94 protein-coding genes and 1 pseudogene (2 of these 95 running past the window's edge) are annotated in these 115,343 nt (G+C 66.7%); 46 read left to right on the forward strand and 49 right to left on the reverse strand.

Features of this window, described 5'->3' with window-relative positions; translation table 11 throughout:
* The 4 genes from NED98_RS00455 to NED98_RS00470 all read right to left on the reverse strand — a co-directional run.
* A protein-coding gene (locus tag NED98_RS00455) for an APC family permease (RefSeq protein ID WP_265311414.1) crosses the window boundary here: on the reverse strand, nucleotides 1-925 show its 5' portion. 620 nt of this gene lie to the left of the window's left edge; only the first 925 of its 1,545 coding nucleotides appear in the window; it begins with the start codon at nucleotides 923-925; its stop codon lies beyond the left edge, outside the window.
* Between the two features lie 81 nt (nucleotides 926-1,006).
* Nucleotides 1,007-2,941 (reverse strand): NAD(P)-binding protein, encoded by a 1,935-nt coding sequence (locus tag NED98_RS00460; RefSeq protein ID WP_265311415.1) that lies wholly within the window; start codon nucleotides 2,939-2,941, stop codon nucleotides 1,007-1,009.
* A gap of 56 nt (nucleotides 2,942-2,997) precedes the next feature.
* Nucleotides 2,998-4,377: a glutamine synthetase family protein gene (locus NED98_RS00465; RefSeq protein WP_265311416.1), complete on the reverse strand. Its 1,380-nt coding sequence runs from the start codon at nucleotides 4,375-4,377 to the stop codon at nucleotides 2,998-3,000.
* A gap of 5 nt (nucleotides 4,378-4,382) precedes the next feature.
* Nucleotides 4,383-5,879, reverse strand: coding sequence for an aldehyde dehydrogenase (locus NED98_RS00470; RefSeq protein WP_265311417.1), 1,497 nt, complete (start codon nucleotides 5,877-5,879; stop codon nucleotides 4,383-4,385).
* A gap of 134 nt (nucleotides 5,880-6,013) precedes the next feature.
* On the opposite strand from NED98_RS00470, the gene NED98_RS00475 reads away from it, so the two are divergent.
* Entirely contained in the window at nucleotides 6,014-6,877 is an 864-nt protein-coding gene (locus NED98_RS00475; protein ID WP_265311418.1) for a GntR family transcriptional regulator, read from the forward strand.
* Between the two features lie 85 nt (nucleotides 6,878-6,962).
* Here the strand turns inward: NED98_RS00475 and NED98_RS00480 are convergent, their stop codons facing one another.
* The 6 genes from NED98_RS00480 to gabT all read right to left on the reverse strand — a co-directional run bounded on the left by NED98_RS00480 (nucleotide 6,963) and on the right by gabT (nucleotide 15,097).
* Nucleotides 6,963-8,345: an aspartate aminotransferase family protein gene (locus tag NED98_RS00480; protein WP_265311419.1), complete on the reverse strand. Its 1,383-nt coding sequence runs from the start codon at nucleotides 8,343-8,345 to the stop codon at nucleotides 6,963-6,965.
* 11 nt (nucleotides 8,346-8,356) lie between these two features.
* Entirely contained in the window at nucleotides 8,357-9,112 is a 756-nt protein-coding gene (locus tag NED98_RS00485) for a gamma-glutamyl-gamma-aminobutyrate hydrolase family protein (RefSeq protein ID WP_265311420.1), read from the reverse strand.
* Nucleotides 9,113-9,201: 89 nt separating this feature from the next.
* Nucleotides 9,202-11,142: a flavin monoamine oxidase family protein gene (locus NED98_RS00490; RefSeq protein ID WP_265311421.1), complete on the reverse strand. Its 1,941-nt coding sequence runs from the start codon at nucleotides 11,140-11,142 to the stop codon at nucleotides 9,202-9,204.
* 87 nt (nucleotides 11,143-11,229) lie between these two features.
* Nucleotides 11,230-12,342, reverse strand: a complete 1,113-nt coding sequence (ald, locus tag NED98_RS00495; protein ID WP_265311422.1) for an alanine dehydrogenase — start codon at nucleotides 12,340-12,342, stop codon at nucleotides 11,230-11,232.
* Nucleotides 12,343-12,380: 38 nt separating this feature from the next.
* Nucleotides 12,381-13,841 carry an NAD-dependent succinate-semialdehyde dehydrogenase gene (locus tag NED98_RS00500; RefSeq protein ID WP_265311423.1) on the reverse strand — a complete coding sequence of 487 codons (1,461 nt, stop codon included), beginning with the start codon at nucleotides 13,839-13,841 and terminating at the stop codon, nucleotides 12,381-12,383.
* Nucleotides 13,838-15,097, reverse strand: coding sequence for a 4-aminobutyrate--2-oxoglutarate transaminase (gene gabT / locus NED98_RS00505; protein WP_265311424.1), 1,260 nt, complete (start codon nucleotides 15,095-15,097; stop codon nucleotides 13,838-13,840). Before gabT ends, NED98_RS00500 begins: the two co-directional genes overlap by 4 nt.
* A 408-nt stretch (nucleotides 15,098-15,505) precedes the next feature.
* Here gabT and NED98_RS00510 point away from each other — a divergent pair, with 408 nt between their 5' ends.
* From NED98_RS00510 to NED98_RS00530, 5 genes are all read left to right on the forward strand, one after another.
* The gene (locus tag NED98_RS00510) at nucleotides 15,506-17,920 is read left to right on the forward strand and encodes a TonB-dependent receptor (protein WP_265311425.1); all 2,415 of its coding nucleotides are present in this window, start codon (nucleotides 15,506-15,508) and stop codon (nucleotides 17,918-17,920) included.
* A gap of 32 nt (nucleotides 17,921-17,952) precedes the next feature.
* Entirely contained in the window at nucleotides 17,953-18,393 is a 441-nt protein-coding gene (locus NED98_RS00515) for a cupin domain-containing protein (protein WP_265311426.1), read from the forward strand.
* A gap of 96 nt (nucleotides 18,394-18,489) precedes the next feature.
* Nucleotides 18,490-19,404, forward strand: a complete 915-nt coding sequence (locus NED98_RS00520) for an SMP-30/gluconolactonase/LRE family protein (protein WP_265311427.1) — start codon at nucleotides 18,490-18,492, stop codon at nucleotides 19,402-19,404.
* Between the two features lie 21 nt (nucleotides 19,405-19,425).
* Nucleotides 19,426-20,691, forward strand: a complete 1,266-nt coding sequence (locus NED98_RS00525; protein WP_265311428.1) for a PQQ-dependent sugar dehydrogenase — start codon at nucleotides 19,426-19,428, stop codon at nucleotides 20,689-20,691.
* A 16-nt stretch (nucleotides 20,692-20,707) separates the two neighbouring features.
* Nucleotides 20,708-21,121 (forward strand): c-type cytochrome, encoded by a 414-nt coding sequence (locus NED98_RS00530; RefSeq protein ID WP_265311429.1) that lies wholly within the window; start codon nucleotides 20,708-20,710, stop codon nucleotides 21,119-21,121.
* Here the strand turns inward: NED98_RS00530 and NED98_RS00535 are convergent.
* Genes NED98_RS00535 through NED98_RS00545 form a run of 3 tightly spaced genes read right to left on the reverse strand, consistent with a single transcriptional unit; the run spans nucleotide 21,084 to nucleotide 26,169 of the window.
* A complete protein-coding gene (locus NED98_RS00535) occupies nucleotides 21,084-22,505 on the reverse strand; it encodes an amino acid permease (protein ID WP_265311430.1) in 1,422 nt (473 codons plus the stop codon). The genes NED98_RS00530 and NED98_RS00535 overlap by 38 nt on opposite strands.
* A 5-nt stretch (nucleotides 22,506-22,510) precedes the next feature.
* Nucleotides 22,511-24,229: an amidohydrolase gene (locus NED98_RS00540; RefSeq protein WP_265311431.1), complete on the reverse strand. Its 1,719-nt coding sequence runs from the start codon at nucleotides 24,227-24,229 to the stop codon at nucleotides 22,511-22,513.
* Between the two features lie 47 nt (nucleotides 24,230-24,276).
* Nucleotides 24,277-26,169, reverse strand: coding sequence for an NAD(P)-binding protein (locus NED98_RS00545; RefSeq protein WP_265311432.1), 1,893 nt, complete (start codon nucleotides 26,167-26,169; stop codon nucleotides 24,277-24,279).
* 154 nt (nucleotides 26,170-26,323) lie between these two features.
* On the opposite strand from NED98_RS00545, the gene NED98_RS00550 reads away from it, so the two are divergent.
* Entirely contained in the window at nucleotides 26,324-26,677 is a 354-nt protein-coding gene (locus tag NED98_RS00550) for a c-type cytochrome (RefSeq protein ID WP_265311931.1), read from the forward strand.
* Nucleotides 26,678-26,735: 58 nt separating this feature from the next.
* Here NED98_RS00550 and aptA read toward each other — a convergent pair whose 3' ends face one another.
* Nucleotides 26,736-28,055, reverse strand: a complete 1,320-nt coding sequence (gene aptA / locus NED98_RS00555; RefSeq protein WP_265311433.1) for an omega-aminotransferase AptA — start codon at nucleotides 28,053-28,055, stop codon at nucleotides 26,736-26,738.
* A 150-nt stretch (nucleotides 28,056-28,205) separates the two neighbouring features.
* On the opposite strand from aptA, the gene NED98_RS00560 reads away from it, so the two are divergent.
* On the forward strand, nucleotides 28,206-28,757 hold the full coding sequence (locus NED98_RS00560) for a cupin domain-containing protein (protein ID WP_265311434.1): 552 nt from the start codon (nucleotides 28,206-28,208) through the stop codon (nucleotides 28,755-28,757).
* Between the two features lie 13 nt (nucleotides 28,758-28,770).
* Here the strand turns inward: NED98_RS00560 and NED98_RS00565 are convergent, their stop codons facing one another.
* Complete coding sequence (locus NED98_RS00565; RefSeq protein WP_265311435.1) at nucleotides 28,771-30,111, reverse strand: dicarboxylate/amino acid:cation symporter; 1,341 nt, start codon at nucleotides 30,109-30,111, stop codon at nucleotides 28,771-28,773.
* Between the two features lie 249 nt (nucleotides 30,112-30,360).
* On the opposite strand from NED98_RS00565, the gene NED98_RS00570 reads away from it, so the two are divergent.
* From NED98_RS00570 to NED98_RS00585, 4 genes are all read left to right on the forward strand, one after another.
* Nucleotides 30,361-32,913, forward strand: a complete 2,553-nt coding sequence (locus NED98_RS00570) for a TonB-dependent receptor (RefSeq protein ID WP_265311436.1) — start codon at nucleotides 30,361-30,363, stop codon at nucleotides 32,911-32,913.
* Nucleotides 32,914-32,974: 61 nt separating this feature from the next.
* Complete coding sequence (locus tag NED98_RS00575) at nucleotides 32,975-34,189, forward strand: serine hydrolase domain-containing protein (RefSeq protein WP_265311437.1); 1,215 nt, start codon at nucleotides 32,975-32,977, stop codon at nucleotides 34,187-34,189.
* A 72-nt stretch (nucleotides 34,190-34,261) separates the two neighbouring features.
* Nucleotides 34,262-34,933 (forward strand): hypothetical protein, encoded by a 672-nt coding sequence (locus tag NED98_RS00580; protein ID WP_265311438.1) that lies wholly within the window; start codon nucleotides 34,262-34,264, stop codon nucleotides 34,931-34,933.
* A gap of 117 nt (nucleotides 34,934-35,050) precedes the next feature.
* The gene (locus NED98_RS00585; protein ID WP_265311439.1) at nucleotides 35,051-36,382 is read left to right on the forward strand and encodes an alginate export family protein; all 1,332 of its coding nucleotides are present in this window, start codon (nucleotides 35,051-35,053) and stop codon (nucleotides 36,380-36,382) included.
* Nucleotides 36,383-36,394: 12 nt separating this feature from the next.
* Here the strand turns inward: NED98_RS00585 and NED98_RS00590 are convergent, their stop codons facing one another.
* The 10 genes from NED98_RS00590 to NED98_RS00635 form a co-directional block, all read right to left on the reverse strand.
* Nucleotides 36,395-36,862, reverse strand: coding sequence for an A24 family peptidase (locus tag NED98_RS00590; protein WP_265311440.1), 468 nt, complete (start codon nucleotides 36,860-36,862; stop codon nucleotides 36,395-36,397).
* On the reverse strand, nucleotides 36,859-37,455 hold the full coding sequence (locus tag NED98_RS00595; protein WP_265311441.1) for a tetratricopeptide repeat protein: 597 nt from the start codon (nucleotides 37,453-37,455) through the stop codon (nucleotides 36,859-36,861). The genes NED98_RS00590 and NED98_RS00595 overlap by 4 nt, the downstream gene beginning before the upstream one ends.
* A gap of 1 nt (nucleotide 37,456) precedes the next feature.
* Complete coding sequence (locus tag NED98_RS00600; RefSeq protein WP_265311442.1) at nucleotides 37,457-38,431, reverse strand: type II secretion system F family protein; 975 nt, start codon at nucleotides 38,429-38,431, stop codon at nucleotides 37,457-37,459.
* 1 nt (nucleotide 38,432) lies between these two features.
* A complete protein-coding gene (locus tag NED98_RS00605; protein ID WP_265311443.1) occupies nucleotides 38,433-39,434 on the reverse strand; it encodes a type II secretion system F family protein in 1,002 nt (333 codons plus the stop codon).
* Complete coding sequence (locus NED98_RS00610; protein ID WP_265311444.1) at nucleotides 39,431-40,813, reverse strand: TadA family conjugal transfer-associated ATPase; 1,383 nt, start codon at nucleotides 40,811-40,813, stop codon at nucleotides 39,431-39,433. The genes NED98_RS00605 and NED98_RS00610 overlap by 4 nt, the downstream gene beginning before the upstream one ends.
* A gap of 2 nt (nucleotides 40,814-40,815) precedes the next feature.
* Nucleotides 40,816-42,039: a CpaE/TadZ family protein gene (locus tag NED98_RS00615; protein WP_265311445.1), complete on the reverse strand. Its 1,224-nt coding sequence runs from the start codon at nucleotides 42,037-42,039 to the stop codon at nucleotides 40,816-40,818.
* Nucleotides 42,040-42,049: 10 nt separating this feature from the next.
* Nucleotides 42,050-42,370 (reverse strand): hypothetical protein, encoded by a 321-nt coding sequence (locus NED98_RS00620; RefSeq protein ID WP_265311446.1) that lies wholly within the window; start codon nucleotides 42,368-42,370, stop codon nucleotides 42,050-42,052.
* Nucleotides 42,360-43,880 (reverse strand): type II and III secretion system protein family protein, encoded by a 1,521-nt coding sequence (locus NED98_RS00625; protein ID WP_265311447.1) that lies wholly within the window; start codon nucleotides 43,878-43,880, stop codon nucleotides 42,360-42,362. The genes NED98_RS00620 and NED98_RS00625 overlap by 11 nt, the downstream gene beginning before the upstream one ends.
* Nucleotides 43,870-44,775 carry a Flp pilus assembly protein CpaB gene (gene cpaB / locus NED98_RS00630; RefSeq protein ID WP_265311448.1) on the reverse strand — a complete coding sequence of 302 codons (906 nt, stop codon included), beginning with the start codon at nucleotides 44,773-44,775 and terminating at the stop codon, nucleotides 43,870-43,872. The genes NED98_RS00625 and cpaB overlap by 11 nt, the downstream gene beginning before the upstream one ends.
* 79 nt (nucleotides 44,776-44,854) lie before the next feature.
* A complete protein-coding gene (locus tag NED98_RS00635; protein ID WP_179514011.1) occupies nucleotides 44,855-45,043 on the reverse strand; it encodes a Flp family type IVb pilin in 189 nt (62 codons plus the stop codon).
* Nucleotides 45,044-45,576: 533 nt separating this feature from the next.
* On the opposite strand from NED98_RS00635, the gene NED98_RS00640 reads away from it, so the two are divergent.
* The 9 genes from NED98_RS00640 to NED98_RS00680 all read left to right on the forward strand — a co-directional run bounded on the left by NED98_RS00640 (nucleotide 45,577) and on the right by NED98_RS00680 (nucleotide 54,469).
* Nucleotides 45,577-46,287, forward strand: coding sequence for a DUF2569 domain-containing protein (locus NED98_RS00640; RefSeq protein WP_265311449.1), 711 nt, complete (start codon nucleotides 45,577-45,579; stop codon nucleotides 46,285-46,287).
* Between the two features lie 206 nt (nucleotides 46,288-46,493).
* On the forward strand, nucleotides 46,494-47,834 hold the full coding sequence (locus tag NED98_RS00645; protein WP_265311450.1) for a pilus assembly protein TadG-related protein: 1,341 nt from the start codon (nucleotides 46,494-46,496) through the stop codon (nucleotides 47,832-47,834).
* A complete protein-coding gene (locus tag NED98_RS00650; protein ID WP_265311451.1) occupies nucleotides 47,831-48,367 on the forward strand; it encodes a TadE/TadG family type IV pilus assembly protein in 537 nt (178 codons plus the stop codon). Before NED98_RS00645 ends, NED98_RS00650 begins: the two co-directional genes overlap by 4 nt.
* Nucleotides 48,364-48,747, forward strand: a complete 384-nt coding sequence (locus NED98_RS00655; RefSeq protein WP_265311452.1) for a TadE/TadG family type IV pilus assembly protein — start codon at nucleotides 48,364-48,366, stop codon at nucleotides 48,745-48,747. Before NED98_RS00650 ends, NED98_RS00655 begins: the two co-directional genes overlap by 4 nt.
* Before the next feature lie 26 nt (nucleotides 48,748-48,773).
* Nucleotides 48,774-49,379: a M23 family metallopeptidase gene (locus NED98_RS00660; RefSeq protein WP_265311453.1), complete on the forward strand. Its 606-nt coding sequence runs from the start codon at nucleotides 48,774-48,776 to the stop codon at nucleotides 49,377-49,379.
* Nucleotides 49,380-49,530: 151 nt separating this feature from the next.
* A complete protein-coding gene (locus NED98_RS00665; RefSeq protein ID WP_265311454.1) occupies nucleotides 49,531-50,127 on the forward strand; it encodes a (2Fe-2S)-binding protein in 597 nt (198 codons plus the stop codon).
* A gap of 12 nt (nucleotides 50,128-50,139) precedes the next feature.
* Complete coding sequence (locus NED98_RS00670) at nucleotides 50,140-51,138, forward strand: FAD binding domain-containing protein (protein WP_265311455.1); 999 nt, start codon at nucleotides 50,140-50,142, stop codon at nucleotides 51,136-51,138.
* 14 nt (nucleotides 51,139-51,152) lie between these two features.
* On the forward strand, nucleotides 51,153-53,387 hold the full coding sequence (locus NED98_RS00675; protein ID WP_265311456.1) for a xanthine dehydrogenase family protein molybdopterin-binding subunit: 2,235 nt from the start codon (nucleotides 51,153-51,155) through the stop codon (nucleotides 53,385-53,387).
* Between the two features lie 158 nt (nucleotides 53,388-53,545).
* The gene (locus NED98_RS00680; protein WP_265311457.1) at nucleotides 53,546-54,469 is read left to right on the forward strand and encodes an XdhC family protein; all 924 of its coding nucleotides are present in this window, start codon (nucleotides 53,546-53,548) and stop codon (nucleotides 54,467-54,469) included.
* Nucleotide 54,470: 1 nt separating this feature from the next.
* On the opposite strand, the gene NED98_RS00685 is transcribed toward NED98_RS00680, so the two are convergent.
* Together NED98_RS00685 and NED98_RS00690 are read right to left on the reverse strand one after the other, a co-directional pair.
* Nucleotides 54,471-54,665: a hypothetical protein gene (locus tag NED98_RS00685; RefSeq protein ID WP_265311458.1), complete on the reverse strand. Its 195-nt coding sequence runs from the start codon at nucleotides 54,663-54,665 to the stop codon at nucleotides 54,471-54,473.
* Nucleotides 54,666-54,750: 85 nt separating this feature from the next.
* Complete coding sequence (locus NED98_RS00690; protein WP_265311459.1) at nucleotides 54,751-55,245, reverse strand: Hsp20 family protein; 495 nt, start codon at nucleotides 55,243-55,245, stop codon at nucleotides 54,751-54,753.
* A gap of 282 nt (nucleotides 55,246-55,527) precedes the next feature.
* Between NED98_RS00690 and NED98_RS00695 the strand changes: the two genes are divergently transcribed.
* Nucleotides 55,528-56,838 carry an acetamidase/formamidase family protein gene (locus NED98_RS00695; protein WP_265311460.1) on the forward strand — a complete coding sequence of 437 codons (1,311 nt, stop codon included), beginning with the start codon at nucleotides 55,528-55,530 and terminating at the stop codon, nucleotides 56,836-56,838.
* 38 nt (nucleotides 56,839-56,876) lie between these two features.
* Here NED98_RS00695 and NED98_RS00700 read toward each other — a convergent pair whose 3' ends face one another.
* The gene (locus NED98_RS00700) at nucleotides 56,877-58,427 is read right to left on the reverse strand and encodes an MFS transporter (RefSeq protein WP_265311461.1); all 1,551 of its coding nucleotides are present in this window, start codon (nucleotides 58,425-58,427) and stop codon (nucleotides 56,877-56,879) included.
* 125 nt (nucleotides 58,428-58,552) lie between these two features.
* On the opposite strand from NED98_RS00700, the gene NED98_RS00705 reads away from it, so the two are divergent.
* Both NED98_RS00705 and NED98_RS00710 read left to right on the forward strand, forming a co-directional pair.
* The gene (locus NED98_RS00705; protein ID WP_265311462.1) at nucleotides 58,553-59,455 is read left to right on the forward strand and encodes a LysR family transcriptional regulator; all 903 of its coding nucleotides are present in this window, start codon (nucleotides 58,553-58,555) and stop codon (nucleotides 59,453-59,455) included.
* Between the two features lie 537 nt (nucleotides 59,456-59,992).
* Complete coding sequence (locus tag NED98_RS00710) at nucleotides 59,993-60,688, forward strand: MlaA family lipoprotein (protein ID WP_265311463.1); 696 nt, start codon at nucleotides 59,993-59,995, stop codon at nucleotides 60,686-60,688.
* Nucleotides 60,689-60,911: 223 nt separating this feature from the next.
* Here the strand turns inward: NED98_RS00710 and NED98_RS00715 are convergent, their stop codons facing one another.
* From NED98_RS00715 to NED98_RS00740, 6 genes are all read right to left on the reverse strand, one after another.
* Complete coding sequence (locus tag NED98_RS00715) at nucleotides 60,912-61,487, reverse strand: YdeI/OmpD-associated family protein (protein WP_265311464.1); 576 nt, start codon at nucleotides 61,485-61,487, stop codon at nucleotides 60,912-60,914.
* A gap of 32 nt (nucleotides 61,488-61,519) precedes the next feature.
* The gene (locus tag NED98_RS00720; RefSeq protein ID WP_265311465.1) at nucleotides 61,520-62,830 is read right to left on the reverse strand and encodes a chloride channel protein; all 1,311 of its coding nucleotides are present in this window, start codon (nucleotides 62,828-62,830) and stop codon (nucleotides 61,520-61,522) included.
* Between the two features lie 88 nt (nucleotides 62,831-62,918).
* Nucleotides 62,919-63,488 (reverse strand): alpha/beta hydrolase, encoded by a 570-nt coding sequence (locus NED98_RS00725; protein ID WP_265311466.1) that lies wholly within the window; start codon nucleotides 63,486-63,488, stop codon nucleotides 62,919-62,921.
* Between the two features lie 210 nt (nucleotides 63,489-63,698).
* Nucleotides 63,699-64,238, reverse strand: coding sequence for an OmpH family outer membrane protein (locus NED98_RS00730; RefSeq protein ID WP_265311467.1), 540 nt, complete (start codon nucleotides 64,236-64,238; stop codon nucleotides 63,699-63,701).
* 18 nt (nucleotides 64,239-64,256) lie between these two features.
* Nucleotides 64,257-64,682 (reverse strand): outer membrane protein assembly factor BamE, encoded by a 426-nt coding sequence (locus tag NED98_RS00735; RefSeq protein WP_265311468.1) that lies wholly within the window; start codon nucleotides 64,680-64,682, stop codon nucleotides 64,257-64,259.
* Nucleotides 64,683-64,707: 25 nt separating this feature from the next.
* A complete protein-coding gene (locus NED98_RS00740) occupies nucleotides 64,708-70,467 on the reverse strand; it encodes a YadA-like family protein (RefSeq protein WP_265311469.1) in 5,760 nt (1,919 codons plus the stop codon).
* A 779-nt stretch (nucleotides 70,468-71,246) separates the two neighbouring features.
* Between NED98_RS00740 and NED98_RS00745 the strand changes: the two genes are divergently transcribed.
* The 3 genes from NED98_RS00745 (at nucleotide 71,247) to NED98_RS00755 (ending at nucleotide 74,581) form a co-directional block, all read left to right on the forward strand.
* Nucleotides 71,247-71,639 carry a hypothetical protein gene (locus NED98_RS00745; RefSeq protein ID WP_265311470.1) on the forward strand — a complete coding sequence of 131 codons (393 nt, stop codon included), beginning with the start codon at nucleotides 71,247-71,249 and terminating at the stop codon, nucleotides 71,637-71,639.
* A 61-nt stretch (nucleotides 71,640-71,700) separates the two neighbouring features.
* Complete coding sequence (locus tag NED98_RS00750) at nucleotides 71,701-72,357, forward strand: trimeric intracellular cation channel family protein (protein ID WP_265311471.1); 657 nt, start codon at nucleotides 71,701-71,703, stop codon at nucleotides 72,355-72,357.
* Nucleotides 72,358-72,490: 133 nt separating this feature from the next.
* On the forward strand, nucleotides 72,491-74,581 hold the full coding sequence (locus NED98_RS00755) for a TonB-dependent siderophore receptor (protein WP_265311472.1): 2,091 nt from the start codon (nucleotides 72,491-72,493) through the stop codon (nucleotides 74,579-74,581).
* Between the two features lie 60 nt (nucleotides 74,582-74,641).
* Here NED98_RS00755 and NED98_RS00760 read toward each other — a convergent pair whose 3' ends face one another.
* Entirely contained in the window at nucleotides 74,642-77,521 is a 2,880-nt protein-coding gene (locus NED98_RS00760; protein WP_265311473.1) for a TonB-dependent receptor, read from the reverse strand.
* Between the two features lie 244 nt (nucleotides 77,522-77,765).
* On the opposite strand from NED98_RS00760, the gene agaR reads away from it, so the two are divergent.
* Nucleotides 77,766-78,539 carry a transcriptional repressor AgaR gene (agaR, locus tag NED98_RS00765; protein WP_179514655.1) on the forward strand — a complete coding sequence of 258 codons (774 nt, stop codon included), beginning with the start codon at nucleotides 77,766-77,768 and terminating at the stop codon, nucleotides 78,537-78,539.
* Nucleotides 78,540-78,547: 8 nt separating this feature from the next.
* Here agaR and NED98_RS00770 read toward each other — a convergent pair whose 3' ends face one another.
* A complete protein-coding gene (locus tag NED98_RS00770) occupies nucleotides 78,548-79,654 on the reverse strand; it encodes an amidohydrolase family protein (RefSeq protein WP_265311474.1) in 1,107 nt (368 codons plus the stop codon).
* Between the two features lie 140 nt (nucleotides 79,655-79,794).
* Here NED98_RS00770 and NED98_RS00775 point away from each other — a divergent pair, with 140 nt between their 5' ends.
* From NED98_RS00775 to NED98_RS00800, 6 genes are all read left to right on the forward strand, one after another.
* Nucleotides 79,795-81,900 (forward strand): glycoside hydrolase family 36 protein, encoded by a 2,106-nt coding sequence (locus NED98_RS00775; protein WP_265311475.1) that lies wholly within the window; start codon nucleotides 79,795-79,797, stop codon nucleotides 81,898-81,900.
* A complete protein-coding gene (locus NED98_RS00780; RefSeq protein ID WP_265311476.1) occupies nucleotides 81,897-82,829 on the forward strand; it encodes a DMT family transporter in 933 nt (310 codons plus the stop codon). The genes NED98_RS00775 and NED98_RS00780 overlap by 4 nt, the downstream gene beginning before the upstream one ends.
* A gap of 69 nt (nucleotides 82,830-82,898) precedes the next feature.
* On the forward strand, nucleotides 82,899-84,182 hold the full coding sequence (locus NED98_RS00785; RefSeq protein ID WP_265311477.1) for a D-tagatose-bisphosphate aldolase, class II, non-catalytic subunit: 1,284 nt from the start codon (nucleotides 82,899-82,901) through the stop codon (nucleotides 84,180-84,182).
* The gene (locus NED98_RS00790) at nucleotides 84,175-85,317 is read left to right on the forward strand and encodes an SIS domain-containing protein (RefSeq protein ID WP_265311478.1); all 1,143 of its coding nucleotides are present in this window, start codon (nucleotides 84,175-84,177) and stop codon (nucleotides 85,315-85,317) included. The genes NED98_RS00785 and NED98_RS00790 overlap by 8 nt, the downstream gene beginning before the upstream one ends.
* Complete coding sequence (locus tag NED98_RS00795) at nucleotides 85,314-86,252, forward strand: N-acetylglucosamine kinase (protein WP_265311479.1); 939 nt, start codon at nucleotides 85,314-85,316, stop codon at nucleotides 86,250-86,252. The genes NED98_RS00790 and NED98_RS00795 overlap by 4 nt, the downstream gene beginning before the upstream one ends.
* Before the next feature lie 105 nt (nucleotides 86,253-86,357).
* Nucleotides 86,358-86,759: a hypothetical protein gene (locus NED98_RS00800; RefSeq protein ID WP_265311480.1), complete on the forward strand. Its 402-nt coding sequence runs from the start codon at nucleotides 86,358-86,360 to the stop codon at nucleotides 86,757-86,759.
* Between the two features lie 83 nt (nucleotides 86,760-86,842).
* On the opposite strand, the pseudogene NED98_RS00805 reads toward NED98_RS00800, so the two are convergent.
* The 3 genes and pseudogenes from NED98_RS00805 to NED98_RS00815 all read right to left on the reverse strand — a co-directional run.
* Nucleotides 86,843-87,346, reverse strand: a pseudogene (locus NED98_RS00805) (PEPxxWA-CTERM sorting domain-containing protein); the annotation flags it as partial.
* A 242-nt stretch (nucleotides 87,347-87,588) separates the two neighbouring features.
* Nucleotides 87,589-89,109 (reverse strand): CehA/McbA family metallohydrolase, encoded by a 1,521-nt coding sequence (locus NED98_RS00810; protein WP_265311482.1) that lies wholly within the window; start codon nucleotides 89,107-89,109, stop codon nucleotides 87,589-87,591.
* 3 nt (nucleotides 89,110-89,112) lie between these two features.
* Entirely contained in the window at nucleotides 89,113-91,602 is a 2,490-nt protein-coding gene (locus NED98_RS00815; protein WP_265311483.1) for a TonB-dependent receptor, read from the reverse strand.
* 288 nt (nucleotides 91,603-91,890) lie between these two features.
* Here NED98_RS00815 and NED98_RS00820 point away from each other — a divergent pair, with 288 nt between their 5' ends.
* The 3 genes from NED98_RS00820 to NED98_RS00830 all read left to right on the forward strand — a co-directional run bounded on the left by NED98_RS00820 (nucleotide 91,891) and on the right by NED98_RS00830 (nucleotide 96,252).
* Nucleotides 91,891-92,469: an RNA polymerase sigma factor gene (locus NED98_RS00820; protein WP_265311484.1), complete on the forward strand. Its 579-nt coding sequence runs from the start codon at nucleotides 91,891-91,893 to the stop codon at nucleotides 92,467-92,469.
* Nucleotides 92,436-93,410 (forward strand): FecR family protein, encoded by a 975-nt coding sequence (locus NED98_RS00825; RefSeq protein WP_265311485.1) that lies wholly within the window; start codon nucleotides 92,436-92,438, stop codon nucleotides 93,408-93,410. Before NED98_RS00820 ends, NED98_RS00825 begins: the two co-directional genes overlap by 34 nt.
* Before the next feature lie 103 nt (nucleotides 93,411-93,513).
* Nucleotides 93,514-96,252, forward strand: a complete 2,739-nt coding sequence (locus NED98_RS00830; protein ID WP_265311486.1) for a TonB-dependent receptor — start codon at nucleotides 93,514-93,516, stop codon at nucleotides 96,250-96,252.
* A 33-nt stretch (nucleotides 96,253-96,285) separates the two neighbouring features.
* Here NED98_RS00830 and NED98_RS00835 read toward each other — a convergent pair whose 3' ends face one another.
* Complete coding sequence (locus NED98_RS00835; protein ID WP_179514634.1) at nucleotides 96,286-96,699, reverse strand: winged helix-turn-helix transcriptional regulator; 414 nt, start codon at nucleotides 96,697-96,699, stop codon at nucleotides 96,286-96,288.
* Nucleotides 96,700-96,752: 53 nt separating this feature from the next.
* On the opposite strand from NED98_RS00835, the gene NED98_RS00840 reads away from it, so the two are divergent.
* The 3 genes from NED98_RS00840 to NED98_RS00850 all read left to right on the forward strand — a co-directional run bounded on the left by NED98_RS00840 (nucleotide 96,753) and on the right by NED98_RS00850 (nucleotide 100,749).
* Nucleotides 96,753-97,361 carry an NAD(P)-dependent oxidoreductase gene (locus tag NED98_RS00840; protein WP_265311487.1) on the forward strand — a complete coding sequence of 203 codons (609 nt, stop codon included), beginning with the start codon at nucleotides 96,753-96,755 and terminating at the stop codon, nucleotides 97,359-97,361.
* 80 nt (nucleotides 97,362-97,441) lie between these two features.
* Nucleotides 97,442-98,176 carry an SDR family oxidoreductase gene (locus NED98_RS00845; RefSeq protein ID WP_265311932.1) on the forward strand — a complete coding sequence of 245 codons (735 nt, stop codon included), beginning with the start codon at nucleotides 97,442-97,444 and terminating at the stop codon, nucleotides 98,174-98,176.
* A 209-nt stretch (nucleotides 98,177-98,385) separates the two neighbouring features.
* Nucleotides 98,386-100,749 (forward strand): TonB-dependent receptor, encoded by a 2,364-nt coding sequence (locus tag NED98_RS00850; RefSeq protein WP_265311488.1) that lies wholly within the window; start codon nucleotides 98,386-98,388, stop codon nucleotides 100,747-100,749.
* An 87-nt stretch (nucleotides 100,750-100,836) separates the two neighbouring features.
* Here the strand turns inward: NED98_RS00850 and NED98_RS00855 are convergent, their stop codons facing one another.
* From NED98_RS00855 to NED98_RS00885, 7 genes are read right to left on the reverse strand one after another with little or no spacing between them, the layout of a single operon-like run.
* Nucleotides 100,837-101,994 (reverse strand): LLM class flavin-dependent oxidoreductase, encoded by a 1,158-nt coding sequence (locus NED98_RS00855; RefSeq protein WP_265311489.1) that lies wholly within the window; start codon nucleotides 101,992-101,994, stop codon nucleotides 100,837-100,839.
* Nucleotides 101,995-102,008: 14 nt separating this feature from the next.
* A complete protein-coding gene (locus NED98_RS00860; RefSeq protein ID WP_265311490.1) occupies nucleotides 102,009-102,971 on the reverse strand; it encodes an LLM class flavin-dependent oxidoreductase in 963 nt (320 codons plus the stop codon).
* The gene (locus tag NED98_RS00865; protein WP_265311491.1) at nucleotides 102,968-103,576 is read right to left on the reverse strand and encodes a nitroreductase family protein; all 609 of its coding nucleotides are present in this window, start codon (nucleotides 103,574-103,576) and stop codon (nucleotides 102,968-102,970) included. Before NED98_RS00865 ends, NED98_RS00860 begins: the two co-directional genes overlap by 4 nt.
* Nucleotides 103,573-104,421: an ABC transporter ATP-binding protein gene (locus NED98_RS00870; protein WP_265311492.1), complete on the reverse strand. Its 849-nt coding sequence runs from the start codon at nucleotides 104,419-104,421 to the stop codon at nucleotides 103,573-103,575. Before NED98_RS00870 ends, NED98_RS00865 begins: the two co-directional genes overlap by 4 nt.
* A 9-nt stretch (nucleotides 104,422-104,430) precedes the next feature.
* Entirely contained in the window at nucleotides 104,431-105,210 is a 780-nt protein-coding gene (locus NED98_RS00875; protein ID WP_265311493.1) for an ABC transporter permease, read from the reverse strand.
* Nucleotides 105,207-105,959: an ABC transporter permease gene (locus NED98_RS00880; RefSeq protein ID WP_265311494.1), complete on the reverse strand. Its 753-nt coding sequence runs from the start codon at nucleotides 105,957-105,959 to the stop codon at nucleotides 105,207-105,209. Before NED98_RS00880 ends, NED98_RS00875 begins: the two co-directional genes overlap by 4 nt.
* Nucleotides 105,956-107,089 carry an ABC transporter substrate-binding protein gene (locus NED98_RS00885; protein ID WP_265311495.1) on the reverse strand — a complete coding sequence of 378 codons (1,134 nt, stop codon included), beginning with the start codon at nucleotides 107,087-107,089 and terminating at the stop codon, nucleotides 105,956-105,958. The genes NED98_RS00880 and NED98_RS00885 overlap by 4 nt, the downstream gene beginning before the upstream one ends.
* A gap of 310 nt (nucleotides 107,090-107,399) precedes the next feature.
* Between NED98_RS00885 and NED98_RS00890 the strand changes: the two genes are divergently transcribed.
* The 6 genes from NED98_RS00890 (at nucleotide 107,400) to NED98_RS00915 (ending at nucleotide 114,080) form a co-directional block, all read left to right on the forward strand.
* Nucleotides 107,400-108,410, forward strand: a complete 1,011-nt coding sequence (locus NED98_RS00890) for an ABC transporter substrate-binding protein (RefSeq protein ID WP_265311496.1) — start codon at nucleotides 107,400-107,402, stop codon at nucleotides 108,408-108,410.
* An 84-nt stretch (nucleotides 108,411-108,494) separates the two neighbouring features.
* Nucleotides 108,495-109,634, forward strand: a complete 1,140-nt coding sequence (locus NED98_RS00895) for a sigma-54 interaction domain-containing protein (protein ID WP_265311497.1) — start codon at nucleotides 108,495-108,497, stop codon at nucleotides 109,632-109,634.
* Nucleotides 109,635-109,795: 161 nt separating this feature from the next.
* On the forward strand, nucleotides 109,796-110,893 hold the full coding sequence (locus NED98_RS00900) for an ABC transporter substrate-binding protein (RefSeq protein ID WP_265311498.1): 1,098 nt from the start codon (nucleotides 109,796-109,798) through the stop codon (nucleotides 110,891-110,893).
* Nucleotides 110,894-110,905: 12 nt separating this feature from the next.
* Nucleotides 110,906-111,640, forward strand: coding sequence for a class II aldolase/adducin family protein (locus NED98_RS00905; protein ID WP_265311499.1), 735 nt, complete (start codon nucleotides 110,906-110,908; stop codon nucleotides 111,638-111,640).
* A 5-nt stretch (nucleotides 111,641-111,645) separates the two neighbouring features.
* Nucleotides 111,646-113,010, forward strand: a complete 1,365-nt coding sequence (locus tag NED98_RS00910; protein ID WP_265311500.1) for an LLM class flavin-dependent oxidoreductase — start codon at nucleotides 111,646-111,648, stop codon at nucleotides 113,008-113,010.
* Between the two features lie 14 nt (nucleotides 113,011-113,024).
* Nucleotides 113,025-114,080: an ABC transporter substrate-binding protein gene (locus tag NED98_RS00915; RefSeq protein WP_265311501.1), complete on the forward strand. Its 1,056-nt coding sequence runs from the start codon at nucleotides 113,025-113,027 to the stop codon at nucleotides 114,078-114,080.
* 13 nt (nucleotides 114,081-114,093) lie between these two features.
* Here the strand turns inward: NED98_RS00915 and NED98_RS00920 are convergent, their stop codons facing one another.
* Together NED98_RS00920 and NED98_RS00925 are read right to left on the reverse strand one after the other, a co-directional pair.
* Nucleotides 114,094-114,879, reverse strand: a complete 786-nt coding sequence (locus tag NED98_RS00920) for a sulfite exporter TauE/SafE family protein (RefSeq protein WP_265311502.1) — start codon at nucleotides 114,877-114,879, stop codon at nucleotides 114,094-114,096.
* A 157-nt stretch (nucleotides 114,880-115,036) separates the two neighbouring features.
* Nucleotides 115,037-115,343, reverse strand: the 3' end of a protein-coding gene (locus tag NED98_RS00925) for a sulfite exporter TauE/SafE family protein (RefSeq protein WP_265311503.1). 485 nt of this gene lie beyond the right edge of the window; the window shows 307 of its 792 coding nt (coding positions 486-792); its start codon lies beyond the right edge, outside the window — the gene reads right to left on this strand; it ends in the stop codon at nucleotides 115,037-115,039.

Here is a 115,343-nt window from a genome sequence, read left to right on the forward strand (position 1 = left end):
TCCCCATGATCGGCGCCGCGAGCGCGAGAAACGCGTTGCGCTGGATTTCGGGATTGCCCAGCCCGAACCGGCCGGTGCCCAGCCCGGCGAAAGCGATCGAGGCGGTGGAGGCGAACACATAGAGCAGCATCGTCGTGACGACCGTCGCCGTCGCGGCGCGCCCCGGCGTGGAGCGCGAGCCCTTGGTCTCCTCGTTCATCGTCAGCGTCACATCCCAGCCCCAGAAGATGAAGATCGAGAGCGACAGCCCCGCCGCCACCGCGCTGAACGTCGGCGCGGCCAGGGGGTTGAACCAGTCGAGGCGAACGGGAAGCGGATCGAACGCCGCGCCCGCGCGGATCTTCACGAACGCTTCCACGGCGAACAGGGTGAGGACGACCACCTGAAAGCCGACCAGGACATATTGGAACGCCTTGGTCACCTCCATGCCGCGATAGGAGATGATCGTCGCCACCCCCATGAACGCCAGACACGTCGCGACGTTGATGAACGGATTGGCGCTCAGCTCGGTCAGATGCGGATTGCGGAAGATCTGCGACAGCATGAGATAGAAGAAGTCCACCGCGATGCCTGCGGTGTTGGAAAGGACCAGGATGGTCGAGGCGACCAGCCCCCAGCCGGCCAACCAGCCGATCCGCGGCCCGAACGCACGGGTCGCCCAGGTGAAGGAGGTCCCGCTGTCCGGCATCGCGCGATTGAGCTCGCGATAGCCGAACGCCACCAGCAGCATCGGCAGGAAGCCGATCAGGATGATGGCGGGTGTCTGCGGCCCGACCTTCGCGACGATCGGCCCCAGTGACGCGGTCAGCGTATAGGCCGGCGCGACGCAGGAGATCCCGATCACCGTCGCGCCGAGCAGACCGATCGAACCGGCGGACAATCCCTTGGCCGACAGGCCGTGACGTTCATCGCTGTAGGTTGCCAATGGCCTGGACTCCCCTGTCGGATCAGCATTTGCGAGAAAACGGGCATCGTCGCGCCGACGCGCGCGGCGGGAATGGCGGGCTCAGGCAAGCAGCTCGCCGACGGCGCGATGGGCCTGGTCGATCGCGCTGTCGGTATAAGCGGCGGCCCCGCTATCCGAATTGGCGATCGCGATGCGGCCGAACCGCGCCCGCCCGATCACATGCGGACGCTGGCCTTCGGGCGTATCCCACGGATCGTAGAGCGGGTTATATTCATAGGCATAGCCGTGCGGCCAGCGATTGACGATGATCGCATCGATATCGCGCGCCGCATCGAACCCGCCCGGCGCCAGCGCCCGGTTAAGCTGATCGCGCATATGGCGCTCGAACGTCTCTAACGAGGTGCCGAGCAACTCCGCCCGACCGGCGCGATGCTGATCACGCTCGGTCGGCAGCCCGGGCGCGACGGGGGTGCGCACGAACGTCACCACCGCGGGCTCGTCCGGGGTGCCGGGATAGGCATAGCCGCCGATCGATTGGGCGGGGGCGAGCGAGAAGGAGGAAAAATAGCCGCCGGGGCAGGAAACCTGCTCGATCCCCAGCGTCGCGAAGGCGCGCCAGTTACGGATCGCGCAGCTCGCATAGACCAGCGGCACCTTGACCAGTTCGTGCAGCGCCGCTTTCTGCGGTTCGGGGAGGTCGGGCACGATATAAGGGATCATCATATTGTATCCCGCCATGACGCAGGCAGCGCCACGCACCCGATAGGCCTTGCCGCCGCGCATATAGACGAGATCAACCCCAGCCCCGGCGTTTGCCGCATGGACCACCGCGCTCGACAGGCGGATGCGCACCGCCGCACCGGGGCGGTCGAGCGCGCGATAGTCGAACGGCGCCGTCACGATATCCTGCGGCGTCGCGCCGGGGGCTGCGCCGGGCACCAGCCGGCGCACGAGCAGCCGCGCGATGCTCGCATTGCCGTCAGGGAAGTGGAAGCTGTACGAGCCGCCGGTCGCGCTATAGCCCGCCGCGGTATTGCCCATCCGCTCGGTCCGGCGGCGATCCAGCCCCATTCCCTGAAACCCGGGAAGCCCGATGCCCCAGCAGTCAAGCGCCGGCTCGGCATCGATGCCGAGCCCCCATTCGCCATGAGTACGCTTCTGATAATAAGGCAGGACGCCGGGATCGGCCTTGACGACGTCCACCAGAAAATCGGCATAGGAAAGGCGCGAAAGCCGATCCATCTTCTGCTCGATCGACAGGCCGGGGAGATAATCCTCGCGCCCCGTTTCGATCCGCACGATATCGCGGCGAACCGCCTCGCTCAGCGGCGCCTGCGCCAGCGCCGCCGCCAATGCCGCCGCATCGGGCGCCCCGCCGCGCCCGCTGCCGCGCGGCATGCGCACGAGCTTGTCGGCGCCGAACGTCTCCTTGTCGAAAAAGGTCGCCGCGCCGAGGCCGAGATCGCGATAGACTTTCGACCGGTCGGCCGACGCCTCCAATGCGTCGGGATCGATCCCGAGATCCTTGATCAGCCCGGCCGCTTGCGGGCTATAGGGGCGCGGGCTGCTGATCAGCATCGTGCCGCCGTTGGTCAGCATCACGCGGCCGCCGACGCGATATTCGTTGCGCTTCGCGTGCCCGCCGAAATCATCGTGGTTGTCGAGGATCAGGATGCGCGCATCGGCGCGGCGCTGACGCCAGAAATAGGCGGCGGAAAGCCCGCTGATCCCCGCCCCCACCACCACCAGGTCATAGTCTTCGCCGGTCGGCGCGGCCGCCGCGACCGGCGTTCCGTCACGCAAGGCATGCGCCTGCTCGAACGAGCCGGGGTGGCTGCCGCGCAGGCCCGTGCGGGTCGGCGGATAATAGCCGGCCGCATCCTGCGATGCGGGCTGCGCCACCGCGCCGGCGGCATGGAGAGGGTCGGCCGCGATCGCCGCGAGCGCCGATGCGGTCATCGCCGCCCCCTGGAGAAAATCCCGGCGCTCGATGCGCCGGTCCATCCCCAGGCGGGCGTCACCCTCCTCGGCCATCATTCTTCCCCTCGTTCCTGATCGGGCGCCTCGGTCGTTGCCGCGCGCTTCTGTTCTTACGCATTTCTGAGATACCAATCGTAGTCGATCGGCGGGATCTCATCGAAGAACCGTGCCTGTTCGGTGCGCTTCACCGCGCTGAACATCCGGACGAAACGCTCGCCGAGATAATCTTTCAGCACCTCGGAACGTTCGAACAGATCGACCGCGGCAAACCAGTTGGTCGGCAGATACTGCCCCGATTCGCGCGCCGCGGCATAGCCGTCGCCGACCACCGCCGCGCCGGGATCGATGCGATTGGCGATCCCGTAATGCGCGCATGCCAGCACCACCGCGAGCGTCAGATGCGGGTTGGCGTCCGCCCCCGCGACGCGGTGCTCGACATGCCGCGTATGCGGCAGCCCCGCGGGGACACGCAGCGAGACCGTGCGGTTGTTGACGCCCCACACCGCGGCCTGCGGCGCATAGGAATTGGCCTTGAAGCGCCGGTAGGAATTGGCGTTCGGCGCGAAGATCGCCATGCCCTCGGGCAGCAATTGCTTCATCCCGCCGATGGCGTGACGCAGCAATTCCGATCCCTCGGGGTTCTCGCTCGCGCAGGCATTGTTGCCCTCGCGATCGTTGAAGCTGACATGGACGTGGAAACCGCTGCCGGCACGATCGGCGAACGGCTTGGCCATGAACGTCGCCTCGCACCCGTGGTTGAGCGCGATCCCCTTGGCGGCGCGCTTGTACATCACCGCTTCGTCGGTGGCGCGCAGCGCGTCGGGGCGGTGCTTGAGCGTCAATTCGAGCTGGCCGGGCGAATATTCCGAGATCACGCCTTCGAGCGGAATCCCCTGCGCGTCGCACACCGCCCACAAATCGCGCAGGAACGGCGCCTGCTCCTCGATCTCGGGCAGGCCATAGACCTGGTGGTGGCGCGGCGGCAGCTTGTTGAAGCGCGACCGCGGCAGCTGGATACCGCCCTCCGCGGTCCGCTCGGCATCGACCAGATAATATTCCAGTTCGCAGGCCGCGACCGGGGTCAGGCCGTCGGCGGCGAAGCGATCGAGCACGCGGCCGAGGACGTGGCGCGGATCGAGATCGTTCGGCGTGCCGTCTAGCTCGTAGAGCGACAGCATCACCTGGCCGACATCCGGCCCGAGCCACGGCGCCGGCACCAAGGTGCCCGGAACAGGCTTGCCCAGCCGATCGGCGTCGCCGTCCTCCCATACCAGCCCGGTCTCCTCGCAATCCTGGCCGGTGATGTCGTTGACGAGGATCGATCCGGGCAGGAAGCGCCCGTAATCGTAGACGTTGCGCATCTCGTGCCGGCGCAACCGCTTGCCGCGCGGCACGCCGCTCAACGCGGTGAACAGCACCTCGAAGAACTGGATATCGGGGTGGGCGGCGAGAAACGCGTCGAGTTCGTCACCGGCGGCTTGATCGGTCATCGTCTTCAGGCATCCCGAATGGTGAAGGTCACGGATTTCAAATCGGCGTATTTATGAAGCGCGTGGAGGCTGCGGTCACGCCCGAAGCCGGATTGCTTGAACCCGCCGAACGGCATCGTGATATCGCATGCGTCCCAGCCGTTGACCCACACCAGCCCGGCATGAAGTGCGCGCGAGACCTTCATCGCGACATCGATATTCGCGGTCCACAACCCGGCGGCCAGCCCGAAGACGGTATCATTGGCGATGCGGATCGCCTCGTCCGCATCGTCGAACGTCAGCACCCCCAGCACCGGGCCGAACACTTCCTCGCGCGCCAGCGTCGAGGTTGGGGTGAGATTGTCGAAGATCGTCGGCTCGAGATAGAAGCCGCCGCTTTCCGCGCGCGCCCGCGCGCCCCCGAGCACCAGTTCGCCGCCCTCCGCGAGGCCTTTCGCGATATAGCGCGTCGCGGTGTCGAGCTGCTCCTTGCTGACCATCGCGCCGAAGCGGGTCGCCGGATCGAGCGGATCGCCGACCTCGATCGCCCGCGCGATCTCGATCACCCGCGCGAGGAAGCTCTCCTTGATCTCCTTCTGCACCAGCAGCCGCGACGCCGCGGTGCACACCTCGCCCTGATTGTAGAATATCCCCCAGACCGCGGCCTGCGCCGCCGCGTCGAGATCGGGGCAATCGGCGAAGACGATCTGCGGCGATTTGCCGCCGAGTTCGAGGCTGACGCGCTTCAAATTGCTCTCGCCCGAGGCAATCATCAGCCGCCGCCCAACCGCGCCCGAGCCGGTGAAGGCGATCATGTCGACATCCATGTGGCGCGACAGGGCCTGTCCCGCGGTCTCACCGAAACCGGTCACGACATTGAACACCCCCGGCGGGATCCCCGCCTCCAACGCGAGTTCCGCGACGCGCATCGCGGTCAGCGGCGATTGCTCGGCGGGTTTCAGCACCACGCTATTGCCCATCGCCAGCGCGGGCGCGACCTTCCACATCGCCATGTGCAGCGGGAAATTCCAAGGTGTGATCGCACCGATCACGCCGAGCGGCTCGTGCACCGCATAGGACAGCTTGCCGCTGTGGTTCGGACCCACTTCGCCGTAGATCTTGTCGAGCGCCTCGCCATACCAGCGGGTCGTGCCGATCGCGAGCGGGACATCGACAGTCAGCGCGTCGGAGATCGGCTTACCGGTATCGAGCGCTTCCATCAGCGCGAGATCCTCGCGATCACGCTCCATCAGCTCGGCCAGCCCGAGCAGCGCCTTCTTCCTCGCCGCAGGCGCCAGCGCCCGCCAGCACCGGTCGCCGAAGGCCGCGCGCGCGGCGCCTACCGCGCGATCGACATCCGCCGCGCCGCAGCTCGGCACGCGGCTGAGGATCGAGCCATCGCGCGGCGTGACATTATCGAAGACCGCGCCGTCGGCCGCCCCGACCAATTGCCCGTCGATGACGCAATGCGCAGGCAGCACGAGTGCGGCGGCGCGCGCCTGAACTTGCGAGAGGCTCTGCATGGGGCATGCATAACTGTGATCACTATATTTGCAAGCGCGATTCTCTCGATTGCCGAAAGTTTTACGCGAGGCCGACGCAAGGAAATTAAAGGACGACCGGCTCGCCCGCTCGCCTGGCGCTCCCGAACCGCAGCTTGGCACGTCGCTTTCACATCAGCCTGCTATCACAGTTTAAAAGGGATCGCCGTGCGGCGGGCCGGCGGCGCACGATCCATTCGGCGAGCAACCGGACGCAAAACAGGCGCTATCCTTCGCACCCGTTTGCCAATAAAGCGTGCCAAGGAGGTCCCTGGCTGATGGACGCTGTTACAAATCCGCTCAAATCACACGACACCAAGGCCGAGAGCGAGACGGCGACCGACTCCCTGCTTCGCTCCAGCGTCTACGAGGAACTGCGATCGCGGATGATCACCGGGAAGATCGTGCCCGGCGTGAGCCTGTCGACCCGCAGCCTCGCGCTGGAGATGGGGGTGAGCCAGATGCCGGTGCGCGACGCTTTGTCGCGGCTGGCGGCCGAAGGCGCGGTGCAGATCAGGTCGAAGCGGCGCATCGAAGTATCGCCGATGACGTCCGAGCGGCTCGACGACATCCTCGACAGCCGGCTCCTGCTCGAACCGGAGGCGGCAGTCTACGCATTGCCCAATATTACACCGGCGATTTTCAAAACCTTGAAAGAGATCGATGCATCGCTCGATCAGGCAATGGAAGACGGCGATGTCGTGCGGTACATGGAATATAACTTTCGTTTTCACTTCACCATCTATCGCGCCAACAACCGCCCGGTGCTCAATCGACTGATCGAGAGCTTATGGCTTCAGTTCGGCCCCTTCATGCGGGTCGTCAACGGCCGCTACGGGACGGCCAATCTCGTCGACCAGCATCGCATGGCGATGGACGCGATTCAGAGCGCCGACGCCGATGCGCTGCGCGATGCGATCGCGGCCGATCTGCGCGACGGCATGGGCCTGCTGATACGCGACACCTTCTCGAAAGCCTGAATTCCCGGCGCGGCGGCGCGGGCGTGAACGAAAAACGCCCGCGCATTGCGCGGGCGTCGAAGCGAACGGCGGTGGCGCGGCGGGATTATCCCAGCGCGGCCAAAGCGGGCGCCGCCTCGTCGAGCGATTTGCCGATAATGTCGACGATGTCGTCGATTTCGCCGTGGGAAATCGTCAGCGGCGGGCTCATGACGAGGCTGTCGCGGACCGCGCGTACCATGAGGCCGTTGGTGATGCAGATGTCGCGCACGATCCGCCCGGCCGGCCCCTCGCTGCCGCCGAAGCGCTGATTGGTTCCCTTCTTGGACACGATCTCCACCGCGCCGATCAGCCCGAGCGACCGCGCTTCGCCGACCAGCGGATGCTCGGCGAGCGCCGCCATGCGCCGCGCCAGATAGGGGCCGGTATCCTCCCGCGTCCGGCGTACGAGATCCTCATTCTCCATGATCTCGATGTTCTTGAGCGCCACCGCGGCGGCGGTGGGGTGGCCCGAATAGGTGTAGCCGTGAACGAAATCGTCGCCGACCGCGCGCAGCACCTCGACGATATGATCAGCAACCCCCACGGCCGAGATCGGCAGATAGCCCGATGACATCCCCTTGGCCATCGACACAAGATCGGGCTTGATGCCGAAATGCTGGAAGCCGAACCACTGGCCGAGCCGGCCGAAACCGCAGATGACGTCGTCGCTGACCAGCAGGATGCCGTATTTGCGGCAGATCGCCTCGACCCGCGGCCAATAGGTTTCGGGGGGAATGATCACCCCGCCGGCGCCCTGCACCGGCTCCCCGATGAACGCCGCGACGCGCTCCGGCCCCACTTCGAGGATCTTCTGCTCGAGCGCATCCGCCGCGGCCTCGCCGAACGCGCGCGGATCTTCGCCGAAACCGTCGTTGAACAGATACGGCTGGCGGATATGCTCGATCCCGGGAACCCACGGCCCGCCCTGGGCATGCATCGCGCGCATCCCGCCGAGGCTCGCCCCGGCGATCGTCGAGCCGTGATAGCCGTTCTCGCGCGCGATGATCACATGCCGTTCGGGCTGCCCCTTCGCCTGCCAGTAGAAGCGCGCCATGCGGATGATCGTGTCGATCGCCTCCGACCCGGAACTGTTGAAGAAGACGTGGCTGAGGTTGCCCCCCAATAGACCCGCGATCTTGCTCGCCAGTTCGATCGTCGGCGGCGATGCCGTTTTGAAGAACGTATTGTAATAAGGCAGTTCGAGCATCTGCTCATAAGCGGCATTGGCCAGTTCCTTGCGCCCGTAGCCGACCTGGACGCACCACAGCCCCGCCATAGCATCGAGGATCGCATTCCCTTCCGCGTCGCGAATATAGCAGCCGTCCGCGCGGGTGATGATCCGCGCGCCGCCGATATCGCGCATCATCCCGTGATCCTGCTGCGCGGCAAGATGATGCTCGACATCGAGACGGCGAAGTTCAGCCACATTATAATTTTTGAGAGCCACTGGACGTATCCTCAGTTGAATTCTTCAAGTTCGCCGCGCAGGGCGCTGCCGAGCAGCCGGAAATATGTTTGCGATTGTGGGCTCGCCTCGGTCTGCCATTCGGGATGCCATTGCACCGCGAGCACCGGCGCGCCGTTCACCCGCGCCGAAAACGCCTCGATCATCCCGTCGGGCGCGGTCGCCTCGACCCGCAAACCGGCGCCGAGTTGGTCGATGCCCTGGAAATGGACCGAATTGACCCACAGGCGATCCTGCCCGATCGCGCGCCGCAGCACGCCGCCCTCGGCCAGCGCGACATCATGGCCGTGCCCGAACATCCCGTCCCAATCGGCATCCGCCGGGGCGTGATGCGGCAGCAGCTCCGCCGCCTTGCTGGTATCGCGGCGCAGCGTGCCGCCGAATGCGACGTTGAGCTCCTGCAACCCGCGACAAATGCCGAACACCGGCTTTTGCAGCGCGAGGCAGGCATCGACCAGATCGCGCGTCATCGTATCGCGTGCGGCGTCGAACGGCCCTTCCGCGTCGACCGCATCGGCCTGCCCGTAAAGCGCGGGCGCGACGTTCGAGGGGCTGCCGGTCAATAACAGCCCGTCGATGCGCGGCGCGACTTCCCGCGCCGTCATCAGCGAGGGCAGCGAGGGAACGAGCAACGCCGCCGCATCCGCATAGGATATCGCCGCCGCTACATAGCGTTCCATCACCGCCTGCGCCCGCTCCTCGCCGATCGTGCGCGTGCAACACACCACGCCGAGCACCGGTCGTTCCATTAAGCCTTTCTCCCGACGGGGCGCGGCGTCGCGCCCCTGTTACACGATCTAACTGTGATCACTGTTTGAGTCAATGACCCGCACAATACTCAACCCAGCAGCTCCGAGACCGCGCGGTGCGCCTGATCCATCGCCACGTCGGTATAGGCGCCGCCGCCCGAATCCGCATTGGCGATTGTGATCGCACCGAAGCGCGCGCGCGCCGCCTTGAGTGGAAGCCCTTCGTCAGGGTCGACCAGCGAATTATATTCGGGCGCATAGCCGTGCGGCCAGCGATTGACCGTGATCCCGACGATATCGCGCGCCGGATCGAACCCGCTTCCGGCCATCGCCCTCGCCATCTGGCTGCGGATGTTGCGCTCGAAGGTTTCGAGCGGGGTGGTGAGCAGATCCATCCGCCCCACCTGATGCTGCTGGCGTTCGGGGAGGCCCGGTTTCGCCGGAGTGCGCGTCATATGGACGAGGATCGGCTCGTCGGGCGAACGCGGGGTCTGATAGCGCCCGATATGCTGCGCCTGCATCAGGCCGAAATCGGTATGATAGCCGCCCGGACACGAGACATTGGCGACGCCCAATTTGGCGAAAGCCTGCCAGTTGCGCAGCGCGACGGTGGTATAGACCAGCGGCGTCTTGATCAGATAATGCAGCGCCGCCTTCTGCGCCTCGGGCAGCTCGGGGCAGATATAGGGGATCATCATGTTCCACGACGCCAGCACGACATGCTTGGCGCGCACGCGATAGGTCTTGCCGAACCGCCGATAGATGACCGCCGCCCCGGTCCGGCCATTGGGGCTGGTGTTGGCCGCATTGACGACGATGCTGGAAAGCCGGATCCGCACCGCATTGCCCGGCCGATCGAGCTGGCCATAATCCGCGCGCGCGGTAACGATGCCTTCCGCGCTATCCGCCGGGATCGCCGCCGGGATCAGATGACGCACCAGCAGCCGCGCGATCGAGGCGTTGCCGTCGGGGAAATGGAATTCGTAGGAACCGCCGGTCGCCGCATAGCCGCCCGGCGTATAGCCCATCCGCGGGGTGGCGCCCGGCGCGAGCTTCAGCCCCTGGAACCCCGAAAGGCCGCTGCCCCAGCAATCGAGCGCCGATACCGCGTCGATCCCGCACCCCCAAAGCCCGTCGGTCTGGTGCTGGTAGAAAGCGATGACGCCCGGATCGGACTTCGCATGCTGCAACAGGAAATCGCGATAGCTGATGCGCGACAGGCGATCCTTCTTCTCGTCCGACGACAGCCCCGGCAGATAATCGGTATCGCCCGTCTCGATATCGAGGATGTCGCGGCGGACCGCCGCCGACAGCGGCGCCTCGGCGAGAAACGCCGCATAACCCTCGCGCGATTTCGGCCCGCGACGACCGCCGGGGCTGCGCACGAGCCTGTCCTCGCCGAAGGTCTCCTTGTCGAAGAATACCCCCGCGCCGAGCCCGAGCCCGCTATACAGATCGTGATCGTCGGACGCCTTGGCCAGCTCTTCGGGGCGTATCCCGAGCGTCTTCATGACCCCGTCCGCCACCGCGCTATAGGGCGTCGGGCTTTCGATCCCCATCGTGCCGCCGTTCATGATCAGCTGGCGGCCGCCGACGGCGAATTCGTTGCGCTTGGCGTGCCCGCCGAAATCGTCGTGATTGTCGAGGATCAGGATGCGCGCGCCCTTGCCCGCGGCTTCGCGGTAGAAATGCGCGGCGGTGAGGCCGCTGATCCCCGCCCCGACCACGACGAGATCATAGACCTCGCCGGTATCGACCGGCTTGCTTCCCACCGCGTCCCCGTCGCGCAGCGCATGCGCATCCTCGAACGAACCGGGGTGGCTGCCGCGCATCCCGGTGAGCGCGGGCGGATAATAGCCGGGACGATCCTGCGCCGCGCGCTCCACCGCCGCGGCCTCGGCGAGTTGCGGCGCGAGCCCCACGGCAAGCGCGGCGATCGGCATGCCTTGCAGGAAATCGCGTCGCTCGATCCTGCGCCCCATGCCGAGATCGCGATCCTCGCCGCGATCCTTTGCGCGCTCGTCGCTCATACGGCTCTCCAAAATCTGTGATCACATTGGTCGGACATCCTTTGGCAAGGGTCCGCTATTGTCAAGCAAGCGGGCGTCCGCACCGGCCTATGCCGCCAGCGCGTCCGGCCGCTTCCACGGCAGGTTGAGGCTGGCGCCGACCGCCTGGTTGAAGACGGTCCCGCGATGCAGGTTGAGCCCGGCGGCGAGCCCCGGATTGCGCCGGATTGCCTCCACCCCGCCGTCGGCGAGCGCGAGCCCGTAAGGCAGCGTCGCGTTGTTGAGCGCGAAGCTCGACGTCAGCGGCACCGCGCCGGGCATGTTGGCCACGCAATAATGCACGATATTATCGACGACATAGGTGGGATCGGCGTGCGTCGTCGCGTGCGAGGTCTCGAAACAGCCACCCTGATCGATCGCGACGTCGACCACCACCGCCCCCGGCTTCATCAGCGACAGCATCGCGCGGGTGACGAGCCGCGGCGCGCTGGCGCCCGCGATCAGCACCGCGCCGATCACTGCATCGGCGTCTGCGATCTCCGATTCCACCGCGTCGATCGTCGAGACGCGGGTGCGCACCCGCCCGCCGAACAATTCGTCGAGTTCGCGCAGCCGGGGAATGAACCGGTCGATCACCGTCACCTCGGCGCCGAGCCCGACCGCCATCCGCGCGGCATGCGTGCCGACGACGCCGCCGCCCAGCACCACGACGCGCGCCGGCCGCACCCCCGGCACCCCGCCGAGCAACAGCCCGCGCCCGCCCGAATGCCGCTTGAGCGCATCGCCCGCCGCCTCGATCGACAGCCGCCCGGCGACCTCGCTCATCGGCGCCAGCAGCGGCAGCGCGCCGCGATCGTCGGTGACCGTTTCATAAGCGACCGCGGTAACCCCCGATTCGAGCAGACCGTTGGCCTGATCGGGATCGGGCGCGAGGTGGAGATAGGTGAACAATATCTGCCCTTCGCGCAGCTGCGACCATTCGGCCGCCTGCGGCTCCTTCACCTTGACGATCATCTCGGCGGTGGCGAAGATCTCCGCCGCGCTATCGACGATGCGCGCGCCGGCGCGCTGGTATTCGGCATCGGACGCGCCGATCCCGGTTCCCGCGCCCTTCTCGATCATCACATCATGGCCGTGCGCGACATATTCGCGCACCGCGAACGGGGTCAGGCCGACGCGATATTCGTGGGTCTTGATTTCCTTGGGCACACCGATGCGCATTGAACCCTCTCCTTGAACGTTTTGATGCCGCGACGCGATCAGGCCGGCGCGATCTCCTGGCAGAGCAATTTGATATCGAGGAATTCGGCGGTCCCGTAATGCGAGCCTTCGCGGCCGAGGCCCGATTCCTTCATCCCGCCGAACGGCGCGACCTCGGTCGAGATCAGCCCGGTGTTGATGCCGACCATGCCGTAATCGAGCGCCTCGCCCATCCGCCAGATCCGGCTGGCATCGCGGGTGTAGAAATAGGCGGCGAGGCCGGCCGAACCGCTGTTGGCATAATCGATCACCTGCGCCTCGCTGTCGAACGGGACGAGCGCGGCGAGCGGGCCGAACGTCTCCTCGCGGCACAGCAGCGCGTCAGGCGAAACGTCGGCCATCACCGTCGGCGCGTAGAAATTCCCGCGATCGCCGATGCGCGCCCCGCCGGTCAGCACCCGCCCGCCGCCGGCACGCGCATCCGCGACATGCCGCTCGACCTTTTCGACCGCCGCCCGGTTGATCAACGGCCCCGCATCGGTCGCGCCGCCCAGCCCCGCGCCGGTGCGCAGCAACGCGACCCGCTCGGCCAGCGCATGCGCGACATCGTCATAGATATCGCGGTGGACGTAGATCCGATTGGCGCAGACGCAGGTCTGCCCGGTGTTACGGAACTTGGCCGCCATCGCCCCCTCGATCGCATTGTCGAGATCGGCGTCGGGAAAGATGATCAGCGGCGCGTTGCCGCCGAGTTCGAGCGAGACGCGCTTGACCGTTCCCGCGCATCGCGCCGCGAGCATCTTGCCCACCGGGGTCGATCCGGTGAAGGTGAATTTGCGCACGCGCGGATCGCCGGTCAGCACCTCGCCGATCGCCGGCGCGTCGCCCGCGACGATGTTGAACACCCCGGCCGGGATGCCCGCTTCGTCCGCCAGCACGGCGAGCGCAAAGGCGGTGAGCGGGGTCAGTTCGGACGGCTTGAGCACGACGGTGCATCCCACCGCCAGCGCCGGCGCGACCTTGCGGGTGATCATCGCCGCGGGGAAATTCCACGGGGTGATCGCGCCGACGATGCCGACCGGCTGCTTGACGACCACCAGCCGCCGCGTCGCGGTCGGCCCGGGAATGACATCGCCGTTGGCGCGCTTGGCCTCCTCGGCGAACCATTCGACGAACGACGCGGCATAAGCGATCTCGCCTTTCGCCTCCGCTAGCGGCTTGCCCTGTTCCGCGGTCAGCAGCCGCGCGAGATCGTCGCCATGCGCGAGGATCAGATCGTGCCAGCGCCTGAGGATCACCGACCGCGCCTTGGCCGGCAGGGCGCGCCACGCCGGGAGCGCCCTTTCCGCGGCATCGACCGCGCGGAGCGCCTCGGCGCGGCCGAGCCGGGCGACCGATGCGATGACGCTGTCGTCGGCGGGGTTGGTCACGTCGAACCGGTCGTCGCGATCGATCCATTGGCCGTCGATATAGCCGGCGCCGCGCAGCAGATCGCGGCGGCCGAGCAGATCGGCGATCATCCCCTGGTCTCCGCCAGCGCTTCACCCAGGATCGCCAGCCCTTCGTCGAGCACGGCGTCGCTCACCGTCAGTGGCACGAGGATGCGGATCGTGCGCCCCTCGACGCCGCAGCTCAGCAGGATCAGCCCGCGCGACAGCGCCGCACCGCACAGCGCCTTGGTCGTCGCGGCGTCGGGAAGATCGAACGCGATCATCGCGCCAAGGCGACGGATGCCGGTGATCGGCGGCGTATCGTTGCGCGCCGCCAGTTGCTCGAGATGACGTTGGGCGATCGCGCCGATCGCCTCGGCACGATCGAGCAGCCGCTCCTCCGCGATCACGTCGAGCACCGCATGCCCCGCCGCGCAGGCGATCGGCGAGCCGGCATAGGTGCCGCCGAGCCCGCCGGGCTCGACGCTGTCCATGATAGCGGCGCGCCCGATCACCCCGGAGAGCGGGAAGCCGCCGCCCATCGATTTGGCCACCGCCATCAGATCGGGCTCGACCCCATAATGTTCGATCGCGAACATCCGCGCGGTGCGCGCGAACCCGGTCTGCACCTCGTCGGCGATCAGCAGGATGCCGTGCCGGTCGCAGATCGCGCGCAATTGCCGGACGAAGTCGACCGGCGCGATGCGGAACCCGCCCTCGCCCTGCACCGGCTCGATGATGATCGCGGCGACATCGTGCGGCGCGATATCCGCCGCGAACAGATCATCGAGCGCGGCAAGGCTCGCCTCGCTCGATATCCCCGCCTCGGCATCGGGGAACGGCGCGTGGAACACCCCCGGCGGCATCACGCCGAATTGCTGCTTGTACGGCGCGACCTTGCCGGTCAGCGCGGAGGCGAAGAGCGTACGGCCGTGGAACCCGCCGCGAAACGCGATCACGCCGCTGCGCCGGGTCGCGGCGCGCGCGATCTTGACCGCATTCTCGGTCGCCTCGGCCCCGGTCGAGAAGAAGATCGTCTTGGCCGCGCCCGACATCGGCGCGAGCGCGTTGAGCCGCTCAGCGAGCGCGACATAAGGCTCATAGGCGACGACCTGGAACGCGGTGTGCGAATAGAGATCGAGCTGGTCGGCCACCGCCGCGACGATCTTCGGGTGGCGATGCCCGACGTTGAGCACCGCGATGCCGCCGACGAAATCGATGAAGCGACGCCCCTCGACATCCCACAATTCGGCATTGGCGGCTTTGCCCGCGAAAACCGGGGTCGCGGTCGCGACCCCGCGCGGCACGGCCGCTTCGCGGCGCTTGAGAAGATCGGCGTTGGTCACTGGCCCTCCGGTCGGATGCTCGCGATGCCGCGTGACGCGGCCGGTGATCCGGCCGGGTTCGGCATCGGTTGTCAGCGCATACTGTGATCACATAATGCAAATCAAGCGTGAAGTGAGCGAGCTTTTCGGGCACCGACGCCTCGTCAGACCCTCGCGACCCCGCCCGCCACCCCCGATGACTTCGCGCATATCTGCCGACAAAATCGCAGAAAAGCGCAGGTTTCGATCGAGTCGGGCCACCTCGCCACAACGCCCCTTTTCGGGCAGTTTGTGATCACAATTGACTTGTGATCACAATTATGTGTCATTATCGTTCGTGCGACCGCCGATTCTTGATGGGGAAGTTGCGTACGCCGGTCGAACAATCGCCGAGCTCAACGAAAAACAGCGATCCGAAGGGGGACTAACATGCGCCTGGACAAGTGGATTCTTCTGGCAACCGCGGCCTTGCCGCTGCCGAGCGTCGCACAGACCGTCGCATCGCCCGACACGACCGATGACAGCGCGCAAAGCGCCCCGCCCGCGCAAACCGCCGCCAGCGACAGAAATCCGGGCGAGATCGTCGTCACCGCGACGCGCCAGGCGCAGTTCATCTCCAAGGTGCCGATCAGCATCAGCGCCTTCTCCCAGCAGAGCATGGACTCGAAAGGGATGAAGAGCTTCAACGAAGTCGCGCGCTTCACGCCCGGCGTCCGCTTCAATTCCGACGGCAACCAGATCAGTATTCGCGGCATTTCGTCTGGCGCGGGATCGGGGACCACCGGTATCTATATCGACGATACGCCGATCCAGATGCGTAATCTCGGCTTCAGCGCAGACAATTCCGCGCCGGCGATCTTCGATCTCGATCGCGTCGAAGTATTGCGCGGGCCGCAGGGCACGTTGTTCGGCGCGGGGTCGGAGGGCGGCACCGTACGCTACATCACCCCGCAACCGAGCCTCACCACCTTCGGCACCTATGACCGCGCCGAGATTTCGGCGACGCAGGGCGGCGGCGTAAGCTATGAGATCGGCTCCGCGATCGGCACACCGATCATCACCGACAAGCTCGGCGTGCGGCTGAGCGCGTGGCATCGCCGCGACGGCGGCTATATCGATCATGTCGATTACAAGACCAACCAGATCGACAATAAGAACATCAATTACGGCGATGTCACCGTGCTGCGCGGCGCGCTGGCATGGCAGCCGACCGAGGGCTTGCTGATCACCCCGTCGATCCTGTGGCAGCAACGCACGACGCACATGACCGACAGTTTCTTTCCGGCGATCTCCAATATCGCCAACGGCGATTTCAGGAGCGGCTCGCCGGAATATCGCGGATCGAAGGACAGATATATTCTTCCGACGCTCAATATCCGGTACGATACCGACAGTATATCGTTCATCTCGAACACGTCTTATTTCAGCCGAACCAACTATACCGGGTATGACGGAACACTCTACAACCTGTCTTATTATCAGGATTGCTACGAGAGCGGCTGCGGCTTTCAGGACGGCGGCGTTCCCGGACAGGCCTTTTTCCCGTTCCTGACCCCGACCGGAGTCAATCCGGCGCTGCCGCGCTATCTCAGCCCGTCGAAGGTGACCAACACCCAGAAGATCTGGACCCAGGAAATCCGTCTGCAGTCGGCCAACCCCGACGCACGCTTCAAATGGGTCATCGGCGCTTTCTACCAGCATTCGGTGCAGCGGAGCATCGAGGAACTCGTCGATCCGCAGGGCAACGATTTCTTCAACGCAGTGTTCGGGCAGAGCCTCGAGGATTTCTTCGGCTATCCGCTCTACGGACAAGACAGCTATATCACCAGCACCAAGGGCACCGACAGCCAGATCGCCGGTTTCCTCGACATGACCTATGAGTTGCTTGCGGGAGTGAAGATCAGCGGCGGCGTTCGCGTCGCGCATACCAAATTCTCGTTCGTGAACTTCTCGGATGGCTCGCAGAACGGCGCGCGCACCACCGGCGCCGGCGAGGCATCGGAAACCCCGGTCACCCCGAAGGTCGGGGTCAACTGGCAGGTCGACAACAACAACCTGCTCTACGCGACCTGGGCCAAGGGCTTCCGCCCGGGCGGCGCCAATGCGCCGGTTCCGTTCAACGCCTGCGCCCCCGATCTCAAGCAGCTTGGGCTCACCTCCTCGCCCGACAGCTATAAGTCGGATACCGTCAGCAGCTTCGAAATCGGCAGCAAGAACAAGCTGTTCGACAATAAGCTCCAGATCGCCGTGTCCGCCTATACGATCAAGTGGAAGGGCATCCAGCAGAGCGTCAATCTCAATTCGTGCGGCATCCAGTTCACCGGCAATCTTGGCCAGGCGCGCAGCCGCGGCTTCGATCTGCAATTGACCGTCATGCCGATACACGGCCTCTCGATCGATGCGTCGGTGGGTTATACCGATGCCGTCTACACCCAGACGCTGGCGTTCGGATCGAGCAGCCCGGTGGTCTCGGCCGGCGATGCGATCGGCGGCCCGCCGTGGACCTTCTCGCTCGGCGGGCAATATGATTTCCCGGTCGGCGAGACCGATTTCTATATCCGCGGCGACGTTTCCTACCAGAACGAGCTCCGCCGGATGACGCAGAGCCGCGATCCGCGCAATCAGTCCTACGATCCGCTGGCGCTGGCCGATAGCGCGCGGACCCAGGTCACGATGCGGATGGGCGCGGTCATCGGCGGCCTCAACGTCTCGATCTTCGCGGACAATCTGCTGAACGCGACCCCGCGGATCGGCTACAGCCACCAGAACAGGGATTCGCTGCTCTTCACGCAGGAGACGCTGCGCCCGCGGACGATCGGGCTGACGATCGCCTATCGCCAATGATCATCGCTCCATTCCCGAAGGAAATCGCCGTCATGCGCATCGCACTATCACTGATTTCGGCCGCCGCCGCCGTCGGCTTCGGCACCGCTTCGGCCGAGGTCATTCACCCGCACAAGATTTCCAAGGGAGATGCCGCCGGGCCGATCTTCAGCCAGCCGAAAGTCGTCAAGGAATCGCACGGCGCGAATACCACGCTCGACAATATCGTCATGAAGTCGAGCGACCAGAAATTCGAAAGCGGCATGTATAAATCCGGGCCGAGCCATTTCGACGCCACCAAACGCGATTACGGCGTCGACGAATTCATGCTCTTCACCAGCGGCAGCGTGACGCTGACCTCGCTCGACGGCACGGTGACCAAGCTCGAAGCCGGTGATGCGGTGATCCTTCCCGCGGAATGGCGCGGCAAATGGGATACCGAGGGCTATACCAAATATTATGTGATCTATTCGCGCACCGGCAAGGGAATGTAGCGCACTGGGCATGAGACCGCCGGCCCATTCCCTCCCAACCACCGCCGGCGGTTTCATGCCCTTTTTTTGCTCGGCATCCGGCGCGGATGATGCGAGATGGGGACGATGCTCAAGCCGATCATTCTTGCCGCCGCCGCCTGGAGTATCGCGATCGCGGCGCAGCCGCCGGGATCGCCCGCGATCCGCATCGCCGATCGCGGGGTCTTCCCCGAAAGCCTGACCGCAAGCCGCGACGGCACGATCTTCGCCGGCAATGTCCATAAGGCGGTGATCTATCGCGCCGCGCCGCGCGCGGCCGTCGCGACGCCGTGGATCACGCTCCGCCCCGAAGAGGCGAGCCGGGTGATGGGGCTTTTCGCCGATGATCGCCGCAATATGCTCTGGGCCTGCACCTATGCCCCCGGCCCGCAGGGCGCCAAGGGGCCGGCCTCGATCCGCGCCTTCGATCTCGCGACGGGCACGGAGCGCCGGCGCTATCCGTTCGACGGCGGCTGCAACGACATGACGGTCGCTACCGACGGCACGGTCTATGCGACCGATTTCGCGGGCGGGCGCGTCCTGCGGCTGCGCCCCGGCGCGGAGGCGTTCACCGTGATCTCGGCCGATCCGGCGCTCGCCTCGGTCGACGGGATCGCGCTGCTCGATGACGGCGCCTTGCTGGTCAACACCTTCCGCGGCGGCAAGCTTTTCCGCATCGCGACCGATAGTGGCAACGGTCCGGCAACGATCCAGCCAATCACCCTCTCGCAACCGCTCGAACGCCCCGACGGGATGCGCGCGATCGGCCGCAACCGCTTCGCGCTCGCCGAGGGCGGCGGCCGGATCGACGAGCTCATCGTCACGGGCGATCGTGCAGCGGTCCGCACGATCGCCGAAGGGCTGCCGAAGAACCCCACCTCGGTCGCGGTGCTCGGCAAGCGCGCGATCGTCTCGACCGCCGATTTCTCCCTATTGGGACAAGCGGGCGCAGATGCGATAGAGACCTCGCTGCAGCAAATTCCCTTCCCGTAAAAGAGACATAGGCGAGTCCGCATGAACCATTTTCCGATCGACCGGTCGATGCCCGCCATCGCCGCCGCCCTGATGGCATTGACCGCCACCCCGCTCGCGGCGCAGATCAACGCCGGCGCGATCAAGCCGGAGGCCTCGCTCCCCTTCACGGTCACCCAGGTCGCGACCTTCAACACGCCGTGGCGCATCGCCTTTCTGCCCGACGGCCGGATGCTCGTCACCGAAAAGCCGGGCGGGCTGTGGCTCGTCACGCAAAAGGGCGCAAAGGTGCCGGTCGCGGGCGCCCCCGCGGTGCTCTTCAAGGGACAGGGCGGGATGCTCGGCGTCTATACCGCGCCGACCTTTGCCGCCGATCACGGCATCTACCTGACCTATGCCGAGCCCGGCGAGGGCGGCTCGGGCCTTGCGCTCGCGCATGCGAAACTGGTGATCGAAGGGGGCAAGGCGCGGCTCGATCATCTCAACGTGATCTGGCGCGACCTGCCCAGGGGCAAAGGCGGGCAGTTCGGCGCGGCGGTCGCTTTCTCGCCCGATCACAAATACCTCTTCCTCACCGTCGGCGATCGCCAGCGCATGACCCCGGCGCAGAACCCCGATAGCCCGCTCGGCAAGATCCTGCGGCTGACGCTCGACGGCAAGCCCGCGCCGGGCAATCCGGGGGCAGGCCGCGCGGGTGCTGCGACGCTGACGCTGATCGATCCGCCCAAGGATACCGAGGCGGCGAAGACCGCCCCGGTCATCCAGACCTATAAGGTGCCCGGCATCAACCAGGCGCCCGCGGAAATCTGGACGAGCGGGCATCGCACCCCTTACGGCCTCGCCTTCGCGCCCGACGGGCGGTTGTGGGAAGTGGAGCACGGGCCCAAGGGCGGCGACGAGCTCAACCTGATCGAGCCGGGGAAGAATTACGGCTGGCCGCTCGTATCCTATGCGGTCAATTACGACGGCGTGCCGATCCCCAACCCCGACACGCGCCCCGATCTGCAAAAGCCGGTGATCTATTGGACCCCGGTGATCGCGCCGGGCAATCTTATGTTCTATCACGGCGCGCTGTTCCGCGGGTGGCGCGGCTCGGCACTGATCAGCGGATTGGGGAGCATGTCGCTCAACCGCGTCACCTTCGACGCGGCGGGCAAGGCGAAACCGGCCGAGCGCTGGGCGCTGGGCTTCCGCGTGCGCGACATCGCCGAAGCGCCCGACGGCGCCTTGTGGGCGGTCGAGGATGCCAACCCCGGCAAGCTCGTGCGCCTGACCCCGAAAGTAGCCGCCCGCGCAGCGCAGCGATAACGAGCAGGAGGGATTTGTGCAGCGGAAGATGATCGCCGGGCTGGGCGGGATGTTGCTTCTCGCCGGCGTCTCGTCGGCGCAGACCGGGCCGGCAAGCGGCGAGCAACAAGCCGCCGCGGGCGCGCAGACCTATGCCGGCCGCTGCGCGGCGTGCCACGGCGCGAAGCTCACCGGCGGCGGCGGCCCGGCGCTGGCCGCCGAGGCTTATTGGTCGCACTGGAACGGCCGCCCCGCGCGTGCCTTGTACGACGAGATCGTCTCGACGATGCCGATGGACGATCCGGGGTCGCTCAAGCCGGCCGAGGCGATCGCGCTCGTCGTCTTCTTCCAGAAGGTGAACGGCGGCGACGTCCCCGCCGCAGCGATCGCCGATCCGGCGGCCCTCGATGCGATCAAGATCGCGAAGCCGAGCGCCGGGCGGGCGAAGTAGCAGCGCTCGCGCCGCGGGCTTTCCGGCGGCGGCGGACCAGCGAGAGGGCGAGACCGATCATGAGGATCGGCGCGAGGCTGGCGTAGAATTGCGCTGAGAGGTCCGGGGTCAGCGCCATTGTCGCGAGAACCGCCGCCATCGCCGCGATCGCGGCGAGCGATCCCCAGGGATGAAACCACATGCGGATCGCAAGCCGCTCGGGGGTCTCGCGCTCCAGCCGCGCGCGCAGCCGCAATTGCGAGGCTGCGATCAGCAGGTAGATCACCAGCATGATCGCGCCCGAGGCGTTGACCAGAAAGGTGAAGACCAGAGTCGGCGACAGGACCGACGCCGCGAGCGCGCCATAGCTGAAGATGCTCGCGATGAGGATCGCCCGCGTCGGCACCTTGCGCCGGCCGACCCGCACCAGCGCCTGCGGCGCATCGCCGCTCGCCGCCAATGCGAACAGCACGCGCGAGGTGACGTAGAGCCCCGAGTTGAGACACGACAGCACCGCCACCAGCACGATCGCGCTCATGATCCACGCCCCGCCGGGGATGCCGATCGTCGCCAGCGCGGTGGTGAAGGGCGAAATCCCCGGCACGATCGCCGTCCACGGCACCGCGGCGACGATCAGCCCGATCGACAGCACGTAGAAGATCAGGATGCGAAGCGCGACGGTGCTGGTCATCCGCGCGATCATTCCCGAGGATTCGGTCGATTCGGCCGCCGCGATCGTCGCGATCTCCGCCCCGGTCAGCGCGAAGATGACGCTGGTGACGCCCGCCAGCACCGCCGGCCACCCGTGCGGCGCGAAGCCGCCGCGCGCGACGAGGTTCGCGAAGGTCGGCCCCGCCGGATTGGTCAGCCCGGTCACATAGCCCAGCGCGATAAGGATGAAGGCGAGGATCGCGGCGACCTTGATCGACGAGAGCCAGAATTCGAACTCGCCGTAAGAGCGGGTCGACAGCAGATTGACCGCGGTCAGCACCGCCATCAGCGCGACGCCGATCTGCCAGACGGCGAACATCGGCAGCCAGGCGTGGATGATATTGGCGCCGGCGATCGCCTCGATCGCGACCACCACGACCCAGAAATACCAGTAGAGCCAGCCGCTCATGAAGCCCGCCCAATGGCCGAGCCCCAGCCGCGCGAATTCCGGAAAGGCCTGTACCCCGGGCACCGCCATCGCCATTTCGGTCAGCATCCGCATGACGAAAAGCACGATCAGCCCGGCGACCGCATAACTGACGATCACCGCCGGGCCGACCATCGCGATCGCGCTGCTGCTGCCGACGAACAGCCCGGCGCCGATGATCCCGCCGATCGCGATCATCTCGACATGCCGCCGGCGCAGGCTTTGCCCCAGTTGCGCCGGCGCCGCGCCGTCCCGAAAATGGGTCACCCGGCTCACGCCTGATAGACGGTGCGACCGCCGACGACGGTGCGGACGATCTGGATATCCTTGATCCGCGACGGATCGATCGCGTGCGGATCGTCCGCCAGCATGACGAAATCGGCGAGCTTGCCCGGCGTGATCGAGCCCTTGATATGCTCTTCGTGCGTATCATAGGCGCCGTTGAGCGAACTCACGCGGATGGCTTCGGCAACGCTGATCCGCTGGTTGGCGCCCCAGGTCTCGCCGTTCCAGCCGGTGCGCGTCACCATCCCCTGTATCCCCATCAGCGGCGAGAACGGCCCCGGCGGGAAATCGGAGCCGATGCACGCGGGGATGCCCATGTCCAACATGCTGCGATAGGGCATCATGTGGCTCATCAGCTCTTTGCCGTAGAAGTGGAATTTGTCGGCATTGTAATAAGCATAGGTGTTGAACAGCGCGGGCGAGACGCCGAGCGCCTTCATCCGCCGCAGCAGATCGTCGTTGACGAGGCTGCAATGGGTGATCTTCCACCGCGTGTCGCGGTTGGGCAGCAATCGTTGCGCGCGCTCATAGGCGGTGAGCACATGATCGATCGCGACATCGCCATTGGCGTGGCAATTCACCTGGATCCCGGCGCGATGCATGCGCTCGCACCAGGCGTTCAGATCATCCTGCGTTTCGGTGACATTGCCGCGATAGCCGGTCGTCGATCCCGGATAGGGTGCGCTGAGCGCCATCGTCCGCTCCGAGAAGGAGCCGTCGGCGGTATGCTCGATCGTCGCGCCCAGCCGGATCCATTCGTCGCCGAAGCCGGTCATCTGCCCGGCCGCGATCATCGTCTCGACGACATCCGCCGCCGGTTCGTAACTCACCCGGTGGAGCAGCCGGTCCTGCGCGCGGATCTGCTGGATCGCGCGCAGATTGCCGCCCTGATGGCACACGCCGGTCAACCCGTATCTGGCGAACATCTGCGAGATATGCGCCGCCCCTTCACGATCGCGGCGATCGCGCTCGTCGGGGGAATAATCGATCGACCGCCCGACCTTTTCGAACACCGCATTGGCGCGATCGGTGACCCGGCCGTTCAATGTCCCGTCGGGGAATTTGTCATAGGTGCCGCTCGGCATATCGGGCGTGTCCTTGGTCACGCCGGCGAGCTCGAACGCCTTGGAATTGTACACCATCGTGTGCCCGCCGCGGTGGCGCACAGAAACCGGCCGGGTGGTCGACACCTTGTCGAGATCGCGGATATCGATCGGGCGCTTATCCTTGATCTTGGTATCGTCGTAGAATTCGCCGCGGATCCAGCTGTCGCCCGGCGTTTCCGCGGCCCGCGCGCGCAGCTTCTGGATGATGCTGTCGATCGTGACGAATTCGACTTCGAACGGATTGCCGACCAGCACGTCGTACAGCAGCGAATTGCCCGATGCGTGGTTGTGGCAATCGATGAAGCCGGGGGTGATGGTCATCCCCTTGGCATCGATGACGGTGGTTCGCCGCCCGGCCAGCCCGGCGATCTCCTCGCTCGATCCGACCGCGATGAAGCGCCCGTCCTTCACCGCAAATGCCTGCGCGGTGGGCCGGCTGTCGTCGACGGTATAGACCTTGGCGTTGCGGACGATCAGATCGGCGTCCGCGCCGGTCAACGCTGCCGCGACATTGCTCCACCCGCCGCCGATCAGCCCGGCCGCGCCGCTTGCGGCGAGCCCGATGAAGCCCCGGCGGTTCTGCTGCAACCTGCTGTCCATGCCTCTCTTCCCCCTCGTCCGGACCGCGCGCGACACCGCGCGCCCAATCAACCCGCCTTCGTGGCGGCAACACCGCCCCGCATCGCCGCGATCTCGCCGATCGCGCGATGCGCCTCGTCGATCGCGACATTGGTGTAGGCATCCCATCCCGCGTCCGAATTGGCGATCGTGACCAAGCCGACGGGCAGGCGCGCGACACGGACGCGTTCGGCCTGCACCGCCGGATCGTCCCACAGCGGGTCCGCGGTATAGGCATAGCCGTGCGGCCAGCGGTTGACCGTGATACCGGCGACGTCGCGGTCGAAATCGAAGCCCCCGGGGCCGAGGATGCGGGTCATCTCATCCCGGATGCCGCGTTCGAAATCACCGAAGCTCATCGCATAGATCCGCGCGTGGCCGGCGCGGAATTGCGCGCGCATGTCGAGCCCCTTGCCCGGCGAGATCGGCACGAACATGAGATGCGCGACGATCGGATCGTCGGGGGTGCGCGCGAAATGGTAATTGCCGAGCGACACCGGGAAATCGAGCATCATCGACGAGAACATCCCCGCCGGATTGCGGATAGTGTCGATGCCCAGCTTCGCCCAGGCGCGCCAGTTGCGCTGCGCGACGTTGACATAGACCAATGGCGCCTTGACGTTCATGCGCAGCGCCGCCGCCTGCGCCGCCGGCACCCCGTCGAGGATATAGGGGATCATCATGTTATAGCAGGCGAGCACCGTATTGCGCGCCCTGGCGCGCACCAGCTTCCCGTCGCGCACATAGCCCACTTCGGTATGCGCCCCCGCATTGCGGACCTTGACCGCGGTCGATTGCAGCCGCAGCCGCACCGGGGCGCCCGCGCGATCGAGCGCGGCATAATCGAACCGGGCGAACAGGATGTCCTCCATCGTGTTCCCCGGCGCCGAGCCCGGCACCAGCCGCCGCACCAGCATCCGCGCGATCGACGCATTGCCGTCGGGAAAGTGATAGATATAGGGTTCTTCGTCATGCTCGCGGCCGAGTTTCAACCCGCGCGAGCCCGGCACCGATCCGAACGACTGCGACGCCGACAAGGCATCGATGCCCACCGCCCACAGGCCCTCCAGTCGTTGCTGGTAATAAGCGACGACTTCGTCGGTCGCGCCCCAATATTGGCGGATATATTGTTCGTAGCTGATGTGATCGAGGATCGCGCGCTTCTCTTTCACCGTCTTTCCCGCCAACGGATCGCGCGTCGACGTCTCCAGTTCGGCGATCAGCGCCTTCGCCCGATCGGACATCGGAAACTGATCGATCATCGCGCGCGTCGCCGCATCGGATTGCGCGTCGGGCGGCGCCTGCGCATCGGGATCGCCGACCGTCCCGCCGCGTCGGCGGATTCCCGGCACCAGCCGGTCGACGCCATAGACCTCCTTCTTGAAGAAGGTCGCCGAACCCAGTCCATAGCGATCGTAGAAGCCCTGATCATAAGCGGTGGCGAATTTGTCGATTTCGATCCCGAGATCGCGCAGCAGGTTCGAGGCGACCGCGCTGTAGCGCGTGCGCGGGGAATCGATCGACTGGGTGCCGCCGTAACCGAGGATCGTCTTGCCATCGACATCGAATTCGTTGCGCCGCGCATGCCCCCCGAAATCGTCATGATTGTCGAGGATCAGGATCGTATCCTGGGGAAAAAGCTGCCGATGGAAATAAGCCGCCGACAAGCCGCTGATCCCGCCGCCGACGATGATCAGGTCATAGGCCTCGGCGACCGGCACGCTATCCAGATCATAGACCTTGCCGTCGCGGACGCCGTGCGCGACGGTGAAGGAGCCGGGCGCGCTGCCGCGCAACCCCTCCAGCGCGGGCGGATTGGCCGGCGCGCCGTCGGCACCCTGCGCCGCCGCGCGCGCCGCGACGCTTATGCCCGTGATCGCTATCGCCGCACCGTTCAGGAAGTCCCGCCGCTCAATGGCCATTGCCGTCTCCTGTCGACTCGATCGGTCGTTTCGAGCCTTGTCTGTGATCTCAACCTATTGAGTCAAATTATCCCGTCCCGATAGTTGACGCTCATCGCCTTAAGCTCTAGCTGCGATCACAAATCAGAGGCAGGAAAGACTCGCTCGCGTGACGATGGAGAAATGGATCGGCGCGGCGCTGCTGATCGCGGCAACCCCGCTGCACGCACAGGCGGCGAACGACGCGCCGTTCAAGCAGCGCTGCGCGGTTTGTCATGACGCGACGGCCGGTGGCGCCGCGCGCATCGGCCCCAATCTTTACGGCATCGTCGGGCGAAAGGCGGGTGCCGCGGCTTATCCTTATTCTCCGGCGATGAAATCCTCGGCGATCGTCTGGACCCCGGAGAAGCTCGATCGCTTTCTCACCGCGCCGGGCAAACTGGTCCCCGGCACCAAGATGCCGATCGCGGTGCCCGGTGCCGCCGATCGCCAAGCGATCATCGCCTATCTGAAGACATTGCGGAAATAACGCCGGAATCCATCGCCGGCCGTCGCCCGGCCGGCGCGGCGAGGTTGTGATCCCCGCCTCACGCAAGGCGGGAAAGCGCATCGCGGAGCTGCGCGACGATCGTGTCGATATGGCTGCGCTCGACGATCAACGGCGGCGACAGCGCGATGATGTCGCCGGTCACACGGATCAGCAGCCCGCGGTTGAAACAATCGACGAACGCCTCATAGGCGCGTGCACCCGCCGCATCGGGGCGCGGCCGAAGCTCGATCCCCGCCACCAGCCCGAGCGTGCGGATATCGATGACGTGCGGCGCGTCGCGCAACGTGTGCATCGCATCGCGCCAGTAATCGCCGAGCGTCGCGCCGCGCGTCAGCAGCCCTTCCTCGGCATAGATATCGAGCGTCGCGAGCCCTGCGGCGCAGCCTGCGGGGTGCCCGGAATAGGTGTAGCCGTGAAACAGCTCGATCGCGTTTTCCGGCCCGGCCATCAGCGCATCGTGGATTGCGCGCCGCGCGAAGACCGCCCCCATCGGGAAGACGCCGTTGGTCAGCCCCTTCGCGGTCGTCATGAGATCGGGCGTCACCCCGAAATAATCGGTCGCGAACGGGGCGCCGAGCCGGCCGAACCCGGTGATCACCTCGTCGAAGATCACCAGGATGCCGTGGCGATCGGCGATCTCGCGGAGCCGCTGGAGATAGCCCTTGGGCGGCAACAGCACCCCGGTCGACCCGGCGACCGGCTCGACGATCACCGCGGCGATCGTCTCGGCGCCGTGTAGCGCGACGATCCGCTCGAGATCGTCGGCCAGTTCGGCGCCATGTTCGGGCAGCCCCGGCGAGAAAGCGTTGCGATCGGGATCATGAGTGTGCCGCAGATGATCGGCGCCGGTAAGCGTCGGAAAAACCCGCCGGTTGTTGACGATCCCGCCGACGGTGATCCCGCCGAAGCCGACGCCGTGATAGCCGCGCTCGCGCCCGATCAGCCGGGTGCGCGTCCCCTGCCCGATCGCGCGCTGATAGGCGATCGCGATCTTGAGCGCGGTATCGACGCTTTCCGACCCCGATCCGGTGAAGAAGATGCGATCGAGCCCCGCCGGCGCGATCCTGCTCAGGCGATCGGCGAATTCGAACGCCTTGTCATGCCCCATCTGGAACGACGGCGCGTAATCGAGGCGATCGAGCTGCTCGGCCACCGCTTCGCTGATCCGCCGGCGGCCATGCCCGGCGTTGACACACCACAGGCCGGCGGTGCCGTCCAGCACCCCGCGCCCGTCGTCGCTCTGATAATATATGCCCTGCGCCCGCGCGAGAAGCCGTGGCGCGGCCTTGAACTGGCGGTTCGCGGTGAACGGCATCCAATAAGCCTGCATGCCCGAATTGTTCGAGATATCGTTCATGTCCCGGCGGCTCCTCTCCCGGTTAGAGACCGCGAAACGACGCGCCGGACAAGCCGTTTTCTTGCGCCCGCGGAAATGCCGCGATCGCCGCCTTTCGCGCGATAATGTTGCGGTATATCGAACACCCTCAACAGTTCGGAGTCAGGGGCGATGGACGATCTCGATATCGGCGGCCGGTTGAAGCAGGTGCGCGAGCGCGCCGGGCTGTCGCAGCGCGCGCTCGCCAAGCGCGCGGGGATCACCAATTCGACCGTCTCGCTGATCGAGGCCAACAGCACCAATCCGTCGGTCGGCGCGCTCAAGCGCATCCTCGAAGCGATCCCGATCGGCCTCGCCGAATTCTTCGCGCTCGAACTGCCGGAAAAACCCACCTTCTTCTATCGCGCGTGCGATCTCGTCGAGATCGGCAAGGGGCCGATCTCCTATCGCCAGGTCGGGCGCACGATGGCGGGGAAGCGATTGCAGATGCTGTGGGAATGTTATCAGCCCGGATCGGATACCGGGCGCATCCCGCTGACCCATGAGGGGGAGGAATGCGGATTGGTGATCGCCGGGCAGCTCGAAGTGACCGTCGACGGCGTGCGCCAGATCCTGTCGGCGGGCGATGCCTATGCCTTCGAAAGCTTTCGCCCGCATCGGTTCCGGTGCATCGGCGACGTGCCCGCGCGCGTGGTGAGCGCGTGCACGCCCGCGAGCTTCTAGGCGCACCGGCAAATTAAGCGGAGGAGCGCGGCCGTCCCACCCCGAGCCCTTCGTCCGAATGCCAGGACGCGGGCGGCGCGGCGGGCGCCGGCGCAAGCAACCCCGCGCGCTTGGCGACGATGGTCGGGACCAGCATCTGCCCGGCGACATTCACCGCGGTCCGCCCCATGTCGAGGATCGGATCGATCGCCAGCAACAGCCCCGCCCCCTCCAGCGGCAGCCCGAGGGTGGAAAGCGTCAGCGTCAGCATCACCGTCGCGCCGGTCAGCCCCGCGGTCGCCGCCGATCCCAGCACCGAGATGAATGCGATCAGCACATAGTCCGACAGGTGCAGCGGCAGGCCGAAGAATTGCGCGACGAAGATCGCCGATATCGCCGGGTAGATCGCCGCGCAGCCGTCCATCTTGGTCGTCGCGCCGAGCGGAACGGCGAAGGCGGCATAAGCGCGCGGTATGCCGAGGCCATGTTCGGCGCATTCCTCGGTCACCGGCAAGGTCCCGACCGACGAGCGCGAGACGAAGCCGAGCTGGATCGCCGGCCACGCGCCGCGGAAGAACCACCCGGGGCTCAGCCCGTGCACGAGCAGCAGCACCGGATAGACGACGAGCAAGACCAGCGCGAGCCCGAAATAGACCGTCGCGGCGAACGCACCGAGCGACGACAGCGTCCCCCAGCCATAGCGCACCACCGCATCGCCGATCAGCGCCGCCGAACCGATCGGGGTGAGCGCGATCACCCAGCGGAGCAGGCGCCTGAATACCGCCAGCACCGACGCGTTGAACGCGAGGAACGGCGCCCCCGCCTCCCCGACACGCAGCGCCGCGGTGCCGATCGCGATCGCCGCGACGATGATCTGCAGCACATTGAAGCCCAGCGTGGTCGTCGCCGCGCCATCCTTGAGCGTCGTCGCCGCGTTGAGACCGAGCAGGTTGGCCGGCACCAGGCCCTTCAGAAAATCGAGCCACGACCCGGTCGTCGCGGGCGCCGCCGCACCCGAGACCGCTCCCGCCAGATGCAGCCCCGGCTGGAGCGTCACCCCCAACGCGATCCCGATCAGCACCGCGATCAGCGCGGTCGCGGCGAACCACAACAATGTCTGCACCACCAGCCGCGCCGCATTCTGGAGATCGCGCAACGCCGCGATCGAGCCGACGATCGCGGTGAAGACGAGCGCCGGCACCAGCACTTTCAGCAATTGCACGAAAATCTGGCCGATCGTGTGCAGGCTTGCGCCCAGCGCGCCGTCCGCCCCGCCGAGATCGCGCGCGAGCAGGCCGAGCGCCAGCCCCGCCAGCATCCCGATTGCCACCTGTACGCCGAACCCCGGCCGCCGCGCGATGAAACCCGTGATCATGTCGCCTGAGGTGGCAAGCTGATAACCTATCTCCAAGATAGGATTTCTGCGCGCCCCTTAAGCTGGAATCGGCCGCCGCGGCTCCGAGACCCCAATTGCGAATATGAGTTCACGTATTAGAAATAATCGCATATACGAGCGCTACCCGGTTCGCCAACGACATTGAAGACCTGACCCGCGGCCCGGCTCCGGGGGCAAAAATTTAAGTCAATTGTATCATAAGCATACAAAAAGAGGGGATGTCGGAACATGAGAATCAAAGCGGATTTCCGTGGCGCCAGCCTGATCGCGCTGGCCTGTCTTTCATTCGCCCCGGCGGCTCGTGCGCAGCAGGCGCCGGCGCCAGCGGGCCAGCCCGCGGCTGAAACGCCGGCTGCGACGGGCGACATCGTCGTCACCGCGCAATTCCGTTCGCAGCGGCTGCAGGATACGCCGCTCTCCATCACCGCGCTCAGCGGCGACGCGATGGAGGCCAAAGGGCAGACCAATATTTCCGAAGTCGCCGCGCAGACCCCCAATGTCACGCTCGCGCCGCAAAACGGCTATCTCGGCCCGGGCATCATCGCCTTCATCCGCGGCGTCGGACAATCCGATCCCAATTTCGCGCTCGAGCCCGGCGTCGGCATGTATATCGACGACGTCTATCTGCCGACGCTGACCGGTTCGCTGCTCGATCTGATGGATCTCGACCGCGTCGAGATCCTGCGCGGTCCGCAAGGCACATTGGCCGGGCGCAACTCGCTGGGCGGCTCGATCAAACTCTATTCGGTCAAGCCGCAGGGCGACGGCAGCGGCGCACTGGAAGCGACCTACGGCAGCTACAACCGCATCGACGCCCGCGGCCATATCGACCTGAAACTGGCCGACAACCTTTTCCTGCGCGTTTCCGCCGCGACCAAGAATCGCGACGGTTACGTCAAGCGCCTCGATTATGCCCAGACCCACCCCGGCTCCAACGTGCCGACCCAGGCGAGCGACGCTAAGCCCGAGCTCGGCACGCTCGGCGGGCAGAGCTTCGTCGCGACCAAGGCCGCGCTGCGCTGGTTGCCGACCAGCAACGTCGAGATCAACGTCTCGGGCGATTTTACCCGCCAGCGCGACGAGGCCGGGGCGAGCGTGCTGCTGTTCGCCAACAAGGCGGGGGTGTTCACCGGCCCAAGCGCGACCGGCGGCCCGCGCCCGTGGCTGGCCGGGGTCAACGGCAGCCCGGTGGCGCTCAACTGCGCCTTCGTCGCGTTCGGCGCCAATAGCTGCGACACCCCGCCGGCCGGCTACGACCGGCGCTTCATCAATTATGGGACCTATGCCGACAATGCGACCCGCGACGGCCAGATGGCGTATAAGCCCCTGTCGCTGACCCCGCATTCCAATCTCGACAATTACGGCTTCGCGGGCACGATCGACTGGACGATCAGCGACGGGCTCGCGCTCAAGTCGATCACCGCCTATCGCCACTATGAAGCCGACTGGTCCTTCGCCGAAGGCGCGCCGCTGCAATCGTCGATGTACGAGCAGCAGCAGAGCAATACCCAGTGGAGCCAGGAACTGCGCCTCACCGGCAAGGCGCTCGGCAACCGCCTCGATTATACGGTGGGCGGCTTCTATTTCGATACCAAGGGCAAGTTCACCGGGCGGATCGATCTCAATTACGCCGGGATCGATTTCCTCCACGGCCCCGATCCGACCCCGGCGACCAACAAGGCGCTGTTCGCCAATGCCAGCTTCAAGCCGGTCGATGCGCTGACGCTGACCGGCGGCATCCGATCGTCGTGGGACACCAAGGATTACGGCTATGTCCGCCACAATCCGGACGGCACCGCGATCCAGGGGCCGTGCCAGTTCTTCCTCGGCGCAGCCACGGCGGGGCCGACCGGGGTGGGCAATTCGCCCAACTGCCTGTTGTTCGGGCTCAACGGCCTCCAGGCGCATTTCAAGTCGCAGCGCACCGACTGGCGCGTCGCGGCGGATTATCGCGTCTCGCCCGAATTGATGCTCTACGCCCAGGTATCGACCGGGTATCGCGCCGGGGGCATCAACCCCCGCCCCTTCTATCCCAGCCAGGTTCGGCCCTTCTCGCCGGAAACCATCACCGCTTATGAAGCCGGGTTCAAATCCGATCTGTTCGGCCGGATGCTGCGTTTCAACGCCTCGGCTTTCTACAACGATTATAAGAATATCATCCTGACCGTCTTCAACTGCCCGACCGCGGCGGGCACCGAGGGGACGCCGTGCCTGCAACCGACCAACGTCGGGTCGGCGCACGTCAAGGGCGTCGAGGTCGAAACCCTGCTGCGGCCGACGAGCAACCTCAGCTTCGACGGATCGGTCAGCTATCTCGATTTCAAATATACCTCGCTCGGCAGCGCCAATACCGGCGTCCGGCTCGACATGGTCCCGCCCTTCACCCCAAAGTGGAAATGGAATGCCGGGGCGCAATATGAGGTGCCGGACGTGCTCGGCGGCGCGCTGAGCTTCCGGGTCGACGGCAGCTATCAGTCCCATATCTATGTCGACGCGGTCAACACCGATGCCGCGATCGTCTCGACCACCACCGCCGGTGCCGGCGGCGGCCCGCTGCCGACGCTGATCGCGACGAGCCGGATCGACGGCTATTTCCTCGCCAATGCGCGGGTCACCTGGCGCAGCGCGTCGGACGGGTGGAGCGCGGCGTTCGAGGTGCGCAACCTGACCGACAAATATTACTTCACCTCGATGAACACCAATTTCAGCTCGGTCGGCGTGATCTCCGGCGCGCCCGGGCTGCCGCGAACCTGGGCCATCACGATCAAGAAGGAATTCTGACCGGGCGACGCGCCGCGCGCGCGTCGCCTTCTCCCCGCCAGATCATGTCCATGAGGATCCGATGATCGCAGATCGTTCGATGCGCTTTCTCGCCCCGTTCCTCCTCGCCGGCGCGGTCGCGCCGGCGGCGGCGTTCGCGCAGGCCGATGTGCCGCCCGACCCGGTCATCCAGATGCGCGAGCACTGGCTCGATGCCGACATCAGCGCCTTCAATTTCCGCCATTCGGCGGACATGTTCGAAACCCGCGCCGTCCCCCACGGCGATGCCGTCCGGCCGCTCGCAGAGGGCGCGAAGCTCACCCCGCCCGCCTTCAGCTCGGGCGGCGTCACCCGCAGCTATGACGATTGGGCGCGGCGCACCTATACCAATGCGCTGATCGTGTTGCGCGACGGCAAGATCGTCTTCGAGGATTATCGCAACCGTTCGCGGCCGTCGGACCGCTTCATTTCCTTTTCGATGGCCAAATCGATCACCTCGCTGCTGATCGGCATCGCGCTCGACAAGGGGATGATCAAATCGCTCGACGATCCGGCGGGAAAATATGTCCCCGAATTGCGCGCCGGCGCTTATGGCGACGTATCGATCCGCCATATCCTCCAGATGCGATCGGGGGTCGATTACGAGGAGCGTTACGATTTCGGCGACAAGCCCAGCCTCGCCGCGCTCATCCACCGCCACGCCATCGTGCTCAATGAGGAGCGCTTCGCCGATCGCGCGACGACCATCACGCGGGCGGCGAAGCCGGGCAGCCGGTTCAACTATGCGACGCTCGACACCGCCGTCCTCGGCTGGGTGCTGGAGCGCGCCACCGGCCAGTCGCTCGCCGCATTCACCGCCGCCAATCTGTGGCAGCCGGCGGGGATGGAAGGAGACGCCTTCTGGATCGCCGACGGCGCGAAAGGGGTCGGCCGCGAACTATCCGGGATGGGCTTCAACGCCACGTTGCGCGATTATGCCCGGCTCGGCCAGCTGATGCTCGACGACGGCGTGCGCGACGGCAAACCGGTGCTCCCGCGCGGCTGGATCAGGCAGGCGACCAGCATGATCCCGTTCGACCAGCCGACCCCGTTCGGCGGCCGCGGCTATGGCTTCCAATTCTGGCAACTCGACGACCAGCCCGGCGCCTATAGCGCGCTCGGCCTTGCCGGGCAGTTCATCTACGTCCACCCGCAAAGCCGCACGGTGATCGTCAAGCTCAGCCATTTCCCCTTGCCCGAGCCGCCGCATGTCATGGCCGAGACGCTGGCCTATTTCCGCCAGCTTACGGGGCGATAAGTCAGCGGAGCTTTACCTATCCACCTGATATAAATATCAAATATCGAGCGCCTGTCGAACGAACGGACTCGAATGGTCATCCTGTCAGCCATTTTGTTCTTCCTGACCCAGCATCCTTTCTGGTCATGGCCGCTGCTCACGCTCTTCGGGGTCGCGCTGGCGCATGTGCTGGCCCGGTGGCGCGGCAGCCCCGGCTGGTACGGGCTGATCCTCGTCTTCTTCATCTACGGCCAGCTCAACATCTTCCTGGCGCACATCTTCAACGCGCTGTTTCTCAGCGCCTTTGGGGTCGGCGGAACGGGCGTCGTCACCCATTCGGAGATGACCAGTTCCACGCTCAACGACGCGAATGTCTGGGCCTATAGCGCCGCGCTCAAGACGGCGGATGGCAAGGACGTGGTGACGGCGTTCGATAGCATGTCCGCGAGCATCTATCCGATCACCAACGCGATCCTGATCCCGCCGGAGGGCGAGCGGTTCGTCACCAGATATATCCCCGGCTTCCCGCGCAACTTCGTCATCATGCGCAACCAGTCGCCTTATGGGATCAGGCAGATGGTCGCCGAGGATCGCGCGCCGGTGGATAAGGCCGCCAACCAGCTTGCGGCGAGCCCCGGCAACCCCGCCTTCATCGACGAATATCGCGATGCCTTGACGCGGTTTCTCGGCAAGCACCGGGGCGATGCCGATCCCGCGTTGATCGAGCGTTACCAGGCGGCGCTCGACGCTTTGCCGCGGCGATGACCGCGGGCGGCGCGCGAACCGGCAAGCCCGCCTCGGCGACGAGGAACAAAATCTAGCGTGACGGCCTTGAACGCGCCGCCTAGCCCTTGCCCAACGACAGGGGCCTCGGGGGAATGAATGCAATTGACGCGCGCGCTGTGGCTGATCGCGTTGGTGCCGGTGGCGACCCCGGCGCTCGCGCAGGATGCGGACGGTCTCGACATCTCGGGGACGATGCGGATCCGCTACGAGACGATCACCAATCAACCGCGCGTCGGCTACAACCGTAACGACGAGCTGCTCAATCTGCGCACGACATTGCTCGTCAAATATCAGTCCGGGCCGTTCACCGTCGCCGGCGAGCTGTGGGACAGCCGGGTCTATGGCGAGGACAAGGGCAGTCCGGTCACCACCGGCGAGGTCAACGCGCTCGAACCGGTGCAGGCCTATATCGGCGCGCGCGGTGCGATCGGCGCGGTGAAGATCTCCGGGCAGGTCGGCCGGTTCACGCTCAATCTCGGCTCCCGCCGGCTCGTCGGCGCCGAGGAATATCGCAACACCACCAACGGCTATACCGGCCTGAGGCTCGATCTCGCGACCCCCGGCGGCATCACCGCCACCGGCATCTATGTCCTGCCGCAACAGCGCCGGCCCGACGCGCCGGCGTCGCTGCGCGACAATGCGGTCGGTTTCGACCATGAGGGGTTCGATCAGGTCCTGTGGGGCGGGACCGTCGCCAAGGCCAAGGCGATCGGCGCGGTGACGGCCGAAGCGTCATTCTTCCATCTCGGCGAACACGACACCCCCGGGCGCCCGACGCGCGATCGATCGCTCAACACCGTGGGTGGGCGGCTGTGGCGCGATCCCGCCACCGGCGCTGCGGACGGCGAGGTCGAGGCGTTCCACCAGTCGGGGACGATCAGCGCATCGACCGCCCCTGCCGCGGCGACGCTCCCGGTGTCGGCCTGGTTCATCCACGCCAGCGGCGGCTATTCCTTCGCCGGCGCGCTCAAGCTGCGGCTGTCGCTGCATTATGACAGGGCGAGCGGCGACAAGGCGGGCGGCAGCTACGGCCGGTTCGATACATTGTTCGGCATGCGCCGCGCCGAACTCGCCCCGGCCGGGCTGTATAATGCGGTCGGCCGCGCCAACATCTCGACGCCCGGCGCGCGGTTCGAGATCGCACCGTCGAAGCGCTGGGACGCCTTCCTCACCTATCGCGCGCTGTGGCTGGCGGAACCGACCGACAGCTTCTCGACCACCGGGGTGCGCGATGCGAGCGGCCGGTCGGGGTCGTTTGCCGGGCATCAGCTCGATACGCGGCTGCGCTGGTGGGTGCGGCCCGACAGGCTGCGCTTCGAATTCGACGGCACCTTGCTGATGAAGGGGCGCTTCCTCAAGGAGGCGCCCAACGCGCCGCCCGGCAAGGTGAGCGCCTATAGCTCGTTCAATCTGACCGCTTCTTTCTAGACCTTGCGCGCGCTAAGCCAGCGCCAGCCGCGCGACGAGCGCGCCGATCGCGATCGCGATGCCGTAGGGCAATTTGTCACCGGGATTGTCGCCGCTGCGGCTGATCGGCTTGCCGGTCGCGCGGCGATAGACGAACCAGACGACGAGCAACGCCAGCCCCGACAGCGCGACCGAGATCAGCAGCCGCGGCGCCGCCGCGAGCGGAAACCAGGCCGCGACCGCGGCGTAGAATTTGGCGTCGCCGCCGCCGAACAGCCCGATCCTGAACAGCAGCATCCCGGCGACCAGCGCGATCGCGGCATGCGCGGCATGCCAGCCCAGCATCGCCGCCCCGCCGGTCGCGAAGCCGAGCGCGAGCCCGGCGATCGCTGTCGCCGCGCACAGCCAGTTGGGGATCGTGCGGCGGAACAGATCGCCCCACATCGCCGCCACGCCGGCCGCGATCAGCAGCGCCCCCGAGACGGCGGGCAGCAGCGTCATTCGGCCTTGGCCGGACGCACGACCACCGGGCGGGCGACCGCGAGCTGCTTCGCGACGAGCGGCGCGGGATAGCTCGTCGTGCCGGTCACGATGCGCACCTCGTAACGCGACACGCGTTGCAGCCCGCCGGCCGGCGGCGCCGCGGCGGCGGTTTCCGGCGCCGGGGCGGTGGCAGGCGCGGCGAGTATCTCGGCACGGCGCTGCGCCAGCGCGGGCGCGTTGATCAGTACCGCGAGGTTGGTCTGGTATCGCGATTCGACCGGATCGACCGAGATCGCCTCGCGGAAGAAACGCTCGGCGAGATCGAACCGCTCAATCCGCGCATAAGCCACCGCCATCCCGTTGAGCGCGGGCGCGAGCGGCTCGCCGGTGGCGAGCGCCTTCTGGAATTTCTCGATCGCCTCGCCCGGCCTTCCGCCGTCGAGCGCGGCACGTCCGGCGTCGGTTGAAGGGGTCCCGACGACCTGTTTGTCGGCCAGCATCACCGGTCGCGCGGATCGGTGCGCGTGGTGCGCGAACAGATGCGCGCCGGGGAACGACCCGCATCCCGCGAGCGGCAGCGACAGGGCGACGGCACAGGCGATCTTGCGCATCTCAACCTCCGTGGTGGAATGCCGGGGTAACGGTTCGCACGACCCGCACCGCGGCGGGCAGCATCAGCACGCCGATCATCACCGGCAGCATGCAGGCGACGAGCGGCACCGAGATCAGCACGGGGATGCGATGCGCCTTCTCCTCGGCGCGCATCCGGCGTTTCTCGCGCATTTCCGACGCATAGACGCGTAGCGTGGCGGCGATGCTCGATCCCAGCTTGTCGGACTGGATGAGCAAGGTGGTGAACGATCCCACCTCCTCCACCCCGGCGGCCTGCGCCATGCTGCGCAGCGCCTTTTCGCGCGAGGCGCCGGCGCGCAATTGCAGCGTCGCGCCGGTCAGCAACTGCGCGACGAGCGGGTGCGACACGACCAGCTCGCGCCCGACCCGGTCGAGCGCGGCTTCGAGCCCCAGCCCCGCCTCGACGCACACCAGCATCAGATCGAGGCTGTCCGGGAAACCGTTGGTGATCGCCTGCCGCCGCCGGTCCGCCTTCGCCCGCACGACGAGCGCGGGGATATACAGCCCCGCCAGCGCGAGGATCGACCCGACGATATAGAGCCGGCCGAACGAAAGCTGATAGCCGCCCGCGGTGCTGAGCAGCACGAGCAGCAGCGGCAGCCCGACGACCAGCAGCAGCCGGATCAGATTATAGACCCGCGGCGCCGAGGGCGAATCGAACCCGGCGGCGAGCAGTTTCTCGCGCAGCTCGCTCGACTTGGTATCGCCGAGGCTGAGCCCGGTGCGCTCGATCCGGTCGACCAGCCGGGTCCAATTGTCGTCGCGGCGCCGCTGGAGCGATTCGACCAGCCCCACCCCCGTCCCGCGCTGCGAGATGGTGCGAAGCTGGCCGCGCACCGCGGTGCGCCGCGACACGACGCTCAGCACCGCGAGCGCCCCCCCGACCACGAGCGCGAAAAGCGCGATCAGCAGCGCGGTGCGGGCAAACGGATTTGTCGATATGATGTCAGCCATATCAAACCTTTATGTCCACCAGCCGGCGGATCGAGATGAAGCCGATCGTGTAGAGCAGCAGCAATGCGGGAAAGCCGATGACGAAGATCGGATCGCGCGCGACATCGAGGTAGAAGGCGGGGTTGATCGCCATCAGCCCGCAAAAGGCGAGCACCGGCAGGCCGGTGAGCAGCCAGCCGGTCATCCGCCCTTCCGAGCTCAACGCGCGGACCATCATGAACATGCTCGCGCGATCGCGGATGACGCGCGAGAGATTCTCCAGGATTTCCGCAAGATTGCCGCCCGTCTCATTCTGCACCGAGATCGACACGACGAACATCCGCATATCGTCCAGCCCCCATCGCTCGGCCATTGCCGACAAGGCGTCCGGCAGGTTGGCGCCATAAGCGATCTCGTCCGACACCAGCCCGAATTCGCTGCCGATCGGATCGGGCATCTCCTCCGTGACGAGCTGGATCGCCGCCGCGACCGGATGCCCGGCGCGCAGCGAGCGGGTGAAGACATCGAGCGCGACCGGGAATTGCTGTTCCATCCGCGCCCGCCGGCGCTCGGCGATCCGCCCGAGCACGATCAGCGGCAGCCCGATCGCAAAGCCCGCCGCGGCGGTAACGATCAGCAACAACACCCCGATGCCGAAGGAGAATTTCGCGATCCACACCAACGCGGAAATCAGCGCCAGCGCGGCGAGGAAACCAAGCCCGACGATCAGCATCAGCGCGCGCGATTCGATCGGCACCGCAGACATCATCACCATCCGGGCGAAGCGCGCATAGAGCCGTTCGAGCGGCCCGGCATCGGGGCTGAGCGGGGGCGGGACATTCTTGAGCAAGGCGAGCGACACCGCCTCGCGGTCCAGCCCGGCGCGCAGCATCTTCAGCCGCTTGTTCACCGCGTCGCGCTCGCGCCGGCGGTTCCAGGTCAGCCCGAACACGAGCTGCGACAGCACGAACACCGACCCGAAGATCGCGGCGAGCAGCAAGGCGCGGATGAGCAGCGCGCTCATGGCTGGCCGACCCGCAACACCGGGCGGAAGATCTCGGCATCGAGCCGGATCCCGCGCGCCTCCAGCTCGGCCATGAATTTCGGGCGGATCCCGGTCGCCTCGAAATAGCCGAGGACATTGCCCTGCTCGTCGCGCCCGGTGCTGCGGAAGCGGAAGATCTCCTGCATCGTGATCACCTCCCCCTCCATCCCGGTGAGCTCGGAGAGCGAGACAATCTTGCGCTTGCCGTCGCTCAGCCGCGCGACCTGGACGACGACGTTGATCGCCGAGGCGATTTGCGCGCGCGCCGAGGAGACCGGCATGTCGATCCCGCTCATCCCGATCATCTGCTCGATCCGCGACAAGGCGTCGCGCGGGGTATTGGCGTGGACGGTGGTCATCGAGCCTTCGTGCCCGGTGTTCATCGCCTGGAGCATGTCGAACGTCTCGCCCGCGCGGCATTCGCCCAGGATGATGCGGTCGGGGCGCATGCGCAGCGCATTCTTGACCAGATCGCGCTGGGTAACCTCGCCCTTGCCCTCGATATTGGGCGGGCGCGTCTCGAGCCGCGCGACATGCTCCTGCTGGAGCTGGAGCTCGGCCGAATCCTCGATCGTCACGATTCGCTCGCGCCCGTCGATATAAGAGGACAAGGCGTTGAGCAGCGTCGTCTTGCCCGATCCGGTGCCGCCCGAAATGACGATGTTGCGGCTCGCGCCGACGATCGCCTGGAGCAGCGGCGCCATCGCCTCGGGCATCGTGCCGAGCTCGATCATCCGCGCCATGCTGATCGGTTTCTTGGAAAATTTGCGGATCGACAGCAACGCGCCGTCGATCGCCAGCGGCGGGATGATCGCGTTGACGCGCGATCCGTCCGCCAGCCGCGCATCGACGAACGGCGAGGATTCGTCGACCCGCCGCCCGACCGCGCTGACGATCTTCTGGATGATGCGCAGCAGATGGCGCTCGTCCTGAAAGCGCGTCGCGGTCTTTTCGAGCAGCCCGAACCGCTCGACGAACACCGAATTGCACCCGTTGACGAGGATGTCGGTGATGCTCTCGTCCTTGAGCAGCGGCTCGAGCGGCCCGAGCCCGAGCAATTCGTCGAGCACGTCGTTGGTCAGCGTGGTGCGCTCGACGCGGTTGAGCGCCTCGCTGTTCGCCGCGAGAATATCCGAGATGATCCCGGTGACCTCGCCGGCGATCTGCTCGCGGGTCATCTTGTCGAGCAGCGACAAGTTGATCTTGTCGAGCAATTGCTGGTGGATTTTCACCTTAAGCGAGAGGATCCGGCTCGCCGCCTCGGCCGCGAGCGCCTGTTCCGCGCTGTCGCCGGCGCTGCTCGGCGCGGCAGGATCGACGGGGGCGGTCGCGGGGCGGGAACGCTGGAGCTGCCACATGATCAATCTCCCCGCGTCCGCAGCCGCTCGCGCAGCAGCGCGCCGATCTGCGCGATGTCCCGGCAGAATCTGCTCTTGTCGCGCAAGTCGCTGACCAATTGCCCCTGGTCCTGCGCCGCGCTGACCAACGGCGCGTCGAGCGAGACGCTGCCGAGGATCGAATGGCCGAGCGTATCGGATACATCCTTGAGGTCGATCGTCTTGAACAGCCGCTTCTCGACCCGGTTGACGACGATCTCGATCGCCTGCCGCTCGACCCCGACCGAGCGGAACAGATCGAGCCGCCGCCGCGCCTGCCGCAGGCTCGCGACCGACAGATCGACGACGAGCAGGATCGTATCGGAGGCGAGCGCGGCGGACAGCGCCCAGCTCGTCCAGTCGGGCGGGAAATCGAGCACGACATGGCCGAATTCCTGCCGCAGCAGCTGGATCATCCGCAGCAGCTGCGCCGAATCGACCGATTCGAGCGGCATGATCTCCGCCGGTGCGCTGACCACCGAAATCCCGCCGCTGGCGCGGGTGATCACCGATCGGATCAGTTCCTCGTCGAGCCGGTCCTCCGCGCGGAGCAGATCGGCGAGATCGCCGCGCGCCGCGCTGACCCCGAGGAAATCGGTGACGCTGCCATATTGCAGATCGAGATCGGCGATGGCGGTGCCGCGCCCGCTGGGATCGTGCGCCGCGAGATCGGCGGCGAGCTGCGTCGCCACCGTCGTCGCGCCGCACCCGCCGATCGAGCGCGCGACCGAGATCAGCGGCGCGAGGCGCTGCTTCTGCCCCGGCGCGCTCTGTCGCCGCGCCGCGGTATCGAGCACGACCTGCAGCATCTCCTGCACGTCGAACGGCAGCGAGACGACGTCGCTGACCCCTTCGCGCACCAGCGCGCGGACCAGCGAAACGCTGGCGCCGTCGATCGCAGCGACCAGCGGCAGATCGGGCGATCGCGCGCGGATCTCGCCGACGCGCCGCATCGATGCGGCATTGTCGGGATCGACCTCGATCACCAGCAAGGCCGCGTCGCCGAGCAACGCCTCGGGCACCGGCGCGTCGCAGGCGAGCGGCGCGAGCCGCAGGTCGGCGAGCGGGGTCGCCGCCGCTGCCGCCGCCAGCGGCGCAATGTGCGCCGGCGTGGCGATCACCGTCACCCGGCAATCGCTGCGCACCGCGGAGTCCGCGAACCTGGTGGTGGGAAGCTGGAGATTGCCCATGATGCTTCGTCCCGACACGTCGCTGCGATCATTGATTGGGGGTGGTGGCGCTCGTGCCCGACGACGACCCCGCCACGCTCGAGGTCGTCAGCCGCTCGGGCTTTTTCACCTTGTCGGTGCGGTAGCGGGTGATCGCCTGCGCGGCGTGGTCGCCGCTGGCCGGCGCGAGCGCGGTGTCGTAGACCGGATGCGGATCGATGACCTGCGCCGCGATCGCCTGCTTGTTCGCCTCGCCGAACGTGTCGGCCCAGCCGAGCACCGGATCGCCCTGGCCGTCGGTGGCGCAGCCCGCGAGCAGCGCCGCCGCCGCGCCGAGCATCAGCCCATTGCGCATCGTCTCAATAGACATAGCGATCGTCCTTCACAGGCGCCTTCTTGGCCGCGCCCGGTGCGGGCGCCGGCGTGGCGGGTTGCGGGTGATAGGCCTGGCCGAGCAGGATCGTCTCCGCCTGGCTCGGGTCCTTGATCTCGTCGGTCGGCAGCCGCATCGCGACGCCCGGCTTGACCGGCGCGACGAGGTGCGGGGTGACGATGATCAGCAGCTCGGTCTGATCCTTCTGGAAATTGGTCGAGCGGAACAGCGCACCGATGATCGGGATCGATCCCAGCAACGGGATCTGGTTGATCGTCGTCTTGAAATCCTTCTGCAGCAGCCCGGCGATCGCGAAGCTTTCGCCGTCGCGCAGCTCCAGCGTGGTGCTGGCGCGCCGCGTGCGCAGCCCGGGAATGCTGATGCTGCCGATCGTCAGCGACGCGCTGGGATCGATCTGGCTCACCTCGGGCTGGACGATCATGCTGATCGTCTTGTCGCCGAGCACCGTGGGGGTGAAGGCGAGGCTGACGCCGAACGGCTTGAACTCCACCGTGATCGGCGGGGCGCCCCCACCCCCCGCCCCGCCGCTCTGCACCACCGGCACCGGGAATTCGCCGCCGGCGAGGAACGATGCCTTCTCGCCCGAAAGCGCGATCAGCGTCGGCTGCGCCAGCGTCTTGGCCAGCCCGCGCGTCTCCAGCGCGTTGAGCGTCGCGTCGATCGACAGCCCGCCGATGTTGAACATCTTCTGGAAGATGCCGAACGTCCCGGTGATCGACGCGAGCTGCAACACCGATGCCCCCGGCACCGACGTCGTCGACGTCCCGCCGCCGGGCAAGGGCGTGGTGACGGTGACCGGCTGGCCGGGGACGAGCTGCGCACCCTGCCCGGTCGCCGCGCGGAACGAGCCGCCGCGCGAATTGGCGAAGGCGCTGACGCCCAGATCCTTGCCCGCGTTGCGATCGACCTCGGCGAAGCGCACCTCGACCATCACCTGCTGGCTCGACCCGACCGAGATCAGGTTGATCACCTTGTCGCCGGCATAGGCCTTGGCGAGCTGCGCGGCGCGATCGGCCGCGGCGGGGCTGCCCACCATCCCGGTGAGGACGATCGAATCGTTCGAGATCGCCGCCTCGATCGGCTCGCCGGGGAGCAATTTGCGGATCTGATCAGTCAACGCGATGACATCGGGGCCGACCGCGATGTCGATCACCGAGATCACCCGCCCCGCCGCATCGTATAGCGTCAGGCTGGTCGTGCCCATATTCTTGCCGAGCACATAGATCGAGCGATTGGTGATCGGCACGATATCGGCGATCATCTTGTCGGGCTTGTCGTCGCCGCCGATCAATGCCTTGGCGATCGGGCGATCGGCGGTGACAACCTGGCTCTTGTTGAGCGGGACTTCGAGCGTCCCGCCGCGCAGTCCCGCCTCACCCTGCGCCAGCGCAGGAGCCGGGGTCGCCAGCGGAAGCCCGGCGGCGAGCGCTGCGGAAAGCGCCAGCAGCGGGCGGCGCGCCACACGCGCCTTGCGGTCAATTGCCATGTTGCACCCCATATTCGCTGACCGTCGTGCCGCGGATCACGGTCATCGCCGGACCCGGCCGAAGCACGGCCGATGGATGGGACAGGCCGGCCGTCAGGCGCGGCAGCGGCAGCCGGGGCAGCGAGGGCGCGGGATTGGCGCTGCGCTTTACCGGGATGACGTAATTGGTCGCGCTCAATTGGCGCGGCAGGACGGTGGCGCGCGTTCCCGCGACCTGATCGGCGACGTTGCGCAGCGCCAGGCTGATCACGCCGAGTTGCCCGGCCAGCGCCAGCTTCTGCGCGCTGATCGTATCGACCTCGAGCGTCGCGGTCTTGCTGATCACCGGCTTGGTGGCGTTCTCGTCCGACACCTGATCGACGCCCAGCACCGGCACATTCTCCAGCACGACATCGGTCATTTTGTCATTGGCCGTCGCCCCCTCGCCCGGGATCGGGCGGGTCAGCAGCACGTCGACCACGTCGCCGGGCCGGACGAAACCGCCCACGCCGTTCACGTCGTTGATCGACACCGCATAAGCGAGCTTGCCCGCGGGGAGGTTGGCGGCGATCGTCGCGCGGCCATTGGCCCCGGACACCTTCGACGCGAGCACCGGTTCGCCAATCACGATCGGGCGCAACGCGACCCGCCCGTTCTTGGTCGCCTCGGCGATCGACATGAAGGCGCCCGCCGGAACCGACTTGGCCGGATAAGCGGCGAGCCGCAAATTGCTGGCGGTCAACGGCGTCGCGAAGGACATATCCTGTGCGGCGACGACAATATTGGTGAGTTGCTGATCTTTCGCAGCCTGTTCGGATCGCGTCGCGACCCCGGAAAAATAGGCATTGGCGATAATCACCGCGGCAATGCCGACCACCACCGCAATGGCGATCACGATGAGATTGCGTCCTTGCATAGTCCCCCCCATGCGTTTTGCAGTGCGAGGCAGGACGCGGCCGGATTCCGGAAAGTAATCCGGCCGCGCCTCTGAACTATTATGAGCAGGCTGCGGTGGTATGCGTGCTGATGCAGCTCGCTGCGCCGGTCATGGCATTGCTGATCGAGCCACCAAGCGTGATCGCAGCACCGGCAATCGCCGTCCCGACAATGGCAAGGATCAATGCATATTCGGCCGCCGAAGCGCCGGTTTCGTCGCTGATGAAATCGCGGAAGAACTTGATCATGTTCATAACCCCTTGTGAACACGACGGATCGGTCGAACATGACTGCCGTCATGTATTTCCACAGGGAAGCCGGTTACGCAGCCCCCTGATCTTCACCGGGATCTCCCGCGAACGGGAGCGATCCGTTGTTCTTCCGCGCAGTCCAGGCCCCCCTGCTCTGCAGCGATATGCTTACCCGGTGATGACGCTTGAAGGTTCCGCCGAATATCGGAAATGGTCAATCATTCCGACGGCATATTTTTTTTCGCATTGAAAAATAACGAATTATTCCGGCCAGGCATTAACGATTCAGGTTAACAAGCGGGATTCCGGTCGATTTTGACATGGCCAATGATCCGCCCGTGGGATAGCTTACGACTCGGTTCTTAACGGACCCATAACTTCCCTTTTCTATTGTTGCGGACATGCCAATCGCACCCGGCACCACCCCCCGATCGAGCCCCGCCGCCGGCGGTCTGGCGGCGGCGTGGCGCGGCGCTGCGGCGCGGCTGCGGGATCGAAGCAAGTCTTTGATAAACTTCTTTGATCTGCGGATGGAGCGACTCATCCTGGGGTGGATCGGGGTGACCGTCGCGATCGCATTCTTCAAGATCGCTGATGCCCCGAATCCGCCCCGCGACGTGCTTCATGCGGCAGCCCTCTCGCTGCCCTATCTGCTGGTCGCACTGGCACCGATCGCGGGCTACCGACTCGCCGCGGGGAGCTTCCCGCGCGGCACATTGACCGCGCAACCCGCGATCCGATTGTGCCGATACGGTACATGGCGGCCGTTGGACGAATTGTCGGCACGCGAGAACCCGTGGTTCGGGCCGGGCGGATTCATGGCCTCGCTGCTGCTCGGGCTGCTGCTCAACGTGCCGGTGCGCAGCCTGGAATTCTTCGTCGCGGTGCCCGCGCTCGGCGGCGACGCGCCGGTCTGGGCGCAGACCATCCTGACGATGATGACGCTGGACGTCATCGCGATGAATTTTTTCTACATGGTCTGCTTCGTGCTGGCATTGCGCGCGGTGCCGCTGTTCCCGCGGATGCTGCTGTTCGCCTGGCTGTTCGACATCATGATGCAATGCGCGATGGCGCGCGCGATCGGCGCGGCGCCCGATCTGCCCGGCAATGTCGCCGCCGCGATGTCGACGCTGCTCGCGGGCAATCTGCAAAAGGTGCTGATCAGCGTCGCGGTGTGGCTGCCCTATCTGATCGTGTCGGAGCGGGTGAACGTCACTTTCCGTCGCCGCGCACGCGCCTGATCGCGCGCCGCGTTCCGCGCCTTGTACCGATATGGGAAACCGTCGATGGTTTCCGCTATATTGACAATTCACCGCTAAAGGCGAATTTTTACAGTTAGTCCGCCGGGGTCGCTCCCGCGGACCAAGCCCGAACGAAAGCACGCCGCCTGCGCGACGCGACAGGAATGGCACACGGGCAAGGGCCGCTGTTCTGTTGGGGTAGGAACATGCTGCACCGGCTTGCATATCGTCTCGGCACGATCGGCTTTTCCCGTTTCCGCGATCAGCGCGGCGCGATCAGCCCGCTGATGGCGCTGATGATCATCCCAATAGCAGGCGCGACCGCGACGGTCACCGAGATCGGGCAATGGTATTATTTCCAGCGCGCGATGCAGAATGCGGCGGATTCCGCCGCGCTCGCCGCCGCCACCAACGCCAATGCCGGGAGCACCGGCAGCACCTATCTCGCCGAGGCGCGCGCCGCCGCGCAGAAGTTCGGCTTCGTCGACGGGCAGAACAATGTCACCGTCACCGCGGCGGCCAACGTCACCTGCCCATCAGGGGTGGCGACGGGATCGATATGCTATTCGGCGACGCTGACCTCACAGGTGCCGCTGGCGCTTTCCGCGCTGGTCGGCTTTCGCGGCGACAAGAACGGTGGCTTCGCGCGGTCGATCGTCGCCAGCGCGATCGCCACCATCGCGACCGGGGGCGCGGCGGGGGGCGGCTCGACCACCGGGTGCATCGGCACCTTGTCGACCGGCACCAATTCCTTCACGAGCAACGGTGGCCCCAAGCCCGATCTTGCCGGCTGCAGCATCATCTCGCACGGCGGCGCGACCTGCAACGGCCATGATCTTGGCGCCGATTACGGCATCGCCGCCGGCACCGACAGCGGCTGCGGCAAGCAGCAGATTTCGGGGGCCAACATCCCCGCCGACGCTTATGGCAATTACGCCAAGAACATTCCGGCCAATCCTTGCAACGGCGTCTATAATGCCACCACGATGTCCGGGACGGTCACCCTCCCCGCGACGCGATGCGGCCCGGTAACATTGTCGGGCAATGTCACGCTCAGCGGCTCGGGCACGCTGACGATTTACAACGGCACACTCGATCTCCACGGCAATACTGTGACCGCAACCAGCGGAACCTTGGTCTTTTCGGGCGACAATTCGGCGAGCACCGTGCGGGCGCCGACCGACAGCGTCAACGGCAACTCGTCGGGCACGCTGAATATCCAGGCGCCGAACAGCGGCAACTGGTCGGGCGTGGCGATCTATCAGGATCCCAGGATGAGCCCGCCGCAATCCGCGCTCGATCTCACTTATGCCGGCAACAAGCCGACCTGGGACATCACCGGGCTGGTCTACCTCCCAAAGGCAAACGTCACGTTCAGCGGCGCGGTCAACAAATCGGCCAATGGCGCGGCCTGCTTCGTGCTCGTCGCCTATACGGTCCTGGTCAACGGCACCGGCAGCATCTTCGCCAACAACACGCAATGCGCCACCGCCGGCCTCGTCCCGCCGAGCGGCGGCGGCGTGACCCGCGAAAAGCTGGTGCAATGAGCACGCGACGGCATCCCGGCTGGCTCGCGCGGTTCGGCATCGACACGCGCGCGTCGGCGGCGGCGGAAATGGCGATGATCTTTCCGATCGTCGGCTTCGTCACGATGAACGTCGTCGATCTCGCGACCTATATGTACAGCAAGATGCAGGTCGATCTCGCGGCGCAGCAGGCCGCGGGGATCGTCCGCTCGCTCTGCACCAATCCCGCCCCGGCGAATTGCGGGACGACCTATCTCAACCAGATGAAGAGCGCCGCGCAGCAGACCACGCTCGGCACCGCCGTCACCGTGGTCGGCAGCCCGACCGAAAGCTATTATTGCGCCAATACCGGCGGGACGCTGGTGCTGGTCGCCACCCCGCCCGCCACGCCGCCCGCGACCTGCGCCGCCACCGTCAGCGGCAGCACCAGCCGCCCGGGCAGCTATATCGGCGTGCCGACGACCTTTACCTATCATGCGACCTTCCCAGGCTTTTCGGTCGCCTCCTATCTCTCGTCGACGATCCAGTCGACTGCCTGGATCAGGCTGCAATGACCGCGCTCCGCACCTTCGCCCGGCACCAGGCGGGGACCGCCGCGGCGGAATTCGCGCTGGTCGTGCCGTTGTTCCTGCTGCTGACCTTCGGCACAATCAACATGGCGCTTGCGCTGTCGGCAGTCGTCCGGCTGCATTACGCCACCGAGCGCGCCGCGCGCTGCCTGTCGGTCGATACGACCGGGTCTTGCTATGCCGCCAATATCGATACCTATGCCAAGTCGCTCTATCCAGTCGGCGGGGTAACGGGGCTGACCTTCGTCGCCACGCAACCGAGCTGCGGCAACAAGGTCAGCGCGACGGGCAGTTATAACGTCTTCACCGGGATCGGTCAGATCCCGATCACGCTGACCGCATCGGCCTGTTACCCGGTCATCTAATCGCCGCTTGGGGGAGGGGCACCGGCATGGAACCCGCGAAAAGGAAAAGGGCGATCGCATCGACCGCCGCCGGCCCGTGGCTGCTGCTCGCCGGGCCCGGTGTCGCGCACGCGCAGGATGCGACCACCGCGGTCCATATCGGCCGCGCGGTCGATCTCGCGGGGACGCCGGTCGCGCTGTTCCGCCCCAAACCACCGCCCGCCGCCCTGTCCGGCAAATTCGCCGCGTCGGGGCCGGTCGCGATGCCCGCCGGGATGCCGGTCGCGGCGCGCGCGCTGACCAGCGGGTTCGGCGCGCGCTTCCATCCCCTGCTCAACGAGCGGCGCGCGCATCTCGGCATCGATCTCGCCGCGGCGACCGGCTCGCCGATCGTCGCCACCTCGCCCGGCGTGGTCAGCGCGCAGGGGTGGTATGGCGGTTATGGCGACCTTGTCGTGATCAACCACGGCGGCGGGGTCGAGACGCGCTACGGCCATATGTCGCGCAGCAACGTCGTCGCCGGGCAGCATGTCCAGCGCGGCGACGTGATCGGCTATGTCGGCTCGACCGGCCTGTCGACCGGGCCGCATCTGCATTATGAAGTGCGGATCGGCGGCCAGCCGGTCGATCCGATTCGCACGCTCGCCCGCTAAGCGGACGCTCCACGCCCGATTGTTGAGTTTTTCTCAACGCCTTATGAAACAGGCCCCGGGTAATCGGGCGCAGCCGGGCGGCTTATAATGAGGCTTCTTCCCGCCCCGTCCGCCGTTTCGCCGCGCGCGAAACGAGAGGAGAGTCTCGCCAATGACCAGCAACGAATTCACCCGACGGGATATGCTGACCGTCGCTGCCGCCGGAACGGGGGCGCTGGCCGGCGGTTCCTTTCCGATGACGCCGGCCGCCGCCGCACCGGCCAAGGAAGGACCGGAATCGATGCCGACATTGATGGATCTCTCGCTCAGCGTAAACGGCAAGGAGCATCGGCTGTCGCTCGATCCGCGCACCACCTTGCTCGACGCGTTGCGCGAGCATCTCCATCTCACCGGCACCAAGAAGGGCTGCGATCACGGCCAATGCGGGGCATGCACCGTCCATGTCGACGGGCGGCGCGTGAATTCATGTCTCAAGCTGGCGGTAATGGCCGAGGGCGCCGAAGTCACCACGATCGAAGGGCTGGGCGATCCCGATCGCCTTCATCCGATGCAACAGGCCTTTGTGGAGCATGACGGCTATCAATGCGGTTATTGCACCTCGGGCCAGATCATGTCCGCGGTCGCGATGATGAAGGAGCCCTGGGGGTCGGACGACGCCGACATCAGGGAGGCGATGAGCGGCAATATCTGCCGCTGCGGCGCTTATCAGAATATCCTGGCGGCGATCCGCCAGGTCCGGCACGGCTGAAGGGAGCGGCTCGTGGAACTCTTCACTTACGCCCGCGCCGCATCGCCCGCCGACGCGATCAAGGCCGCGGCGGCGGCCTCCACCGCGCAGCAGGGCGCGGAAGTGCGCTTCGTCGCCGGCGGCACCACATTGCTCGATCTGATGAAGCTCGATGTCGAGCGTCCGTCGCGCGTGATCGATATCAATCATCTGCCGCTGGCGCACATCGAGCGCATGCCCGGCGGCGGGTTGAGGATCGGCGCGCTGGTCCGCAACGCCGATCTCGCCAACCATGCCGATGTGAAGCAAGGCTATCCGGTGCTGTCGCAAGCGCTGCTGTCGGGCGCGTCGGGCCAGTTGCGCAATATGGCGACCACCGGCGGCAACCTGCTGCAGCGCACCCGCTGCGTCTATTTCCGCGACACCGATACGCCGTGCAACAAGCGCCGGCCGGGCAGCGGCTGTTCGGCGATCGACGGCTTCAACCGCACGATGGCGGTGCTTGGCACGAGCGAGCAGTGCATCGCCAGCAACCCCTCGGACATGAATGTCGCGCTGACCGCGCTCGAGGCGGCGGTCGTGATCCGCGGCATCGGCGGCGAGCGCCAGGTTCCGATCGGCGACTTCTTCCTGCTGCCGGGCGATACGCCGGACCGCGAGACCGTAATGATGCCGGGCGATCTCATCACCCATGTGATCCTGCCGCCGCCGCAGGATGGCGCGCGCTCGCATTATCTGAAATTGCGCGACCGGGCGTCCTATGAGTTCGCGCTGGCCTCGGCGGCGGTCGTCCTCGCCACCGACAAGGGTGCGATCCGCCACGCGCGTGTCGCGCTCGGCGGGGTCGCGACGCGGCCGTGGCGTTCGCCGGAGGCCGAGCGGGTGCTGCTCGGCAAACCCGCGACGCCGGCGACCTTCGCGGCGGCAGCGGCGGCGGCGCTGCGGGATGCGAAACCGCAAAGCCAGAACGGCTTCAAGGTCGAACTGGCGAAACGCTGCCTGATCAATGCGCTCACCACCGTCGCGGCCTGAGGAGAAACCCGGATATGTCGCCTGAGCCAGCCGCCGCCTCCCCCTCCCGCACCGCCGTCGGCCGCGAAACCGTTCGGGTGGACGGGCCGCTCAAGGTGAGCGGCGGAGCACGCTACACCGCCGACTTCCATTTCCCCGACATGCTCTACGCCGTGCCGGTCTGCGCCACGATCGCCAGCGGCACGATCGCAGCGATCGACGCCAAGGCGGCGGGGGCGATGCCCGGGGTGCGCAAAATCTATACCCGCGACACGATCGGCAAATTCTACCGCGTCCCCGCGTCTGGCGGGGGGATTATCGACGAGCGACGGCCGCCGTTCGAGGACGATACGATCCGCTATTACGGGCAATATGTCGCGCTGGTGGTGGCGGACACGTTCGAACAGGCAACCGCGGCCGCGCATCGCGTCAAGACCAGCTATCGCGCGGCGGCATTCGATGTCTCGACCGCGCTTTCGCCCGAGGAAACGCCCAAGGTGAAGAGCCGGCGCGGGGACCCCAACGCGGCGTTCGATGCCGCCGCGGTGAAGATCGATCACGTCTATAACACGCCGATCGAGACGCACAGCTCGATCGAGCTCCACGCCAGCGTCGCGACCTTCGACGGCTCGCATTTCACGCTCTACGAGACGACCCAGGCGGTCGGGAACTTCCGCGACGTGCTGGCGCAGATGCTGGGCGTACCGAAGGAGAATGTCCGCGTCGTCACCGAATATCTCGGCACCGGGTTCGGCGGCAAGCTGTGGCCGTGGCCGCAATCGCTGCTAGCGGCGGCGGCGGCGCGCGATCTGCGCCAGCCCGTCAAACTGGTGATGACGCGGCAGATGACGTTCGAATCCGCCGGGCATCGGCCGCATACCCGGCAACGCGTGCGGCTGGGCGCCACCGCCGAGGGCAAGCTCGTCTCGCTGCGCCACGATTACGCTTATTCGCGCGCGCCATTGTCGAGCTATGCGGAGAATTGCGGGGAATCGAGCGGCTTCATGTATTCGACGCCCAACCTCAGCGTTTCCGAAGCCTTTGCCACGCGCAATGTCGGGGTGCCGACGTCGATGCGCGGGCCGGGCGCGGTCCCCGGGCTTTACGCGCTCGAATCGGCGATCGACGAACTCGCCGTCGCGCTGAAGATGGATCCGGTCGCGCTGCGGCTGCGCAACGAGCCCGCGATCGACGAGAGCAAGAACATCCCCTTTTCCTCGCGGCACCTCAACGAATGCCTCGCCACCGGCGCGGAGACATTCGGCTGGTCGCGGCGCACCCCGGCGGTCGGCTCGATGCGCGAAAATGGCGCGGTCCTCGGCTGGGGCATGGCGGCGTGCACCTGGATGGCGGCGCGCTGGGAGGCGCAGGTCAGCGTGATGTTCAACGACGACGGCACGCTCAGGGTGGCCAGCGGTACGCAGGATATCGGCACCGGCACCTATACCGTGCTCGCCCAGATGGCGGCGGAGCTCGCCGGGGTGGATGTCGGCAAGATCAAGGTGGTGATTGGCGACAGCAGCCTCCCGCCCGGGCCGATCTCGGGCGGATCGATGGCGACCGCCTCGCTGGTGCCGGCGGTGGCCCAGGCAACGCGCGAAGCGATCCGCAACCTCATCGCGGCGGCGCGCGAGAGCGACAGCCATTTCGCCAACCTGCCGGTCGACCGGCTCGCCTTCCACGAAGGGCGCGTCCACCGCACGGACCAGCCGCCCGGCGAAGGACGGCGGTTCGAGGAGGTGCTCGCATCGGCGCGGCTCGGCCATGTCGAGGGGCGGGGCAAATCCGAAGGCACGTTCCGGAACAAGAACCCGACCGTGTCGACGCACTCGTTCGGCGCGCATTTCGTCGAAGTCGCGTGGCAGCCGGAAATCGCGCGCTTGCGGATCAACCGGACGGTCAGCGTCATCGACGGCGGGCGCATCGTCAACCCGCTCACCGCGCGCAACCAGATCGAGGGGGCGGTGACGATGGGGATCGGCATGGCGCTGTTCGAGGAGACGCATTACGACCACCGCCACGGCATGCCGATCAACAGCAACCTCGCCGATTACATCATGGCGACGCATGCCGATACGCCGCCGATGGAAGTGATCTTCCTCGACTATCCCGACACCCACCTCAACGAGATGGGGGTGCGCGGGATCGGCGAGATCGGTCTCGCCGGCGTGGCGGCGGCGATCACCAACGCCGTCTATCACGCCACCGGGGTCCGCGTCCGCGATCTGCCGGTGAAGATCGAGGACCTGCTGGCGTCGAGCGTGGCATGACGGAGCGCCGCGTTGCGCCGCGTCCGCTTTCCCCGCGACGCGGCCGGGCGCCGGAGAATGCGCGCAGGCCGGCAATCGGCGCGAGCGCCGCTCCCCGCTTCGCGGATCTGCCCGACGATCCAACGAAGCGCGTTCCGGTCAGCAGGCCCGCGGCAACGGTGTCCGAGATCTTCCACCTGCTCCACGACGCCGGGCACGCGGGGCACAGGGGCGTATTGGCGACGATCACCGCGCTGACCAAACCCGGCGCCCGCGCGATCGGGGCGCATATGGCGGTGCTCGAGGGTGGCGAAAGCGCGGGCTCGTTCTCGAGCGGCTGCGTCGAGCAGGCGATCATTGCGGAAGCACTCGCGGCGCTCGACGAGGGCGCCTCGCGCAGCGTCCGGTTCGGCGAGGGATCGCGCTATATCGATATCCGCCTGCCGTGCGGCGGGGGCATGGACGTGTCGTTCCTCGTCGATCCGGCCGGGGATGTCCTGGCGCAGGCGATCGACCGCCTCGATACGCGCCAGCCGGTCGCGCTGCGGCTCGACCCGGCGGGGCATCTCGCGCTGTCGCATGACCCGGGCGCGACGGCGACCGGGTGGAACGACGGTGTGTTCACGGTCCGCCATGACCCGACGCTTCGGCTCGTCCTGCTCGGGCACGGTCCGGAAATGCTGACCTCGCTGAAACTGGCGCGCACGTTCGGCGCGGAGGTCGTGCTTTACTCGCCCGACGACGCGATCGTCGCGGCGGGCCTCGCCGAGGGGACGATGGCGGTACATCTGCTGTCCGCCGCCGACCCTCCGACGCTGGAAGGCGATCCTTGGACCGCCTTCCTGTTCCTGTTCCATGATCACGATTGGGAGCCGGCGCTGATCGGCCAGGCGCTCGAAACCCCCGCTTTCTGGATCGGCGCGATGGGCAGCCGCGCCACGCACGCGGCCCGTCGCGCGGCGTTGGCGGCGCACGGCCTGGCCGAGACCGCTATCGCCCGCATCCATGGCCCGGTCGGCCTTATCGCGGGGGCGCGCGATCCGATGACGCTGGGGTTGTCGGCACTGACCGAGATCGTCGGCGCCTATCACGCCCTCCGATAGCTCAGCCGCAACCGATCAGCGCCGCCTGCGCGGCACGAAAGCTCTTCAGCCGCGCCCCTTCCTCGTGCCGCGCATGCCGCCCGACCAGATCGCAGCGAATATGCTCGGCCACCGCGCGCAATTCCTCCGTGCTCGGCGCGCGCGCATGCGCGATGCATTCGACAATCGCGCGCGGGATCGTCGGTCCCCACGTCATCAAATCCCTCTTTTTTTCCGTGAAACATCAAACTGTGCCCGAACAACGGCCCGCCCGACCGGAAGGTGCGGGGCGGGCCAGTCGCTCAGGCCGCGTGGCTCTCGCTCCCCAGCCGCTTGACGCCGTCGTTCGCCGCGCCATTTTCGGCACCGCTGCCGACCGCGATCTTCCGCGGCTTCATCGCCTCGGGAATCTCGCGCTTGAGCGAGATCGACAGCAAGCCATTGTCGAACCGCGCATCTTCGACGACGACAAAGTCGGCGAGCTGGAAGGTGCGCTCGAAAGCGCCCGCCGGAATCCCGCGGTGGAGATAGCGCTTGCCGGCGGCGTCGCCGCCCTTGTCATCGCCTTTGCGGCCGGAAACGGTCAGCAGGTTGTTCTGCGCGACGATCTCGATCTCGTCGCGCGCGAAGCCGGCGAGTGCGAGGGTGATGCGATAGCGATCCTCGCTTTCCCGCTCGATATCGAACGGCGGGTAAGCGGGCGTTTCGCCGCGAACGCTGCTCTCGAGCAGATCGAACAGCCGGTCGAAGCCGATCGTCGACCGGCGATAAGGGGTAAAGTCGAAATTCGTCCTCATATCCAAATCCTCCAACGAGCAATTTGAGCACGAGGCGCACCGGAGAAGAGAGCCGGTGCCCTCAGGTCCTGCCGGACCGAAAGTTTCGCATCCGGCGGCCCAAAGCTGGAATTTCACCCTTAACTTTCAAGAGGATCACCGAAAAATTTTTGCGCGCTCGCGCGTCGTTGGCGCCTCTGCCCCACACCGGGTCGCGCCGTATGGCTTTCCGCAACGTTCCCCTTTGACGCCGCGCATTCCTCGATTACAGACTACACGCGTAATCGAAGAAAGGTGGGTTCGATGCGTTGGTTCCTTCTCGGCATCGTCGCCTTTTTCGCGAGCGGCAGCGCGGTCGCAGCGCCCGACCTCGACGGCCAGTGGATCGTCACCACCGACCGATCGGGCAATCCCGAATATTCGACGCTCAACCTGAAGGTCGTCGACGCGCTCGTCTCCGGCGATTCGGACGGCGACCCAGTGACGGGGACCTTCCGCAAGGGCGCGCTCGACTATGCAGTGACCGGCGCGAGCGGCTCGGTCTATCGGTTCGTCGCGCGGCTCGACGGCGATCGGCTCCGCGGCCGGGCCGATTATCCCGATCACAATTTTCCTGACCGGCGGCTGACCTATGCATTCACCGCGCGCCGCGTCCCCGATCGCCCGCCGGGCGCGCCGCGAGTCGTGGATTACGCGCCGACCAGCTTCTCCAACAGTTTTTCCGCGGAACGAGCGCCCGTGCTCACGATCTGGCCCGGCGACACCGTGCGAACGACGACGATCGATTCGGGCGGGATCGATGCGGCCGGCGTGACGCGCGCCTTGTTCGGCAACCCGCAGACCGGCCCGTTCTTCGTTGCCGGGGCACAGCCCGGCGATACGCTCGCGATCCATATCGTCCGTCTGACCCTCGACCGCGACTGGGCCGAAAGCCTGGATACGATCGTCAACCGCGCGGTCGGCCCGAGCCTCGCCGCCGGCGCGGGCAAGCTCGGCCGGACGATAAGATGGCGGCTCGATCGCGCCGCGGGCTATGCCACGCCCGACCGGCCGAGCGATGCGCTGAAGGATTATCGCGTCCCGCTCCGGCCGATGCTCGGCGGCGTCGGTCTCGCGAGCGGCTTCGGGTCGCCGCCGCTTTCGACCGGGGATACCGGGCGCGCCGGCGGCAATATGGATTTTCCCGAGGTGGTCGCCGGCAATATCGTCTATCTCCCCGTCCAGCAGCCCGGCGCGCTGCTGTATCTCGGCGATGCCCATGCGCTGCAGGGCGATGGGGAAACCTCCCAATATGCGCTGGAAACCTCGATGGCGGTCGAGTTCAGGGTCGAACTGATCAAGAAGCGATCGATCCCGATGCCGCGGGTCGAATCGCCGACCGAGATCATCGTTCTCGGCCAGGCCGGGTCGTTGGACGAAGCGCTCAAGGCGGCCAGCACCGGCCTCGTCCAATGGCTCCAGCAGGATTATGGGCTCAGCCTGTCCGATGCCGCGCAGGTGCTGGGCAGCGGCGTCAAATTCTCTGTCCCCAATCTCGCCGGGAGAAGCGTCGGCGTCGCGGCGCGGATCGACAAGGCGCTCCTGCAGCACTTGCCCCGGGGAACAAAGGAATGACGTGAGGATGCAGTTTACCGCCGGGTCGATCACCCGGCTCAGCCCGCTCCGCAATCGGCCGCGGCCTCCTGTCGCGCGCGAAGCGCCGGCGCCGTTCGGAAGAGCATGAAGCTCAGCCCGGCCAGGATCCAGGCGCCGATGCCGCCGTAGAGCATCACCGCGCCGAAACCGTCGGCAAGACTATGCCGGACCACGATGTCCGGCAGGCCTCCCATCCCCGCGACGCCTTCGCCGTTCGGCGCGGCGTGACCCGCGGCGAGGCTCTCCGCCAGCGCGCGCAACTGGCCCGCATCGATCGACTCCGTCGCTGCCTGCTGCAACGCCGCGGCGATCCGCGCGACAAGCAGCGCGCCCATGACCGCGATATTTATCGCCAGCGTGATCAGTCGCGCGCTCATGTCGATGCCCGACGCCATCCCCGCGCGGCTCGCGGAAACCGATGCGGTCGTCGTGTTGGTTACGGGGGTGTTGGTGAGACCGAGACCGATCCCCGCGAGCAGCAGCCCCGGGAGCATCGTCGGCCAGCCCGGCTGCGCCGCGGCGCTCCCCAGCTTCATCGCGACGAAGCCGAGCCCGATCGTCGACAAGCCAAGGGGGATAACGACCCCCGCGCCGTAGCGCAGCGACATCCGCTCGCCCAAGGGCGGAAAGATCAGCGCGGGCAACGTATAGGCGAGCAGGCACAGGCCGGTGCTCAGCGGATCGTAGCCGAGACCGATCTGCAGATAGATCGGCAGGTAGATCATGAACGGCCAGTAGCTCACGTTCATCGCGATGCAGCCGAGGATCGCGCCCGAGAAAGCGCGATTGCGGAAGACGGTGAAGTCGAACATCGGGTGGGGCTGGCGCTGCTCGGCGAACAGGAAGGCGGCGAAGCAGGCGAGCGTCGCGACCGCCACCGCCGCGGCGCCGGGCAGCCCCAACGCCGGCCCCCGGGTGATGACATAGACCAGCCCGAACACCGACAGCGACAATGTGGCGATCCCTGCGACGTCGAGATGCCGCGCCGCCGGGTCGCGCGACTCGGCCACCGTCCTGACCGCGATCGCCAGCGTCAGCACGGCGAGCGGAAGGTGGACGAGGAAGATCCATTTCCACCCTGCCAGCGCGATGATCGCGCTGCCGACCAGCGGGCCGAACCCCAGCCCGACCCCCGATACGATCCCCCACACGGCAAAGGCGCGGCTGCGATCGCGCGCATCCTGGAACGCGTGCGAGAGCAATGCGATCGAACAGATCAGCATCGCCCCGCCGGCAAGACCCTGGAGGAACCGGCCGACGATGAGCACCTCCATGCTCGGCGCGAAGCCGCACAGCGCGGAGGTTGCGCCGAACGCGGTGACGCTGATGACGAAGACGCGCTTGCGCCCGAAGCGGTCGGCCAGCGTTCCCGTCGCCATCAACACGGTGGTGCAGGCGAGCGTATAGGCGTTCATCACCCATTGCATGTCCTGAAAGTCGCCGCCGAGCGCACGTTCCAGTGTCGGCAGGATCACCGGGACGCTGGTGATCTCGAGGCCGAACATCAACGCGCCGAGACAGACGGCGAGCAGCGCCAGCGCGTTCTTGCCGGCGGGAGAGCGGGTCATGGGCGGGGCCTTTCCAAATATCCGGGGCGCGACCGGCCACGGCTGACCCGCTATCTGGAGAGCGTTCGATGATGATAGAAATGATTTTATTTTCTATCATTCATGACGTCTGATAATTACCGCTCATGGATATCGACCCGCCGCTCCTGCGCGCCTTCGTCGCCGTCAGCGAGACGGGCGGTTTCACCCGCGCCGCGCGGCGGCTCAATCTCACCCAATCGGCGGTCAGCCATCAGATAAGGCGGCTCGAGGAACAGGTAGGTCGGCCGCTCATCCGGCGGACGACGCGCAGCCTCACCCTTACCCGCGACGGCGAGGATTTCCTCCACCACGCCCGGCAGATCCTCACCAGCCTCGACGCGCTCGCGCAACGTTTTCGCCCCTCGCCGCTCACCGGTGTGGTCCGTTTCGGCACCCCCGAGGCATTCATGGGCGAGCGTCTGCCGGGGCTGCTCTGCCGCTTCTCCTGTGCCTTTCCGGCGGTCCGGCTCGACGTTCATGTCAGCACCTATCTCGATCTCAGCACGATGATCGCCGCCGACGAGCTCGATCTCGCGGTGGTCCTTTCCACCGCCGGCGGCGAGAATGGCGGCGTCAAACTGCGCCCGGCGGATTTCGTCTGGGTGGCGGCGGATAGCTTCGCGCTGCCGGCCGGCGCGTCGCTGCCGCTCGCCTTCCATCCCCCCAATTGCGTCAACCGGCTGGTCGGCGTCGCCGCGCTCGAGGCCACCGCGCTCGACTGGCATATCGCCTTCACCTCGCCGAGCGAGCAGGGGCTGCGCCTCGCGGTTCGATCGGGTCTCGCGGTCGCGGTATTGACGCGCAACGACGTCGGGCCGGGGATGCGGGTCCTGGACGGCGACTATGGCCTTCCCGCGCTGCCCAGCGCGGATTTCGTGCTGATCCGCAGCCGCGGCGCCGCATCGCCGGCAGCGCGCGCTTTCTTCAAGATGATCACCGAGAGCGAAGGCGCGGCGGCAACCGTGGAAACCGCCGTCGACCCGCTGCACACCGGCGGAGAGTTTTGACGCGCCCGAGTCGCCTGCCAAGCACGCCGGATTCGCGCCGCCGGATCATGCACGGCAAGGTAACGGCCGAACCGAAAAGATCTCTACCGATCGGGGCCCCTTAACCATGTTTCGACAGGCGCCCCCTTGCATGACGGTTCCATTACTTCCAGGGGTGCGGCGGGGGAGGATGGTTGCAACACGGGAGTGCCGCAATTGACCGCAAGCCTGCTCGTCTTCGCCAGCGCCCTGGTCGCCGGTTCGTTTCCCGTCGCAGAGGCGCAGACGCAGCGCGAGTCGTCACCCGATTCTGTGGCTGCTGCCCCCGCATCCCCGACGGCCGCGCCCTCGCCTACGCCCACAACGCCTTCGCCGGCAACGCCGTCGCCCGCCTCGCCGCCGCCGCCGACCGTAGCGTCGCCCGACACCGCCCCGCCGCCTGTCGCGCCGCCCGCCGCGTCGGCGCCGACCGATACGCAGGCGCCTCAATCCGCGCCGACCTCCGCGAGCCCGGCCGCGGCGCCCGAGCTTACCCCGGGCGCGCCCAAGGACATCGTCGTGACAGGGCTGGGCAAGCCGCCGGCGAGCGATCCGCTGCAAGGCGTCAACCTCAAGTCGTTCGAGGTGGTCCAGTCGGTCGACCGCGCGATCGTCGGCCCGGTGTCGATGGGCTATGCGAAACATGTGCCCCGCCCGATCCGCTCGGGGGTGCACAATGTGCTGACCTTGCTCGAAGAACCCACCGTCTTCGTCAACTTCCTGCTCCAGCACCGGATCGGCAAGGCGGCGGGAACGCTCGCACGTGTCGCGGTCAACGCGACGCTCGGCATCGGCGGGCTGATCGACGTCGCCAAGCGCCGTCCGTTCAACCTGCCGCATCGCAACAACGGCTTTGCGGATACGATGGGCTTCTACGGGGTCCGCCAGGGCGCCTATCTGTTCCTGCCGCTGGTCGGATCGACCACGGTGCGCGACCTTGCGGGGCGGATCATGGATCTTTCGCTGCTGTCGGTCGCGGTCGGCGGGCCGTTCAAATCGCCTTATTACGCCAATACCCGCGGCGTACTGGCGTCGCTCGACTATCGCGTCGCGATGGATGACGACTTCAAGCGGCTGCGCGACGAAAGCCCCAACGCCTATAAGTCGATGCGCGAATATTATTTCCAGGTGCGCGCGGCCGAGATCGAGCAATTGCACGGGCGCAAGCCGAAAACGCCGGCGCCCCCGGCATGGCCCGCGACGCCGGTCAAATAAGCCGGCGGACCCGGTACGCGCGGCCTAAAGCGCCGCGCCTGAAATCCGGATCATTTGGCGGCCGCCCCGGCGCAGGTCGGGGTCCAGTGACGACCGGCCCGATGCTGGACCCCGGCCTGCGCCGGGATGGATCACATTTTTCCGAGCCACGCCGCATGTCGGGATGCCGGACGAGCCGCTTCCGGGAAGCTGCTCGAAACGCGCCGCCGCAACCCACCTCCGATCAGCCGTGGATCGTCTCGCCGCGCGCGAGCATGTCGACGAATTGCGCGATCTTGCGCGCGCGCGTCTCCGGCTTCTTCACCGCGCCGATCCGGTACAGGATGGCATAGCGATTGGCGCCGGTCAGCGTGGCGAAGAACGCCGCCGCTTCGGAGTTTGCGGCAAGCGCTGCGGCGAGATCGGGCGGCACCTCGGCGGTGCTCGCCGGCGCATAGGCGCTGTCCCACCGTCCGTCCGCCTTGGCCGCCTCGATCTGCGCGAGCCCTGGCGGACGCACCCGGCCCGCCGCGATGAGCTCGACCGCACGGTCGCGGTTCTTACGCGACCATTTGCTGCGCGGCTTGCGCGGGGTGAACCGGATCAGCCAGAAATCGTCGTCATATTTGTCGAGCTGCCCGTCGATCCAGCCGTGGCAGAGCGCCGCATCGATCGCCTCGGCCCTGGTAATCGTCGGTTCCCGGCCATTCTTCTTCGCGATCCTGAGCCACAACCCCGGCGATCGGCAGCCATTCGCCTCGAGCCACGCCGCGAAGTCGGCGCCACTCGCAAAGGTCGCGATCGGCAGGCCGAGATGCATGTCATCCTCCACGGATCACCGCGCCTTTCCCATCATTTCCGCTCCGCTTGCCCGAAGCCGAGCGCAAGGCCGTGATACAGCCGCTCGCGGCAGACCAGCCCCGCGGCGCCCTCGGCGATCAGCGCGGTGGCGAGCAACGGCAGCATCAGCCCGCGGCTTCCGGTCGTCTCGGACATGATGATCACCGCGGTCAGCGGCGCGCGCACCACCCCGGTGAAATAGCCCGCCATCGCCAGCAGGACGAGCGCCCCGGTGGGCTGGCCGGGGAAAATGGCGTGGAGCAGGTTGCCGAGCCCCGCCCCGGTCGCAAGGCTCGGCGCGAAAATCCCGCCGGGCAACCCCGCCGCCGCGGTGGCCAGCGTGCTGACGAACTTGGCCGGGCCGAACCAGAGCGACGAATCGCTCCCCTCGATGATCGCGCGCGCCGCGCCATAGCCCGTCCCCCAGGTCGTGCCGGTCAGCATGCCGATCGCCGCGACGATCACCCCGCTGATCGCGGCGAGCAGCAACGGGCGGCCGCCCGAGATCCGCCGCGCCCCGCCGCGCGCGAACCACAAGGTCAGCCGCGCGAACAGGCTGCCGCACACCCCGCCGACGATCCCCGCGACCGGCGCGACGATCACCACCGTCGCCAGCGGCAGGGTCTGGCCGACGATCCCGAAATAGACGTAATCGCCCGCGACGCCCTGCGCGATCATGCCGGCGATCAGCACCGCGGTCATCACCAGCAACGTCATGCGCTGCTCGTAGGCGGCGGCGAGTTCCTCGATCGCGAAGGCGACCCCGGCGAGCGGCGTATTGAATGCCGCGGCGACCCCCGCCGCCGCCCCCGCCACCAGCACCGCGGCATTGACCGGGACCCGCAGCAGCTTGTGCGCATAGGCCATGATCGTCGCGCCCAATTGCACCGTCGGCCCCTCGCGCCCGACCGAGCCGCCGACCGCGAGCGCCGCGGCGGTCAGCACCGCTTTCACCGCCGCGGTCCGCCCTGAGGCAAGGTCGGCGGTAGCATTGGCGGGATCGCGCTTGGCGGCGATGATCTGCGGGATCCCCGATCCGCGCGCGGCGGGCGCGACCCGGTTGGTGATCCAGACGATCAGGACATAACCCGCCGGGGTGATCAGCAGCGGCAGCCACCAGCGGCGCACGACGATCAGGCTGAACCAGTCGTTCGCGCGATCGGCGGACCAGGCGAAGGCGATCGCCGCGAGGCCGACCAGGATCGCGCCGCCGATGATCGCGGCGCGCCCGCGCCACACCTCCGCCGTCAGCCGGCGACGGCGCAGCAGCACCCTCGCTCGGCGCAGGACGCCATGTCGTTTCGCGGGGGGCGAGTCGGTCATGCGCCGAGCTGCTTACGGCGTTGCTCGGTCTTTTTACATCCCCGCAAAGCCGCGCGCCGCCGCGCGATCGCGATCCGGCGCTACGGCTTCACGCCTCCACGCTCGTCGCCACGGGCCGGACGGCGAGCTTCGCCGCGAGCGGCATCAGCGCGCGCAGCGACCAGCGCCGCTGTTCGAGGCAAAAGCGCAGCGCGGCGAGCAAAGATGCCTCCGCCGTATCCGCCGCCTCGTGACGGAGCGCGCCGCCGCGGGTGACAAAATGGCTGCGCCACCGGTCCGCCAGCGTCAGCTGGTACGGCGCGGTCGAGGGTTCGGAACCGACCAGCAGCGACGGGAAAGGCAGCGGCGTCGACGGGGTGGTCGTCAGCCCGGCATGCGCCCAATCGCCCGGCGCGGCCGGATCGATCAGGACCGCGCCGGCGATATGCCGCCAATAGCATGGCGGGCTGAGCTGCGCCCAATGCGCGAAGGCGATCGCCGCAAGCCCCTCCGCGACGACGATCGACGGGTCGGCGAGGCCGATCAGCGCGGTATCGAGCTGCGCGGCCCATTTGCCGATCTTCTCGCCCGCCCCGAGGCGCAGCGGAATCTCGTGGAGATCCGCATGCGGCAATTCTCCGGCGATGACGAAGAACGAAACGGCACGGCTGATCGACATCGGTTGACTCCCGAAATGGGCTGCCGAAGGGACGCTAACGGAACCGGCTCGATCGAGAGCAGCATCCTTTTAAATATACACCCCGTTGGTAGGAAATCGATTCGCGCCGAAGCGAGTGCCCGGCGCGCCCGAACGGGAATCGGGCGCACGGCGGAAGGCCTGGTTCAGGGTTGTCACATCGACGCGCGCGCGCGACTCGGCGCGCGCCGGTCAGTCGGGGTTATTCAACGCGACCGACGGCAGGATCGCGTCCATTTCCTTCGCCACCGCCGGGGTGATGTCCATCGCATTGTTCCAGCCGTAGGCATGGTCGCGTTCCATCACCACGCTGCACGCGTTGCGCGTGACGACGCGACCCAGGGCTTCGTTCAGCGCGCGGTCGATCTGTTGCTGGCCGCGCTGCTGGGCGACGATGAAGCGCGCATTCTGCTGCTGGTCGAGCGATTGCGACTGCTGGCCGAGCGCGGCGAGCTGGCGCTGATATTCGATCGGGGCGATCGCGCCCTGCCGCGCCTCGAGCTGGCGGCGCTGCTGATCGAGCGCCGCGCGGCGCTGGGCGAGCTCGCCGTTCAACGCGGCCTGCATCTGCTTGAGCTGCGCCTGCATCGACTGGCCGGCGCGCGCGGCGCCGATCGCCCCCGCGCGCGACATGAGGCACATCCCGCCGATCGGCGGGCCGAAGGTCTGCGCCGGGGCCGGCGCCGCCACACAGGCGAGCATCGAGGCGGCGATGAATCCGATCGGTCGCATAAGCCGCCTCTCCCTCAATCAGCGCGCCGCCGCAACCCGGTCCGCGCAGGCCTGATCCTGCCAGATTACATCGGAGACCGTGACGTCATAATGGCCGCGCTCGCGGATGAAGCGGATCTCGACGCGGCAGCGCACGCGCTCGACGCTGCCGGGCGCGACCGGGAAGAACAGCACGTAATTCCACCGGCGCGTGATCCCCTCCATGAAATGCGGCGGGCCGATCAGGCGATAGATCGTGAATTTGTCGACCCCCGGGGTGATCAGCCTGACGGCGGCGGGGTCCACCGTCGCGCCGATCTTGCGCTCCTCAAGCGGGGTCTTGTGGAAAATGGCGGGATCGACCCGGCCGACGAAGGGTGCGGCGGCCGGGGCCTGCTCCGCGGCGACCGCCGGGGAGAGCGCAAGTCCGGCCGCGAGCGGCGCGACGAGGAACTTCGGCATCATCATGTCCTCCTGAAAATACGAGCGGTCAGAACTGGAAGCCGACGCCGACATTGGCGCCGACATGCTGCTGGGTGTCATAGGTCGCGCCGGCCTTCACGACGGTCTTGCCGTCGTCCATCACGCGCGACAGCCCGATCGCGAAAGCGGATTGCCCCTGGTAGGTGCCCCCGCCGAACGCCAGCATCCCGCGCCCCGGCTCGAACGCCTGCGGCATCCCCGCCGCGGCGAGCCCGGCCGCCGTCCCGGCGTTGGCATTGCGGCGTACCTGGGTGAGGTCGTACTGGATCCCCGCGACCCGCGCATCGGTATAGGCATTGGCCGATTGCAGCGTCTTGGAGAGACCGTCGTTGAGCTGCTGGACATTGACCGCATCGGTCGGCGCGACGCCCGCCGCGACATTATGGATCGTCGCCGCCGCCCCGCCGGGGTTGAGCGTCACCGAATTGTGGTTGGCGTCATATTGCACCGAATTGTTGGCGACCTGCTGCACCTGATAGAGCTGCCCGCCGTTGACCGCGTCGGTCGAGCCGGCGGCCACCGCGCCCGCCGCGACATTGTGCACGACATTGCCGCCCATGTTGACCGTCGTGTTCGCGCCGACCGTCAGCCCGCCATTGGCGGTCACCATTCCGCCGAACGTCGGGTTGTCGGCCATCGCGATCTGCAGCTGGTTGCCGCTCAGCGTCACCACGGTGTTCGCACCGGCGGTGACGTTGAGCGTGCCGTTCGACCCGACATTGGTCGAGGGGCCGCCATTGGCCTGGATGTTCCACCCGGCGCTCGCGGTCGCGCCGACCGCCTGCAACGCATCGTTGACATTGTTATAGGTGGTGCCGCCGACATTGAGCTGGGTCGTCACCGTCCCGGTGCCCGGATCGTAGGTCGAGCCGCCGCCGAAGCTGTTGGCGATGCTGTCGCCCAGATTGGTGACGTTGTTCGCCACCTGGGTGACCTTGCCGTCGACCGCCTGAAGCTGGCTGACGTTGACCGCATCGGTCGCCGCCGAGCCCGCCGCGACATTGGTCACCTTGCGCTCCGCACCCGCGGTGCCGACCGACACCTCGCCCGCCGAATTCTGCGGCGCCGCGAGGCCGTAAGCGGTGTAGCCGGTTTGCGAGCCGACGCTGGTCGCCGCCCCCGCGCCGAGCGCGACGCTGCCCGAATTGTTGGCGGTCGCCCCCGCCCCGATCGCGACCGACTGGATCCCGTTCGACTGGGCGCCGGTGCCGAGCGCGATGCCGTCGGCCTGCGCCACTTGCGCATTCTGGCCGATCGCGGTGCCGCCCGGCGCGGTCGCCTGGACGATCGCGCCATTGCCCATCCCGATCCCGTTATTGCCGTTGACCACGGTGCGCGGCCCGATCGCGACCGATTCCTGCCCGACCGCAAGCGAATCCCCCGCCGTCGAATTGGCGTGGAAATATTCGATCGGCGTCACCGCGAACGAGGACAAGGCGCCGCGCAACTGGCGGAGCGTGACGGCATCCTGATCCTGCGTCCCGTCCGCGACATTGATGATCTGTCGGTAGGATCCGGCGCTGCCGACCGAAAGCGCGCCGAGCAAGGTCTGGTCGTTGGTGTTGAACGGCACATAGCCGACCCCGGCCGGGATTTGGCCGATGCCGGGCGCCAAGGCGCGATCGGAGACCGAGCCGGTGCCGAGCGCCAGCGACCCGTCCACCGTCGCCTGTGCCCCGCGCCCGAGCGCGACCGCATTCGCGGCGCTCGCCTGCGCCTGATAGCCGAGCGCGGTCGATCCCACGCCCTGCGCGAAAGCGTCAGTCGCCGCGAGCCCGCTCTCGTTCGTGCGGGCATAGCGGATGCCGTCGCCGTTGGTCTGGGTGTAGACCGCCGAGGTATCGCCGGCGATGTTGGTGAGGCTGTTACCCAGGTTGGTCACGGTGTTGCCGAGATTCGTGACGTTGTTGCCGAGGTTGGTCACGCTCGTCCCCAGCGCGTCGACCGCCTGATTGGTGGCGAACAATTGCGAGCCGTTGATCGCGTCGGTCGAATTGTTGGCGATCCGCCCCGCCGCGACATTGGTGATCGTCCGCTCGGCCCCAACCGCGCCGACGCTCAACGTGCTCGCCGGCGTCGTCCCGGCGAAGGCATAAGCGCTGCCGTTGATGCTGGTCCCGGCCGTCCCCACCGCGGTCGTGGTCGTCGAGCCGTTGCCGATCGCGACGTCCCCGGCATTATTGGCCACCGCGTTCGGCCCGATCGCCACCGAATTCGTCCCCAGCGCCTGACTGTCCGCCAGCGTCGAACTGGCGTGGAAATATTTGATCCCGCCGCCGTTGGTGATGTTGCTGATATCGCCCTCGACCGTCGTCACGCGATTGTTGAGGTTGGTGACATTCCCCTCCACCGTCGTCACCCGGCCGTCGAGGTTGGCGATGTCGGTGGTGTTCTGGTCGACCTTCTGGTTGGTCGCGAAGAGCTGCGACCCGTTGACCGCGTCGGTCGAGCCGCCGCTCAACCGGCCCGCCGCCACGTTGGTGATCGTTCGCTCGGCCCCGACCGCGCCGACGCTCAGCGTCGAGGTCGGCGTGGTGCCCGCGAAGGCGAAGGCGGTGCCGCCGATCGTCGCCCCCGCCGTCCCCACCGCGACATCGGTCGTCGAGCCGTTGCCGATCGCGATGTCGCCGGCATGGTTGGCCACCGCATTCGGCCCGATCGCCACCGAGTTCGTCCCCAGCGCCTGGCTGTCCGCGAGCGTCGAACTGGCGTGGAAATATTTGATCCCGCCGCCGGTGTTGATGTTGGTGATCGTGTTGCCGAGGTTGGTCACCTGGGTGTTCAGGCCGTCAACCGCCTGATTGGTGGCGAACAGCTGCGAGCCGTTGATCGCATCGGTCGAGCCGCCGTTGATCTGGCCCGCCGCGACATTGGTGAGCGTCCGCTCCGCCCCCGCCGCGCCGATGCTGACGGTCGATTGCGGGGTCGTGCCGGCGAAGGTGTAGGCGGTGCCGGCGATCGTCGCGCCGCTGGTGCCGACCGCCGCCGCGGTGGTCGAGCCGAAGCCGAGCGCGACCGCATTGGCATCGTTCGCCGTGGCATTGTTGCCGAGCGCGAGGCCGCCCGCGGCGGTCACCCGCGCGCCATAACCGACCGCGGCGCCATCGGTGACGTTCGCCTGGACATTCTGCCCCAGCGCGGTCGAGCGAGTGCCATTGGCCTGCGCGGTGGTGCCCAGCGCCGTCCCCGAATTGCCCGCCTGGCTGTTACGGCCGACCGCGACGCTGTTCGAGCCGGTCGCGGCGGCGAGCGAGCCGAGCGCGGTCGCCTGCGGACCGTTCGCCGTTGCGCCGTCGCCGAGCGCGACGCTGTTCTGCGCGGTCGCGGCGGCATTGTTGCCGATCGCGACCTGGTTGATCCGCGTCAGATCGGCGGCATTGCCGGTGACCGCCCCCTGGCCGATCGCGACGCTGCCGCTGCTGATCGCATGGCTGTTGAGCCCGATCGCGACGGCATTGGCGTTGTCCGCCGAGGCGACCGGGCCGACCGCCACCGAATCTGTTCCGATCGCGGTCGAATCTACCAGCGTCGAATTGGCGTGGAAATATTTGATCCCCCCGCCATTGTTGATGCTGGTGAGCGTTGTGTTGATGTTGCCGATATCGGTGGTGTTCTGATCCACCTTCTGGTTGGTCGCGAAGAGCTGCGACCCGTTGATCGCATCGGTCGACGATCCGCTGATCTGCCCCGCCGCGACATTCTGGATCTGCCGCTCCGCCCCGCTGGCGCCGACCGAGACTACGCTGGTCGGGGCGCCCCCGGCGAAGCTGGAGGTCGTCCCGCCGACCGTGCCGCTGGCGGTTGGCACCGCAGCCGACGTCACCGAATGCGAACCCAGCGCAACGTCATTGGCGTTATTGGCGACCGCGGTGTCGCCGAACGCGACCGACCCGGCGCCGAGCGCGCGACTGGTGCTGCCGATCGCGACGCTGCCCTGCCCGACGACGGTGTTCTGATAACCGATGCCGACCGCGCCCTGCGCCGCGGTGCCGGGGGTGCTCACCGCCTGGCCGCCGCCGCCGACCATATTGGTATTACCCATCGCGACCGAGCCGAAGCCGGTGGCGGTATTGTCCTTGCCGCTCGCGATCGCGCCGTCGCCGGTCGCGGTGTTGGGGTCGCCGATCGCCACCGCGCCGTCGCCGTTGGCGACATTGCCCGATCCGACCGCGACCGCCTTGCCGCCGGTCGCGGTCGAGCTCTTGCCGATCGCGACGGCATCGCCCGAATTCGCGACCGCGCCCAACCCGACCGCGACCGCATTTGCGGCCGTGGCGCTGGCATTGTTGCCGACCGCCACCGAGGAGACGCCCGCGCTCTGCGCGCCCGAACCGGCAGCGACCGCGCCGATTCCGCTCGACACCGCGGCATTGCCCAGCGCCAGCGCGAAATTGGCCGACGCATTGGCGGTGGGGCCGAACGCGGCGGCGTTTGCCGCCGTTGCGCTGGAACCGGTCCCGATCGCGGCGGCGGCATTGCCGGACGCCGTGCTTTGACGGCCGATCGCGGTGGAGTCGGTCTGGGACGCGGTCACATCGGTGCCGATCGCGATAGCGCTCCCGGCGAGCGCGCCCGTGCCCGGAACGGTGCGCGCGCCGAGATAGACCGAATTCATCCCGCTCGCGGCCGCGCCGCTGCCGAGCGCGGTACCGTTGGTCCCGCTGGCCAGCGCGTTGATGCCGATCGATGTCGTCGAATTGTTGGTGACGCCGATCCCGGCATTGGTGCCGATCGCGATATTGTCATTGCCGGAGACGAGGTTTCCGGCGGACGCGCTCAACGTACCGTCATAGGTGACATTGCCGTTGCCCGACCCGAGCGCGACGTTGCGCGTGCCGGTCACGCCGGACCCGGCGCCGCGCATCGCGCTGGGAATGCCGCCGCCCATCGCGGTATTCTGCGCGCCTTGAACCAGCGTCCCGGCGGCGATGCCGACCGAAACCGACCCGCTATTGGCAGCGGTCGACCCCGCGCCCGCGCCCTGCCCGACCGCAACCGTGCTGCTGCCGACCGCCACCGCCTGCGCGCCGAGCGCGGTCGAGCTGTTCCCCTTCGATTGCGCGCCGTTGCCGAGCGCGGTGGCCGCAATCGCACCGGTGACCGAACTGACGCCGATCGCGACCGAATTATCGAAGCCCGCATTCGCCGCGCTGCCGATGGCGAGCGCGCTGGAGGCATTGGCGATGGTGTTGGTGCCGAAGGCGATGGCGCCGTCGACCAAGGCACGAGCATTGCCGCCGATCGCCAGCGCATTGGTGCCGGTCGCATTCGCGAAGACGCCGATGCCGATCGCGTTGAGGCCATTGACCCCCATCGAATAACCGATCGCGATCGAGGCATCGCCCGTCGCGGTATTGGCGGTGCCGATCGCCACCCCGTTGTTGCCGTTGACATGCGCGCCGGCGCCGATCGCAGTCGACGCGGAATTGGGCGCGGTGGAGCCGCAGCCGATCGCGGTGCTCTGCACCCCGGCAGAGGGATTGGTGCAATTGACGGTATTGGTCAGAACCCCGTTGCCGATCACCGTCTGTCCGAGCGCGACGTGCGGCGCGACCATACCCGCGACAAGCACCGCGCCGATCACCCCGCCCCCGCCGAGCGCGCCGATCCCCAGCCGATCGCGTTTCAGCCCGAGCACGCGATGCGCGCGGCGCAATATCGCCATCAGCCGGCGCCGCTGGGCCCAGCCCATGCCGTGCACGCCGGGCATCCAGCCGCCCAGGAAACCGGTGTCCGTCGAACCCTTGTTCTTCCGCTGATCGCCCATCGCTTGTCTCCCGTTGAAGCGCTCGATCACCGGCAATCGGCGAAGCGAGCGCGCACGTCCGGGCATTCCCTGCGCATCCACGCAGGGAGTCCGAACACAATTTGCGAAACTCAAAAAGCTGCGGTGGTTGTCGCGCAGGCTAAAGCCTTTGCCTGCCGCTACACCCCGCCGGAATTGCTACGCTCGCGGCGCGGTCAGACCGCGCTGTTCGGCATCAATAAAACCCGCCGCCTGATACCGGCCGAGAAAGCTGGCCTGCTCGAAAGCATTGTGCGATATCTCATGGAATGCGCCCCGTTTTCGTGTCGGCCTGTTGCGGAGATCCCTGACGCGAGCACTGCACCCGAGATTATCGGGGCACCTCGGTTGATCCGTTCCGTCGGCCGTTCACGTGATGCGAGAATTATCGAAGCTCGGCGAACGCGCAAGCTACTTTAGGAAAATATTCTTAGTTATCAGCTATTTAACTGACGTAAACCGCGGCGGACCGTGATTGCGGCGGAGCTCCTCGACGTCTCCTTCAATGCAAAACCGCTGCGAAATTAATGCGTAAGGCAAACGACTCGCGTCGCAGCGCGACGCGGCCTCGCACTCGCGCCCCGGCCACCGGATCGTCGCCCGTGGTCTTGCTCGGATCGAGGCGAACTCTTTGGGGAAGGGAGTACTCACCCGTATATTGATCTCGATCAATTAATCCCGTTTAATCATGCGATTGGGTTTAAGCGACAAACTCTGCAGGTCGCTCAACCGAAGATCGTCGTTCGGAAGCGGAGTCGTCGATGACGGAGGCCACCACGATCGAGCGGGACATCGCCGCCGCCGTTTCGGCGGCGAGGATCCGCCTTCGCTTCGATAGGGTCGTCATCGCGCTTGTCGCCCGATTGAAGGCGGCGCTGGATGACGTCGTACCGCAAGACCAAAGCATCGTCTTCACGCTGACCGCGCCGATCAGGCTTCCCGCGAAAACCGCGGCCGCGATCGAAGCGTTAGTGCGCGACGGCCTGGACGGCCGCGACATCCGCACGACGCTCCACGGCAACCATGTCCAGCTGCGCCGCGTCGCGGGCGTTTCGGCGGCGATGCCGAGGGTCGCCGGCTTCGTTCACAATCAGCCGTCGGACGGCGAGCATATCCTGGACCTCGCCCAAGCCCGGCTGCTCGAACGGAAATGACCCGCGCTGGCATCCACGCTGCACAATCTGCAATGACGACCGCGACCAGAGGGGCCTTGTGATGAAATTCACCGACCATATCGACGGCCGCGTTCGCGATCGCGCGCTGACCGCGGTCGATCTCGCTGCCACTTTCGTGCTGGCGACCGAATGCGCGCTGACCGGCGTGCGCGCCGATTTCGATCTGTTCGGCATCCTCGTGCTCGCCTTCGTCGGATCGGTCGGCGGCGGCGTGATGCGCGACCTTCTGCTCGGCGAACATCCCCCCGCGCCGTTGCGCGACTGGCGCTACGCGGCGCTCGCGGTCGCGGCGGCGACGGCAGTGCTCGCGGCATCGGTGACGTTGGGCGGCGTCGGCACGTTCACCCCGCCGATCGCGGTGGACATATTCGAGGCGGTCGGGCTCGCGCTGGCCGCGGTCGCAGGCGCGCGCAAGAGCGTGGACTATCGGATGAACGGCTCGAGCATCGTGGTCATCGCGACCGTCAACGGATGCGGCGGCGGGATCCTGCGCGACATATTGTGCGCGCGGGTGCCGCGCGTCCTGCACGAGGATTTCTATGCGACCGCCGCGCTGGCCGGCGCGACGCTGATGGTGCTGCTGATCGCCCGCTTCCGGCTGCGCAAGGATATCGCCGGCGCGATCGCGGGCGTCTCCATCTTCGCGCTGAGGACCGCCGCACTGCTCGGCGAATGGCGGCTGCCGCATCTGCGCTGATCGGGCTGCGCGGCTCGGCATAGGTCTACCAGGCGATCGCGCGGCGTTAGCCCGACACGGAATTCCCCCTCCTCTATTGCAAATCCCTCGCATTAGCTTATGGAGACGCCGGTTCATTCGGGGGGTAGCGATCATGTTGTTGCCGGTTGATTCCGCGCGTCCGTTTCGGCTGTCACGGGCGATCGTCCCGGCCGGGCTGTTGCTCGCCGCGCTCCCCGCCCAGGCCGAGGACGCGCCGGCAAGCGACAGGGAGGTGGTCGTCACCGCGGATCGCGCGAACAGCTTCGGCGCCGATTTCGTCCAGGCGGGCACCTTCCGCGATGCGCGGCTGATCGATACGCCGCTCACCGTCGCGATCATGACCAAGCCGCTGCTCGACGCGCAGCAGGCGCGCTCGATCATCGATGCGGTGCGCAATACGCCCGGGGTCACCCAGGCGCAGATCAATACCAGCATCTACAGCAACCTCGCGGTGCGCGGGATCACGCTCAACAATTTCACCAATGTGCGCTGGAACGGCATCCTGCCGGTGGTGAATCTGATCGAGCAGCCGATCGAGAGCAAGGACCGGATCGAGGTCCTGAAGGGCGCAGCGGGGCTCTATTACGGCTTCGCAACCCCCTCCGGCATCGTCAATCTCGTCACCGAACGCCCGACGAGCGCGCCGCTCACCCGTGTCGAGTTCCAGGGCGATAGCAACGGCTCGATTGGCGCAAATATCGATGTCAGCCGCCGCTTCGGCATGACGGGCATCCGCATCAACGCCGGGACGTCGCTGCTCGAAACCGACGTCCGGCGGACCAGCGGCAACCGCAGCTTCGTCACCGCCGCGTTCGATTGGAAACCGGCGGACAATCTCCAGATCCTGCTCGACGGCGAATATATCTACAAGACCATCACCGAACCGACCGAATTCAGCCTGACCGCGGTCAACGGCGTGATTACGCCTCCCCCGCTGCAATCCGCGCAGAAGAATCTCGGCGCGGCGTGGATGCAGGGCCGCGGCTGGGAGACCAACCTGCTCGGGCGCGCGAATTATGATTTCGCCCCGAACTGGCGAATCTCCGCCGCGATCGGCCAATCCTATCTGACGCGCGACCGCGCTTATTCCTCGTTCGGCGGCTATAATCTCGCGACCGGCAGGGGGATCGTCACCGTCGCGCAGACCAGCGGCAACGATTACACCAACAATGTCTATCGCGGCGATCTTTCCGGCACCTTCCGCACCGGCCCGATCGAGCACAGCCTTCTCGTCGGGGTCGCTTACCAGACCCGCGACGGCAATGTACCAACCGCCAAGCGGACCTCGTTCGCGCAGAACCTCTACGATCCCGTCGTCATCCTCTATCAGGCGAAGCCGCCGCGGATCATTCCCAATCCGACGCGGACCGAGGATCTCGGTTTCTATGCCTTCGATCGCGCCTCGCTCGGCGATTGGCTGCAGGTCACCGTCGGCTGGCGCAAGACGCGCTATACCGATGTCAGCCTGACCAGTTCGTACAAGATCACGCCCGACACTTTCTCTTATGGCGCGATGGTGAAGCCGGTGCGGTGGGCGACGCTCTACGCCAATTATATCGAGGGGCTCGAACCCGGCCCGATCGCGCAGCAGATCGCCAACAATGCCGGCGAAATCCTGCCGGCGGCGGTGAGCAAGCAGAAGGAAGCCGGCGTCAAGATCGAGCCCGTGCGCGGCCTCCTCCTCACCGGCGCCTATTTCCACATCAAGCGCCCGTCCGCCTATCTCAACAGCGCCAATTATTATGTCCAGGACGGTGAGGCGATCTACGAGGGCGGCGAATTCAGCGCGGTCGGCGAACTCACCCGCAATCTGTCGATCTCGGCAAGCGCGATGACGCTCGATGCCAGACAGCAATCGGGCGCCGCCAATGTCGTCGGCAAGCAGATCGAGAATGTCGCGAAATTCTCCGGATCGCTGTTCGTCGAATATCGCGTGCCGGTGATCCCTGGTCTGCGCGTTTCAGGCGGCGTGTTCCACACCGGGCGGCGCGCGGTGAATGCGCTCAACCAGGGCTTCGTCCCCGGCTATGAGACCTTCGATCTCGGCGCCAGCTATGGCTTCGATCTCCTGGGCAAGAAGGCGATCGTCCGCGCCTATGGCGACAATATCACCGGCAAACGCTATTGGGCCTCGACCGGATCGAGCCTGCTCGCGCAGGGGCTGCCGACGACCGTCCGGCTGGCTTTCTCGATCGAGCTGTGATCGCGCCGAGGCGGGGCGGCCGGATGCCGCCCGACGCGCCCCGCATTCGCGAGCGAAGGATTACATCCGCGCGCGCACCCCGAAGAAGAACGCCCGGCCGGTATATTCGTAGAAAGCCGGCACGTTCGTATAGGTCGAATAACGCCGGACCGCCGAATCGAGCAGGTTCGACGCCTGAGTATAGACGGTCAGCTGCGGCAGGATATCGTAAGAGATGCTGGCCGAAAGCTCATGATAGGGCGCCTGTTTGATCGCGAGCGAGTCGATATAGCTATATTGCGACGACACGAACCGCGATTGATATTGGTAGGAAACCGAAGCGTTGATGCCATGCTTCTCGTAGAAGACCTTGGCATTGGCCGAAAAGGGCACCGCATCGGCCAGATCGGTGGTCGGCCGCCCTTCGCGCTTGGCGCGTGAGTGGTTGTAGGTGGCATTGGCCTGGAAGCCCAAGCCATTGTCCATGAAATATTGCCCGCCGACCTCGATGCCATAGACTTTGGCGCTGTCGCCGTTGACGTAGGTCAGCTCGGTGAAGGGGAAGCTCGCCGGCGCGCCGGGCACCTGATTGGTCGGCACGAGATCGAACGGCACCGCCTTGGTCGTCACGAAATTCTTGAGATGCTTGTAGAAAGCCGCGACCGTCAGAGCGAACCGGTTCGACGGATAATATTCGAGCGAGATATCCGCCTGATCGGCCGAGACCGGCTTCAGATTGGGATTGCCGGCATCGGTGACGACCGGCGTGTTCGACTGGGCGGCCGAATAATCCTTCGCCGAGGAAAGCTGCCCGAAGGTCGGGCGCGAGATCGCCTGTGACGCGGCGAGCCGCAACCGCAGACCGTCGGCGAGATCGTAGGAGAAATTGGCCGAGGGCAGCAGCCGCGAATAGCTGCCGCCGCCGGTGATCGGCTCGATCGGGTTGAACACGACGAGCGCGGTGCCGGTGCCCGTCACGACATAGCTGCGCACCGACGCGCCATAGCCGAGCGAGTTGACCGAGGTATTCACATAGCGCGCGCCGATATCCGCCTTCCAACGATCGCCCCGCAGGTTGATCTGGAAATAGGCGTTCCAGGTCCGCTCGCGGATCGCATAGGAAGCGAGTTGATCGGGCACGACCTGCTGCGTGGCATAGCCGGTGGGATAGGGTTGCCCGGTGCTCGGATCGATCACATTGGGATTATTCTCCGCCCGCGACAGCGAATTGAGATAGGTGTTGATGTCGAAGGTCGGGAAGCTGCGCGGGAAATTGCCCGAAAGGTTGGGCAGGATCCCGGTCACCTGCGGCGATTGCACCACATTGGCGCCGATCGCGGAGAAGGGGAAACGGTAACCGGCGAAATTCTCCGCGGTCGTATATTGGTTGTCGATCACGTCGACATCCTTGCGGCGATGCAGGAAGGCGCCGCCGAAGGTGAAGGATTTCAGGATGCCGCTATCGACGTCATAGTCGAAATCGAGCTTCGCGCCCTTGGTGCGGTCCGAGATATTCTGGCCCTGGATGCCGATATAATGGACGAAAAGGTCGTCGTTGCCCGCCTGATCGAGCGTGCGATTGGTGATGCTGCCGTCCGCATTCGGAATGGTCAGCACCATATCGGGAATGCCGTTGTTCCGCGTCGAGATCACCGCGCGCGAATTGGGGATGCCCGCCACAACGAAGCGGTTCTGCCCGCCAGTGTCGTCGGTCGCCCGGCCATAATAAGCGTCGATCCCCACTTTCAGCCGCTCGACCGGCTTCCAGTCGATATGCCCGCCGATCTGATAGGTGATCGAGTTGCGCGGCTCGTCGGTGGCGAGGATGTCGATCGTCGCGGGCTGGACGGTATAATTGGTCACGACCTTGTTGCGGTCGATCGCGATATTGTTGAGATCCCATCGCACGCTGCCGTCGTCGGCCAGCGGGGTCAGCCCGACCGACACGCGGTGGTTGTGCTCATAGTCGCGATAATTGCTGTAGATGCCGTCGAGCCGGAATTCGAATTTATCGGACGGCTTCCATTGATAGGCGACCGAACCGCCCCACCGCTGGCGCTCGCCCAGGACATAGCCGACGCTGTAGAAATAGGGGACGATGACCCCACCGTTGGGAACTTGCGCGATGCTGCGCTGGCCATCCGCGCCGGTGACGACATCGAAGGTATCGGTGCTCGAATATTCGCCGAGATTGTCGGTGCGGAACTTATATTTGTTATAGGTGCCGGATATGAGGATGCCCATCGTATCGTTGGCGAAGGTCGTGCTGACCACGCCGGACGCCTTGATGCCGCCCTTTTCCGCGAACTGATTATATTGCCCCTCGAGCGAGCCGGCTGCGTGGAAGCCCTTGTGATCGAACGGCCGTGCGGTGCGCAGGTCGATATTGCCGCCGATACTGCCTTCGAGCTGCGAGGCCTGCGCCGCTTTCTGGATCTCGGCGCCGGAGATCACTTCGGAGGGCAATACGTCGAACGCGAAGGCGCGATCGGGCCCGTCGGTCGGCAGGATGCGCCCGTTGAGGCTGGTAAGCGCGAAATCCTCGCCCAGCCCGCGCACCGTCACGCTCTTTCCCTCGCCGCGCCCGTCGCGGCCGACCGTCACGCCGGGGATATTGGCCAGCGCCTCGGCGACATTGCGGTTGGGGAATTTGCCGAGTTCTTCCGCCGAGATCGCGTCGACGATCGTCGAGGCATCGCGCTTGGTGTCGATCGAGCGCAACAGGCTGCCGCGCACGCCGCGCACGACGATCTCGTCGGGGATGGCGTCAGCAGGCGCCGCCGCATCATTGCCCGGCGCGAGCGCCGACTGGGCGGCCGGCCCCGCGTCGGCCGGCGGCGCCGCGGTCGTCGCGCCGTCCGGCTGCGGCGCCCGATCGGCCGCGAACGCCGTGGTGGACGTCAGCATCGCCAGCAGGCTCGCGCCCGCCCAATAGCCGGATTTGCGGAGTGTCGCTCCCATGATTCAGCCCTTCCTGCACCCTTGCGGCCCGGCCGGGCGCTGCGCCCGCCGTGCCAGTTCGATTCCACCGCGTCTGACGCGCGCTTCGGTCCTGCGACGTTTCGATCGCTACTTTGTGAAACAAATCTGCCTTCGTTTTATAGCGATTGTCAAACCGAAAAATAACGAAACATCGCGCGCCGATTGAAGAACCGCGGATCGCCTGATATCTGAGGTTTCGTTTTCCAGGGAGGACGGGGGCGAAATGATCCGCGATACCAGCGAGAGGCGGCAGCTGATCTCGACGCTCGTCAAGGAGCGCGGCAGCGTCCAGGTCGCGCCGCTCGCCGCGCGTTTCGGAGTTTCGATGCAGACGATCCGCAAGGACCTGCGCTTCCTCGCCCAGCGCGGGGTGATGGAGCGCTCCTACGGCGGGGCGATCAGCGCGGAGGCGGTCAACGTCACCGCCGAGCCCCCGGTCGAGGTCAAGCGCTCGAGCCATACCGACGAGAAGGTGCGCATCGGCAAGCTCGCCGCGGCGATGGTCGCGCCCGGCGAGTCGATCGTGCTCGATTCGGGGACGACGACGCTGCAGATCGCGCGCTTCCTGCCCGATGACGAGGACATCACCGTCCTCACCAACGATATCGACATCCTCACCGTGCTGGCGGCGAAGGAGCGGCTCAACATCGTCATGCTCGGCGGGATGCTGCGGCGCAAGAACCGCGCCTTCTACGGCGCGCAGACCGTCGCCGCGCTCGAGGATCTGCGCGTCGACAAGCTGTTCCTCGGGGTTGACGGGCTCGACATCGCCTGCGGCGTCACGACGCATTATGAGCCCGAGGCGATGCTCAACCGCAAGATGGTCGAGGCCGCGCGCGAGGTGATCGCGGTGACCGACGGCTCCAAATTCGGCCGCGTCTGCCTCCATCGCATCATCGACATCGAGGAGATCGATCATCTCGTCACCGAGGGCGCGGTGCCCGAGGATATCCGCGCCGCCGCGGACCGGCTCGGCTTCCGCATCCACAACGCCTGAGCTGCACGCTATCCGTTCAGCCGGAAGAAGCGGCGGGCGTTGGCGTAATAGATCTTGTCGATCACCCCGCGTGGCAGCGCGAGCCCCGGCGTATCCGCCTTGATTGCATCGACATGCTGCGCCAGCGGCGTCGCCAGATAGCGCCAGTCCGCCCGCCAGACCGCATCCGCCTCGCGAATGAAATCGCCCGTCGCCGGCGGGTTTTGCGCGCGGGCATGCGGATCGGGCGGACTGTCCGTCAGATCGGTGCCGTACATCAGCCGATCCTGATATTTGACGAAGAAAGCGCGCACCTTGGCATGGTCCGCATTGGACTGCGCCTGCACCTGGCTCATCCGCGCGGCGAGATCGACCATCGCGTTGGGAAAGCGATCGAGGAAGCGCGCAAGCTCGTCCACGCTCCATTCGAGGCTCGCCATATGCGCGCCGTCGAACGCGAGACGCGGGTGGCGCGCCACGAAGCGATCGCGCACCGCCATCAATTGTTCGTAGCTCGGCTCCTCGGGGTGCCGGTACATATAATATTCGGGATGCTCGCTGAAATAGCTCCGGTCATTGTCGGTCGTCATCTGATCGAGCGGCAGCCAGCAATTCTTGGGCTCGCCCTGATGCGCGATCAGCGGCACGCGCCTCGCCTCGAGCTGCGCGATGACCGGATCGAAGCGCGGATCGTCGAGGAACACGCGCTTGCCCGCGGCATCCTTCGCCACCATCCCGATATTCTTCCATACCTTGACCGCCACCGCGCCCCGCGCGAGCCCCGCATCGATCTGCTTTTCCGCCCGCGCCGCCCAGTCCGGCGCGCCGAAACCGTCCATCGAGAAGGTGGTAGCGAAATGGAAGCGCTTGGGATCGGCCGCATGCATCGCATAAGCGATCCGCGCCTGCTCCGCGATCGGCGGGAAATCGGGATAATCGACGTTGATCGACAATAGCTCGAACCCGTCCTTCGCGGCGAGCCGCACGAACGCCGGATCGGCCACATTGGCGTGGACATGCGCGTCGAGCTTGCGCACCCGCGCGAAATCCGCCTCGCCATAAACGTCGGGCGCCGGCGCGGCCCCCACGAGCAGCAGCGCGGTCGTCGCCAGCGCCAGATTCCGCAATGCGCGCATCTTCTCTCTCCAAAGGAAACTTAACGAAACTCACTTTATGTTGCGTTTTATATTGCGCAACCCCGAGCGACTGTGCAAGTCTCCGACAAGCCGACGATCGATCGCGATCGACACCGCCATGCTTTCGGAGAGAGCCGCTTATGTCGCAGCCGATGATGTCCCGCCGCGCGACGATCGCCCGGTTGATGGGCGCGGGCGCGATGCTCTCGGTCACCCCGCCGCTACGCGCCGCGGCCCGCGTCGCGACCGGCGATGCGCCGATCCTCCGCCTGTCGGACGGGGTGCTGACGATCGAGTTCGACTCGGCGCTTCATTCGCGCCTCTCGCGCGGCGCGACCGCGCTCACCGCGATGGAGCCGGGCGAGGCGATCCGGCTCGATGATCAGCGCATCGTCGATCGCTTCCTGCTGATCGACCAGCGCCGCGAGGCGGTTTCCGGCCCGCACGGGCGCGGCCAGGTCCATCATCTCCGCGGCACCGCCGGGGGCAATATCGAGAAGCGCATCGCGATCACCTTCCTCGATTCTTATCCCGGGCTCGCCCTGCTCGACATCGCCTATCGCAATACCGGCACGGCGCCGCTCGCAATCGCCGGCTGGCACGCCGCAACGCACGACCTGCTCGCGCATCCGGGCGGCGCGTGGAGCTTTTCGGGCGCCTCTTATGCCGATCGCCGCGATTGGGTGCAGCCGGTCACCCCGGGGTTCGGCCAGCGCAATTTCATGGGCATGAACGCCGCGGATTACGGCGGCGGCACCCCCGTCGCCGCGGTGTGGCGGCGCGACGTCGGGCTCGCGGTCGGCCATATCGATATCGTCCCGCGCCTCGTCTCGCTCCCCGTCTCGGGGCAGCCGGGCGGCACGCGGATCGGCATCGCCGGCGACGAGCCCGCGCTCCTCGCGCCCGGCGCGACCCTGTCGCTGCCGCCGCTTTTCGTGATGGCGCATGAGGGCGATCATTTCCGCCCGCTCGACGCCTATCGCCGGATCATGGCGACGCGCGGCATCGCCGCCCCGCCGATCCCCGAGACGAGCTATGCGCCGGTCTGGTGCGCCTGGGGCTATGGCCGGCAATTCACCGTCGACGAAATCTTCACCGCGCTGCCCAAGGCCAGGGACATCGGCCTCGAATGGGCGGTGCTCGACGACGGGTGGCAGACGTCGGAAGGCGACTGGAAACTCAATCGCGCCAAATTTCCGCGCGGCGACGCCGACATGAAGGCCTTTGCGGACCGGATCAAGGCGGCCGGGATGCGCCCGCGGCTCTGGCTCGCGCCGCTCGCCGCCGATCCCGGCACCGATCTGCTGCGCGATCATTCGGATATGCTGCTGCTCGATCGCAACGGCGCGGCGCAGAATGTGAGCTTCTGGGATGCCTTCACGCTCTGCCCGGCCTATCCGCCGGTGGTCGATTATTTCCGCGGCCAGGTCCGCCGCATCATCGGCGAATGGGGCTATGAGGGGCTCAAGCTCGACGGCCAGCATCTGAACGGCGTCGCGCCCTGCTACAACCCCGCGCACAATCACGCCCGGCCCGAGGAATCCTACGAAAAGCTGCAGGATTTCTGGAAGGCGCTCTATGACGAGGCGATCGCGATCAACCCGAATGCGGTGATCGAAATCTGCCCGTGCGGCGACGCTTTCGCGTTCCACAATATCCCGGGGATGAACCACACCCCCGCCTCGGACCCGACCTCCTCCTGGCAGATCCGCTCGAAGGGCAAGACGTTCAAGGCGATGATGGGGCCGAGCGCGCCCTTCGCGGGCGATCATGTCGAGCTCAGCGACCGACACGATGATTTCGCCTCGCATTACGGGATCGGCGCGATCCTCTCGACCAAATTCACCTGGCCGCGCGATCCCGCGCACAGCACCGATCCACTGCCGCCAGGCGGCATCGCGCTGACCGCGCAGAAAGAGGCGCTGTGGCGCAAGTGGATCGCGCTCTACCGCGCCAACATGCTGCCCAAGGGAGATTATCTGGGCGGCCTGTACGATATCGGGTTCGACAAGCCCGAGGGCCATGCGATCCGCGCCGGCGGCAAGATCCATTATGCCTTTTATGCGGATAAATGGTCCGGCCCGGTCCAGCTGCGCGGCCTGCCTGCCGGGCGCCACCAGCTGACCGACAGCTTCACCGGGCGCCCGCTCGGTACCGTCAGCGGCTCCGTCGCCACCCTTCAGGCGAGCTTCGAGCATTTCCTGCTCGTCGAGGCCGCGCCGCTTCAGGACAAGACCAAAGCATGAGCCACGCACCCTCCCGCGCCGGGCGCGCCTGGCTGTTCAATGCGCTCACCACCGTCGTGCTATGGGGCATCTGGGGCGCCTTCTCCGGCCTGTCGCCCGAACGCGGCTTCCCCGAGACATTGGTCTATTGCGTATGGGCGCTGACGATGATCCCGCCCGCGCTGATCGTCCTCGCGCAGGCCGGCTGGAAGCTCAACCGCAGCGCGCGCGCGATCGTTTACGGCGTTGCGGTCGGCGCGCTCGGCGCCGGCGGGCAGATGGTGCTCTTCTATGCGGTGACGCGCGGGCCGGCCTATCTGATCTTCCCGGTCATCTCGCTTTCCCCGGTCGTCACGATCGCTTTGTCGTTCCTCATCATGGGCGAACGCACCGGCCGGCTCGGCGCGCTCGGCATCCTGCTTGCCCTGCTCGCGCTCCCGACCTTCGATTTCGCGCCGGGCGGCGACGCGCATGGCGGAAGCTGGCTGTGGATGGCGCTGTTCGTCATGGCCTGCTGGGGGTTGCAGGCCTATTTCATGAAATCCGCCAATCACATCATGTCGGCGGAGAGCATCTTCTTCTATATGACGGTCACCGGGCTGGCACTGATCCCGGTCGCCTGGGCGATGACCGATTTCAGCCGCCCGATCAATTATGGCGCGAGCGGGCCGTGGCTGGCGGCGGCGATCCAGGTGTTGAACGCGATTGGCGCGCTGACGCTCGTCTTCGCCTTCCGATACGGCAAGGCGATCATCGTCGCCCCGCTCACCAATGCCGGCGCCCCGCTCGCCACCGCGATCATCTCGCTCGTCGCGCTCGGCGTGATGCCGGGATCGCTCAAGCTCGCCGGCATCGGCCTCGCGCTCGCCGCCTCGCTCCTCCTCGCCATCGAGCCGGATACGGCCACGGACGACGACGCCGCGCTCGATCGCGAAATCCAGTCCGCATAGTTTCGTTTTGTTTCTGTTTATTGCGAAGTCTGTGCAGCTCGCGTATAGCTCGCGTCAAAGGAGCCGTTGATGGAGCTGATTCGAAATCTGATCGACCGCCACAAGCGCGGTGAGGCCATCGGCATCACCTCGGTCTGCTCGGCGCATCCGCTGGTCATCGAGGCGACCTTCCGCCACGCGCTGCGCAACGCCGCGCCGCTGGTGCTGATCGAGGCGACCTCCAATCAGGTGAACCAGGACGGCGGCTATACCGGGATGGTGCCCGCCGGTTTCCGCGCCTTCGTCGAGGAGATCGCCGCGCGCACCGGCTTTCCGCTCGATCGCCTCGCGCTCGGCGGCGACCATCTCGGCCCCAATGCCTGGACCGCGCTGCCCGCCGATGAAGCGATGGCAAAGGCGGAAATCATGGTCGCCGATTATGTTCGCGCCGGTTTCGGCAAGATCCATCTCGATTGCTCGATGAGTTGTGCCGACGATCCCGTCCCGCTTCCCGAACGGACGATCGCCGAGCGCGCCGCGCGGCTCTGTCGCGCGGCCGAGGCGGCGTGTCGCGACGATCCGGCACTCGCGCCGGTCTATGTGATCGGCACCGAAGTGCCCGTCCCCGGCGGCGCGGCGGAGGATCTCGACACGCTCGCCGTCACCACCCCGGAGGCGGCGCTGGCGACGCTCGACATGCACCGCGACCTGTTTCGCGAAGCCGGGCTCGACGCCGCCTGGGATCGCGTGATCGCCACCGTCGTCCAGCCGGGGGTCGAATTCGATCATATGAAGGTGGTCGATTACCGGCCGGCCGCCGCCGCCGCGCTCAGCGCCGCGATCGTCCCGGTCGATCATATCGTCTTCGAGGCGCATTCGACCGATTATCAGCGCCCGGACGCGCTTGCCGCGCTGGTGCGCGACCATTTCGCGATCCTGAAGGTCGGGCCGGGCGTCACCTTCGCGCTGCGCGAGGCATTGTGGGCGCTCGACGCGATCGAGCGCGAAACGGTCGATGCGTCGCGGCGCGCGGGTCTGCGCGACACCGTCGTCGCGCGGATGAAGGCCGCGCCGGGCAATTGGCAGCGTTATTATCACGAGACCGGCGCCGCGCTTGATCTCCAGCTGCAATATAGCCTCAGCGATCGCATCCGTTATTATTGGCCCGATCCCGAGATCGCCGCTGCGCAAGCCCGATTGTTCGACAATCTGCGCGCGGCCATGCCGCCGCTGCCGCTGCTCAGCCAGTATCTTCCCGCCGCTTATGCCGCCGTCCGCACCGGCACCGCGTCGCTCGATCCGGTCGATCTCATCGTCGCGCAGATCGGCACGACGCTCGATGCCTATCATGGAGCCTGCAATCCCGATGCCTGAAACCCTGTTCGCGTCCGATCTGCCGCCGGGGGGCGCCGAGAGCTGGACGCGTCGCGAGATCCTCCAGCAGCCATCGACGCTGCGCGCGACCCAGGCGCTGCTGCGCGCCAGCCGGGCAGCGATCGAGGGCTTCCTCGCCCCGCTGCTCGCCACGAACGACCTGCGCATCATGCTGTGCGGCGCGGGCACCTCCGCGTTCATCGGCGAATGCCTCGCGCCGTGGCTGTCGGCGACCACCGGGCGGCGCGTCGAGGCGGTGGCGACGACCGATATCGTCGCCGCGCCGCAGCTCTATCTCGATCCCGCGCGGCCGACATTGATGGTCTCGTTCGGCCGCTCGGGGAGCAGCCCGGAGAGCGTCGCCGCGGTCGATCTGGCCGATGCGCAGCTGCCGTCGGTTCATCATCTCGTGATCACCTGCAACGCCGCGGGCGCGCTCGCCCGGCGCGATGCGGCGAACAGCTATGTGGTCGTGCTGCCCGAGGAAACGCATGACCGCGCGTTCGCGATGACGTCGAGCTTCAGCGCGATGATGCTGGCGGCGCTATTGATCCTCGGCGGCATCGACACGATCGACGCCCGCGTCGAGGCGATCGCCGATGCGGTTTCGGCAACGATCGCGGGCGCGGAGCCGCGCGCTGCGGCGCTCGCCGCGCAGGATTTCGATCGGGTGGTCTATCTCGGCAGCGGCGTGTTCCAGGGCCTGGCGCGCGAGGCCGCGCTCAAGCTGCTCGAACTGACCGACGGCGCGATCCCCACCGCGTTCGATTCCCCGCTCGGCTTCCGGCATGGCCCGAAGACGATCGTGACGCCGCGCACGTTGATCATGATGTTCGTCTCGAACGATCCGCTGACCCGGCTCTACGATCTCGACATGCTCGATGAATTGCGCGCCGACGGGCGTTGCGGCGCAGTGGTCGCGATCGCTGCGCAGGATGTGGCGGGCGAGGCATTGCTGGTGCCCGGGGCCGGTGGGCAGACCGATATCGATCTGCTCTTCCCTTATATCGTCCCGGCGCAATTGTTCGCGCTGCAGTGCTCGCTGCGGCTCGGGCGGACCCCCGATCGGCCCAACGCCAGCGGGACGGTGAACCGCGTCGTCCAGGGCGTGCGCATCCATCCGGCGGCGGCATGAGCGTCTTCCTCGGCGTCGACGGCGGCGGCACCAAGACCGAATTCGTCTGCATCGACGAAAGCGGGCGGACGGTGGCGCGCGCGCTCACCGGGACGACCTATCACCTCCAGGTCGGGCTGGACGAGGCGATCGCGCGTCTCGCGCAGGGGATCGACGCGGTGAGCCGCCAGCTCGGCCTTCCCCCCGCCGTTTTCGGCTATTCCTTCTTCGGCCTCCCCGCCTTCGGCGAAGACCCCGCGGTCGATCCGCTGCTCGAGGCCGCGTGCGGCAAATTGCTCGGCCACGGCCGCTATGCGTGCGACAACGACATGGTGTGCGGCTGGGCCGGCTCGCTCGCCTGCGCGGACGGGATCAACCTCGTCGCTGGCACCGGCTCGATCGGCTATGGCGAACGCCGGGGCCGCAAAGCGCGTGTCGGCGGCTGGGGCGAGGTGTTCGGCGACGAGGGCTCCGCTTATTGGATCGCGATCCAGGGCCTCAATGCCTTCACGCGGATGAGCGACGGCCGCCTCGCCGAAGGGCCGCTCAAACACGTCTTCTCGCGCGAACTCGCGCTCGGGTCTGATCTCGACATCTGCGCGCGCGTGATGGGCAGCGGCGGAATGGTGCGTGACGACATTGCCGGCCTCGCACGGATCGTCTCGCTGGCGGCAGAGGAAGGCGATCGCGTCGCGCTGTCGATCCTCGATCACGCCGGCGTCGAGCTGGCCGCGATCGCCGGCGCGCTACGCCGATCGCTGGGCTTTGCCGAGGAGGAAAGCGTGTTGCTCTCCTGGTCGGGCGGCGTGCTGACTAAACAGGATGCGGTCCGCGCGGCATTGTGCCGCGAGCTCGACGGTCGCGGCCGGTTCGAGGTGATCGCCCCTCGACATGAACCCGGCGTCGGGGCGGCGCTCTACGCGCAAAAGATCGCACGGGAGCGAACGCATCCCTAATCGAAAGATAGCGTCAACGGTCCGTCGAATCCTCCTCCTGCACGCGGCAAATCCGCTTGAATCGGCACCCGATCCATGTTCCCTGATCGTGCCGGGGAGGCAGCCATGATTCGAAAATTTCTCGCCACTTATGATTTCAACCTGCCGCTCAACGACGCTGCGGCCGATCCCGATCTGCCGCCGGTCAGGCGCCGGCTCGCGCGGTTCGGGGCGAGCGAGGGGTTGAACGAGGGCGTTCAGGCAGCACAGGAAATGGCGGACGTTTTTCTCCACGCCGCGCGCGAATTCAACGCCGGAATCCACCGCGACGATAGCCGCGCGCGGGTCCGGATGCGCGAAATCCTGGCGCGCCGGATCGACTATCAGCGCGAGCTGTTCGACGAATTGTGCATGCTGCCGCTGTCCGATGCCGCATCGCATCTGTGCTGGCTGGCCGAATTGATGAAGCAGCGCGCGGACATGTACGCCCCGGTTCGCGCGGCGCGCGCGCGCTCACGGGTTCGGTAGGAACCTTCGTCCTTTGGGAGAAAAAGCCGCCGGTTTCCCGGCGGCTTTTTGCTACCCGAAGAAAGTTATTATATTATAGTGGATTAAGCGTAGCGGACCGTCGTCGCGGCACGCCGGCGACGCATCGCCGCGCCCACTGCACCAAGGCCGAGAATCATCATCGCCCAGGTCGTCGGCTCAGGAACGCCGCCCGCCAGGCCCTGAACCGAAATATCGTCGATATGCCAGTAAGAAGGATCTTGGCGGAACGTAAATTTGAGCAGCGACGGGCTGCCGTTCACCGGCGTGGTGAACGAGAAATTGAAATATTGGAAAGCGTTCACATTGGTGAAGGTCTGAAGAACCGTATCACCGATCGATGCTTCGAAGCTGTCGGTCGGCGAGCCGGAATTCGAGAGCCAGAACGAAACGGTATAGGTCTGCCCGGCAACCGTGTTGAGAAGCTGGCTCAGCGTCCCGGTCGACCCGACCGCACCGAAATAGGCGCCATAAGTGCCGCTATGCGCCGAGGCGGTGTCCACCCCGGTGAACCCGGTGTTGCCGCCGAGCGTCCAGCCACTGAAATTACCGGTTTCGAAGCCCCCGTTGGTGACCAGTTCGGCCGCATTGGAGGGGGTAGCGGCGGCGGCCAGCGCCAGCGCGCCCACGCCGGCAAAAACGCGTCTTAATTCCACGTCGACTCTCCCTGTTTGGTAGCGAGGTCGGCTGGATACAATATTATTAATTGTAAATTAACTGATTCTTTCGGACCTTGTCCCCGGTTGGTACAGTCAATCGCGGCTTCTCCGCTCACTTGCGCCGGCGCGCTCGGAACGGCGCTTTCAGCCCTTCACTTGCCGACCTCGATATAGATCGGATTGCCGACGAGGATGAGCCGGCCGGCAGCATCGCGCACCTCCGCGCGCACCCAATGCCGGGCGTTGTCGGCGATCCAGCTCGCCAGCGCAATCGCGCCATCGCGCTGGATATCGCGGCGGAAGGCCGGATCCGCCTCGCCGTCGACGACGAGCTGGATCGTGCCGCCCGACGCGCCCCTCACCTCCGCCGCGAGACGGACACGCTCGCCCGGCCGCAGCCGGAGCGCGCCGCCCATTACGGCCTTGGCCTCGCCGTTCGTCGCCGAGATATCGAGAAAGCGACCCTTGACGCCGTAGACGTCGACGAATGCGCGGCCGGCGCGGACGCCGTCGATGAAGCCCTGCACCGTAAGCTCGCGCATGAAGACGACCGTCGTCGGGGTGCCGATCGCACCCGGTTGATCGGAAGGGAGATCGGCATTGTGGTTGTCGCTGCCGCCGATCGCGGTCACGCGCTGGCCGGCGTTGAGCAATTTCTGCCAGAGCGCAAGGCCCTGCAACGGGCTCTCGGCCGATTTGGTCTCGGCCATCGTGCCGCCATTGACCACCTCGATCGCCTGCACCGCGCCGGCCGGGAGATCGTCGACGCGCCAGCCGCAGCCCATGCAGATTTCACCCGACGGCGCGCCGGCATGATTGAGCGAGACGATCCCGCCCTCGCGCTTCACCTCGTCCATCCACTTGGCAGCCTGTGCATAGCTTGGCGCGGTCATGCGGAAATCGAGGAAGGCGGTCGGGCCGAAAACGTTGGAATGGCCAAAGAAGGTCGTGACTTCGCGACCGGGAATGAGCAGCAGTCGATCGAATGCGCCCTGCAGCGCGCGCAGCGCGTCATAATGTGCGGTCGTATTATGATCGGTCAGCGCGATGAAATCGAGCCCGCGCTTCGCCGCCGCCTCGACGGTGCGATAGACCGGGCACGGCACCTTCTCGCCCTTCTGGGACAGGCACTTGCCGTCGCTGTTGCCGCTGTGCATGTGGAGGTCGCCGCGATACCAGCCGGGAGCAGCATTGATCGGCGCATCGGCGAACGAGGTCACCGTCGGCGCGCGCTCGATATAGATGCGCGCCTCGAACGGCGCCGTCGCGCCCTCGCGGATATTGGGCGCGCCGAGGATCAGATGCCATTCGCCCGCCGGGAGCGGCCCAGGCAGATAGCCCGGCGTCGCATCCTCCGCGCTCAACGTCATCCGGTCACGCGTGCCGCCGCTCCAGCCGCGAAAGCGCTGAGGATCGGCAAGGCCGAGATCGATGACCGAATGCTGCGCCTTGCCGCCATAGCTGAACTCGATCGTCAGCCGCGTCACGCCGGCGGGGAGCGTGAAAGGTATTTCGCGATAATGCTCATAATCGGCGCGCCCGAGCGTGCCGCGCAACGTCAGATCGGGAACCGCATTCGCCTGCCCTGCCGGTTGAGGCAGGGTTTGGGCGGGCGCGGGCGACGCGAGACAGGCCAGCGCAAGGCCGAGCACGGCGGATGCGATCCCCTTCATCGATCAGAACTTGTACATGATCGCGGCGCGGTAATTCCGGCCGATCAACGGGCGCGCGATGAAGGTGTTAGCGCCCGCATCGCTGTTCTGCAGCTCGCCGGCGCGGGGATTGCCCTCGGTAAGCCCCAGCGAATTGTTGAGATTGTCGACATAGCCGTAGAGCGACAGACGATCGTTGATCTGCGCACGGGCGCTGAGGTTGATCGTGCCATAGGCCGGCAGGCGCACCGAGTTCGCGGTGTCGACATAACGCTTGCCTTCATATTCCCATGACGCCTGCACGCGCAGCTTGCCGTCGAGCAGATTGACCCCGGGCACCACGCGCAGGCTGACGGTCGGCACGCGGATCAGGCGCTTGCCGTCATAATCGTAGAATTTGCCCGCGGCGTCGGTATAGGTCAGGCCCTTGTAGCGCGGATCCTGCAACGTCGCGGTGGCCGAGAGATCGAACCAAGACGTCGGCCGGATCGTCCCCTCCAGCTCGACACCGAAAGTCTGTGTATCGGCAAAGCGCGCTTCGGTGACCGAGGCGCCGGTATTCAGATCGAAGCGATAGTTGGTGAAAGCGACATTGTTATACTTGGTCCAGAAGCCGGTGGCATAGAGATCGATCAACGGGCTGGTATATTTGAAGCCGATCTCGCCCAGGTGCATCGTCTGGATCACCGGGGTCGCGGTCGCGCTGGTGACGTAATTGCCGAGGCTCGGCATACGGTTGGCATAGGTATAGCGCGCGAAGAGACCCGCCGCGCGATTGAACTGATAGTTGACGCCGCCCGTCAGCGTCGCGTGGCTGAAGGTCTTGTCGTAATTGGCGTAGAGACCGCTGCCGGTGATGATCGACGAGGTCGCCGGGTTGTTCGGATCGAGGTTGACCGTCTTCTTGAGCCCGACCGCACCGCGCGCCCGCATCGTTTCCCAGCGTACGCCGCCGTCGATACGCAGCCTGGGCGTAACCTGCCATTCGTCGGAGACATAGAGCGCGTGGGTGGTCTGCTCCCCGTGCGCGTCTTCCCACTCATAGCCATATTTATAGATGCCGTTGTCGGTGAAGGTCTTGAGGACTTTGCCCGCGGCATCGACCGCCACGAGATTCAGCAAGCGGGAATTGTTCTGCACGTCGAGCAGCGCCGTCGAGGAATAGCGGCTGAAATCCTCGTCGATATGCGCGAAATAATAGCCGAACGTGATGTCATGCGTCGTCGCGCCCATCTCGAAGCGATGCGCGACGCGGGTGTCGCTCATGAACTCCTTGACTGGCAGGGTGAGACCACGCAGGCCACCGATGATCACCAGCCCGTTGCCGTTCTGGTTGGCCGTATCGTAGATCTGGTTCGGCGTGGTCACGTAGCGCAATTGCAGCGCGGTCGCGCCCGGCGCCTGGCCCAGCAGGCCGGCATTTTGCTTCAAAAGGCTGGCTGCGCTCTGCAGCGCGTTGGGGAAAACGCCGTTCCGCTGCGTCTGCGTGTCGGTGTAGCGCGAGGTGTTGCTGATCTTCCAGCCGTCGACCGGCTCGATCTCGAACTTGCTGGTGAGCTGGGTACGCTTGACCTGGGTGCCGAGGCTGTTGTCGAATTTATAGATGCTGCCGTCGCCCTGGATCATCTTGACGAGCTGCGTCTCGGGGCCGGCGACGGTGCCCTCGTGGCCGTCGAAGCCGGGCACCGCGCGGATCTTGCCGTCGGGATAGGTGCGCATCGGAATGCCGAGATAAAGCGCGACGATGTCGTCCATGCGCTTCGCATCGAAACTGAACTTGGCGTTGCCCCAATCCTTCGAGATCGTGGCACGGACCTGCCCGCCGCGATTGGCGGTAAAGCCGGGATCGCGCACGCCGCCCTCGGAGCGATAAAAGCCGCCCACCGCCGCCTTCCAGCCGTCGCCGATCGGCGCGCCGACCCAGATGTCGGTGCGGTAGAGGTTGTCGGCACCGACGCTCATCTTGATCAGCCCCTCGGCGTGCTCGCCGACCTGACGGGGAATGAAGTTGATCGCACCGGCCGGGGCGTTCGAATAAAAGAGCGACGCCGGGCCGCCGCGCACCACCTCGATGCGGTCGATCGTCTCGTCAAGGCGGAAGACCTGATCGGCGTTCAGATAGCCGAGCGCCGGATCGTGCTGGACGGGAATACCGTCTTCGAGCAACTGGACCGAACCGAAGCCGTCGACCGGCACGCCGCGTGCGCGGATGTTGCCGCTCGCTTCGCCCCCCGACGCCTCGACCCAGAAACCGGGGACCGATTTCAGCGCTTCGGTCACGCTGGTCGGCGCCTGCAGGCGGAGCGCTTCCTCGCCGATGCTGGTGATCGAATAGCTGGTTTCGGATTTGGTGCGCGCGCCTGTGCCAGCGCGGCCGGTGACGACGATGTCGCCGCCGCTCTGGCTCGGCTGGGCCTCTGCGGTGTCGGCGGGCTTGGCGTCCTCGGCCCAGGCCGGTGTCGAAACGGCGCATAGCAAGGCGAAGATCGACGATGTCATCTGCAACGATTTCATGAAGCTACCCCGTTTTCCAACCTTGTCTTCAAGCCCCTCTCGCGGGCGCATCGCGTCCCGTTGCCGGACGCGCGAGATGCGTCCGGACACAGGCCGCATTGCCGTGATCCGAGCTGTCGTCGCGGAGACGGGGCGGGCGCGCGATCCCGCTACTGCGCGCAAAAATATTTTCGGGCAGGGGATCGGGACGTCGGCACGAGCGCTTTGCCCGCCGCGCGACTGTCAATCATCTGTAACAAGCCAGTTCTAGGCGAGGTCCATTCCGCAATCGCGATGGGGCGCCGAGACATGGCCTGGCTGCGTGACATCGACATCTGGTTTGCCGATCGGGTCTTCGTCTTCAGCGATCAGCATCGCCGCTACGCCATCAAGCTGGCGCGGCAGCCCGAAGAAGCCGAGGAGCTGGTGCAGGAAGCCTATGCGCGCCTGTTCGCGCTCGACGACTGGTCGTCGATCGCCAATCCGCACGCCTTCACGATGCGCATCATCCGCAACCTTGCGATCGAGCGCTTCCGCCGCGCCGATATCGTCCGGCTCGATCAAAGCGCGCTGCTCCGCGCGGTCGATATCGCGGACGACGACCCTACCCCCGATGTGGTGGCGATGGATCGCGCCGAGCTTCGGCAGGTCGCCACCGTGATGCAGGATATGCCGCCGCGAATGCGCGAGGCGCTGTATCTCCGCCGAATCGAGGGTTTGCCGCCCGCCCAGGTAGCGGAAAGGATGAACATCTCCGTCTCCACCGTGGAAACACATCTGGTAAAGGCCCTGCGCCTCTTAGTAAAACGGTTGGATCGCCGGGAAACCGGGGCGAAGGCGGAGCACGCAACTTCATGGGAGAAGAAGGAAAGGCAGGGGCAAGTCTGAGCGACCGGGCCGTCGACTGGCTGGTGGCGCTCGACTGCGGCACCGCCGACCGCGCCGCGTTCGAAGCCTGGCGCACCGCCGATCCCCGCCACGCCGCCGCATTCGCCCAGGCCGCCGCGACCTGGCGACGCACCGCCGATCCGCGCCTGTCGGTCCTGCTCGATCAGCCGGCCGAGGCTCAGCAGCCGGCGACTGAGCCGACGCCGCCCCCGCCGGCGATGCTCTCGCGACGGGCCGTGGCCGGCGGGGCGCTGGCGGCGCTGGTCGCGACCGTCGGCACCGGTACGTTCCTGGCCTGGCCGCGCCGGGCCTATGCCGCGACCGCCGTCGGCGAACGGCGCACCCTCATCCTCCCGGACGGCAGCTACGCGCTGCTCAATACCGATACGCGGGTCGGCTGGCGGTTCGACGATGAGCGCGATTTCTGGATCGAGCGCGGCGAGGCGACGCTCCTCGTGCGCGAGGCCGCGAAGCCGTTTCGCCTCAACAGCGATCCGATCGATGCGCGGCTTGGCGCGGGCAAGTTCAACCTGCGGCTGGAGCGAGAAAGCGCACAGCTCCTCGTCCTCGCCGGGCGAGCGGCGGCGGTCTATCGCGGCACGCTGGCGCGGACATTGGCGGCGGGCAATGCGCTGGTCGTCGACGGCGCGGGGGCGCAGGTCTCCCACTTCTCGCCCGCCGCCATTGCCGCCGCAACGGCGTGGGAGCGCGGTGAGATCGTGTTCAACGGGATGCGGCTGGACCGCGCGCTTGCCGAGTTCAATCGCTATCTGCCCGAGAAGATCGTGCTGCAGGATGCCGATCTGGCGCCGACGCGGCTTGGCGGCTCGTTCAGGATCGCCGATCCCGACGGCTTCCTTCAGGCGCTGCAGCAGGGATTCGATATCGGCCATCGCCAGCAGGGCAATCAAATCCGGCTGTTTCGACGTCGCGCCGCTTAAACGTCGAACCGATGTGATCGCGCCAGCCGCAAGGTGACACGAAGCTGACGCGGGCAGGCGGCATTGGCGAATCATGCACGTAACGCGCGGGGTCCTGATTGGCATGGCGATGCTCGTCGCCGCACCCGCGCATGCGGCGACGGGCGAGGCGCCGGTCCGCTTCGCTATTCCGGCGCAGACGCTCGCCGGCGCGCTCGACCAGCTCGCGCGCCAGATCGGGGTGCAGATCCTCTATCCCTATGACATTGCGGCAGCGCGCCGGAGCGGTGGCATAAACGGCCGGATGCCCGCGCGCCGGGCGCTCGATCGGCTGCTCCGGCGCAGCGGGCTCGAAATCGCGACCTTCGGGGGCAAGGTCATCAGTCTGCGCGTGGCTCGCCCGGCTACGGTGCCGCCCTCACCCGCGCCGCGCGCGACGCCGCCACGACAGATTCCTCTCCCCGTGCCGGCCGCGGAGCCGCCGCGCGACATCGTCGTCACCGGCCGTGCGGCGGAAGCGCCGCTCCGCGAGACCGAACTCAGCTATGCGATCACCCGGATCGACGCGGCCGCGCTGTCGCGCCAGAAAGCGATATCGACCGCCGATCTGTTCAAGCAGATCCCCGGTTTCTGGGTCGAGGCGACCGGCGGCGAGGCGAGCAACAACGTCCGCGCGCGCGGCATCCCGACCGACGGCTATTCGACCGTCGCGCTGCTCGAGGATGGCCTGCCGGTGCAATATGACGGCGGCCTCGGCTATCTCAACACCGATCAGATATTCCGCATCGACGCGACGATCGACCAGGTGGAGGCGGTGCGCGGCGGTCCTTCGGCGATCTTCGCGCCCAACGCTCCTGGCGGCAGCGTCGATTTCATCACCCGCAACGGCCTCAAAAACCCGGGTTATACGCTTTCCGGCACGCTCGGCAGCTTTGGCTATGCGCGGATCGACGGGTTCGCCGGCCTGCAGCTCGCACCGACACTCGGCGTCTCGATCGGCGGTTTCTATCGCGCCGACAACGGGTTGCGTGATCCGGGCTATCCGGCCGACCGAGGCGGGCAGATCCGCGCCGGCATCGACTATGACGACGGCCGGCTCCGCCTGTCATTCAACGTCAAGCGGCTCGACGATCGTGTCATCCTCTACCTGCCCGTGCCGCTCGAATTCGATGCGCGGGGCCAGGTCCGCGCCATTCCCGGCTTCGATCCGTTGCGCGACACCTTGGCCGGGCCGGATAATGCACATGTCCTGCTCAAGACCCCGAACGGGCCCTATGATTTCGATCTGACGCAGGGCACCCGCAGCCATGTCACTTTCTATAGCCTCGCCGGGCGGCTTGCGCTCGGCGAGCGGACATTGCTGGAGGTGAGGACGCGGCTGCGCACCGGCACCACGCTGCGTAACGGTCTTTTCCCCACCGGGCGGCCGATGCCCGCGAGCGCCTATCTCGACAGCGTGCACACCCAGCTTGCCGCGGCCTTCCCGAACAGTTCGGCGGTGCAGATCCGCTTCGCCGGCACCGCGCAACCCTTTGCGCCGAACAACAATGGCAACGGGCTCGTGCTTGGCGCCAATCTGCTCTCGGTCGCGCTGCCGATGGACGAGTTCATCGGCGACGCGCGATTGAAGAGCGTCTTCGATCTTCTCGGACATCATGACGCAGCGGTCGGCCTCACCTACGGCGACAGCCGCTGGCACTATGACCGCCAGATGGCGACGGCGCTTCTCGAGGTCAGCGGCCGGGCCAGACGGCTCGACGTGGTGGCGATCGATCCGGCCGGCCGGGACGTTGGACGGCTGACCGACAATGGTTTCATCCGCTACGGATCGCTGTTCGATTCGGTCGCGATGAAAACCGCCAATGTCGCGCTATATCTGGCGGACGAATGGGCGATCGCCCCGCATTGGCGCGTCGATCTCGGGCTGCGCTGGGAGCGTACCCGGATCGGCGGCGACGTGATGACCTCCAGGCCGTTCGACCTCGGCGACCCGACGACGCTCGCCGACGATGCCGTGATCGGCGGCACCGGCGTCACACGGCCGATCGACCGTCGGTTCGCCGGACTCAACTGGACGACCGCGATCAATTTCAATCCGTTTCCAAGCCTGGGCCTGTTCGCGCGGTTGACGCGCATCGCGAGGTTGCCGAGCGCGAGCGAATTCTACGCATCGCCGAACCGGACCGACGAAGCCATCGTCCCGATCACGATGGCGGAAGCCGGCCTTATCGCAACGCGACCGCGCTGGAACCTGTCCGCCGTCGGCTTCGCGACGCATTTCGCGCGATTGCCCTTTACCGACTATCGTTTCGACACCGTGTCGAACAGTTATGTCGAGCGGACGTCGATCGCCGATACATCGACCATCGGGCTGGAACTCGCCGGCCACGCCGAGCTGATCGGCCCGTTGCAGCTCGACATGCAGGCGACGCTGCAGGATCCGCGCTATCGCAACTTCAGCTATGTCGAGCTGTCGTCCGGCCAGTCGGTGACGCGCAATGTCACCGGCAACCGGCTCGTCCGCGTGCCGCGCCTTTCGCTCCGCCTCGCGCCGAGCCTCAATCTGTTCCGCGGAAAGCTGCGCATCAGTGGCGAACTGATGCATTATTCCAGCCGGTTTGCGGATATCGCCAATACGCAGCGCCTGCCGGCCTTTTCGCTGCTCAACGCCAGCCTGAACGCGAAGCTCAACGATCGGGTCGGCTTTGCGCTCAATGCGACCAACCTCACCAATGCGCTCGGCCTCACCGAGGGCAATCCACGCGTGGGGTCGTTCGATGCGGGCGGCATGAGCAACGGCTATTTCCTGGCCCGGCCGGAATTCGGCCGCAGCATCCGCGGCACGCTCAGCCTGTCTTATTGAGCCTGCGAGATTTATTGCCGCTGGGCGAATCCCTCAAAGACGATCGCGCCGGTCGAAGCGGCGCTGCGCCTCGGTGACCGCATCGATGCGCGCCTCCGCCCAATCGATCATCATGCTCAAAGCCGCCAGCAACTCGGCCCCCAGCGGGGTGATCGCGTAAACGACGGTCACCGGCACGGTCGGCGCGACGGTGCGGGTCACCAGGCCATCGCGCTCGAGCGACCGCAATGTCTGGCTGAGCATCTTCTGCGATACCCCGCCGATCTCGCGCTTCAGCGCGCTGAAGCGCCTTTCGCCGTCGCCGAGGAGGCTGAGGATCAGGACGCTCCATTTGTCGCCGACGCGATCGAGCAGCCGCCGCGTCGGGCAGTTGGCATTGAACACGTCGCCGCGCCCGCCCGCGGTTTCCCCGAAGTGACCAAGTGTCGAAAAGGTGCCGTCTTGCATTGCGGGTTACCCTAGACAACTTGGTTCCTGTTGGAAACCGAAGGAGGCGAAAAATGAAGGTTGCTGTGCTGGGCGCAAGCGGGCGGGCCGGGTCCGAGATCACGAAGGAACTCGCGTCGCGCGGGCATGAGGTGCTCGCGATCGCGCGCAACCCGGATGCGATCCCGGCGCAATCGGGGGTGACGGTGCGGGCCGGCGACGCGTCGAAGCCCGACGAGCTTGCCGATCTGATCCGCGGCAGCGACGCGGTGATCAGCGCGCTGCACTTCGACGTGCCCGCCGCGACATTGCTCGGCGCGCTGCGCGCGGCAGGTGTCCACCGGCTGCTGGTCACCGGGGGCGCCGCGAGCCTCGAAATCGCGCCGGGGCAGCGGGTGATCGACACCCCGAGCTTTCCCGCCGAGTGGAAGCCGATCGCCGAGGGCGGGATCGCCTTTCTCGACGACATCCGTTCGGAACGCGACATCGACTGGGTGTTCTTCTCGCCCGCCGCCTTGCTGTTCGAAGGGCCGCGGCTCGGCCATTATCGGCTCGGCGGCGATCGACTGGTGACCGACGAGAATGGCGAAAGCAAAATCAGCTTTGCGGATTATGCCATCGCGATGGTCGACGAACTCGAGCGCAAGGCGCACAGCCGCGAGCGGTTCACGGCGGCTTATTGATTTTAGGCGGCGCGCGCGCCAAACCGGCCGTCCGTCCGATAGACCCGTTCGGGCGGACGGGCTTGGACGGAGTGGCGGCAATCCAACTTCACGGCAAGATCGCACTCGTCACCGGCGCCAGCGGCGGCCTCGGGCGCGAAATGGCCAAGGGTCTGGCGGCCGCCGGCGCGCATGTCCTGCTGCATGGCCGCGACGCCAAGCGACTTCTCGCCGTCCGACAGGCGATTGCCGCGGCCGGCGGTTCCTCGGAGATCGTCGTTGCCGATCTTTCTCGGGAAGAAGCCGCGGCCGAATTGCTGTTCGGCCACGGCCGCATCGATATATTGGTCAACAATGCGGGGGATCGTGATCGACGGCCCCTCGCCGAACTCGATCGCGGCGTGGCGCGGAAGCTGGTCGAAATCAACCTCATCGCGCCGTTCGATCTGGCGCGGCTGATCGGCGCGCGGATGCCGAGCGGCGGGCGCATCATCAACATCACCTCGATCGCCGGCCAGATCGCTCGCGCGGGAGACGCCGCCTACACGATGACGAAAGGCGGCCTCGACGCGCTCACCCGGGCGCTCGCCGCCGAGCTCGGCCCTCGGCAGATAACCGTCAATGCGGTCGCGCCCGGCTTCTTCGCGACCGAGGCGAATGCCGAGATGACCGCCGATCCCGCGATCGCCGAGCATCTCGCCCGCCGCACCTCGCTCGGGCGCTGGGGACGCCCCGACGAGATCGTCGCGGCGGTCCTGTTCTTCGCCTCGCCTGCCTCATCCTATGTGACCGGGCAGGTGCTGGCCGTCGACGGCGGCTATCTCGCCCATTTCTGATCGCGTCCGACCACCGGGCGCGGATGCGGCAAATTGCTCAACTCGGCTGCTGCGATCGCACCAGATGCCGCGGCGAGCACCGCCCCTTTTTCCACAACTCGCCGAGACAGCCTCATAATATCAGAAGGTTAGCTCGTCTGGCACATCGCTTGCGACGCCCCCGGCAACGGCACCTCCGCGCGTGCCCAAAATCAGCAGGGAGAATTGCGTTGTCGCGAGTTGCAAAGCGAGTTTTCGACGTCGTTGCCTCATCGAATGTGCTGGCCTTCATGCTCGTCGCCGGGCCGGGGCTGGCGGCGACGCCCGCGACGGCGGACAATCGGCCCGCATCGACCGCGGCCGACCCCGCGCCGGAACCCGATGCCGACGCCAATACCGACGGGCGCACCGGGGACGTTCTCGTCACCGCGCAACGCCGCGAGCAGCGCCTCCAGGATGTGCCGACCGCGGTGACCGCGCTCGGCGGCGACCTGTTCAGCAGCGGCGGCCTCGGCAAGTCGGCGAACGAAGTGCTCAACCTCGTCCCCAACGCGACCGCCGGCACGCAGCAACACGGGCGTCCGCGCTGGTGGATCCGCGGAGTCGGCGCGGGCCAGCAGCAGCTCGACCTCGCCAATCCGGTCGGCTTCTACCTCGACGACGTTTACATCTCCAACGCCAGCGCGACCGGCCTGCCGCTGTTCGATATCGAGCAGGTCGAGGTGCTGCGCGGCCCGCAAGGAACCTTGTGGGGCAAGAATACGACCGGCGGCGCGATCAACGTGATATCGAAGAAGCCGTCGCTCACGCCGCGCGACAACGACAATTATGTCCGTTTCGACTATGGCAGCTATAACGAGAAGATCATCGAGGGCGGGGTCGGGCTGGTCGTCGTGCCGGATATTCTGGCGGTGCGCGTCTCGGGCCATTTCGACGATCGCGGCGGGCGCTTCACCAATCTCTTCACTGGCGACAAATCGAACGCGATCCGCGACGAGGTGCTGCGCGGGCAGGTGCTGTTCGCGCCGACCGCCAATTTCCAGGCGCTGCTGAGCGTCCATTATCGCGATTACAGCACCGACGGCAGCTATTGGACCACCGCCAGCTATGCCCCGAGCGGCATATTGCGCAACGGCTATGCGCCGCCGACCGACAAGGATACGGTCAATTACAACGCCCCCGAATATAGCCGCAACAAGCAGCTCGGCGGCTCGTTGCACCTCGACTGGACGCTTGGCGGGGTCACGCTCACCGCGATCACCGGCTATGAGCGGTTCAAGACGCGCGGCGCCAACGACAGCGACTATACCCCGCTCGAAATCTCACGCGGCTATACTGCTGCGCGCAGCGCGCAATGGACGCAGGAACTGCGCCTCGCCTCCCGGCAGGACGATCGCCTGAGCTGGATCGCAGGGCTTTATTATTTCAACGAGAAGATCGTCTCGAACGCTTATTCGGCGACCTTGCCGGCCGGGGCGGTGCCCGCGCTTCCCGGCAGCACCGCGCCCGCCGCTTATGCACTGACCGCTTATCACCACAAGGCGGAAAGCGGCGCGGCGTTTGGCAGCGGCACGTTCAATTTCACCGACGCGCTGAAACTGACGCTCGGCGGCCGCTGGACGCGCGAGACCAAGACGCTCGATTTCGACCGGCTGGCCGCGCCCAATGCCGCGGCGACGAGCTGGAGCAATTATGCGCATTGGTGGAACAGCTATACCGGAAGGTTCGGCGGCCCCGGCACCTTCTCGGGCGACTTACGCAAGACCTGGGACGCGTTCACTTATGACGCGACGCCGTCGTGGCAAGTCGATCGCGACAATCTGATCTATTTCAAATTCTCGCACGGCGTGAAATCGGGCGGGTTCAATACCGCGGCGACGCTGCCCGCCGCGCTGCTGGTGGTCGCGCCGGAAAAGCTCAATGCCTATGAACTCGGCTATAAGTCGCAATGGTTCGATCGCCGGCTGACCTTCAACGCGACCGCCTTCCACTATGATTATGACAATGTGCAGATCAACGTGGTCGGGCCAAATCCCGGTGCGGTCGGCGGCGCGACGGTGTCCTATCTCCAGAATGCCAGGAAGGCGCATGTCAACGGCGCCGAATTCGAGATCGAAGCGAAACCGTTCGCGCGCCTGCGGCTCAACGGCGCGGTCGGCATCCTCGATACCAAATATGACGAGCTCAATGTCGTGAACGGCGGCGCCAATCTGTCGGGCGCGCGGTTCGTGCGCGCGCCCAAGCTGACGCTCAACGGTTCGGCAAGCTATACCATCCCGGCGGGGCGGAGCGGCAACGTCGAGCTCCAGGCCGATGCGCGCTATACGTCGCTGCAATATTATTACATCACCCCGCAGGATCGGGTGAACCGCTATCTGCTGACCCAGCCCGGCTATACGATCGCCAATGCGCGGATCAGCTTCACCTCGGCCGACAATCGCGTGACCATTTCGGCCTATATCGACAATCTGTTCGACGTGGATTTCCGCAATCACGCGCTGCCGCAGGCCAATCCGGTGCAAGGGATCACCGGCGACACTGTCGAATGGGGCGACCCGCGCACTTATGGCGGATCGGTGATCTTCCGCTTCTGACGCCCCGCTCGCGTCGCAGCGCAAAATAAAAGGGCGCCGGTGGATGACCCGCCGGCGCCCCTCCCCCTTTTAGGCGTTTGATGATCGCTATTCGGCGGCGGCGAGCAACAGATCCCGGTTGCGGCCAAGCAAGGGAAGCACTTCCTCCCCGACGCGCCACGCCTCCTCGAGATGCGGCGTACCGGCGAGGATGAAGGCGTTCGCGCCACGCGCGATAAGGTCGTCGAGCCGCGCAGCGCATTGCTCATAGCTGCCGACAATGCCGAGCGCCGGGCCACCGCGCAGCAGGTTGAAACCGCCCCACAGGTTGGGCGCGACGATCAGATCCTCGTACCGCTTCGCCTCGCTCGGGCGGAGCGCCTGCTGGCGCGCCGCGCCGACCGAATCGGTCGGCCCGCCGCGGCCCTGCCGGCGACGCTCCTCGCCGACATGCTCGAACCCGATGCGGATGTCGCGCCACGCTTCCTCCTCGGTCGGGCGCGCGACGAGATCGACGCGCACCGCGCATTTCTGCTCGCCGCCCAATGCCGCGGTCCGTTCCTTCACGCGCGCGAATTTGTCCGCGAGCTGGTCGAACGGCTCGAGCCAGGAGAGATAGTAATCAGCGTGTTTTGCGGCCGATTGCAGCGCGGCGTCGGACGAGCCGGAGAACCAGATCTCGGGGATGTCCTCATGCGCCAAGAGCGGCGCCAGACCGCCGTGCTCGACCTCGTAGAAGCGGCCGCGATACGAGAAATCCTTCTGCGTCCACACGCCCTTGAACACGTCGAGGAATTCGGTGGTGCGGCCATAGCGGTCGTCGTGGCTGAAGCTGTCGCCCCACCAGGTTTGCGCCGGCCCGCCGCCGCCGGTGATGATGTTGAACACCGTCCGTCCGCCGGTCGCGCGTTGCAGACTGGCCGAGAGCCGCGCGGCGTGGACCGGGTTGAGGAAACCCGGCTGGAACGCGATCATGAAGCGGAACGTCCGCGTGGCGCGCGCCAGCAGCGGCGAGATCACCCAGGGATCGTCGGTATTGGGAAAGGACGGGATCAGCCCGCCGGTGAACCCGGCGCCCTCCGCGGCGCGCGCGATCTCGGCGAGATGGTCGATATAGCGAAACCCGTCGTCCGCGCCGGATGCGTCGATCCCCGGCGCGATGTTGCCGGCGGCGAGCGGCGACCAGTCGCCGCGATCATAAGCCCCGTAACGGATGCTGCTGTGGCAGCCGTGGGTCGGCAATCGCCAATAGAAATCGATCGTCATGGGATCACCTCGGTTCAGGCGGCGGCGCGCGACGCGTCGAGCAGCGCGCGCAAGCGGGGAAGGACGTGCTGGCCGACGACATAGCTTTCCTCGAGCGAGGAACCGCCGGTCAGGACGAAATGATCGACACCAAGCCGGGCGAGCGCGGCCAATCGATCGGCGACCTCGGCATAATCGCCGACGATCGCCTGTTCGGGAAGACCCGCGCGCGCGGCATCGCGACGCGCTTCCTCGTCGATGTCGCGCGCGAGCACCGGCTGGATCAGCCCGAAACCGATCGACCGCCGCGCCTGGAGCGCGAGCATGTCCAGCGCCTCGATCTGGCGACTGAGCGTCGCGAAGCCGGTCGCGCAGAACAGATGGACGTCGGCGACGCGCGCCGACAGCGCCAGTTCCTCCTTGCTCTCGCCCTGCAGGAAGACGCGCGGGAAGCGCACGCGGTTGAGCGGCGCATCGAACCCGCCATTCTCGACCTCGAAGAAGCGGCCCGCGAAGGAATAGGGATGCTGGCCGTGGACGCCGCGCGCGACGGTGAGGAATTCCTCGGTCCGCGCGGCCAGCGCCTCGTTGGGAACGCGATCGCCGTCATGCGCCCGTTCCACCGCGGGGCGCGACGGCGCGATCGCCCAGCCAAGCCGCTCGCGCGTCGCCCGTTGGAAGGTCACCGCCTGCTTGGCGGCATAGACCGCGGACCCCGCCGACGCGGGAAATTCCGCGACGAGCTCGATCCGCGGCACCTCACGCGCGATCGCCGCGGCGACGATCGCGGCATCGTCCGATTGCGGCCGATGCACGATGAACAGGCCGTCGAACGCGGTCTGCGCCGCGGCTTGCGCGATCTGCGCATAATGATCGTAGCGGGTGATCGCGCGCGTGCGCACGTCGCGCGCGATCCCGGTGGGCGCCGGGCGCGCGGCGATCTCGCCGCGCGCAGGCTGCTGCGCCACATCGAGCTGCCAATAGATCCGCACGGTCATGCAGCATTCCTTTCCTTGGCAAAGGCCGGCGTCCCCAGCCGCCCGGCGAACACTGTCTCATCGAGCGGGCGTCGCCCGTTGGGGGCTTCGGCGGCGTGGAATTCGGGATCGAGCGTATCGAGCCCGGCCAGCCGCCCGATCGCGACCATCGCCTCGATCGCGAAATCGTCCGGCACCGCGAGCCGCGTTCGCGCGGCATCGCGATCGAACCCGCCGATCCCGTGGGTATGCCAGCCGAGCAGCAGCGCCTGATGCGCGAAATTGGTCCAGGCCGCCCCGGCATCGAAACTGTGCGAGACATTGTCGACCACCACGCCGCGCCGCTCGAGCCGCAATTCGGACAGGATCACCACCAGCGCCGACGCGCGGCTTGCCCATAGCGCGTTGCGCGGCATCAGCAGCCCGACGAACGTCTCCCAATCGGCATCGCCCGGCCGCGCGAGCAGGAACCGCCACGGCTGGACATTCGACGCGGACGGCGCCCAGCGCGCCGCCTCGAATGCGCTCAGCAGCACCGCATCGGGCACCGGCTCGCCGGTAAAGCTGCGCGGCGACCAGCGGTCGACGAACAAGGGCTCGACCGGATGCGCCGCCTCGCGGGTCATCGGCGGTCCTCCCGGCCCGGCAGGCGCACGAGATTGGCGGGATCGGCCGGCGCCGCGGTCAGCTCGGCGAGGATCTCGTCCTTGAGCCGGTGGAGCAGCGGGGCGCCGCGATCGCGCGGGTGCGCCAGATCGACATCGACGATGCGCCGGATACGCCCCGGATCGGGCGCCATGATCACCACCCGGTCGCCGAGATAGAGCGCCTCCTCGACATCGTGGGTGACCATCAGCACGGTCGAACGCTGCGCCATCCAGATGCGTTGCAGCTCGTTCTGGACGTGCACCCGCGTCAGCGCATCGAGCGCGCCGAGCGGCTCGTCGAGCAACAGCAATTTGGGCTCGGTGACGAGCGCGCGCGCGATCGCCGCGCGCTGCGCCATCCCGCCGGACAATTGATGCGGATAGGCCTGTTCGAAGCCCTTCAAATTCACCAGCGCGATATGATCGGCGACGATCTGCGCGCGCCGCTCCTTGGGAGTGTCGGTGTTGAGCAGCGCCAGCTCGATATTCTGCGCCAGCGTCATCCACGGAAACAGGCGGTGGTCCTGAAAGACGATCCCGCGATCGAGGCTGGTGCTGGCGATGCGGTTCCCGTCGAGCCGGATCTCGCCGCTATAATCGGCATCGAGCCCGACGATCAGCCGCAGCAGCGTCGATTTGCCGCACCCGGAGGCGCCGACGATACTGACGAATTCGCCGGCCTTTACCGAGAGATTGATGTTGTCGAGCACGCGCCGCGGCTCGCCCCCGATCGTGAAGCTCTTGTCGAGATCGGCGATCGTCAGCGCGCCGCGCGCGGCATGATCGGCGGAAGCGACGGAAGGCGGCCGGGGATCGACGAACATAGTAACTCCTCAAAGCGGCGCGGCTTGCCAGCGCAGCAAGTGGCGGCGCAGGCGCTGGAACAGGGTGTTGATCGCGAAACCCAACAGGGCGGTGGCGATGATCGCGACGAGGATGACGTCGAGCCGCTGCTGGGTCTGGGCAAGCTGCATCGTGACGCCGAGCCCGCTTCCCGCGCCGAGCAGGATTTCGGTGGCGATCGATGCGATCCACGCGAAGGCGAGCGCCTGGGTAAGCCCGGTCAGGATCAGCGGCATCGCCGCGGGCAATAGCAACAGGCGGAACCGCTGGAACGGGGTGAAGCCGTAGAGCCGCCCGACATCGAGATAGCGCTGCTCGACATGCGCGACGCCCTCATAGCTGTTGAGCATCGCGGGAAAGAAGGCGGACAGGCAGACGACGATGAGCTCGGTGCCCTGCCCGGTGCCGAACCACAGGCCGAACAGGGGCAGCCAGCCAATCAGCGGCACCTGCCGGATGGCGTGGAGCAACGGCCCGAGCACGCGGTCGAGCGGTCGCCAGATCGCCATCGACACCCCCATCGCGATCCCCAGCGATCCCCCGATCGCCAGCCCGGCAAGGCTGCGCGACACGGTGGCGAACATGTCGCGCGCCAGCGCACCGTCCGCGACCAGCTCGACAAGCGCCGCGCCGATCGATTGAAGCGGGGCGAAGGTCAGCGCGCGCGCGCCGCCGCTGCTTGCCTGCCATTGCCACCAGGCGAGAAACAGCAACGGCACGACGAACCCGATCGCAAACCGCGCGGCGGGGCGGGCGAGCACTTGCTTCATGCGTATTTCCACCGTGTCGCGCGGTGCTCGATCGCCTTGGCGCCGCGATCGAGCGCGAAGCCGATCACACCGCTCACCACCACCCCGGCGAGCACCACGTCGATGCGGAACATCTGGCGGCCCATCTCCATCATCTGTCCGATTCCGCTGTCGGCGGCGAGCAGCTCGGCCGCGACGAGCACCACCCACGAGCGGGTCAGCGCCACCCTCATGCCCGTCAGCACCGCCGGAACCGTCGCCGGAACGAGGATGCGCAGGATCAGGTCGGGAATCCGGGTGCGATAGACCCGGGCGACCTCGAACCACGCTTTCGGAACGCCCCGGATACCGTCGAACGTCGCCAGCGCGACGGGAAAGAAGGTCGCCAGCGCGACGATCGCGATCTTGAACGGCTCGTCGATGCCGAGAAAGATCACCAGAACCGGCACGAACGCGATGACCGGCACCTGCCAGACGGCGAGGAAGGCGGGCGCCAGCGCGGCTTCTGCGAGGCGCGACAGCGCGATACAGGCGCCGAACGCCAGCCCGGCGACCGCCCCGATCAGATAGCCCAGACCGAGCCGGAACAGGCTTTCGCCGATATGCCGCTCCAGCTCACCGCTTCGCGCCAGCGACCACAGGGTTTCCGCGACATCCGCCGGCGGCACCAGCACCTGTGTCGGAAACACGCCGGAGAGCGCGGCGAGCTGCCATAGCGCAAGCAGCGCCAAAGGAGCGGTCAGCGCCGCGAGCGGCGCGCGCGCAGTCACGAATTCTTGCCCGTCGAAACCGGCGCGGGCGCCGCTGCCGCCGCGCTCCCCGCCGACCAGAAGCGGTCAAGCTTCAGATCGCGCAACGCGTTCGGGACAAACCGCTGGTCGATCAGCGCATCGACGTCGACCTTGTTGCGGACAAGGCCGCGCGCATAGGTGTAATCGGCGACCGACCGGTAATGGCCCGCGATATCGGGGGTGAAGATCGGCGAGAAGCGGTCGCGCCAGGCAATGCCGGATTCGGCATAATCCTTGGCCACGATCGCTTCGGGCAGGGCACCGCGCGAGGCCTGGTGGATCACCTCGGCGCGATGCTCCTCCAGCGCCGACCAGGCGGCGGCGCGCACGAAGGCATTGACGACGATCTGCGTCAGCTCGGGATGATGGTCGACGAAATCGCCGCGGCCGAACAGTTCGGCGCGCATCCGCCAGTCCGCCGGCGCCTGCTTGGTCGACCAGATGACGCGGCCGACACCGCGCTGCTCCAGCAGCAGACCGTCCGAGAGCAGGAAGGTCGCGTCGACATTGCCCGACGCGAGCGCGGCCGGCGTCGCCGAGGGATTGATATTGACGATCGTGAAGTCGCTGAGCTTCAGCCCGTTGGCGTCGAGCAATTTGGAGAAAGGCAATTCCCACGGACGGCCGCGATGCAAGGCGATGCGCTTGCCCTTGAGATCGGCGATCGTCTTTGCCGGCAGCCCGTTGCGCACCACCAGATAGGAATTCTGCCCCTGCCCGACCGGCGCGACGAGCTTGAGCGGCACCCCGCCCGAGACCGCGATGATCGCGGGAAAATCGCCATATGAGGCGAAGTCGATGCGCTTGCCCGAGAAGCCCTCGTTGATCAGCGGGCCGCCTACCGCGGTCGGGATCGGGGTGAAGGCGAGCTCCACCCCGCGCTTCGCCAGCTCCTGTTTGAGCCAGCCCTGCTGGATGATGATACCGGTCAGGCCGTTATAGACCTGCCGCCCCTCATAGGGATAAGCGATGCCGGCGATGTTGACGGTTCGCGCCGGCGCGGCCGAGCCGCTGGCGCGGTGCAACTGGAACGCGAGCGCACCGCCGAGCAACGCGAGCACCGCGACGAGGATCGCCCACGGCCGCGATGATTTACCTTCAGTCGCCACACGCAATTCCTTTCGCTGCCGACGATGCAGTTCGCGTGCCAAGCGCGCGTTTCCGCGGATGCGCGCGCCGCGCGCCTGGGGCGACCGCCCAAATTGCGCAAAATGAAGCAGCGCGCGGGCATCGGCTGCGCGAATTCCACCGATAAGCGTCGATCGATACGCCGCCCGGACGGAAGGTGCCGCTTGGCACGCGCCTTGCGATCAGCCCGTCAACCGCGGAGTCGTGACAGGGCACGGCCTGGCGGCGGAGAAGAAGATGGAAATTGACTGTCGCGCAGCGGGTGGCCCGGAAGCTTTGGATTCGATCTGGATGTCGCAAAGCCCGATCCCGGCGGCCTCGGGCATCGCCTGGGCGTTGGGGTGGATGGCGGAGGAATTCGCCGGTGACGGGATCGCGATCAAGCGCGTCGCCGAGAGCGGCCTCAGGCTGGTCGCGCCGGACCCCGAACGACAGGCGCGTCATCATTTCCGCGAGGCGGGGAACATCCAGGCACTCGCGGCGCGATCGCTCGGCGCCCCGACGCGGGTGATCGGATTGACCTGGATCGACGAGGGCCAGGCGATCGTCGTGCGCCCCGACACTCGGGTCCTGGAGCCGGCCGACCTCAGGAACCTGCGCTTCGCGCTGCCGGGCTTCGCGCGCACGCGCGGGGAGAGCATCGCGCGCGGCATGGCGCTCCACGGCATTCAAAGCGCGCTCGCGCTCGGTGGACTGACGCTCGGCGAGGCGCGGCTGGTCGAGGTCCCCGCCCCGCCGATCGAGCAGCCCAGCGCCGCCGGGATGCGCCGGTTATGGCTGGGGCTCGACTGGCTCGCCGCCGGACGCGTCGACGCGGTCTATATCAAAGGCGCGGCGGCGGCCGAAGCGGCGGCGCGGCTCGGCCTCGTCGTGGGGATCGATCTTGATTCCTATCCCAGCCGGCTCGCCCGGGTGAACAATGGCACGCCGCGCCCGATCACGGTGCATGCCGATATGATCGACGATCATTTCGACATCGTGGTGCGCTTCCTCGAACAGACACTGCGCGCCGCGGACTGGGCGGCCGGCAATCCGGCCGAGCTCAAGCACATCCTGGCGCGCGAGACGCTCGCGGGCATATCCGGCGTCGAGGCCGCCTATCGCGGCGATTTCCATCGCTCGCTGCACCCCGATCTCTCGCCCGATCGCGTCGACATGCTGGAGAAGCAAGCCAACTTCTTGTGGTTGCACGGATTTCTCGAACATCGCGTCGATGTCGCGCGCTGGATCGATCCGCGTCCGCTCGATGCCGCGCTGGCGCGACGCGCCGGCCTGGAACGGTATCGCGCGGCCGCCCGCTGAAAGCTGAGCTATCGAGCCTGCTTTAATTCCTACTTATTTAGTGGATGAATCTACGCTATCCTCCGCGACGACCCGGAGGAGATCATGGCCTCAAACCCGCAAGCCGATCGCGCAACGCGTCCCGATGTCGGTGTGACGACCGCGCATCATGCCGGCGGGCGCGCCGTGCTGGCTTTCGATTGCGACAAACATCATTCGGTCGGCGCGCGGGCGCGGGCGTTCATCTTCTCCGATCCGCGCTCGCGCGCGCTGATGCCGCTGATCGAACGCACCGCGCCGAGCGACGCCAATATCCTGGTGATCGGCGAGACCGGAACCGGCAAGGAACTGGTCGCGCGCTATGTCCACGCGATGAGCGACCGCGCGTCCGGCCCGTTCCTCGCGGTCAATTGCGGCGCTTTTTCCGAGACGCTGATCGAGGGCGAATTGTTCGGTTACGAGCGCGGCGCCTTCACCGGCGCGCATGCCGCGCGGCCGGGCTGGTTCGAGGCGGCCAACGGCGGCACGCTGTTCCTCGACGAGATCGGCGATCTTCCGCTCTCGCTGCAGGTGAAGTTGCTCCGCATCCTGCAGGAGCGCGAAGTCGTGCGGATCGGCTCGCGCACCGCCACCCCGCTCAACGTTCGCCTGATCGCCGCGACCAACGTCGATCTGGCGCAGGCGGTGGCAAAGGGCGTCTTCCGCGCCGACCTCTTCTATCGGCTGCAAGTCGTGACGGTGCCGCTCCTGCCACTACGAGAGCGGCGCGCCGACATCCTGCCGCTCGCCCGGCACTTCCTGCAGGTCTATGGCGACAAGCTCCCGCCCCGGCGGCTCGACCTCGGGCCGCGGGCGGAGGAGGCGCTGTACCGGCATGACTGGCCGGGGAATATCCGCGAGCTTGAGAATGCCATCTACCGCGCGACGCTGATCAACCAGGACGGCGTGATCCAGGTCGCCGATCTCGGGCTGTCGCCGCCGATCGCGATCGAGGATTTCGCCCCGCCGGGCGAGCCGCACGCCGCGCCCCCGGCGACCGCGCCCACGTCGATCGAGGATATTCTCCGGCCGGTCGTCGCGCGCCTGATCGACGAGGGGCATCCCGAACTGCTCGATCGGCTCGTCAACATCGCGGTGCGCGAAGCCTTTCAGATGTCGGGCGCGAACCAGATCAAGACGGCGAGCGCGCTCGGCGTCACCCGCAACGTCGTGCGGACCCATCTCAAGAATTTCGGGCTGATCTGATCCGTTGCCGCAGCAATAGCGGTGAAAACTCACCAATATTGCTGCTGAATATCGCGCATCGATCAACGCAGCGCGGCCCCCATCCTTCGCGACTCCGCCGAAATCGCGGCTTGGCATGAGCCTTGCTCCCTTCCCGTCACACGCTGGCCAAGGAGCTCAGAATGGCAACGACGCTCGATCGCATTGCCCCGACGCGGGAGAAACTCACCGAATTGTGGTTCACGCGCTGCCCGGTGCCGACCGCGACGGGGATCGCCTATAAGCTCGGCTGGCTCGGCGACGAATTCGCGCGCGACGGGATCGCCCTGCGCACGCTGCAGGAATCGGGGTCCGAACTCGCGCGGCATCATTATGATCATCGCCTGCCGACATTGATCCGCGAGGGCGGCAACATGCTCGCGATCGCCGCGCGCGCGCAGCATGAGCCGACCCGTCTCGTCGGCCTCACCTGGATCGAGGAAAGCCAACTGATCCTCACCCGCCCCGATACCGGGATCGCGCACGCGGCCGATCTCAAGGGCCGCCGCCTCGCGCTGCCCGGCTGGAGCCGCAACGACATCCCGAGCCATGTGCGCGGCACCAGCATCGCGCGCGGCATGTCGCTCGCCGGCTATAAGGGCGTGCTCGCCTCGGCTGGGCTGACCTTTGACGATGTCGAGCTGGTCGAGACCGAGGACCGGCTGCGCAACATCGGCGGCGCGGGCCGCGATCTCGAACCGCGCCGCTCAGGCGTCGGCCGGTTGTGGCCGATCGAGGCGCTCGTCGCGGGCAAGGTGGACGCCATCTATGTCAAGGGCGCCTCGGCGCTCGATCAGGCGCGCGAGGCGGGGCTGGTGATCGCGATCGATCTCGACGCGCTCCCGGACCGGCGCTTTCGGGTCAACAACGGGACCCCGCGCCCGATCACGGTCCACCAGCAGTTGCTCGACGAGCATTTCGATCTCGTCGCGCGCTTCCTCGCGGTGACGCTGCGCGCCGCCGACTGGGTGGCGGCGCAGCCCAACCGCCTGCGCGAGATATTGGAATTCGAAACCGCCGGCAGCGCGGGCGCGGTCGATCAGGCCTATGCCCGGCTCCACGAGGGGCTGCATCCGACGCTCGACGCCGATCGGCTCGCCTTGTTCGAGCAGCAGAAGAAATTCCTGTTCACCCACGGCTTTCTCGACGCCGATTTCGAGCTCGACGGGTGGGTCGATCCACGCCCGCTCGACGCCGCGCGCGCGATCAATGCCCGCGCCACCACCCCCGAACTCGCCTGAGAGGAGATCGTCATGTCCGAACAACCCGGCCTGTCGCCCGAAGCCATCGCCTTCGTCACCAAGACCGAGCAGGACGCGCGCCGCGCGTTCCGCCTGCTGCGCGAGACGCGCACCATCTCGCCGAGCGGCACCCTGTTCTTCGCGGTGCGCATTCCCGGCGAGGACAAGATCATTACGCTCAATTACGTCGGATTGTGGGAGGACGATCCCGATCAGGCGCAGACCGCGGTGATCGGCTTCGACGGCAACAGCTATTGGAGCAACAAGCCCGGCGGCGCGGCGCGTTACCTCAAGCTGTTCAAGACGCATCCCGACGTCCAGGCGATCAGCCACGTCCACACCCCGCATCTCGGCGCCTATTCGCAGGCGCATGCCGCGCTGCCGCTGCTCTACGTCCCCAACCGGCGCTTTCGTTTCTCGGCCGAGCTTCCGGTCTATATCAACCGCCGCCAGGCCGAGGTCGATTTCATCCTCGATGCGATCGAGAAGGATCGCGAGGTGCCGGGGATCGTCGAAGCCAATGGCGGCGCGACGATCTGGAGCTGGAAGGGGCTGCGCGATCTGGTCAACAATATCGTGCTGCTCGAGGAAGGCGCGCAATTCCAGATCCTCGGCGCCGCGCTCGGCGGATCGAAGCCGTTCGGCCCCGGCGTGCTCGAACAGCAATGGAAGATGGGCAAGCTCGTCCCCCCCGACGCGCATGTCGATGACGACGGCGTCATCCATTATGCGCAGGCCGCCGAGTAATTCCGATGGCGGCGAAACAGCGCAAGCTCGCGCTCGGCGTGTTCCTCACGCGCCACGGCCATCACCCCGGCGCGTGGCGGCAGCCGGGATCGGCGAGCAGCGGCCGGCCCGACTTCCGCTATTGGGCGGAACTGGTGAAGACGGCGGAACGCGGCAAGCTCGACACCGCCTTCTTCGCCGATTTCGTCGGCATCGCGGGGGACAGCACCAAAGGGATCGAGCGGCGGCACGCCTTTCTCGATTTCGAGCCGCTGACGCTGACCGCCGCGCTCGCCGCCGTCACCGACCGGATCGGGCTGGTGGCGACGGTGAACACCAATTTCGATCATCCCTATTCGCTCGCGCGCCGCTTCGCCGCGCTCGATCATATCAGCGGAGGCCGGATCGGCTGGAACATCGTCTCGTCGCTGGCGGACGGCGCGGCGAGCAGCTTCGGGGTCGAGCAGCCGCTGACGCATAGCGAGCGATATGAGCGCGCGTCCGAATTCGTCGATGTCGCGCGCGACCTGTGGGATAGCTGGGACGACGATGCATTCGACCACGCCGATCGCGACAGCGGTCGGTATCTCGATGCCAGTGCCGTCCACCCCGTCCACCACGACGGCAAATACTTCCACCTCGACACGATCCTCGATGCGAGCCGCCCGATCCAGGGCCATCCGGTGTTCGCGCAGGCGGGCAATTCGGAAGTCGGGCGCGACTTCGCCGCCAAATATGCCGAGATGATCTACGCCGCCGCGCAATTCCTGGAGGAAGCGCAGCGTTTCTACGCCGACGTGAAGGGCCGCATGGCGAAATACGGCCGCGATCCGGACACGCTGAAGGTGATGCCCGGCCTCTCCTTCGCGATCGGTTCGAGCCGGCAGGAAGCGCAGGACAAATTCTCCGCGCTCGAGGATGCCGTCGACTTTTCCGGCGAGTTGAACCTGATGGGGCAGGACGTCAGCGCCTATCCGCTCGACGGGCCGCTTCCCGATCTGCCCGAGCCGGAGAACGGCAAGGGGCGCTGGAAACAGCTCACCGCGCTGGCGCGGCGCGAGAATCTCACGATCCGGCAGTTGTTCCTGCGCTTCAACGCGGTGCGCGGGCATCGTGTGGTGATCGGAACCCCGGTCGATATCGCCGACCAGATCCAGGACTGGTTCGAGCGCGACGCCGCCGACGGCTTCAACCTGATCCCGCCGCTTCTCCCGAGCTCGCTCAGCGAATTCGTCGATCTCGTCGTGCCCGAGCTCCAGCGCCGCGGGCTGTTCCGCACCGAATATGACGGCACGACATTGCGCGACCACCTCGGCCTACCGCGCCCGCGCGTCGCCGTCGGCGTGGACCGACCCGCCGCCGACGTGCGGCTCCTTGCCGCCGTTTCCTGAAGAAAGGACCGATCATGACCGACAGGCTCGACACTTTGTGGTATACGCGTTGCCCGGTCCCCACCGGGCTCGGCATCGCGATCCAGCAAGGCTGGCTGGAGGCGGCGTTCCGGGCGCAGGGCACCAAGGTTTCGTCGCTGCTCGAATCGAACGATTTCGCGACGCGTGAATCGCATTTCAGCCACACGCTCCAGAATTCGGTCCGGCACGGCGGCAATATCCCGGCGATCAGCGCCAAGGCGCGCGGCCGCGACACGCGCGTGATCGGGCTGTCCTGGGCCGACGAGACCCAGCTCATCCTCGCCAGCCCGGAATCGGGGATCGCCACCGTCCGCGATCTCAAGGGCAGGCGCTTCGGCCTCCCCAATTGGAAGAATGTCGAAATCGACTTCACCCGCGCGCAGGCGATCCGCGGGCTCGAAAATGCGCTGCGCCTCGAGGGGCTGGAGGTTTCCGACGTCGAACTGGTCGATCAGGATATCGAGAGCCATTACAGCGACGAGCGCGCCGAGAATATCGGCGGGACGCTGGCGCGACGCGTCGGCGGAAGCCGCGCGCGCGCCAACAATCTCGAGGTGATCGCGCTGCTGCGCGGCGAGGTCGACGCGATCTTCCTCAAGGGCGCGCATGGCGCGCAGGTCGCGCATCAGTTCGGGCTCACCACGGTGATCGACACCGGCGCGCATCCCGAGCCGCTGATCCGATCGAACAACGGCACGCCGCGAACGCTGGCGGTCGACGGCCATCTGCTCGATCATCATTTCGACGCGGCGGTGACGATCCTCGATCAGGTGCTGCGCGCCGAAGCCTGGGCGCAGGATCATCCGTCGGAGGTGCGCCGCTATCTCGCGCGCGAGACCAATGCGAGCGAATATTGGGTGTCGGTCGCTTATGGCGAGGATGCGCAGACCCGGCTCAGGACCGATCTCGCGACGCAATCGGTGGAGGCGATCCAGGATTTCACCGATTTCCTGCATCGCTGGGGGTTCATCCCGCAAAGCTTCGATGTCGGCGGCTGGATCGATCGCCGGCCGCTCGACGCGCTGCGATCGGCCCGCGTCGCGGGCTGACGCGGGCGACGGGTCAGAAGACCAGCTTTCCCCCGACGAGCGCAAGCGTGCCGGCGAGGATCGGGCGCAACACCCGATCCGAGACGCGCGTGGCGACGAGGCTGCCGAGGATGATCCCCGGCACCGAGCCGATCAGGAGCGCGCCGAGCAGCGCGAAATCGACCGATCCGATCATCCAATGCCCCGCGCCGGCGATCAGCGTGAGCGGTACGGCGTGGGCGATATCCGATCCGACGAGCCGATTGGTCGGCAGGTTGGGATAGAGGATCAGCAGCACGGTCATGCCGAGCGCGCCCGCGCCGACCGAGGAAAGCGAGACGAGGATCCCGAGGATCGCGCCGAGCAGGACGGTCAGCGACATGACCTGCGGCTCCGGCCGCGGCGGAAACCGTCGCGTGAAATAGCCGACGATCGTGCCGCGAAACAGGATCGCGACCGCGGTCGCCAGCAAGGCCGCGCCGAGCGTCGTGGTGATGATCCGGCCGGTGCCGTCGAACCGCGCGCCCGCGGTGGAGAGGATCGCGAGCGTGACGATCGTCGCCGGCACGCTGCCCAGCGCGAGCCGGCGCACGACCTTCCAGTCGACCGTCCCGCCGGCGCCGTGGACCGCCGTGCCGGCCGATTTGGTGGCGGCGGCGTAAAGCAGGTCGGTGCCGACCGCGGTCGCCGGGTGGAAACCGAATGCGAGCACCAGCAGCGGCGTCATCAGCGAACCGCCGCCCACGCCGGTCATCCCGACAAGCATGCCGACCGCCACGCCGGCCAGCGAATAGAGCGGATCGATCGCGGCGAGAATCATCGGGCGGCCTCGTGGCGAGATGGGCGAGGGCTGAATCCGGGTCGCGGATCGCCGACGGTGGAAGCAGTGATAAACCGGCCCGCGCCCGCGCGATAAGCAAGTTCCTCTTTCACCCGGCGTAGCTCCATCTCCCCCGCATCAGTGGAGATTGAACGCGTCAATATCGTGGAAAGGCCGGAATCGGGCCGAAGACGAGCGCGAGCAGGCCGTAGAGCGCGGTGGTGATCAGCAGCCCGCCGACCAGCATGACGAGCAGGCGCGGCGGCACCTGCCGGACGAGAAGCGCCCCCAGCGGCGCCGCGGCGACGCCACCGATCAACAATCCGGCGGCGGCGATCGTGAACGCCTCGAACCCCAATGTCCTGATGAATGCCGCGAGCACCGTGACGGTCACGAAGAATTCCGCCGCATTCGCCGTCCCGATCGCCACGCGCGGGGTTGCGCCCTGCGCGAGCAGATGCCCG

Origin of the sequence: Sphingomonas lycopersici (genome assembly GCF_026130605.1) — a bacterium.
Classification (GTDB): domain Bacteria; phylum Pseudomonadota; class Alphaproteobacteria; order Sphingomonadales; family Sphingomonadaceae; genus Sphingomonas; species Sphingomonas lycopersici.

Bases quoted from the DNA above. Each gene is read 5' to 3' on its own strand.
- NED98_RS00460 (WP_265311415.1), bottom strand. From the start codon at position 2,941: ATGGCCGAGGAGGGTGACGCCCGCCTGGGGATGGACCGGCGCATCGAG.
- NED98_RS00465 (WP_265311416.1), bottom strand. From the start codon at position 4,377: ATGACCGATCAAGCCGCCGGTGACGAACTCGACGCGTTTCTCGCCGCC.
- NED98_RS00470 (WP_265311417.1), bottom strand. From the start codon at position 5,879: ATGCAGAGCCTCTCGCAAGTTCAGGCGCGCGCCGCCGCACTCGTGCTG.
- NED98_RS00485 (WP_265311420.1), bottom strand. From the start codon at position 9,112: ATGGAACGACCGGTGCTCGGCGTGGTGTGTTGCACGCGCACGATCGGC.
- NED98_RS00490 (WP_265311421.1), bottom strand. From the start codon at position 11,142: ATGAGCGACGAGCGCGCAAAGGATCGCGGCGAGGATCGCGATCTCGGC.
- ald (WP_265311422.1), bottom strand. From the start codon at position 12,342: ATGCGCATCGGTGTGCCCAAGGAAATCAAGACCCACGAATATCGCGTC.
- NED98_RS00500 (WP_265311423.1), bottom strand. From the start codon at position 13,841: ATGATCGCCGATCTGCTCGGCCGCCGCGATCTGCTGCGCGGCGCCGGC.
- NED98_RS00510 (WP_265311425.1), top strand. From the start codon at position 15,506: ATGCGCCTGGACAAGTGGATTCTTCTGGCAACCGCGGCCTTGCCGCTG.
- NED98_RS00515 (WP_265311426.1), top strand. From the start codon at position 17,953: ATGCGCATCGCACTATCACTGATTTCGGCCGCCGCCGCCGTCGGCTTC.
- NED98_RS00520 (WP_265311427.1), top strand. From the start codon at position 18,490: ATGGGGACGATGCTCAAGCCGATCATTCTTGCCGCCGCCGCCTGGAGT.
- NED98_RS00525 (WP_265311428.1), top strand. From the start codon at position 19,426: ATGAACCATTTTCCGATCGACCGGTCGATGCCCGCCATCGCCGCCGCC.
- NED98_RS00540 (WP_265311431.1), bottom strand. From the start codon at position 24,229: ATGGACAGCAGGTTGCAGCAGAACCGCCGGGGCTTCATCGGGCTCGCC.
- NED98_RS00545 (WP_265311432.1), bottom strand. From the start codon at position 26,169: ATGGCCATTGAGCGGCGGGACTTCCTGAACGGTGCGGCGATAGCGATC.
- NED98_RS00550 (WP_265311931.1), top strand. From the start codon at position 26,324: ATGGAGAAATGGATCGGCGCGGCGCTGCTGATCGCGGCAACCCCGCTG.
- aptA (WP_265311433.1), bottom strand. From the start codon at position 28,055: ATGAACGATATCTCGAACAATTCGGGCATGCAGGCTTATTGGATGCCG.
- NED98_RS00560 (WP_265311434.1), top strand. From the start codon at position 28,206: ATGGACGATCTCGATATCGGCGGCCGGTTGAAGCAGGTGCGCGAGCGC.
- NED98_RS00565 (WP_265311435.1), bottom strand. From the start codon at position 30,111: ATGATCACGGGTTTCATCGCGCGGCGGCCGGGGTTCGGCGTACAGGTG.
- NED98_RS00570 (WP_265311436.1), top strand. From the start codon at position 30,361: ATGAGAATCAAAGCGGATTTCCGTGGCGCCAGCCTGATCGCGCTGGCC.
- NED98_RS00575 (WP_265311437.1), top strand. From the start codon at position 32,975: ATGATCGCAGATCGTTCGATGCGCTTTCTCGCCCCGTTCCTCCTCGCC.
- NED98_RS00580 (WP_265311438.1), top strand. From the start codon at position 34,262: ATGGTCATCCTGTCAGCCATTTTGTTCTTCCTGACCCAGCATCCTTTC.
- NED98_RS00585 (WP_265311439.1), top strand. From the start codon at position 35,051: ATGCAATTGACGCGCGCGCTGTGGCTGATCGCGTTGGTGCCGGTGGCG.
- NED98_RS00590 (WP_265311440.1), bottom strand. From the start codon at position 36,862: ATGACGCTGCTGCCCGCCGTCTCGGGGGCGCTGCTGATCGCGGCCGGC.
- NED98_RS00595 (WP_265311441.1), bottom strand. From the start codon at position 37,455: ATGCGCAAGATCGCCTGTGCCGTCGCCCTGTCGCTGCCGCTCGCGGGA.
- NED98_RS00600 (WP_265311442.1), bottom strand. From the start codon at position 38,431: ATGGCTGACATCATATCGACAAATCCGTTTGCCCGCACCGCGCTGCTG.
- NED98_RS00605 (WP_265311443.1), bottom strand. From the start codon at position 39,434: ATGAGCGCGCTGCTCATCCGCGCCTTGCTGCTCGCCGCGATCTTCGGG.
- NED98_RS00610 (WP_265311444.1), bottom strand. From the start codon at position 40,813: ATGTGGCAGCTCCAGCGTTCCCGCCCCGCGACCGCCCCCGTCGATCCT.
- NED98_RS00620 (WP_265311446.1), bottom strand. From the start codon at position 42,370: ATGTCTATTGAGACGATGCGCAATGGGCTGATGCTCGGCGCGGCGGCG.
- NED98_RS00625 (WP_265311447.1), bottom strand. From the start codon at position 43,880: ATGGCAATTGACCGCAAGGCGCGTGTGGCGCGCCGCCCGCTGCTGGCG.
- cpaB (WP_265311448.1), bottom strand. From the start codon at position 44,775: ATGCAAGGACGCAATCTCATCGTGATCGCCATTGCGGTGGTGGTCGGC.
- NED98_RS00635 (WP_179514011.1), bottom strand. From the start codon at position 45,043: ATGATCAAGTTCTTCCGCGATTTCATCAGCGACGAAACCGGCGCTTCG.
- NED98_RS00640 (WP_265311449.1), top strand. From the start codon at position 45,577: ATGGAGCGACTCATCCTGGGGTGGATCGGGGTGACCGTCGCGATCGCA.
- NED98_RS00645 (WP_265311450.1), top strand. From the start codon at position 46,494: ATGCTGCACCGGCTTGCATATCGTCTCGGCACGATCGGCTTTTCCCGT.
- NED98_RS00650 (WP_265311451.1), top strand. From the start codon at position 47,831: ATGAGCACGCGACGGCATCCCGGCTGGCTCGCGCGGTTCGGCATCGAC.
- NED98_RS00655 (WP_265311452.1), top strand. From the start codon at position 48,364: ATGACCGCGCTCCGCACCTTCGCCCGGCACCAGGCGGGGACCGCCGCG.
- NED98_RS00660 (WP_265311453.1), top strand. From the start codon at position 48,774: ATGGAACCCGCGAAAAGGAAAAGGGCGATCGCATCGACCGCCGCCGGC.
- NED98_RS00665 (WP_265311454.1), top strand. From the start codon at position 49,531: ATGACCAGCAACGAATTCACCCGACGGGATATGCTGACCGTCGCTGCC.
- NED98_RS00675 (WP_265311456.1), top strand. From the start codon at position 51,153: ATGTCGCCTGAGCCAGCCGCCGCCTCCCCCTCCCGCACCGCCGTCGGC.
- NED98_RS00685 (WP_265311458.1), bottom strand. From the start codon at position 54,665: ATGACGTGGGGACCGACGATCCCGCGCGCGATTGTCGAATGCATCGCG.
- NED98_RS00690 (WP_265311459.1), bottom strand. From the start codon at position 55,245: ATGAGGACGAATTTCGACTTTACCCCTTATCGCCGGTCGACGATCGGC.
- NED98_RS00695 (WP_265311460.1), top strand. From the start codon at position 55,528: ATGCGTTGGTTCCTTCTCGGCATCGTCGCCTTTTTCGCGAGCGGCAGC.
- NED98_RS00700 (WP_265311461.1), bottom strand. From the start codon at position 58,427: ATGACCCGCTCTCCCGCCGGCAAGAACGCGCTGGCGCTGCTCGCCGTC.
- NED98_RS00705 (WP_265311462.1), top strand. From the start codon at position 58,553: ATGGATATCGACCCGCCGCTCCTGCGCGCCTTCGTCGCCGTCAGCGAG.
- NED98_RS00715 (WP_265311464.1), bottom strand. From the start codon at position 61,487: ATGCATCTCGGCCTGCCGATCGCGACCTTTGCGAGTGGCGCCGACTTC.
- NED98_RS00720 (WP_265311465.1), bottom strand. From the start codon at position 62,830: ATGACCGACTCGCCCCCCGCGAAACGACATGGCGTCCTGCGCCGAGCG.
- NED98_RS00725 (WP_265311466.1), bottom strand. From the start codon at position 63,488: ATGTCGATCAGCCGTGCCGTTTCGTTCTTCGTCATCGCCGGAGAATTG.
- NED98_RS00730 (WP_265311467.1), bottom strand. From the start codon at position 64,238: ATGCGACCGATCGGATTCATCGCCGCCTCGATGCTCGCCTGTGTGGCG.
- NED98_RS00735 (WP_265311468.1), bottom strand. From the start codon at position 64,682: ATGATGCCGAAGTTCCTCGTCGCGCCGCTCGCGGCCGGACTTGCGCTC.
- NED98_RS00740 (WP_265311469.1), bottom strand. From the start codon at position 70,467: ATGGGCGATCAGCGGAAGAACAAGGGTTCGACGGACACCGGTTTCCTG.
- NED98_RS00745 (WP_265311470.1), top strand. From the start codon at position 71,247: ATGACGGAGGCCACCACGATCGAGCGGGACATCGCCGCCGCCGTTTCG.
- NED98_RS00750 (WP_265311471.1), top strand. From the start codon at position 71,701: ATGAAATTCACCGACCATATCGACGGCCGCGTTCGCGATCGCGCGCTG.
- NED98_RS00755 (WP_265311472.1), top strand. From the start codon at position 72,491: ATGTTGTTGCCGGTTGATTCCGCGCGTCCGTTTCGGCTGTCACGGGCG.
- NED98_RS00760 (WP_265311473.1), bottom strand. From the start codon at position 77,521: ATGGGAGCGACACTCCGCAAATCCGGCTATTGGGCGGGCGCGAGCCTG.
- agaR (WP_179514655.1), top strand. From the start codon at position 77,766: ATGATCCGCGATACCAGCGAGAGGCGGCAGCTGATCTCGACGCTCGTC.
- NED98_RS00770 (WP_265311474.1), bottom strand. From the start codon at position 79,654: ATGCGCGCATTGCGGAATCTGGCGCTGGCGACGACCGCGCTGCTGCTC.
- NED98_RS00775 (WP_265311475.1), top strand. From the start codon at position 79,795: ATGTCGCAGCCGATGATGTCCCGCCGCGCGACGATCGCCCGGTTGATG.
- NED98_RS00780 (WP_265311476.1), top strand. From the start codon at position 81,897: ATGAGCCACGCACCCTCCCGCGCCGGGCGCGCCTGGCTGTTCAATGCG.
- NED98_RS00785 (WP_265311477.1), top strand. From the start codon at position 82,899: ATGGAGCTGATTCGAAATCTGATCGACCGCCACAAGCGCGGTGAGGCC.
- NED98_RS00790 (WP_265311478.1), top strand. From the start codon at position 84,175: ATGCCTGAAACCCTGTTCGCGTCCGATCTGCCGCCGGGGGGCGCCGAG.
- NED98_RS00795 (WP_265311479.1), top strand. From the start codon at position 85,314: ATGAGCGTCTTCCTCGGCGTCGACGGCGGCGGCACCAAGACCGAATTC.
- NED98_RS00800 (WP_265311480.1), top strand. From the start codon at position 86,358: ATGATTCGAAAATTTCTCGCCACTTATGATTTCAACCTGCCGCTCAAC.
- NED98_RS00810 (WP_265311482.1), bottom strand. From the start codon at position 89,109: ATGAAGGGGATCGCATCCGCCGTGCTCGGCCTTGCGCTGGCCTGTCTC.
- NED98_RS00815 (WP_265311483.1), bottom strand. From the start codon at position 91,602: ATGAAATCGTTGCAGATGACATCGTCGATCTTCGCCTTGCTATGCGCC.
- NED98_RS00820 (WP_265311484.1), top strand. From the start codon at position 91,891: ATGGCCTGGCTGCGTGACATCGACATCTGGTTTGCCGATCGGGTCTTC.
- NED98_RS00825 (WP_265311485.1), top strand. From the start codon at position 92,436: ATGGGAGAAGAAGGAAAGGCAGGGGCAAGTCTGAGCGACCGGGCCGTC.
- NED98_RS00830 (WP_265311486.1), top strand. From the start codon at position 93,514: ATGGCGATGCTCGTCGCCGCACCCGCGCATGCGGCGACGGGCGAGGCG.
- NED98_RS00835 (WP_179514634.1), bottom strand. From the start codon at position 96,699: ATGCAAGACGGCACCTTTTCGACACTTGGTCACTTCGGGGAAACCGCG.
- NED98_RS00840 (WP_265311487.1), top strand. From the start codon at position 96,753: ATGAAGGTTGCTGTGCTGGGCGCAAGCGGGCGGGCCGGGTCCGAGATC.
- NED98_RS00855 (WP_265311489.1), bottom strand. From the start codon at position 101,994: ATGACGATCGATTTCTATTGGCGATTGCCGACCCACGGCTGCCACAGC.
- NED98_RS00860 (WP_265311490.1), bottom strand. From the start codon at position 102,971: ATGACCGTGCGGATCTATTGGCAGCTCGATGTGGCGCAGCAGCCTGCG.
- NED98_RS00865 (WP_265311491.1), bottom strand. From the start codon at position 103,576: ATGACCCGCGAGGCGGCGCATCCGGTCGAGCCCTTGTTCGTCGACCGC.
- NED98_RS00870 (WP_265311492.1), bottom strand. From the start codon at position 104,421: ATGTTCGTCGATCCCCGGCCGCCTTCCGTCGCTTCCGCCGATCATGCC.
- NED98_RS00875 (WP_265311493.1), bottom strand. From the start codon at position 105,210: ATGAAGCAAGTGCTCGCCCGCCCCGCCGCGCGGTTTGCGATCGGGTTC.
- NED98_RS00890 (WP_265311496.1), top strand. From the start codon at position 107,400: ATGTCGCAAAGCCCGATCCCGGCGGCCTCGGGCATCGCCTGGGCGTTG.
- NED98_RS00895 (WP_265311497.1), top strand. From the start codon at position 108,495: ATGGCCTCAAACCCGCAAGCCGATCGCGCAACGCGTCCCGATGTCGGT.
- NED98_RS00900 (WP_265311498.1), top strand. From the start codon at position 109,796: ATGGCAACGACGCTCGATCGCATTGCCCCGACGCGGGAGAAACTCACC.
- NED98_RS00905 (WP_265311499.1), top strand. From the start codon at position 110,906: ATGTCCGAACAACCCGGCCTGTCGCCCGAAGCCATCGCCTTCGTCACC.
- NED98_RS00910 (WP_265311500.1), top strand. From the start codon at position 111,646: ATGGCGGCGAAACAGCGCAAGCTCGCGCTCGGCGTGTTCCTCACGCGC.
- NED98_RS00915 (WP_265311501.1), top strand. From the start codon at position 113,025: ATGACCGACAGGCTCGACACTTTGTGGTATACGCGTTGCCCGGTCCCC.
- NED98_RS00920 (WP_265311502.1), bottom strand. From the start codon at position 114,879: ATGATTCTCGCCGCGATCGATCCGCTCTATTCGCTGGCCGGCGTGGCG.